This is a genomic window from Granulicella sp. S156, assembly GCF_009766105.1.
Taxonomy (GTDB): domain Bacteria; phylum Acidobacteriota; class Terriglobia; order Terriglobales; family Acidobacteriaceae; genus Granulicella.
Genome location: NZ_LMUH01000013.1, coordinates 679,602 through 787,929, shown reverse-complemented (window position 1 = coordinate 787,929; position 108,328 = coordinate 679,602). Strand labels below are relative to the sequence as shown.

Below are 108,328 nucleotides of genomic sequence, written 5' to 3'. Positions count from 1 at the left end.
CTCTGCCCTCGACCCGGGAGCTTGCCGCCGAGCTCAAAGTTTCCCGCAATACGGTGGTCTATGCCTATGAACGCCTTGTCAGCGAAGGCTACCTCAACAGTCACGTACGGTCTCGCGTCTTCGTCTCCGATACGGCTCCCGAGCTGCGCTCCGCGGCGCAGCGTTCCGAGAAGCAGCGGGAGATCCATGCCGATGTCCGTGTGCCTACGGCCAGCTACTCCGATGGGCCAAAGCCCTTTCGTCCGTGCCAGCCCGATGTCCAGCTCTTCCCCCTGGCTATATGGAACAGGCTCAGAGGGAGGGCGCTGCGAAGCACCAACCGGAGTCTGCTGCATTACAACTCAGAGGCCGTGCTGGGTTTCAAGCCGCTGCGAGAGAACCTTGCTGCTTACCTCCGCGACAGCCGTGGAGTGGTTTGCGAGTGGTGGCAGATTGCCATCACCTCCGGGTCGCAGCAGGCGCTCTACCTGCTTGCGAATCTGCTGCTCCAGCAAAACGACACGGTGTTCATGGAAGATCCCGGCTATGTGGGTGCTGTTCGCGCCTGGAAGTCGGTGGGAGCCAACATTCGGTACCTCCCGATCGATCAACAGGGCGTGCAGATTCCGTCGCTCGAGTCCGAGCCCGCCTCGATTGTGTATGTCACGCCCTCGCGCCAGTTTCCGACGGGGCCCTCGCTCTCGCTGGTGCGCCGCCTAGCCCTGGTCAAGGACGCCATCAGTACCAACGCATGGATCGTCGAAGATGACTACGACTCAGAGTTTCGCTATATCGCGCCGCCGATGCCAAGCCTGCAGAGTCTCGACTCCGGCAATCGAGTGATCTATGTCGGCACGTTCAGCAAGCTGCTCTTCCCTTCCCTGCGGCTGGGGTATGCCGTACTTCCAAAATCGCTGGTGGAACCTTTTACGGAGCTGAAGAGCACCGCCGAGGACCACGGGCCCATGATCGATCAGGCCACGCTGGCGGAGTTTCTGGATAGCGGCGCTTTCTACTCCCATATACGGCGCTGCCGGAAGAACTATGCCGAGCGGCAGCAGACGTTTCTCGAGGCGATGCAACGGTGCAGTCTTCCGCTGGACTTTCGCTATCGGGATGGAGGGATGAATCTGACGGGATTTCTGCCCGCTGGGTACGATGACAGGGCCTGGTCGGAGAAGCTTCGAGCAGGTGGGCTTGATGTGCCGGCGCTTTCGCACTATGCCCACGTTCATGCAGATCGGGGGCTTGTGTTCGGGTTTACGGCGTTTACGCCGGCACAGATTCGGCGCGGGGTTGAGAAGATGCTGAGGCTGGGGCTGGATAAAAGCTGAGGGCAGTCGTTTGCCGTGCATCTTCGGTTGCACGGAGGAAAGCAATTCAGTCGTTGCGGCTGCGCCTTCACTCCGGCCTGCGGCAGCGCAGTGTGGGCTTTTCGCCCGGCTTTTACGGCCCGGTTGAAACCGGGCCCTTCCGGTCCTTGCCACAGCAGATGTATCCCGCAGGTTCCGGGGCAAAGCCAAATTGAGCAAAAACGGGAGAAAGCAGGTTCCTCACTGCGCTCGGAATGACAACTAGAAAAGCAAGAACAACGACACCACTTCTTTGCACCATCTGGCCTCATGCGGTCGGTGATTTCTGGCTCTTTACTGGTTCCACGATCTCGATCAGAATTTGAGAACCTTATCAATCCGTGGTGGCCTCATGTTTGTACGACCCAGCTGGATGCCTCAGTCCCAGCAAGATGTATTCGATATCATCCAGCAGAACCCGTGGGGCCTTCTGGTCTCGAATGGTGAGAATGGTCCAGATGTGACGAATCTTCCCTTTGTGCTGGATGCGGCGCGCGGAGCGAAGGGCGTATTGACCAGCCATCTCTCGCGGGCCAACGCGCATGCTGCGGCGCTCAAGGATCTACAAGAACCCGCGCTGGCCGTCTTCCATGGCCCCAGCCGCTACATCACTGCCAGTTGGTACCCTAGCCGCGATATGCCGCCTACGGTTTACTACAGCGCGGTTCATTGTTATGGGTCGCTGGTCTTTCAGGATCAGGACCAGCTGCATGAGGCCGTCGAAAATCTTACCCAGCGCAGCGAGAAGAATATTCCGCAGGGATGGAGCACGCAGGAGATTCCTCCAGCAGACATCTTGCGCAGGCTGCCTGCCATTCTCGGTTTTGAGTTGCACATTGAACGGCTCGAAGCTAAGTTCAAGCTTGGACAGGACGAGCCCAAACGCGATGCGATGGCTGTTGCTGAGCGGCTGTTGAAGTCGGAGAGTCCTGGCGACATGGCTTTGGGATCGATGGTGTATCGGTATAACGAGGGGCGAGAGTAGTGCGGGGCCACATGATTCGGTGTCGGGTGAGTTGTCCGTTCTCGGTTGTCAGTTCTCAGTTGAAGACAACGATGAACTGACAACTGAGAACTGACAACCTCTTATGTCGTGGCAATAGAAACGGTTGGGGGACACTATGGGTTTTCGCAAGATCGCAGCTTTGCCGTTGGCCTTTCTCTTCCTTGTAGCTCCGAGGATGCGGGCTCAAAGTAGTGCCGATCTGGTTCTGATGGGAGGCAAGGTTTGGACCGGAGTGGCGTCGCAGCCGCAGGCTGAGGCGGTTGCGATTCAGGGAGATCGCATACTGGCAGTGGGCGGTTCCGAGGCGATGCTCAAACTAGCGGGGCCAGCGGCAAAGATTATCCAACTCCATGGCCGGCTGGTTCTCGCTGGATTTAACGATGCACACGTTCATGTGCCGCTGGGCGGCGCCAATATCCTCGGAGTCCATCTCACAGACGCCAGGAGCGTGGCAGAGTTTCGGCAGCGCATCGCGGAGTTTGCGAAGACTGCGCCGAAGGGATCCTGGATACTCAATGGACTATGGGACGAGCAGAGATGGACGCCCATTGCTCTGCCTACTCACCAACTGATCGATGATGTAACTCCCGACAATCCTGTTGCAGTCGCACGCACGGACCTGCACATGATTCTGGCGAATGCCTATGCGATGAAGCTGGCCGGTGTCGATCGCAATACCAAAGATGTTCCGGGCGGCGTGATCCTGCGGGACGCTGATGGAAACCCGACCGGCATCTTCAAAGATGCAGCGAAGTCTCTCATCGAATCTGTCATCCCCGCCGAGACAGAACAGGACTTTGAAAGGTACTTTCTCGCCACCCAGAAGGTGGCTGCGGAGAATGGCGTCACCAGCATTCAGGACATGGCCATCAGCGCTACGGATTCCATGGGACCGCTGAAGCTACAGGCGCTACAGTCCCTCGCGCGGCAAGGCAAGCTGAAGGTGAGGGTGGCTGAGTGCTTCGGAGTTGGCTACGGCAAGCAGATGGAAGAGCTCGGCATTGAGGCAGGCTTTGGCAATGAATTCTTCCACATAGGCTGCCTGAAGAGCTTTGCCGACGGCGGGCTTGGTGCCTCGACCGCATGGTTTACGGCGCCCTATACGGACAATCCCTCTAACTACGGGATCGCCAGCGACACCATGCAGCATCCTGAGGAGATGTATGCCGCGTTCAAGCAGGCTGACCAGGCTGGACTGCAGCTGATCACACATGCGATTGGAGATCGGGGAAATCACGCCATCCTTGATTTCTACGAACGTCTCGAGAAGGAGGACGGCCCCCGCGACCGGCGCGACCGCATCGAGCATGCGCAGACGCTGCTGCCTGAGGACATTCCCCGTTTCGCGAAGCTGCATGTGATTGCCTCGGTTCAGCCGTTCCATGCCATCGACGACGGCCGTTGGGCCGAGAAACGGATTGGGCCAAAGCGCATTCAAACGACCTACGCCTTTCGCTCGTTGATGGACTCCGGTGCGGTCGTTGCGTTTGGATCGGATTGGCCTGTTGCTCCGCTCTCTCCCCTCATCGGGATATACGCTGCGGTGACTCGCCGCACGATTGACGGGAAGAATCCGAAGGGGTGGATGCCGCAGGAGAAGGTTACGGTCGCACAGGCCGTACAGGCATACACAGTCAACGCCGCGTATGCCGAAGGCGAAGAGAGGATCAAAGGGTCCGTCCGGGCAGGACAGTTGGCGGACCTGATCGTTCTCTCCAGAGATATCTTTGAGATCGATCCCACGGAGATCGATGCGGTCAAGGTGGATCTGACTTTGCTTGGCGGAGAGATCATCTATGACCGCGATGTCGCGAAGTAGACGGCGATCGCTGCTCTTCAGAGAGAGCTCGCGGACCTCAGGTTTGGTGGAAGCAATCATCTGCATTTCGCGGAGCCAGAGCGTCGAAAACGCTTTCCAGGGCGGCCTTTGTCGCACTGGACGATTGCAGACTGGGATCGAAGTGCCGTTCCAGGGCAATCGAACTGGGAATGCCTCGCAGCACCGCCAATGAGATAAGGTCTCTCTTTTGTTCTGTTTTCGAGCGTTTGTTCTTCGACGGCAGCGCCTGGCCGATACCGGCATAGAGGCGATGGTACAGATCCTGTATCCGTTGAACGGAGCCGGTGTTGCGAAGAGCGAAGAGCTTGAACTCGAGGAGGAGGATAGGCCAGCCCTCCTCGTCCAACGAGGCGGTGAAGAGCTTTCTTCCAGCGCGAATGCGGTCCTCGAAGGACATTCCTTCGGGCCAGCTTTGAACAGTTGCAATCTGGCTCAGAACTTTCCGCTCAAATAATGCCAGGAAGAGGTCTTCTTTTCCCTTAAAGTGCGCGTATACAGCACCCTTGGTACGGCCAACCTCTGCGGCGATCGTCTCGATCTGGGTACGCTCATACCCGTCGCGCGCAAAGATCTTCTCCGCGGCGTCGAGGAGGTCCCGGCGCGTTGCCTCGGTCCTGGCCTGATGCTTGTTTTTGGGTGGGAGTTGTACGTTGGGTGATTTCATCCGCCCCTCATCTTATCGCGTACATCCTCAAATGCCTACCATGTGTCCAATATGCAGAGGGGCGTGATGCCGGGGACGATCAGGCACTCCTTCAGGGCAAGTTCGAGACAAAGTGCTCAATCACAAAGAAAGTCTGGGTTCTTTTTAAAATTGAATCCATACCGGTTCGTATGCAATCGTATAACGAGACTGCGAAAAGGCCAGCTGGCGAGGATCGCGGTACTTGAGGAGAGATGATGACTGGAAACAACCTGACGACCATTCGCCCGCGGTTGCCGCACCATATCCTGATCACGAAGAGCATCGATGATGTGTTGCCCTGGTACTGCAATGTGCTGGGCATGAGCCTGGTCCATCGCACAGACTCTGTGGACGGCGATCAAAGCGACGAGCAGCTTCTCAAAGCGGCGTGGCTCACCAACGATAAGACGGACCACCGCATCGTCCTCCTCGAACTGTCCGATGCCGCAGCCGATCCGGACCACGAAGATGAAGATATAGAGGAAGTGCGGCATCAGCAGCCGCAGCACTTCGTCTTTATATACGTGAATCTTGAGGAATTGCTGGATACCTACACGCGGCTGAAGGAGCAGGGAGTTCTGCCGACTCTATGTACCGATGCTATTGAAAAGACTGTCCTCTATTACCAGGATCCTGACAATAACAGCGTCGAGTTGAAGGTCGAGCACCGTGAGGATGACAGGAATTCGGACCAACGTCTGCGGCAGTCGCCAGCGATTATGGATGAATGGACAGGGCGTCACGTTCGCCCCGATCAATTGATCTTCGTGCGCGAAGTGGGAGTCGCACTGGCAAGTGTGGGTGGACGAATCCCCTTCCCTGGCAACTTTAACTAGTCGAAGAAGAAAGCGGCTGGCGTTCGGTTGAATGTTGCGTGGGTTATGGGCGGCATCGTTTCCGTTGATGTTGATATCGATGCCGCCAGTTTCGGTCTACACCTAGAGGGAAGATGCTCTAGTCTCCTTCCGTGTGCAGTCTCCAATGTCTCCAGGCAGGAATCGTCAACAGGATTAATCCACCTGCCACCTCCAGCGATGCGGATCTCTCGATTGTCCGAGCAACCGAGCCATGATCAGCCAAAGTCCCCAACAGCAGTGCAGCCAGCGGCTGGGTCCCATTGAATATCGCCGCGAACATTCCAAACAGAGAACCGTGCGCTTCCGTCGGTGGGATCGTCTGAAGCAGGCCCAGCGTGGTGACAAAGATGACCGTCGTAGAGAGACCAAGTGCAAACATAGCCGCCAATTGAAAGGTCAACGTCGGCAACATCGCTGTGAAGCCGAGCCAAAGTCCCATCCAGGAGATTGCCAGAGAAAGCAAAATGCCAGGACGTCGATGGTCGTGCAGGAATGGGATGATAAAGAGCGCACTAACGAGTGAGCCGAGGCCTGCAGCTCCGAGCAGTAGACCCGTGGCCCTAGCATCCCCATGTTCCAACGCCGGAGCCAGGGCATAACAGGACTGTCCGAAGATGTTCATCAAAGCGATTGTGATGAAGATTCCGATAAGACGCATGTCTGCCATCAGCAATCGACTGGACCTCGCAAAGCCCCACCCGGCTTGTGGTGTGGCCGGCGAGGAACTACGGGATTCGCGGACAGCGAACAGAGATGCAATCACCGCCAGAAACGAAAGGCTGTTGATAGCAAATGCGAACGTCATGCCCCACTGGCCGATGAGCCATCCTGCCAGCGTAGGTCCTGCAAAGCGAGCGACATTAATGATGGTTGAGTTCAGACCCACCGCGACTCGGACGTGCTCGTGTCCGGCAAGGTCTTTGAGAAAACGCTGAGCCGCCGGAAAGAAGATGGACTCGACACAACCAAGCAGGAACGCCAGAAGGTAGACAGCGCCGAGCGTCGCCTTACCGGAATGGACGAGATACGCCAGTGCAGCCGCAAGCAGGAGCTCTATTGCCTGGGTGGCAATCAGGAGAGGTTTTCGTGGGATGCGGTCGGCCCAGGAACCGACGACCGGGCCAAACACCAGGATAGGTAAGGCCGTGCAGGCAGCGGCGATTCCCAAAGGCTGCGCTTTGCCATGCGAGAGCTGAAACACGAGCAGAGCCTGCGCCGTGGATTGAAGCCAGGTTCCTATCAGCGAGATCGACTGGCCTGTCAGGAAAAGTCTGAGGTTGGGAAGTGCGAGGGGAGTGAAAGTGCGTCGCAACGACGCGATTACAGCAGTAGGCATTTTGATCTCCGCGACCGATATACAGGTGACGGATCGCCAAACAAGCGCCCGCCACAAGCCCGCATCTGTACTGGCAGAGCCAGAACAGAGCAGAGTGGTTAGCGCGTTGATTGACGTAAACGCTTACGGCCGGCGACAGAAAGCCGACTCATCTCCAGTATAACAAGGCAGTCGAACGCCGGCTCAGCATGACGATTCCAAGGGGCTACGAAAACAGAACGCATTGCCTGCGGCAGGATTGTTCAGTGCTATATAGCGTTTGTTGAATAGCATCCTTTCCATTCTGTTCGATCAACATGAAACTCGATTGGCCCACCGCGGTTGACTGCTATATAGTGGACAGTTGGCTGGGGTTGTCGCAGCCGGACGAGATACATTCGGCGCGGTACGCTGACGCTGAGATTCATTTGGAGATTTGGGTTGGCGCAGAAAGACCGCAATAGCGTGCCCGCGTACCAACAGATCCACGACTCCCTACAGAGGCGGATCGATGCGGGAAAGCTGGTGCCAGGTGAGGCCGTTGACTCCGAACGCGAGCTCGCGAAGATCCACCGGGTGAGTTTAATGACAGCGCGTCATGCTCTCGCTTCGCTGGAACGGTGCGGATTGGTAGAGCGCAGACGTGGTGTGGGAACATTTGTCAGCTCGCCACGTATTCAGATTAACAAGCTTATGAGTACAACCGAGCAGCTTGCCGGACAAGGACTCACCGCCAAATCCAAGGTATTGCTGGCGCGCATCGTCTATGACGAGCAGGAGATCGCCACCAAACTGGCACTACCACTGGATAGTGGCATTATCAAGCTGGTGCGCCTGCGGCACTCGGCGGACGAACCTTTTTCGCTGGAGACCTGCTATCTGTCGGCAACCGATTTTCCGAAGCTGCTCTCCGCTCCCTTGTCGCGCGAGTCGTTGTTCAAGATTTTGGAGCAGAAGTACAACATATCCCTGGGGCATGCCGATGAAGAGGTCGATGCGATGGCCGCGGATGCGAAGACCGCTGAACTGCTTGGCATTCCCAGGCGAAGTCCAGTGCTAAGGATTCGCCAGGTGATTTACTCGACGCAAAAGAGGCCGCTGATATATGTCTCAGGGTTTTACCGGTCTGACCGTCATAGGCTTGTGATTCGGCGCTTTCGGGAGAACGCCTGAAGCAGCTGTCATTGAAACGAAGTACGTGGCGTGAAGTTCGGGGCCGAGAGGGAGAAAGTGAATGGGGCAGAACCTGACATTGGAGATATGCGTGGATTCGCTGGGGCTTGCACTAGCGGCTGCGCGAGGGGGCGCCGATCGGATCGAGCTCTGCGGACCCTTGCACGATGGCGGCATTACTCCGAGTGCGGGTCTCGCTGCAGCTGCGAGGCATTCCATCGATCTACCTATCGCCATGCTGGTGCGGTCGCGCACTGGAGCGTTCACTGCGACACCGGAAGAGTTCGAAGTGATGCGCCAGGACGTGCTGTATGCCCGTTCTATTGGCATGAACCTGGTGGTGCTGGGAATTCTTCACGAAGATCGAACCATCGATATCGAAAGGACACGCGAACTTGTGGAGTGTGCCGGTCCCATGGAGGTAACGTTTCATCGGGCATTCGATGCAGCGCTTGATTTGAGAGCGGCTTTGCGCGACGTAAAGCAAACAGGCGCAACCCGCATTCTGACTTCCGGGGGAAAGTCGTCTGCCGTGCTGGGTGCTCCAGTAGTGCATGATCTGCTGGATGAAGCAGGCGATCAGATCGGATTGCTGCTGTGCGGCGGGATCAGCAGCGCGACTGTGCGACAGGTGGTTGACCGTGCGGGAGTCCAGGAGGTGCATGCGGCGCTGCGCAATAGCATCCGAGTTAAGCCACAGACGGGCAGCATCTCGCCGGAGAGCCTTGAGCACTTTTCGGACTGTGTGAGGAAACTGAAAGAGAAGATGCTGCAGCCCGATAAGAGTTCGAGGCTGATCTCGGTATAGAGCTCAGGTACGTAAAAAGCGAGCGCAGTGGAGAGACCTGCAGGGTTGTTTGTTCCAGCACACTCTATCGCCTTTGCAAATAAGCTGCAGGTCTTGACGCAAAGCGCGCTACAAACATTTGCATCGCGCTCTGCAACGTGCAGGTCTTGACGCAAAGCGCGCCACAAACATTTGCATCACGCTCTGCAACCTGCAGGTCTCTCCACTGCGCATGACGATAAAACCATCATGCTACGGTCGAGATGACAATATATGAGAATGGTTAAGAAAAGCTGCTCACGCTAACTGTGAAGTCTATCTAACAGGATGCTCCATGAAATTCGTTTTCGTCTCGCTGCTTCTGCTCAGTACGTCCCTGCACGGTCAGCAGGCTGCTCCTGCCTCGGCACCCATCGTTGCGCAGGAACTCACAGTGCCCATCTCGACGCTCACGCCTCAACAGATCGCGAGTATGCAAAAGAAACTTGCCGACTGGCCAGATCTTGCTCACTACCGCGATGAGAACGTCAAACTCGGTGATCCTGCGCCCGGCGAGAAGCGTGTGGTCTTTATGGGTGATTCGATCACAGAGATCTGGGGCAAAGGCCGCGGCAAGTTTTTTCCCGGTAAGCCTTATGTGAATCGCGGCATCAGCGGGCAGACTACGCCTCAAATGCTGGCACGATTTCAGCAAGACGTGCTGCGTTTGAAGCCCACGGTCGTGGTCATCGCGGGTGGCGTCAACGATATTGCAGGCAATACCGGTCCGGAGCCACTGGAGACCATCACAGACAACTATCGCTCGATGGTGACGCTGGCGAAAGCGGCCCACATCCGGGTTGTGCTCACCGCCCCAGTCCCTGCCTCCTGGTTTCCGTGGCGGCCGGGTGCTCATCCTGGAGAGACCGTCCGCCAATTGAATTCGTGGATCAAGGAGTACGCACGCGCGGAGCACCTGGTGTATGCCGACTACTACTCCGCGATGGTAGACGATCAAGGCGGCATTCGACCGGATCTCGCCTTCGACAAAGCCGTACACCCCAACGATGCGGGTTACGCCATCATGGAGCCGATAGCGCAACGAGCGATTGAAAGCGCACTGGCGTTGCCGCGGCCGTAATCTGCGGTCTCAGCTGAACCTTCTAGTGTGGTGCAGGTGCTGACGGGAGCGATTGCGGAGGGTTCCGGGTGGGAGAGATCTTATTGGTGTTGCTGTGTGGTGTTGTTTCGCCCTCGGCGTTATAGGCCTTAATCAATTCGTCCGTGACGTCCATATTCTTTGCCATATACCAAACTACCGGGGACGTGTCAGAACCTCGCTCAATCACTATTGAAAAACCGTTGCGTTGCGAGTACGCCTGCAGAAAGGCATACACCTTCTGCGCGATTCGCTGGTACACCTGCTGGGAGTCAGCTTGCGAGTCATTGCGGAAGTCTTCGGCCTGGCGCTGCAGCTGTTTCTCTTTGCCGTCGAGTGATTTTTCATGCAACTCTTTCTCTGCATCGGTCAGTTTGTTGCCTCCACCGCTCAGTTGTTTCCGTAAGGATTCGACCTCATCATTCAGCGCCTGGAGTTGAGCCTGACGCGGTGCATACCTGGTCTGCAGTGCCGCAAACTCGCGCTGCGCTTCGGTCGTCTGCAGAACGGCAGTGTTGAAGCTGACTGTTACAAGGTGCTCGGGATGAACTTCGTTGGTGGATGCCTGGGCAAAGGCACCCACAGAAAAGCCTAGAAGGAAAAACGAACGCACGACTGCCAGTGACCGCTTCATTGCGACCTCTTTCGATAGAGAAGATTGGGGTGGGTGAACTACTTAAGGGATACGGAAATCAGATTGGATGAGCTTGAAGTTGAAAGTTCCATTCGGGATAGAGGCATCCTGGACAGGCGATTGTCGAACCTCGCTGAGGCTACCCAGGAGAGACTTTTCCTCATTGAGGAGAAAGGTATGCGCGAATACGTTTGCGTCTCGCTGAATCCAGGTTTCTACTATTTTCTTCCCGCTAACCGGTGAAAGAGCAGGATAGAGATTTCTATACGTTCGCGTCAGCGGGAGCTCACTTATAGGCAGCGTTGTCGTCGGGATTGAGTCATTGGGTATCCTGGGCTGCGGCGTATACATCACCAGAGTTACGCGTGGTGTCCTCGTTGCAGCAGTATTCTCATGAGGCTGCGGAGAAGGCGTCCTCGCAAAAGCATCGTCACTCTCATCGTGACTGCGGCGCGTCTTGAGTTGCTGATGGTCGATGGTCGCGGACAGTGTCCCATGCGTTTGTAGAAGTGCTGGTTTTGCCTGCGAGAGGCTCACTTCGCGATCGACGATATCTTTCGGCCCAGATACCTGGGTTGAGTTAGACAGGAAGGTCCTAGTCGAATGAAAATTGTGCCACGAAGATACGACGGTGATCGTTATAACCAGGAGAGCAACGGCAGACAACAACGACATATAGAAGGGATTGAGCTTTTCCGCACGAGGCTTTAGCGGGATTCCTTCGCGGTTGGCACGCATGAGGAAACGGTCGTGCATTCCTTTTGGAAGTCGCTGATCCGATTCCTGGAGTGCGTGTACCAAAAATAGTTCTGCACCGATTTTCTTCATTTCGAGAAGCCGCTGACTGCAGGCATCACAGATAGCACAGTGGGCTCGAAGATCGGCATGCTGCTCGTGAGTCAGGTGATCGCCCGCAGCTAATGCACACATCGTGTCGAAGGGGATGTGATCGTGTCTCATCGTTGCCCTCCCTTCGACCTGGGGGCAGGCGTTTCGGCACTGCGATCTTTGAATAGAGCTTTTCTAAGCTTCTCCAGGCCGCGATACAGGTTGTGGCGGACGACGCGCACGGTTTCTCCAGTACGAGAGGCAACTTCCTCGGCGGTCAGGCCTTCGTAATACACCAGTTCGATGGTGCGCCGCTGGCGAAGTTCGATTTGGCCCAACACCTCGCGGATCAAGATGCCCGCCTCTATGGAGGGATAGGCCGTTGAGCGTAAGGACTCAGAAAGGCTATCGATAAAGCTCTCTTCCAGGGGATCAGTGGAGAAAAATCCAGTCGCGGAGAGGTGGCGACGGCGATCAAAACTCCGGTGATAGGCAAACATCAGTAACCAGGTCTTGAACTCTCCCTTACCGGGATCAAACTGTTCGATGGAGCGAAAGACATCGATGAATATTTGCTGAACGGCATCTTCCGCTTCGGCGTCGTTACGGAGAACTCGCCTTGCGATCGCAAACAGGAGTGGGCTATGCCGTTCAAACAGCGTAGTGAGCGCATCGGACTCTCCAGCCTGGAGACATCTGGCTAGACGTTCATCCGACAGAAGCTTGTATCGAAGATGACCGAGAAGCGACGATCCCGCTGCCGTCGGGGCTACGGGCAGGCTGTTGACGCCGACATCGAGGACTTCCCCCGCATGTGACGGGATTATGCCGAGGTCGAGCCGTGAGATGCGGGAGCTCATCTCGTTCCCCTTGCAAGCGCACCTTGCAGGAGGGGATCTACCGTCTCATCGCGCCCAACTTCTATTCTGGACATTCGCCCTCCTAGAAAAGTATGCGCGCGTGAGAAGGTTTCTTCCCCACGTCCTAAGAAAATATGTGCGCCAACGTCTACGGCAGCAGCAAACGCTTGTGACTCTACTTCCTGATCGTCTCTTGTTGAAGATGCGGCTGCTCCGGCCATGCGTGCCTGGGATAGCGGCGCATCAGTTCTCGTCGAACCTGCGGGTAGAGGCGCTCCCAGAATCCGGCAAGGTCGGTGGTCGTCTGTACCGCGCGATGGTTTGGCGCCAGGAGGTGAACGACGAGCGGTGTCTTATCCGGCCCGATACGGGGAGTGTCCTGCATCCCGAAGAAGTCCTGGAGGCGGGATGAGATCCATGGTGGCCTTTCCTGCTCATAGTGAATCTTCGTCTGCCGTCCATTTTTGAGACGAATGCTGAGAGGCGCTACTTCGTTGAGGAGCCTGGCGTTCAACTTCCCCTCAAGGAGGGGCATGAGGCTCTCGGCTGCCTCCTTGAGTTCGGCGAAGCTTTGGAGCCCCATACACAGGTCGCGCAGCGCCTGGGGGATGTCCGGTGGCTCGAATCCCGCGAAGCTCAATCGAGCCTGGAAGTGCTCCAGCGCTTCCTTTTCTACAAAGCGATCTATGCCTGCTTCGAGTGCTTTACGCGCGAGCAGGTCGGCGGCTTCGGGACCCGGGGCGGCTCCTCGCGACTCCTCTATGACCAGCTTGTCATAGAGCAGAGCGCTTACTTTCTCGACCCGCTCTGTGGTGCGATTCCAGGACACAGTTGATCTCTCTTCAACACGGTCTGAGAAGAGATCGAGCAGCCACTCCGGCTCGATTCTGGCGGTCATGCGGATGAGCGGCAAGGGATTCTCCTGACGGTCCTCCGCATCGACTGCGAGCATGAATTCATAGGGTGGCGGCTCGCCTGCGACCTCGGCCGAGATGCCTGTCGATAGCAGCACCTGATTGCCAGTTCGCCGCCGGGCTACACGATCGGGAAAACCAGTCAGCACCGAGAGCAGCAATGCTTCGTCATCATGACGAGTCTGTTTTGGCGGTCGAGCCATCCTGAGCAGTTGTTCCGTGTGCTGCCGCAAACGATGGTCCTGCGGCAGGTCCAAGGCAGTAAGCAGATCGTTCTTCTCACTGCGGGCTCCCAGTCCAAGCATCGCCGTTGCACGGCAGCCATCCTCTCCGACGCCTCGGTCTAGCGCTTCGATCAGGATGCGGGATAGCCGCGGAGGCAACGGAAAACGGGCAAGGCGCTGCGCCATTGCACCAATGGCTCCAAGGCGGTCGAGCAGCGACTCAGCGCTCTGCACGGCCTCTGCCGGTGGAGCATCCAGCCAATCAAGGTCAGCTACCTTCATCGCGCGAAGGCTGAGCAAAAGCTGAGAGAGATCAGTGCGGGCGATCTCGGGAGTGTCGTGCTCCGGGCGCAGTCTGTAGTCTTCCTCCGGATAGAGACGCACCACCTGGCCAGGGCCGGTGCGGCCGGCTCTTCCAGCGCGTTGGGTTGCGGAGGCCTTGCTGACACGGCCTACCTGCAACGTCGGCAGTCCGGTCCACGGGGAGTAGGTGGCGAAGCGTGCCACACCACTGTCGATGACCGCAGTAACTCCTTCGACGGTCACGGAGCTTTCCGCAACGTTGGTCGCGAGGATAAGCTTTCTCTCCGCAGACGGCAGTACAGCGCGGTCCTGCTCCGCGGGGGAAAGATCACCATGCAGGGGCAGTACCACCAGACCCGCTTGGCGAGCGATGGTTTCGCACTCGCGCATGGCTCGACGGATCTCTGCGGTTCCTGGCAGGAAGGTGAGGATATTGCCGGAGTGTTGCTCTCTATGGAGCAGCTCTACGGCCTTCCTCACCTGAACAGGCAGTGGTTCGGATGAGTGCAGCAGATGCCTGATCGACAACGGAAACAGCCTTCCCTCAGACCGAAGGATGGGGCAGTCGCCAAGGTATCGGGCTATCGGCGCGGCATCGAGTGTGGCCGACATCACGATGATGCGTATCTCCGGTCGCGTGATCTGAAGGCGCTTCAGGAGTGCCAGAGCAAGATCGCTATCGAGGTGGCGTTCGTGGAACTCGTCGAGGACAATGGCGTCGATCCCCTTGAGGACTGGATCGGTCAGGAGCCGGCGAGCGAGAATGCCCTCCGTGACAAACCGCAGTCGCGTGCGCGAGCTGATTTTCTCCTCGAAACGGACCTGGTAGCCAACTGTTTCTCCGACATCTTCGCCAAGCTCCTGCGCGACCCTGCGGGCAGCCATGCGAGCCGCGATCCTGCGGGGTTCGAGCACGATGATTTCACCGCTGACAAGACCGAGAAGGGCTGGAGGAACGCGCGTGGTCTTGCCGGCTCCCGGTGGCGCTTCGATGACGAGGTTGGGCGTGTGCTGCAGGGACGAAAGAATCTCCGGCAGAATCGCATCCACCGGAAGTGCTGGCTTTCGACTCACTGCGTTGATCGGAACACGGGGGTTCCCATGGCGTCAATGCTGTTGCCAGGCATTGCTCCCTCCGCGGCTAAAGCCGCTTTTATGGGATGCCCTAACGGCGGGGCTGAAGCCCCGCCCCTTCAAAACAAAAGCCTGGAACGAAGGTTAGCCCCCAAGCTTTGCCTATCCGTTCTTTTTATAATGGGACTATGTCGAAACGTGAATTTCAGACCGAAGTCAGTCAACTCCTACAACTGATCATCCACTCTCTTTACTCGCACCCAGAGATCTTCCTGCGCGAACTCATCTCGAACTCCTCCGACGCGCTCGATAAGCTGCGCCACCTCACGCTTACGGACGAGGCCTACAAAGCGCTGCCCTTCAATCCTCGCATCGACCTGGAGCTCGACGAGGAGAAGAGCACCCTCACGATCGCCGACACAGGCATCGGTATGAACGAAGAGGACCTGGTCTCGCATCTGGGCACCATCGCACGCTCCGGAACGAAGAACTTCCTCTCACAGCTCTCCGGAGACGCTAAAAGGGATTCGAACCTCATTGGCCAGTTCGGCGTCGGCTTCTATAGCGCCTTCATGGTTGCAGACCGCATCGAGGTCGTCTCCCGCAAGGCTGGTGAAGACAAGGCCTGGCGCTGGGTGAGCGATGGCAAGAGCGGCTTCGAGATCGAGCCCGCGGAGCGCGACGTCGCCGGCACCACCATCCTGCTTCACTTCAATGAGGAAGGCAAACAGTACGCCAACAGCTGGCGCTTGCAGGAGGTGGTGAAGAAGTACTCCAACCACATCGCCTTCCCGATCTTCCTCACCTACGACAAGAGCGAGTGGAATGAAGCCGAGAAGAAGTCGGATAAGGTCCGCACCACCGAACAGGTCAACGCTGCCAGTGCCCTCTGGCGCCGCCCTAAGAGTGAACTCACGGAAGAGGATTACAAAGAGCTGTACAAATCCATCTCTGGCGATTCACGGGATCCGTTGTTCTGGTTCCACACCAAGGCTGAGGGGACGCTGGACTACACCACGCTGTTCTACGTGCCTGCCAAAGCTCCGCTTGACCTTTACCAGGCTGAATACAAGGTGGGCGTGAAGCTCTATGTGAAGCGCGTGTTCATCATGGATGACTCCAAGGAGCTTCTGCCACAGTACTTGCGCTTTATTCGCGGCATTATTGACAGCGAAGACCTTCCGCTCAACGTGAGCCGCGAGATACTGCAGCAGAATCGCGTGCTGACCAGCATTCGCACCGCCAGCGTCAAGAAGATTCTCTCCGAGTTGAAGAACATCGCAACCCATCAACCGGAAAAGTACCTGGAGTTCATCACCGAGTACAACCGTCCGCTCAAGGAGGGCCTGTACGGCGACTATGCGAACCGTGAATCGCTCCTCGATCTGGTGCGCTTTAAGTCCACGAAGGTGGATGGCCTTACCGGCCTGGCCGATGTGAAATCGCGCATGAAGGAAGACCAGAAGAGCCTCTACTACATCACTGGCGGAAGCGAATCGTTACTCCGGACGTCGCCTCTGCTCGAGATCTATAAGAAGAAGGATATCGAGGTTCTCATTCTTGATGATGACATCGACGAGATCGTCTTCTCGGGTATCGACAAGTATGGGGACCTCGAGCTCAAGGCCGTCAATAAGGCTTCTACCAGCGATGACTTGAAGGATGAGGCAGAGCCGGACAATGCCGAGGCACTGAAGCCTCTGCTCGACAAGCTCAAGGCCACGCTGGGAGACCGCGTGAAGGATGTGAGAGCCTCCGTCCGACTGGCAGACAGTCCCTCCTGCATCGTCTCCGACGAAGAGGAGCCTTCCCTGCAGATGCAGCAAATGCTGCGTGCGATGGGACAGAAGGATATTCCTGCACCCAAGCCCACGCTTGAGATCAATCCCGACCACGAGATCGTCAAGAAGCTGCTCTCACGTTCTGACGATGCCGTGACTCAGGATGCGGCCTGGATGCTTTTTGACCAGGCTTTGTTGATGGAAGGAGTGCCGTTGCAGGATCCTGCGGCCTTCGTTCAACGCCTTAACCGTGTGCTCAGTCTTTCGATCTAGGGGAACCGGGGTCAAGTGGCAAAGGGGTCTGGCCGTGAAGGGACGGTATATCGTGCAACCGAGATATACCGCCCCTTCAGGGCTCTACCTTTTCTTGGTCCGTAACCCAGGGTGGAGTAAATGCGTGCTTCGATCCGGAATTTGATCCAATCATTTAGGAGAATGGTTTTTCCAATGTCTTGTGTAGTTTTCGAGGGAAGAAAAACTACGGGCTTGCATGCGGTCGATGTATAGCGTGCCGTGCAGGTGGTCAATCTCATGCTGGAGGATGCGCGCATACCATCCTGAAGCCTCAATGACCCGAGGCTCGCCCTCATGATCGAGACATGTGACCCGTACTTCTTTTGCCCTGGGTACCAGCGCGGTGAAACCGGGCAAGCTTAAACACCCTTCGAAAAAGGTCGCGGTTGGCTCTCCGCGCAGTTCAATGACTGGGTTCACAAGGACATGGAACGGGATCACTTTGCGCCCGCGCTCCTTCAGCTCAGCTTCGGTAAACGTCTTTTGGTACTCAGCCTTGTCTTCGATAACTGCAAGCTGCAACGATTCTCCGATCTGGGGAGCGGCGAGACCGACTCCGGGAGCATCGCGAACGGTTTCTCTCATGTAGTCGATGAGGTTCTGAATCGAAGGGCTCAAGATCTGCTCCTTCGACAACGCTTGCGCCGGAGTTCGCAAGACCGGTTCCCCAACGGTGGCAATCTTTAAACGCATCTTCTGTCACCTTCGGAATGATGGATTTATGGTGTTCCCTATAATCTGCATTAGAAAGAAATGCGTAACGACCTTTACACAGGATAATAGTCAACAGCTATTGGTTATAGTCTTTGATTTCTGGAGAACGTGTATGACTGGATTGGCCTCACCGGACATCGATAACATCGATTGCGAGATTCTGGCAGAACTTCAAGCGAACGCACGTATCGCTTTTGCAGAACTCGGTCGCCGCGTGGGGCTGTCTACCCCGGCCGTCATTGAGCGGGTTCACCGGCTTGAAGAAAAACAGGTGATTGTTGGCTATCGCACCCTTGTCGATCCATCGAAAGTAGGACTGCCTGTGCGTGCCTTCGTCAAAGTAACGGTGGCGGGCGACAAACTCACAAAGTTCTCCGCGCTTGTTCGAAAATTACCCGAGGTACTGCAATGCCACCGCGTTACCGGCGCCGAATCCTTCATGGTACAGATAGCCGTTCGAGATGTGGCCCACATGGAGGAAGTCATCGACTCCATGATGCCCTATGTGGCGACGAACACGTCGATGATTTTGGCATCACCTGTTCCGTGGAACAGCATCCTGCCGGCGGTTCGCTATAGCCAGAAGCCACGACGGAGTAAGCCCGGGGACTCTTAGAGCGTGTCGAAAGACTCGCGGTTGCTCTTGTTGTTTTGTCTCGCCTTGCGTCTGTGGTGATGCCAATGCGGGGGTCCTTCAGCTCCGCTTCAGGATGACGGCGAAAAACAAACAACAGCAACACTTACAAAATAGGTGCAATCGCGAGTTTTTGGGACAGATTTTTAGGACGCTATGCCTCGGAGGTGAGTCCGCCACAAGCCTCTATATACGGTTCGAGAGCGTCTCCGATCTTGTCGAGGATCAGAGGGACTGGGGAATTCTCTAACTCATGGTTTCGAACGCGAACGTATTGAATTGGGAGATAGTCGGATAGCAACGTCTCCGGAATGCCCGTTCTATCGAGATTCTCAAGAAGTTTAGCGACAGCCGCCGTGACGGTGGGGAGAGTCCAGTAATAGCGAATCCGATCGCTGTAGCTATGTATCCGCAACCGTTCGACCACCAGCAGTTCGCCGCTGTAGTGCTCTTTCCAATGTTCCGGATGCTCGATCATGGCTTGCTGAAGCACCTCTTCAAGGTGAGAACGATGTTCTTCGGAGACCATTCTCTTTTCAATCAAGAGAAGCGCGAAGATTGCCTGTCGCATTGCATAGGTAAGAGCAGGGCCAACTTTCAGGATGGCGAACCCATCCTTCACCAACTCGACAAAGGCTTCAGGCCTTTGGTAGTCGGTTGAATGGGCTTCAAAGATAAGCGACGGGTGCCGATCGAGGAGCGCGCACAACTGGCGAGCCTTTGGCCGGTCATACTCCACTACATCTTCGTGTCCGAATTCGACACCCGGCTGGACGACAAGAGCGACCACTCGTGTCCACGCATCGTCTATGCTTGCTGAAGCAAAAGCATTCTTGTGCAGCGTCAGCGCCCCTTCTGCATCGGACGGCTGAGTGACACACACCGCTAGCTCCTCCGTAGAACCGCCTGGCACCGGCACTTCTGTACCTATTACGTAGCGGAAGTGTTCGTGGCCGGCAATCCCCTCTGCCACCTTGGCTAATCGTGCTGCTCTTTCCGCAATTACAGCATCGGGCAACGGTACCGGGTCGGATTTGCAAGCCATGCTTGCATCCAGGTGGATCTTCGTAAAACCGGCTTTCGCAAATGCTGCTACAAGGTCGGCTGCATGCTGCATGGCTTCCGACGCGGGCAGATGGCGCCAGGGGTATGGCCCCAAATGGTCTCCGCCCAGCAATATCCTGTCCTGGGGGAAACCTACGCGAGCCGCGATGGAGAACACGTATTCGCGGAACGCTTGAGGGGTCATGCCGGTATAGCCACCGAATTGATTCACCTGATTGCAGGTCGCCTCAATCAGCAGCGGTTCGTGGCTTTTCGCGATCTTCTTCATCGCAGCTTCAAGAACCCAAGGATGGGCTGAGCAGACGGAGTAAATCCCAGGGGTCTTACCCTTCGTGCGTAGCCGTGCGAGATCTTGAAGATCAAAGGTGGATGCGGCGGACATACAATCTCCTCAATAAATCATGATGGGTTGAACGACCCGGCTGATCGCACCGTTTGGACTCGGCGAGTCTGGCGTTAGACCATGATGAAGGCTAAAGAACAGTCCTAGAGCCTGCCCGAAGAGAACATCGATCACGGGCCTGTAAATATCCGGCACATCCCAATGACCAACGGGCGCGAGTATCTGGGTGTTCTCAATCTCAGGAAGAAGTCGTGCCCCGCAGCCGATCACAGCGACTGACGCGCCTACCAATTGCTTACGCTCAATCTCACGTAACAGGTCAATTTCATAGCGCTGACGTGTGCTCTCCGTGGAAAGAAAGCAGATGAACAGGGTTTCCCGATCGAGAGCGGCCATGGGTCCATGCCTTAGACCAAGTGTCGTCTGCGACATTGTTTTCACCTTGCCGGCAGTCAACTCGAGCAATTTGAGCGCTGACTCCTGTGCCACTCCGGCAAGTACACCCGATCCGATAAAGCATGCGCGTGTGTAATCCAGCTCTGCAAGAGTTATCGCCATCTTCGACGCCAGAGGCAGGAAGCTGTCCGCCGCGGTGCACATCGATTCGACGATGGGCGCATACTCCGCCGCAGACCATGTGTGCGCGAGCGCCTGCCCGAAGAGAACCATGTTCGTAAACGAACTGGTCATCGCCAGGCCTCTGTCATTGGTCTCTTCGTCAAGCACGATGCTGAGGCAGTTATCCTGCCCGGTGATCATCTGTGTCATCTTGCCAGCAGCATTGCAGGAGATCACTAAATGCGAGATGTGCGGCTGCTGCGCAAGCGCGCGCTGCAGAACCGCAACCCCTTCGGGGCTATCACCAGAACGCGAGAAGGATACCCAGAGATAGGGTCGGTCTTTGAGAATGAGGTCGGAAAAGTCGATGAGGAGGCTGGTGCTCGAGACCGCTTCTACCTCACATTGCCACTTTTGCCGAAGCAGGTGATGCAGACACTGTCCGATGTAATCGGACGTACCTGCTCCCACCAAATACACAATAGGCCGTTGATCCGGCGTCGCCTGAAGGCCAGCCTTAATAAGAAACTCCTGAATCTCCGGAAGACGCTTCTCAAAGAGCTTCCAAGTGCTCCTCCATGTAGCGGGCTGCTGAGCAATCTCATGCGGTGTGTGCAGCAGGCCGCGTTTTTCTTTTTCCGCTGCCGGCAGATCGAGTAATTGTTTGAGAGGATTCATGTCTTCCAAAGCTCCTAATGTAGTACCCGCTAGGTCTGTTCCTGGCGTAAAACGCATTTACTTTCTCCAATCGAACCTTCTAAGGACCGATCCGTTATCCCTGTGTAACGCGGTCGGCGCCGGCGTTCGTAGAGTGACATGGAAGGTGGGGAAAATTGTGGTCTCGTAAAAACTTTTCGCGGTCATTCGCCGTGCGAAACGCCTCTGTACCACCTGACCGCTGCGTGGAGAGTGCGCCGGTAATATTGCCGGCGGCTGCGCTCTCCTCCGCACTGTAGCCAGAGAGCCATGCGGCGAGAAACCCTGCATTGAAGCTGTCTCCCGCACCGATTGTGTCCACCGCCTGAACAGAGACTGGTGGCACGTGAGTCCGGTGTTTCCCTGCCTGAACAATCGCCCCCTCGTTACCGCACTTTACGGCGATGATTGGGACTACGGCTGCAAGTGAATCCAGCGCCTCCGTTACGCTCTCCCGCTGGGTCATGCGACACAGCTCCTGTCGATTCGGCAAGAGAACATCAATAAGAGGAAGCAGCTCCGGCAGGACTCCACCCCACTGGTCCGCAGGATCATCATTCGTGTCCAGGGAAATCGTGAGACCCCGCGACTTCAAATCGCGAAAGAGGGCCGGTAAATCCTTTTGCAGTCCACGCTGGAGAAACAGTGAAGAGAGGTGAAAGTGGCGTGCCGAGGCGAGATAGCTGATATCCAGATCAGCGCACGACATCTCGCCCATTGTCCCGGGATAGGTGAGAATACGTCGTTCGCTGCCATGTTGGAGAAGCACGGTGACCCCAGTGCCCACGCCCTCGCGCGCATGCACCACCTTGCTCAGATCTACGCCGCTTTCCGCCAGGCGATCGAGTGCAAGGCGACCCAACTCGTCCGGCCCCACGCGGGTGATAAAACCCGTTGCGAGACCCAAAGACGCCAGGTTATGCGCCAGAATGGCGGAAGAACTACCGAGCGTCACCTCAAAGCCTGTCGCCAGAAGCTCCCGCTCCACGGGGATCTCCGTCGGGAGCCCATAAAAAATGAGATCCAGATTGATCTCGCCGGCGATCGCCACATCTAACGAACTCATAAACGCACTCCAAAGTCTATCCTATTACGAATAGTTATCATAACGTACAAAAAGAAACAATACGAATTTAGAAAACGACAAATAGAATCCCTAAATGCATACATTGTGTTAGCGTAGTGGATCACAGACCGACCGAATGTTTCATTTACAATCGTTTCCGACGCGTTCCCGTGCCGGGATGATTCGTCTTCGCCATAACTGAGGCTGCAGATTGACCGCTACGTCTCGATGGACAGTGCGGTGTCCTGGCAAGCCTCAACATCCGTTCAGCCCTTGCATGAGAAGCCGGATTGCTTTATATTTCGTTTTATTTCGATTTAGATTGACAGATAGTTTGGCGCTTCGATAGAGTGCCCACATTAGCCTTGCGCGACGCTCGCGTTTACGTCATTCTCCAACAGGCAAAAGGAAGCCGATCCAATGACCGTACCCAAGAATGAGGATAAATTTGTCGCCATGGTAACGGCACAAGCAGAAGTTACACTTCCGCTTGGCAGTTTTCATCCGCGCTCTACACTCGTAGCCAATAACCATGTCGTTGAAAAGCCCCAGTTTCCGGTGATCGATTACCACAATCATCTGGACGCCCTCGCTCCTCGGGATGTTCTTCGCGTGATGGACGCTTGCGGTATCGAGCGCATCGTCAACATCACGATGCAGACAGGAGAGAGTGCGCTTAAGGGGATAGATCGCTTTCGTTCCGAAGATCCGCACCGTTTTGCCACGATTGGCTGGATGGATTGGAGTGGGGTGGAGAGCTCAGACTTTACCAAGATGAGCTGCGACCGCCTGGAACGTCTGGTGGAACACGGCGCGGTGGGCATCAAGTTCTGGAAGGATCTTGGGCTCAGTGTACGAGATGGTTCGGGAGAGCTGTTGCGCATCGATGATGAACGGCTGGCTCCGATCTTCGATAAGGCCGCGGAGCTGGGCGTGCCTGTGATGTTCCACACGGCCGATCCTGACGCATTTTTCCTACCGATTGATGCCCGTAACGAGCGCTACGAAGAACTAGCGGCGCATCCGGACTGGGCCTTTAGCGGCACACAATATACCAAGCAGGAGCTGCTTGATCAGCGCGACCGGGTCATCGCAAGGCATCCGAAGACGACCTTTGTGGCTGCTCATGTTGCCGAATGCGGCGAGAACCTCGCACGAGTCACGGAACTGCTGGAGGCCTATCCGAACGTTTATGTCGATATCAGCGCCCGTGCATCCGAGCTAGGAAGACAACCCTACTCGGCACGCAAGTTCTTTCTGAAGTTTCCCGATCGAATCCTCTTTGGGGCCGACCTCTTGCCGGAAAAGGAGATGTACCGTTTGTACTACCGGTTTCTTGAGACCGAGGATGAATACTTCGAGTATCCCTCGCATGCCTCGCGTCAAGGCCGCTGGAGTATCTACGGTCTGAACCTTCCGGCTGATGTTCTGCGAAAGGTGTACCGGGAGAATGCGCTGCGTTTACTGCCCTAGTCAGCGCCTCAAGGCAGATCAATCTGGAAGCTGCAATAAATAGACAATATTTCGTAGCAATGTAGTTATAGCCTTAAAAGGCGAGACGTGGATTTTGAAATCCACGTCTCGCCTTTTAACTATTGCACTTGACTAGAAATTGTAGTGCGCGCTGAGTTCAATCTGTCGCGGTGGTGAAGAGACATTGGTTATCTGTCCGAAGTTACCGTCTGTTATGTTGCTGTCTGGGGCACTGTAGCTAGCAATATTGAACAGGTTATAAAAATTGGCACGGAACCCAATCATATGCTCACCATAAATATGGAAGTCCTTGAAGAGCGAGGCATCCACTTGACGATAGCCAGGTCCGCGTTCGCTATTGGAAGCTGCTGTCCCATATTGCTGCTGACCTGGAGTATTGGATTCTGAGCCGTACGCACACACACCGTTATCCGAAGTAATGAGAGCGCACTGACTTTGAAGTGCAGACACGCCTGTCTGGGGATTAACCACGTTCACAAAATCTTGCACCGAAGGGTCCGTTCCCCACCAGTTATTGAGGCTCCGATGCACAATCTTGAAGGAGCGATACCGGTTTGCTCGCGCACTAATAGTATTACTGTTAATGCTGGTATTGTTTGGGCCAGTAATTGTAACGGGATATCCGCTGTAATTGATGAGCGTAGCCGAAAGCTTCCAACCGCCAACAATCAAATCGAGCGCATGATTCATGTCGTGGCCATAGTCTTGTCCGCGACCGACAGGCAATGTGTAAACACCGTTGAAAGTGATGTTGTGACGAATGTCGGTGCTTGCAGGGCCGTAATCCTGGGCGTAGTTGAAGTAATTTGTGGCGTTACCTCCATAGTTACCACTAGTCTGGTCCGCCAATGCCTTCGAATACGTGTAGTTGGCCGTGAACTCGAGCCCATGATGGGTGCGTTGCCGCAACGTCATCAACAGGCCGTTGTAGTTCATCATGGCCGACGATCCAGTTACAAGAACGTTTGAGCTATTTTTACCAACGCCTGGGATATTCGAATAAGCCGTATTGAGTGAGGCAGGCCACAGCGACTGATCGTTCTGAATTGCGGCTGGAAGAAGTGAGAAGATATTCGCCTGAGCTATCGTGAATTGCCCAGGATAGCCATAGTTGGAAAGATGCTGGCCAGATTCACCAAGGTAACCAGCACTCAGCGAAAGTGTATTGGTTAAGGCGTATTCCGTCGTAAGGTTATATTGGCTAACGTAAGCAGGCTGCTGGTTTTGCGGCCAAACAGAGTAGGTGGTAGATCCCTGGCCATTGAACTGCGTACTGAACCCGTCTTCAACCGTTGATGGTGTACCGCCATTGGTGCCAGATGGATTGGTTGCGATGACAGAGCTGAATGATACGAAAGGCGGGCTGGAGGTAAGCCGCTGATTGAAGTTATCGCCCTCAAGGAAGCTGGTTGCAGAATAGCCGCCGCGAACAACGAGACGTGGAACGATCTGATAGGCAAAGCCGAAACGCGGCATGAATTGTGTCCAATTGGCGTTATAGCAGGCGCGTGTCGGGCAGACGATCGACCCGGGAACGGCCCCAGCCGGAACCGAACCCGCATACTCCACTACTGCTACCCCACTTTGGAATACGATATTGGCCGTCTTGTCATGCGCTTCATACCAAGGCTGATCGAACTCGTAACGGAGACCGATATTGAGAGTCAGTTTTGGCGTGATTTTCCAATCGTCCTGAAAGTATCCGGCCATGCGCCACTGGCGATTGCCATCTTCGCCAAGACCCGACGAAAGCCCATTGGAAGCAACTCGATCAAGAACAAAGTCCGTTGGTGCGTAGCCCAGGCTGTTTAATAGAGGATTTGAACTTGGGTTGCCTGAAAATAGGCCACTATAGCTGAAGTTTCCGAGAAACCCCGAGTCGCCAGTACTGCCAGTATTGATATAGTTCTGCTGATAGCGCCTGGCCTGTACGCCCATCGTAAGCAGATGCTGGCCATGCTGCCAAGTTAGATTGTCGGTGTATTTGAAGGTGTTATCTCGAACAATTCCAACACCTGCCGTCGTACCGGGGTTGGTTCCGCCAAAACCTTGCTGTGAGAACCCAACATAGCGTTGCGTTCCAAACGGAATGCCTACGATACTGTTTCCGCTCAAACCAAAGGCTCCCGACGGATCGAACGGAATGCCTTGATCCCAACGGACGCGCGTAAAGCCGAAACGTGCCTCATTAACAATTGCATTTGAGAAAACATGAATCCAACTGCCGCCACCAATATGTATAGGAAAGACATTGGTACTAGGAATGGCAGCCGGAAATGACGCAGAAGTCGCGTCATACCCACGTCCTGATGAGTAGAAGGCCGAGAACTGGTTCGAGCTACCTGGGTTCCAATCGATCTTGATGTCATATTGATTGTTGACGATGTACTTCTGCTGCGGCGACTGATAGTTGCTTTGCATCTTGCCGTCGGTCGACGTCGCATTGGGAAGCGGATAGAGTTCAGGATGGGCGAAGAGAAACTTCGCAACCGGATTCACTATCGGGACCTGATTGTTAGCATAGGGAACGAAGTTATTCTGCGTGTCGTAAAGCTGGATTGGAGTAAACTCTGGTTGGCCGTTAGCACCTATTGGGGGATTTAATAGTGAAGAAAAATCTCCCGCGCGCCATGCGGCCGGCATCACGCTGCTAATAGCGAGGCCCCCGGAGTGATACCGGTTCCCTTCATAGTCTCCAAAGAAAAAGAGTTTCTTGCTGCGCAAGATGGGGCCGCCCAGCGTGCCTCCGAATTTTGTCTGGGTATAAGGATTTTTGGCGACAATCGGGGTTTGGTCTTTGTTGTGCCAGGAGTTCGTATCAAGATTGTAGTTTTCAAGATAGAAAAACGCAGAGCCGTGAAACTGGTTATTTCCTGATTTGAAGATGGAAACGATTGAGCCGCCATTGGAGTTTCCGTACGTTACGCCAGCGTTTGCGCTGACGGTGCGAACCTCCGCAAGCGCTTCAACGGCGGGATTATACGCAATCAGATTTTGCTGCGGCTCGTTGTTGTCGGCACCCTCAAGCGTGTAGTCGTTTTCCTGGTTGCGATTTCCGCCGACAGCAACAGTAGCGCCGAAGCCAGTGTCTCGCTCAATTGCGTTGCTACCCGAAAAACCGTTTGGCGTGGCGACCGTACCAGCAGAAAACTCCGCCACCTGTGCGAAGTTGCCACCATTCAGGGGCAGGTTTGCAAGCTGGTTTGCGGTAAACGTGGTGGCCAGTGTCGCATCCGTCGTATCCAGAATGGGAGCGACCTCATTCTTTACCTCGATGCTGGCGCTGCTGGAGCCCACCGTCAGGCTGGTGTTGAACTTTGCCGTCTGATTGACTTCAAGCGCGAAGGGCGCGATGGTCTGCGCGTTGAAACCCTGCGCTTCGATCTTCACACTGTACGTTCCAATTGGCAGAAAGCGAATGGCGTAGTCGCCGGAGCCATTTGTCGTCGATTCAGCCTTAACGCCTGTGCCGGTGTTCTCAGCGGTTACGTGCGCGCCAGAAATCACGGCGCCGCTCGGATCGGCGACGGTGCCGGAGATCGTTCCTGTCACATTCTGCGCGAGCAGAACAGGTGTATAAAAAAGTGCCGCTATGGCAATCGCAATCCCTGAGAGACGCGTACAAAGCTTTGTAGTTCTGGCTGTTTTCATCATTTGAACAACTCCAAGTTGCATACGGCATAAGGAATTCATGCGGGGACAGAGCCTGGGTTCTCTCGGATATCCGCTGGCCACGATATTGGGAATTACTTGATGGAAAGAGCATAGAAACCTTCGTGAAGCCTTGTCAACGTAAAATTTCACAATTTTGAACAAATGTGATTCATATGCTCAAATGGTTGCGTAACCCACAAGCGATTCAGGTGTATGCGGGTTGTGCCTCATTAGAATGAACTGACCTATGGCTCCAAAAACTAAAGATCGCGCGAATCAAATCCTTCACGTCCTGCTTCAGAAGGGGCAGAGCTGTGTTGAGGATCTGGCTGTCACCATCAATGCTTCCCCGGCAAGTGTTCGGCGCGATCTGATTAAGCTCGCGCAGCGCGGCCTAGTGAACCGCACCCACGGCAGCGTGGAGTTGGCTGGAAAGATGACCTACGAACCGTTCCGTTTTGATGCGGCTTTTCCGCTGCGCGAGGAGCGTTTTACGGATGAGAAGCGACGTATCGCTATCGCAGCATCGGAAATGGTCAATGAAGGCGATACGATTGCGCTTTCGCCGGGTACGACCACCACACAGGTGGCGCGCAGCCTGCGGCATCGCGAGGGCATCCATATCGTGACGAGCGCGGTGAATATAGGAATGGAGTTTTCCAGCCTTCCTAACGCCCGTGTGACCCTTACGGGAGGTTCGATTCGCTGGCCGGGCGCGTTCTCAATGGTTGGGGCGACGGCTTTCGACTCACTGCAGCGACTCTTCTTCGACAAGGTGTTTATCGGGGCGTGCGGCATTCATCCCGAACATGGCCTAACGGTGATTGAATCCGACGAAGCGCTAGTTCTGGGTGAGATGGTGAAGCATGCCAAACAGGTGATTGCAGTGGCGGATTCGAGCAAACTCGGCATGTTCACCTCCGTCAAAGTCTGCGGCACAAGCGCTCTACATACCATCATTACGGACGACGCCGTCGACACCAAGATGGTCGAGGCCTTTCAGCAGCAGCATGTCCAGGTGATCGTCGTTTAGGGACCGCCTGGCATTTGCGATGGATCTTGCCGGTACCCGGCCCTATTTGGGTTCCGGTGTTAGTTCCAGACTTAGAATTCCATCTGGAAGTTTGGTTCCCTTATAGAAAGGTTCGGGCGGGGTGATTTCGATGCTCGTAACCGCTCTGTTTTCGATGCGAATATGGTCCAGAACCGCAGTCCCATCTCCTGATGCTGATGTGGAAGCCAGTTGGATAGGCTGACGTCGTCCGTTCACTACAAGATCGACGGATGCGGGTGTCTGTGACGGCTTATATCGGAGTGCCACACGATATAAGCCGGCGGTGGAAGCTACATGCCAACGAAGTTTGTATACAGTGCTTGGCGCTTCATAGCCATAGCCGTTGTAGTTGACGAAATGGTCTGCCTTGCCAGTCCCTAGAACAAAGTGGCCGTCCGGTTCGGGAGCAATGGCCGCAGGGCGTACCTTCAACTCTCCGGCAAACGAGGCGACGATTACCGGAAGAAAGGTGTTCTCCGAAGAGCCGTCTTTTTGCGTGGCTCGCAATCGGTTCAATATCGCCCCAAGATTTTCTGTTGAGATGGATACGCCAGTAGCATCCCGATGGATTGCGAGTTCAGTCTTCGCGGGATCGCCCAGGAGATAGGCGTGCTGCAGGGAGGTCTCAAGCCCAGGAAGTCTGAGATTGCCAGACTTGCTATCCGGATTGTGCAGGAAAAGGTAGAGTTTTCCCTTCCCAACCGTGGCATAGCCGAAGTCCAACTGACGAAAGGGTTGGGGATCGGTCCCGTAGATTGCCTCTCCATTCGTCGAGATCCAGCGACCTATGCCACGCAGGACATCTGCTTCAAACGGAACGATCGATCCATCTCCAGCAGGGCCGATGTTAAGGATGAAGTTGCCGCCACGGCTGACGACCTGTGCAAGCCGGAGAATGTTCTCGTGAATTTTGCCCTGCAGATCGTCTCGGCGCTGCCAGGAACGGTACCCCCAGGTCTCGGGGAAGATGGAGGCAGGAGTCTGCCAGGGTTCGTCGATGACGAAATCGGGAACCTGATTGTCTCCCATAACGGTGAAGTCTCCCTGATAGTTGAAGACTCTACCGGAGACCATGGTCTGCGATTGCAGGTCGTGGACGGTACGGGTGAAACGCTCACTCTGTAGCGGTGTGGGCTTGCCCATGTCGAACCAGATCTCCGAGAGAGGACCGTAGTTCGTGAGGAGTTCTTTGAGCTGGGCAACATTGAAGTCTTCATGTGCGGGAGGGATAGGGTTGCTGTTGCCCTCGATGTAGCTGCTTGCTCCGGGGTAGTGCCAGTCGATGGAAGAGTAATAGACGCCGAATTTCATACCGGCCCGCGCACAGGCCTCCTCAAGCTGCTTGACGACATCCTTGTGATACGGCGTGGCGTCAACGATGTTGTACGGAGTTTGCTGCGTATGGAACATATTGAAGCCGTCGTGGTGCTTGGCTGTGATGACGATGAACTTCATACCAGCGGCTTTGGCCAGTGCGACGATAGCGTCCGGATCGAACCGTGTTGGGTTGAAATTTGCAGCGAGAGCCGCATACTTGTCGAGCGGTATTGGCGCGTTCGCCATGATCTGCTCACTGTATCCGTTGTCGATCTGCTTTCCGTCCCATACGCCACCCAGCGTGGAGTAAAGGCCGAAGTGAATGAACATGCCGAACTTCCTGTCTTTCCACTGCTCGATAGTCGCCTGCGTAGGCCGGGGGCCAGGAAGCGGTCGAGGCTGGTCTAAAGAGGGGGCATTCGCAGGGTGCTTTAAATCGTGGGCTGATGCCTGAGCAACAGCAAATTTTGGCAGTGCAGCGAGGAGCAAAGGCAACGCGATTGCGACGCTCATCGGAATCCGGGTGGCCTGTTTCTTCATGAGCTTCGATTCAGTCAAATGCATTCTGCGTCTCTCCAGGGCTGTTCTATCGTTGCGATCGACATATTCTTTTGCGCAAAAAAGGCAATTGGATCATCCGAAACTTCGTTTGCGATCATATTCTTTCACTTGGACGACGAGTTTGTAATATTGTGGTTTGAGCAAGACTGTCCTGAATAGCGCTTTGACGCCAGTGGCGGCCTTTTTTTGAAGTAGCTTCGGCTGACAAAGAGCAAAACGAGAAAACGAGTTAGAGAAGGAGTTGTAATGAACCGTACGCCGGTCCTGCGTCATCACTGTACTAAAGGTGTCAGCCTCGGAGTATTCTGCCTTTTTGCCTCTATGGCCGTCTCCGCACAATCGCCAGTCTTCCAGAACACGCTCCTCCCAGAACCGTCGCGGATGACTACTGCCAGCGGCTCTATTCCCTTCACCAAGGACTTCACCGTCTCTCTCAGTGGCGCCCATAACGTCATCCTCGAAGAGGCCACACGCCGCACACTCGATGCGATGGAGGCATATACCGGAGTCCAGCTCAATAAAGCGCCGCAGGATGCCAACGCGACCCTGACGATTCAGGTGCAGGACACCACAGGCACGCGTCCCACACTGGATACCGATGAGAGTTACTCCATCGACTCTACCAGCAATAAGGTGATTTTACAGGCTAAAACTGTCTTCGGAGCCCTTTATGGCCTCGAAACGTTGCAGCAACTACTCCAAGTCGAAGACGGTCACTACGCCATACCAGCTGTCCAGATCAACGACTCGCCGCGCTTCCCCTGGCGCGGACTCATGCTGGACGTAAGCCGTCATTTCATGCCTCTACCCGTCATCTATCGCACGCTGGACGGTATGGCCGCCGTTAAATTGAATGTCTTCCACTGGCACCTCACTGACGATCAGGGCTTTCGTATAGAAAGCAAGCGGTTCCCCAAACTCACGCTCATGGGCTCCGACGGGCTTTTCTACACCCAGGACCAGGTGCGCGATGTTATTCGTTATGCGAGCGCCCGAGGCATCCGCGTCGTTCCGGAGTTTGACGTTCCCGGCCACGTAACCAGTTGGTTTGTAGGCATGCCGGAGTTCGCCAGCGTTCAGCGTCCTTATGCAATCGCCCGCCCGTTCGGCGTCTGGGACGGAGCACTCGACCCAACTCAGGAGAATACGTACAAGTTTCTCGATGCGTTCATCGGCGAGATGGCAGACCTCTTCCCCGACGAGTATATGCACATGGGCGGAGATGAGAGCAACGGTAAAGACTGGAAGGCTACCCCACATATCGTAGCCTTCATGCAGGCCCACAACATGAAGTCCACAGAGGAGCTACAGACCTACTTCAGCACGCGTGTCCTCGCTCTGGTGAAGAAACACCATAAGCAAATGGTCGGCTGGGATGAAATTCTCAACCCCGGTACCCCTAAAGACGCAATCATCCAGAGCTGGCGCGGCGTCGAATCACTCTCGGTTGCGGCCAAGCAAGGTAACCGTGGCATTCTCTCTGCACCCTATTATCTCGACGGAATGAAGAGTGCCGAACGGATGTATCTCGACGATCCAATTCCGGACGGTTCCACCTTAACAGCCGAGCAGCAAAAGCTCATTCTTGGCGGTGAAGTCTGCATGTGGGCCGAGCAAATCACCCCGCAGACTGTCGACTCGAGGATATGGCCGCGCACTGCCGCCCTTGCAGAGCGCTTCTGGTCGACTCGTGAGACGCGTGATGTTCCCGATATGTATCGGCGGCTTGCGGTCGAATCCATTCGGCTGGATGGCCTTGGGCTCACCCATATCTCCGGACCACAGTCCGGTCTGCGGCAGCTCGCCGGCAGCGAGGAAGGAAGCTCTCAACTTGCGGTGCTCATCTCCGTACTCTCACCTGGTTCTCTTCATGAACGCTATAGCCAGCAGAAAACCTCGCAGCTCACCCCTATGGCCAATCCTGTCGACTACACGCGGCCGGATCCCCCAATCCGAGAAGAGCTTGTTCTGCTCGTCGAACGATATCTGCATAGCGCCTCGCCCACCGAGCACACGGCTGCGCACCAGCAGCTTACGAACCTCTTCCAATCATGGATCGCGACCGGAGCAGCGCTGGACAGCGTGGCGGCCGAGCATCCCAAGCTGAACCAGCTTTCTCTTCGTCGCGCCCAGCTACCGAAACTCGGCCTGCTTGGCATCCAGTCCATCGACTCCATCGAGTCCCACACCGTGCCCACTTCTGCGTGGGTAGAGGAGCAGAGTACGCTTCTCAAGGCGGCGGCTGAACATTCGGAATTAACTAACTTCGCCATTCTTCCACCGTTGCAGCAACTCTTCGAGGCTGCTGGAAAACAATAACCAAGCACAGATGCTGTGAAAACAGTTAGGCCGAAAGAAGGTACCACCTTACTTCTTTCGGCCTAACTATTTTCACGCGCAAATTTTGGGATTTCATTTCGGAACGGCAATGGCGCACAGCCGGAAACTCGCGATCAATTCCTGGGTGAGACCGCCTTTATGGTCGTGATCGGCTGTGTCTGCAAATTAGGAACGCGTTGAATCTGGATGGAGTCCCCCGAACCGGTATCGATCTCGCGAGCGGCTCCCGCATCGATCGTCACAGCTCGAACAACGTGAGGAACCAGCATGAAGACAATTTCTGTGTCGGCCACCTCAGTCTCCTGCGTGCTGAACATGTACTTTATTAGCGGCAACTCTCCCAAACCAGGTGTTCCACTCACGTTGTGAGCGAGATTCTTCTGAACAAGGCCGGCCAGAATATTTACTTCGCCATCTTTGAGGCGGATCACCTGCTCTACCTTTTGTTGACTGATAACAGGTTCAGCTACGCCGTCGATCGTATCGGTGGAAGTCTGGGAGGACACTTCGACAGCTAATTTCAGTGTCACGTCGCGGTTCTGGTGAATCGTCGGGGTCATATCGACACTCACACCAACGTCTATGTAGGTGAACTGAGTCTGCACCGCTGATGTCGTTGTGGAAGTGGCAGTCGTATAGGACCCCGTGGCAGTGGGAATCTTCTCCCCTATTTTCAAAGTGGCTCGCTGCCCATCCAACGCCCGCAAGCTGGGATTCTGCAAAACGCGCGTATCGGAGTCCGTAAGCAACAGCTCCGCGGCCGCCTGGCCGATGGAATAACTGTAGGACGAAGTACTGCCGATCTGATTAAGGGTCGCCGTAGAACTCGATGTAACCGTCAGAGAGGTGGGGAGAGAGATACCAATATTCCGTATTTTGTCACGACTGACTTCCATGACGTAGACGTCCACGAGAACCTCGGGCTTGGGAAGATCAAGGCTGGCGATCAAACTTTTAGCAAGCATAATCTCGTCTGGAGTTCCCCGAACCACAATGGCATTCTGGCTCTGCACTGCAAACATCTTCACATTGGGCGTCAATACGTTTCGCAGAGTGGTAATGACATCGTTCAAGTCAGCCTGCTGCCCAACGTTCGTTAGATAGAACGTGCGCACTGCGAGCTGTTCCAATTGTGTTCGCTTGGCGTGGTTGTCTGGTGCAACGTAAATCGTGTTATGTGTGGAAGCCTTCCAGAAGCTGCCAGAGAGATCCCCGAGTACACGGAGTGCCTCCGTGAGCGTCGCTCCTTTCAGATCGATAGTGACTTTCTTTGCGGCAAAGTCGGGGTCTATCAGCACGTTGAGGCCTGCGACTCGACCGATCGTTTGATATAGAGTGTTGCTTTCTTCCGTCATATGCAGGGTGATCGGCTCAGAGGAGATCGTGTCCAGATGAACCGGGGGGCCGGGCTTATCGAGATCGTCTGCGTTTGGAACATCGGGCTCTGAAGAGGGATGGTCCTTCTTTTCCATCTCTGTTTTCGCTTTATCAATGTCCTGTTGCGCCACCACGTCTCCAGGGTCAATCTCCAGCGCACGAAGGTACTCTACCAGTGCTTCCCTGGGATGGTTCTGTTGTTCGAGAGCTTCACCATGATGTACATGCAATGCGGCGGCGTTGGACCGCACACGTTCCATCGCCAGCTTGTAACGGATCTCCCCTGGGGCTTTGCTGAGAGCCATTCCATAGGCCTGATAGGCCGCTTCAAGGTCCTCTCTGGCTTCTGCGGATTCACCCCTTTTGTAGAGAACTTTAGCCGATTGTGCCCGTGCGACTCCAGCATGGAAAGCAGCGAAAAGCAACACGAGCACTATGCGGTTTCCGAACCTTGTAAACATATAAACTTCTTTCTCAAACGCGCACGTCCGCATTCGCGTTGATAAACGCGTATCCCAGCTATTTGATAAGCAGGCAAAGGAAGAATGTGGAGTGCGCTTCCACGATTCCTTAGGTGTTTAGACGCGTAACTCTGAAATCCGCTTACGCTCTACTCGGCTCGAATATGTTTAATTTGACTAAGTACTAAATGAGGTATTCCTACGTCTGAAACATTGAAGGAATACTTTGTGTGAGGCGAAAACGATCTATCTTTTTGCTAGTGATTTCAGCGTTTGTCTCATGCGCTTCGCTGGCCCAACATGGATCGGAAACCGAATGGAAACCACAACCTGAGATTCGTGCGGTTCCCTTAACAACACCCCTACTAAGAAGTATGCATATTGAAGGAGGCCCTGCTGAGTTACTAGTAGATGCGTTTGGGATGTATGGAATTCGAGTAATATTCGCCACTCCCTTTGAGGATGCAAAACCACACCGTGTCGATCTGGAAGATGCTGACCTGGCAACCACGGGACAAGTATTAGGAGCTATGACACATTGCTTCTTTGTTCCCGTCAGTACTCATACGATCCTTGCCGTAACTGACGATAAGCAGCATCGAGCACAGTACGAGCATCTCGTGACGGCGACTTTTGATGTTCCCGATTTGGAGAATTTGAGTACCGAGGAGCGAACCTCAATAGAGACTCTTCTCGTTAGCCTATTCAATGTTTCCAAGGTAGCGGTTCACCGCGATAGCGTGACCGTTCACGCGACGCCGGAGGTGCTTCTGGAAGTCCAGAGCATGCTGGCGACTCTCTACCGTCCTACACCTCAGGTGCTTCTGCAGATCAAAAGCTATATCGTGAGCCGAACGCACAACCGAAATCTGGGAGTTGAGCTTCCACAAACAATCAAAATCTTCAATGTGCTAACAGAAGCGAATAGTTTGATCAGCAGCAACTCATCCGTCGTACAGGAGTTGATCTCGGCTGGCCTCGTAGCCTCGGGGGACACACTGGGGATAGCTGAACTACTGATCGCCGCCGGGTATGCGAGCGACTCGGTTCTCGGTAGCTCTTCCCTTTACTTCGGCGGGGGGCTAACCGCGACCGGCGTGCAGTTTGACTCTATCTCCGCAAATGCCAGCCTCTCAGTATCTTCCGTCCAACAACTGGAAAGCGCGACGCTCCATCTTGCAAATGACCAACCTGGGACATTTAAGGTCGGAGAGCACTATCCCGTTCTGACTGCAACGACATTGGCTGTGGGCGCATCGACTAGTGCAACCAGCAGCTCGGCGACGCCAAGCATTGAATATGAAGATTTAGGTCTTTTGTTGGAGGCTAAACCGCACATCGTATCCGACAAAGAAGTTCTGCTTCATCTTCATGAGACCATCCGCTCCCTGCAGGGAAGCAGCCTCAACACTATTCCCATCCTGGATAATCAGGAGTTCTCATCCGATCTTTCGGTTGCGGCAGGGGTTACGACCGTAGTTGTAAGCAACTTGACCCGTACTGAAGCTTTAGCAACGCAGGGAGTGATCGATTCCATTACGACTAACTCCTCTCGAGACACAAACGACTCGGAGTTGGTCATCACCATTACACCCATCATTACCCGATCGCCATCTCCCTAGCAGACCGCTTCGATGCACGGCCTCAAGGACAGCTTCATCGCTCCAAGACCCAAACGACAACCTTCAACCTGGCACGAAAATTTTTAGTCCTTGAGGGGTTGCGCGAAATGATTAGACATTCGCTAACAGGCAAGATCGAATAGCTCACAACTATGATATCGATGCAGCCAAAGCACGCATCTTTGCTTTTCGGCCATATGTTAGCCACAGTACGATGCCAAGCACTGCCCAAACGGTTCCAACGATGCGAGCCAGTGACCCTAGATTCATCCAAATAAAGAAGCAGACAGCGAATCCTAACAGCGAGATCAGGATTGGAAGCCACTGCGAGCCTCTTCCTTGCCGCCATCCAAGAACCGCGGAGGCGACGTTGACTCCCATAAAGGCGAGCAGCGCTCCGTAATTCAGCAACTCTGTTCCCAGTTGATAGCTGAAGATGAGAGCACCGACAAGGCAAATACCACCAATCATCAGAACGTTATTGCGAGGGATGCGGTTCTTGGGATGAACTGCGCCAAAGAACCGCTTGGGGATGGCTCCGTCCTGTCCCATGGCAAGAAGCAGACGTGCCGCGCCTAGCTGCGACGCCATACCGGAACCAATTGTGGCAAGTAATAGTGCCCCGTTCACAATGGCGAAGACCATTGGGCCACCGGCACGCCCAGCGATGTGAACATAGGCCGTATCTATATCGGGAAAGCTGACTCCACGAGGCCACACTAGTTGGCCAAGATATACCTCGATCGAGGCCAGTACCCCAGTGATGAGACATGTGGCAACAATTGCGCGGGGAATGCTTCGCTCAGGACTTTTCGCCTCATCCGTAAGCGTGGAGATACCGTCGAAGCCTATGTACGTAAGTACCGCGATCGATGTTCCTCGAAACAGTGCAGATGAAGAGAACGTAGATCGGTCATAAAACGGAACTGTATAAAACGACACAGGCTGATGCGGAAGGTGCAGAAGGTAGCGCGTGAATGAGATCACTACCAGCACGATTACAACACCCAGAGCTACGGCCATCATTGTGTTTATTCTTGCGGATGTTTCGACACCGTTCAGGTTCAGCAGGGTGAAGAGCGCTGCGAAAAAAATTGCCCATACGATGTATGGGACTTCCGGCAGAAAATTCTGCGCGGCCTTACTGGACCAGATGGTGCAAATCAGGGGATTGAGAATATAGTCCATCGCCATGCACCAGCCGGTAAGGTACCCGAGGCTGGGATGCAGCTCGCGGCTTACGTACATAAACGCCGAACCACCTTGCGGATACATACGCGCCATGCGGCCATAGCTGATGGAGGTGAACAACATGGCCACCATCGCGCACAAAATGGCGGTGACGACATGCCCGTGCGCCTCGGCGTAGATGACACCGAAGCTTGGCATGGGAGCCGTGGGTTGAATGAGAATGATGCCGTAGAGGATTAGGTCCCAGTAGCCAAGACTGCGTTTGAGCGTTACCTTGCTGGTGTTTACTGCAGACTCGGCAGTGATCATGATCCCTCAGTGGACAGCCGTGCAATAGAGCAGTCTGGGCTGCTGTGACGAGACAGACAGAACCCTCTGCTTCGTCACAACAGCCCAGATCTTTCTCAAGTTAGAAGTTATATTTTAGAGCCACCTGGAGAATCCGCTTCTCACCTGCGCCAAGTATCTGCCCTGTCGTACCGTCGTCCTGCGTAGTGTCCAGATTGTTGAAGTTCGTGTGGTTCCACACGTTGAATGCCTCGGCGCGAAATTGGAACAACTGGTCCCCATACACTTTGATGTTTTTGAGCAGAGCCAGATCCCAGCGCTGGCTTCCTGGCCCCAGAATACTGGCACGTGTAGCATTGCCGGGCCGGAATTCATTCGACGGTACGTCCGCGAAAGCAGAGGTGTTGTACCACGCAGCGATGGTATGTGGAGCATGGCGGTTCGGGTTGCCAACTTGATCCGGACGCGGATCGTTAGGAGCGGTCGCAGAGGTAAAGACACCCAGTCCACCCGGATCGGACGACGAATTGCCGATTGCACTAGACCATTGTCCGGACTGCAATTCGACAATTCCGGATAATTCCCAACCTCCAAGCGCACGACCTACCAGACCTTTTTGTTCCGTGAAGAATGGCAACTCGTAGACCCAGTTTGCATTGAACACATTACGGCGGTCGAATCGAGAGGGACCATATTCGGCACTCAGATTATAGGTATTCTGCGGGACCGGAAGGTTGCCGCCAACCTGGTCGGGGCGGTCAGTCAAGGATTTGGACCAGGTGTAGTTGGCGCTTACCTGAGAGCCTCCTTTGAAGCGCTTTTGCAGGCTGCCCTGAAGCGAGTTGTAGTTCGAACTGAAGATTGGCTCGTAGATATCGATCGGCCCATAGCCCTGGTAGGGACGGATAATATTGAGGAGGTTTTGGTCACCGGCGTCCATCTGCTGAAGTGCAGATGAGTTATTCTCCGTCTCCAGGACATTCTCGATGGTTGAATTATTGGCATAGGCTCCAGGCAGCGGTTGATTGATGTCCACCTGAGAAAGCTGATGGGTACCCTTCGATCCGTAGTAGCCTACGTCAAGAATGATGTCATAAGGAATCTGACGCTGGATGTCGAGATCCCACTGTTGCGCATAAGGCTGATGCCAATCTGTCGACACACCGCCCACCGATTGCACGCTGTTATTGGATGTAGTACCAGCGCCAGGATTATTGAAGGTACCACCAGAGATAGTCGTGTTGCCTACGAACGGCGGATTGATGAACTCACTGTTTTCCAGAAATCCAACGCCAGGTGAATCCAGGAAAATTCCGTAGCCACCGCGAATTGCCGTCTTTCCGTTGTTCCAGGGATCGAAGGAGAAGCCAAAACGTGGCTGGTACCCGTTGTGAAACTGCGGCGCAACAGCAGTGCTGTAGGGCGAGTTGTGCGTCCCATTTCCGCTGCCTCCAATGATCATGCCGTTCAGTGGATCGTAGTTAGGGGTTACTACAACATTGCCATTGCCATCGATTGCTGGAGCATTCGTTGCGTTGTAGCGCGTAGGGGCAAAGTTGGTTGCTCGCCCATTACCATCCGTTGGCTGACGAAAGATCGAATACCGCAACCCATAGCTCACTGTCAGGTTCGGGATTGGTTTATACGCATCCTGACCATAAAACTCAAACTGGTTCTGGAAGATGACCGCCCTGAAGTCGTTTGCCAACTGCGTAAACTGGGAGGGCTGCCCCAAGAGGAACATTGCAAATTCCTGTTCGAACTCAGCCTTTGGATTCGTGTTTGGATCTGTGTACGGGGTGTAGGCAAAGTTAAAGGTCCCCGCATTGTTCCCGCCCGAGTTCTCGGACTTCTCATAGTGGTTATAGGAGAAGCCAAACTTCAGGCTGTGTTTGCCCACAGTCTTTGTCAGATTATCGAAGATGGCATTATTCTTATTGAAATCCCCGTACGTACCAAACCCGAAGAAGCTTGCATTAGAAACGCCATAGGCGATGCTTGGGATGCGGTTAAGCGTCTCCTGGAAGGGCAGTGTGATAGCGCCCACCACATCCGGTGAGTTGGTCGCGGCGAGTTGGCCCGAGTTATGACTCTTGATCGCGCCAGACGACCACGCATACTCCACTTCGTTGACCAAGGTCGGAGTAATGACCCATGTCAGATTGGCGGCCACGTTCTGCCCTGGTGAGTCTGTGGAAGTCTGCGTAACGTTTGGTAATGGGTTTCCGTTGAACAGACCACCACCTTCGACCGTCGGAATCGAATCCTGCATGTAGCGCACGAACCCGGAGAGCTTCGAGTTAAAAGTGTGGTCGATGCGGCCGATCTCCTGCTGGAAGTTGAAGACGTTCCCCTCGTTCGCGAAGAGAAGATCCGAGGTCGAGTCGGACGGCAACGGCAGATGCGAATATATATCTTTGAGATACGCAGCAGCAGCAGGGTTGATAGCGCCGATACTGCTTATATTCGTAATCACCTGTCCCGGGCACGATCCGGTACCCGTTGGATTAACACTACAGACCGGATCTTCGAAGTTTCCCGCCCGCTCATTTGCGTCGGGCACGACTCCTGTTACCGGATTCTGTTGTATTACGCGGCGCAGTTCCTCGGAGTAGAAGAAAAACGTCTTATTGCGCTCCGTGTTGTAGATATGAGGAATGAAGACCGGGCCACCGAGCGTCCAGCCAAAGTCGTTGTAGCGGAAGGGCGTACGGGGAGCAACAGGCGATTGCTGTTTGTTGCCCCAGTCATTCGCATCGAGTACGTTATTGCGGAAAAACTCGTAGACGCCGCCGTGGAACTTCGATTTTCCGGAACGCGTAATGACGTTAATAACACCGCCGGCGCTACGGCCATATTCAGCACTGTAGTTACCACGCAGAACTTTGAATTCGTCAATGGCGTCAACGCTGGGATAGTTCAGCAGAGAAAAGTTGCCACCGCGATCGACGTTGTCGGCACCATCGACTGTCCAGCTATTGGACGAGCCGAAACTGCCATTCAACGAGAACGCCGTCTCGTTCGTGTTGCCGTTCGGAGCGCTGACACCTGCGTAGAGCGCATCGCCGATATCGGCGCTAACCCCAGGCATCAACTGCACCAGTTCTTCATAATTGCGGCTTTGCAGAGCCAGCTCCCGAACCTGCGTGCCAGTGATCAATCCCGTCGCCGCATCGGATTCAGAGTTCACCTGGAGAGCATTGGCCTCCACCGTTACCGTTTCGGAATCGCTTCCCACTTCAAGCACGACAGTCACACTGCGCCTGTCATTGACGTTCAGGATGATGTCCGTCTGTGTTGTCTTCTTGAAGCCGGAAGTCTCGACCGTAACCGAATAGTGTCCAATCGGGAGCAGAGGCGCGGAGTATTCGCCCTCTTTGCTGGTCTTCGCCGTACGCTCCACAGCGTTGCGATCCGTGTTTTTGATCGTCACCTTGGCTCCGGGCACTACGGCGCCGGAGCTGTCAGTCACTATGCCCAGAATTGTGCCTGTGACTTCCTGAGCGACCAGTGGATGAGAACAGCTTGCGAGCAGAAGTGCGACAAGAAGCATTCCACAACCGAAACAACGTGCTGTACATCTTGACAATATGGCAAGCGACATAGGGTCTCCATAAATCTGCAAAGTTGTCGTGACAGACTTGCTATTCTGCTACGTCGATCAAAAGATCCCTCGCACAGATGGGATATTAAATCGATTGAATATAAGTTAATATGTGTAGATATCTTGTCCCAAAGAGAAAGTCAAGAAAGAAATATTTAGCTGGGTCTTGCAGTCGAGTCGCGCAGCACCAGCGATGGAGGCAGAAGTTGAAGATCCGGCGTGACTTCGCGCGATTCGTCCGCCTCTCGCAAGACATCGAGCACACGTCGGGTGGCCAGGCTTCCCATCTCTTCCATCGGCTGACGAATTGTGGTGAGACCGGGCGTACTCAACGCGGCCAGCGGTACATCGTCGAAGCCGATAACAGAGCAATCCTGCGGGGCCGAACGGCCTGTGCGAGCCAAAGCCCGCACCGCACCTAGCGCCGTCAAATCGTCAAACGCTACGAGCCCCGTGAACTTTAATCTTGAGCGAATCAGCTCTTCGGTGAGTTGCACGCCACCTTCAAATCCCGAGATAGGGTCGAGGGTGTCAGAAAGTTGACGAATTCGACGTGGATCGAGCCGTAAACCATACTCTGACGCAAAACGCTGCATTCCGTCCCAGCGGAGCTGGCTATCGCTCAGCTTCGCCGGTCCACGAATGACGGCGATTTGCCTGTGACCAAATTCGTAAAGATGCTTCATGGCCTCATAGCCACCTGCCTCGTTGTCCACAGTGACGGAGCCAATATGCTTCTTCGACACGTCCTGCCCCACCACTACGAGGGGCATCTTCTTTTCCCTCAGCCCTGCGAGTGATTTCCCCTCGTCGAAGAGCCAGTTCGCCACCACGATCAGTGCCTCTACGCGACGCTCCATCAACAAGTCGAGATAGCGCTCAAACTGCTTCCGTTCATGATGTGCATCCATCAGGATAGGCAAATACTGCGTTGGATGAAGCGTTTTCTCGATACCCTTTAAGATGAATACGCAGAATGGATCGGAGATATCGAATACCAGCACACCGATGGTGTTGCTGTGGCGGCTGCGCAAGGAGCGCGCGAAGATATCCGGGCGATAGCCCAGCGCTTGAGCGGTCTTACGAATCCGCTCCTTCGTCTGAGCCGCAACGTAGCGCGAAAGCGGGGCTTCGCTCAACACGATGGACACAGTGGACGGCGAGAAGCCGCTTTTACGCGCGACATCGACAAGGGTGACACGTGCCGATTTAGATTTGCGTTCCGGCATCTCTTTAAACCCACCTTCAAAACAATGTGTTATCGATTATGCACGTTCTAAACGATTCCCCATAGTAAATAGAGAACCACCTTCATGAACTTCGTACAGCCTCGCGAGGGGCGATTGTATTAAAACGATTGAATATCCTGTCAATACCTGTGTATAACAGATTCGACCATGCCGAACCAACCTTTATCCTCGGTGGACCTCACGAGTCGCTCCCGTTGCCGCAATGGCCTGCTGCTAACCGTGTGCAGCTTGATGTCGTTAGGGCTGCTCAACGCGCAGACCGTTCTCGTCGATATCACCCCAGACCACGCCGTCAATCATTTCGTCCCCAGGGAATCGCTCGGCTCAGGCGTCGATCGCATCCCCGTCGGGTCTATCGACAAGGACTTCACAAAAACCACTTTGGACCAGGTCTTTGCAGCCGGATGGCAGCCAGTCACCTATCGCCAGAACACCGACCTTGCCGTCGAAGCCTGGCACTGGAACCCTGAGGGCACGTGGAGCGATCCTGCCGGCAAAGGCTACTTCACCGGCTCTGTTAACTCGACCAAGTTCATCCGCTACTCTTTTGGCTATGCACTCCCGCATCGCGGTGTAACACGCAACGACGGCACCGGTAACACAGGCTATTCGCGGCTGACCGACGGCGATGAAAGCACCTACTGGAAGAGCAATCCCTACCTCACGAGCCACTTTACCGGAGAAAGCGACGCACTTCATCCGCAGTGGGTCATCCTCGACCTGGCGAACGACACACTCATCGACACGCTGAAGATTGTGTGGGCCGAACCCTACGCGAAAAACTATCTTATCCAGTATTGGACTGGCATCGGCACCGATCCCATTCACGCCCCCAAGCGAGGTGTCTGGAATACATTTTCCCAAGGCGAGATCACCAACGGCGCAGGCGGCACGGCACTCCTGCATCTGACCGAAGCGGCGACAGCCGTTCGTTATATCCGCATTTGGATGACGCAGTCCTCAAACACCTGTGATGACCACGGCGCCAGCGATATACGCAACTGTGTCGGTTACGCAATTCGTGAACTTTATCTTGGAACGACCTCGAATGACGGTTTATTCCACGATGTGCTACGCCACACTGCCGATCAGGAGCAGACCGCAACCTTCAGTTCCTCGGTCGATCCCTGGCACACTCCCGATAGCCATGTGAATAGCAAGGAAGCGCAAGTCGGCTTCGACCTCTTCTTTCAGAGCGGCATCACACAGAGCCTACCCGCGATGATGCCTATTGCGATGTTGTATGACACTCCCGACAATGCTGCGGCTGAGATTCGATATCTCGAGAGTCACAAGTACCCTATTTCCACGGTCGAGATGGGCGAGGAAGCGGATGGCCAGTACATGCTGCCCGAGGACTACGCAGCACTTTATCTGCAATATGCCACAGCGCTCCACAAGGTCGATCCGACCCTCAAACTTGGCGGGCCATCCTTTCAAGGTTCGACTCAAGACATCGAAGTCTGGCCCGACGCGCAGGGGAGGACCTCATGGCTCGGTCGCTTTCTGGACTATCTCAAGCAGCACCGGCGCCTGCAGGACCTGCAGTTCTTCTCCTTCGAGCACTACCCCTACGATCCGTGCCGCATCAACTGGGCCAGTCTTTACGAAGAGCCCGGGCTTATCGGCCACATCATGAAGGTCTGGCGCGATGACGGGCTGCAGCCTGAGCTGCCCATTTATCTCACGGAATCAAACCTTTCCTCAGCTACCAGCGAGACCTACATGGATATCTTTGGCGGTCTCTGGCTGGCCGACTATATCGGTTCGTATCTCAGCACCGGGGGCAACCAGGTCTACTACTTTCATTACCTACCGCTCGCAATGGAACGTGGCTGCAATGATTCCCCAGGCACTTTTGGCATGTTCAAGGTGGGGTCCGAGAATCAAATCGAACAACCGCTCTCCCAGTTCTTTGCCAGCCAGATGATTAACCGCGAGTGGCTCCAACATGACGGTGGCACACATACGCTCTTCCCTGCGGCGGCTGACATTGACGATGGCGCCGGACACCAAATTGTGACGGCTTATGCGGTAGAACGGCCCGATGGGGAATGGTCCGTCATGCTGATCAATAAAGACCAACACACAAGCCACAGCCTAAATCTCGTGTTTCAAAACCTGCAAAGCAAGAGCGAAAGCTACTTCACAGGACGGGTTCATGAAGCCGTTTTTGGCAGTGGGCAATATCACTGGAATACCGTTCAGCGCGATTTCAATGCCCATCTACCATTAGCCGCGGACACACCAGCAAACATTAAGACAGGCGATCACGCGGATCCAGATGGTCCCATCGCGACGCGTGAGCTGGAGACGGGTAAAGCGACAAAATACGAGCTGCCACCGGCTTCTATCATCGTCATTCGAGGCAAGCTCGCGAGCAAGTAGTACAAGTTTGCTCGACATGATGATGCCGAGCAAACCTGTACTAACTATGAAAGATGTAACTACCTCGATGCGATTTAGAGTGGGGCGAGAGCTATTCTCGACTGGATCCTTCGCTTGCAAAAAGCCCCGGGCGAGAATTTACAGTATCTAGTGCGAGTCGAAGGGCCCCCATCAGTTGAGCGTCCGTTCCCAAGGCACTGCGCATCAGTTGCGGCTCGCTTCGCATATTCAACTGCCCCAACATTTTTTGCGTCTCGCTGCAGAGTGCCGGGTGCATACCTACACCTCCGCCCAGGACAAAGAGAGGGCAGTTCAGCACCAGAGCCATGTTGTAGATCGCATACGACAGCATACGAGCGGTTTGCTCGAGGATGGTCTGTGCGAGCGCGTCTCCCGCAAGCGCATGGTCGAAGATTTGAGTTGCAGTCAGATCTTTCGGCAATGCAGTACCTTTAGCACTCCAGAGTTTCTGCCATTGTGTCTTGATGCCTTCTCCGCCAATGACGCTCTCGAGGGCTCCGGGTTCACCGTGATTCCCAGGAATGGTCGGTGTGCCAGGCACAAGCATGTAACCAATTTCGCCAGCAGCCCAATCTCTTCCACGATAGGAACTGCCGTTCACTATGACGCTTGCGCCGATGCCAGTTCCAATCGCAAGAAACACGAAATCTCGTGCTCCTTTTGCGGCTCCAGTCCAGCTTTCTCCGAGGGCAGCAAGGTTTACGTCGTTGTCCACAGCAGCCGGCGCATTGAATGCGTCTTCAAGCAGGGCGCGCAGAGGAACGTCTCGCCATCCCATGAGATATGAGGTTGCGATCACGATCCCTGCGTCGACATCAGTAATACCGGGCGCACCGGCGGCAACTGCCTTCAATGCGTGGCGGGGCGCAGAAACCTGTTCTAGAAGCGATTCCACACCGTTCTTAACGAGCATGATGACCTCATCTGCATCGCGGACGCCGACAGTCGAGCAACCCCACTTCGCTATGACGACGCCAGACGTGTCGGCCAGCGCCAGGCGCAGATTGGTTGCTCCGAGGTCTACGCCGACGACGTAGCCGGTATCCTCCGTTGCTGTAGAGTTCTGCTTTACGGAGATGGTGCTGTGGATCTGTCGTGGCGTCATTCCTGAAGTGGCCTCTTGTAAACGGTTTTGCATGATCAAGGTTTCTCTTGCGTGGTTCATTTATGACGCAATTGCATTGTGTCCGGAACTGATGCTCTCCAGCTCGCGCCCCTTTGTTTCCGGGACGATGAAGCGTACAAAAAGCAGCGTAACTATACAGAACACTCCGTAGATAACGAAAGTGAATGTATTGCCCGCGGTTTTGATGAGAGATAAAAATGTAATCGAGACTACAAAATTAGCGGCTCCGGAGCCGAGCGATGCTGCTGCAACACCACGACCGCGCAACTGCAGAGGAAAGACCTCGGAGACAAGAATCCAGGCAATAGGTCCCATGCTGAACGCGAAGCAGGTGATGTAGACCATCAGGCAGATGGTCGCAATGACACCGGGCAATGCCCCGAACGCCGCCGGATTGTGAAACGAATAGGCGAGTAAAAAGAGCGAGACGGTCATGCCGCTGACACCCGCGTAGAGCAGTGGCTTGCGCCCCACCCGGTCGACCAATACCAGAGCAATGATCGTGGCCAGCACATTGGTTACAGCAACCAACAGAGTGGCGAAGATTGCGCTCCTGTTCGATGTAATACCGGCGAGAGCAAATATCTGCGGCCCGTAATAGATGATGGTGTTGATACCGGTGACCTGCTGCAGAACGGTGAAACCAACCGCGATCAAGAGATAGTAGCGAACCGCGGGACTCCAAAGCGCGCTCCAGCGTTTTTCTACCTTAAGTTGCAAAGCGGAGCGAATATCTTCGACCAACAATCGGGCACCAGCTTCATCCGTAAAGGCACTCAGCACAGACTGTGCCTCAGCAACCCGATTCTGCGCAAAAAGCCACCGAGGGCTCTCTGGAAGAGTGAGGAGCAGCACAACGAACAGTACCGCCGGCACGGCTCCAAGGCCAAACATCAGTCGCCACGCATGTTGTCCGGCCAACCAATAACCCACCAGGTCGGCCAACGCGATCCCTACTGTGAGCGCGAATTGATATAGCCCAATGAGCGTTCCACGCGATTGTGGCGGTGCCAACTCGGAGATATAGACGGGTGCAGTAACGGAGGTAAAGCCGATGGCAACGCCCAGAAACGCGCGGGCCACGATCAGCGTGGCTGCATTGGGCGATGCGGGAGCGAGGAGTGAAGCAACAAGGAAGATGCCGCCGCCCCAGAGCAGCGTGGCACGTCTGCCGATGCGGTCAGCAATACTGCCTCCCGCGATTGCACCGGACATCGCGCCGACAAGTACGACGCTTACCACGACCTCTTCCATGCGCGTGGAGAGCGAGAAGGATTCGCGCACAAAGATCAATGCAGCGGCGATAATGCCCATGTCAAAACCGTAGAGGATGCCTCCCAGTCCGGCGATAAAGGACACTTTCCAGATAAAACTTCGACGGATCTGTGTTTGTACAGCGATTCCTATATCGGACAAGGTTTCCTCTTCGTTAGCAAAGATACTTGTATTACTGTTCCATCACACCGTATTGAAACCGAGGTGGCAGCCGACATCCTGTTCTTTCCACCATGCCCAGAGTGAGCGCTTGCGGTACCAGAAGTGAGGTAATGCCTTCCCATGGCTCAGGCACCGGATCAATCCGGACCGGAAACAACTTGTCCGTCGCCTCATGGTCTTCTGTAGCGACAAGGACAACCTTACCGCCGCGACGATTGCACTCCTTTGCGAGTTTGACCCCGAGTTCTGCAACTCGCCCCAGAGCAAAGATGATCGCTACGTGGGATGCGTCCACATCCAGGTTGGGACCATGCCGAAATCCCGCGCCGGTATGTGCTGCAGCCCTGTGACCGCTCATCTCGCGAATACAGAGTGCGCTCATGATGGCGCCACCGTAGGCCGCGCCTCGGCCCACAATCTCTATATTGGCTGCGCCCCTGCAGAACGCTTCCAGTTCACTGCGGAGCGCGAAGACGGGATCGAGATTTGCTGCAAAGATCTCGGCCGCACGCTCGGCCTCTTCCTCCCAGGAACGGCCAAGAATTTCGGAAGCAAGAATAATGGAAGCCGCCGTGGCATTGGTGTAGGTCTTCGTCGCGTTGCCGTACTCTGGACCGGCCAGAATTGGGAGTCTATTTTGAGCCAACTTCCAGCAGGTACTTGCGGGGTTATTGCAGATTAGGCCGAGTGCTCTTTCGCCGCCAAGCTTGAAGAGCTCTACCAACTCTGCACTCTCACCGGATGTGGTGAGAAGCACGGACAATGCCGCATCATCCCATGTCGGTCGCGCATAGTGCAGCCACTCCCCTGCGTCTACTGAAAACGAAGATCTTCCATGTGTCTCAAGGAGAACTGATCCGCTGATTGAAGAACAGAAGGAAGCGCCCATACCTATAAAGAGAATTGGCCCCTTCTTCGCTGCCAAATCGCGGAACTTCCTCAACTCGGTGCGAAGTGCGGAATCGCCACGATAAGCCTGGATCAGGTCGTGAAGCCGATGAGGCTGATCCCGGCACTCGATCTCGAGTATCTGTGTGCCATTGGCCGCAAGTAGTTCCTTAGAGGGCTCAATGCCTGCGATCCAGCGTGGTCCTTGTTGATTCACTTCTCCCATTCCATTCCTCAATCCAAAAATCACCACAGATAGCTTCTATTCTTCAGGGATGCATAAGAATAGCTTGCATGATCCAAGACTGATGTCACGAACCGCCTTGAGTGGCCTTACAAAATGCTGACGATACATGGGAGACCGATCCAGATGAGATGAAGCAGAGCCACAAAATCGCTCCATTCCGGATGTCGGATCCATATACTTCCTAATGGTTATTTAGTATCCTTTGTAAGGAAGCATAAAGCAAGAGCTTCTTTGCACAAGGAAAGTTTGTGGAAGAAGGGATCAGCTACACAAATTCCGGATGACTGTGCGTCATGACTGGCATATAGTAACCCTGAGAACTTTATTCTCCCCGGAACTAAGTGAAGAAAAAGTCGATTCCAATTGGTAGACCTTCCGTCCTGCGCCATGCGAATGCGCATGGCATTCTAAAGCTGCTGCGCGAATGCGGTTCGTGCTCGAGGGCGGACCTTGTCCGTGCCTCCAATCTAAGCGCTCCGACTGTCACCAATGTAGTCAAAGACCTTCTGTCGGAGGGTCTTGTCGAGCCACTGGGAGAGGGAGAATCCAATGGAGGACGCCCCCCTGACATGATCCGCTTCAGAGCGGAGCGGGGCTGCCTGCTTGCCGTGGAAATCTCCGCAGAGAGCATTTTGCTTCTCCTCACTGACCTGAATGGCAGCGAACTCGAAACCCAAAAACTCTCTCTGGCAAAGCGGAAGACCACTCCTGATGCCATCTGTGGCTATATCGGAGAAGAGCTGAAAATTCTTCTCCGAAAACAAAAAAAGACCCGGGCACAGCTGCTGGCGATGGTCGTTGGTGTGCCTGCGATTACGAATGTCGAAGAGGGCAGCGTCCTGTCGATCAGCACGCTGGAAGGCTGGCGCTCCGTGCCTTTGCGCGCCATGCTCAGTAAGATAGCCAACTGCCTGGTCATCGTGGAAAACGATATGAATCTGGCCGCCCTGGGTGAGCATTATTGCGGAGCCGCGCAGTCCGAGAAAAACTTCGTTTTCATGAAAATCGGCACAAATGTAGGCGCGGGCATCTTCCTGGGAGGCAGGATTCATCACGGCTCGCAATGGTCTGCCGGTGAAATCGCCTATCTCCGCCTGCCTTCCATCTCGCGTAGACAGCCAACCATCCACGAGTTCGGTGAATTGGAGATGGTACTGACAAGTTCGGGAATCCTGAAGAGCTGGCAAGAGGAGAGCGGGAAGACTTCCAGGACCGGCAGAGAGATAGACGCGATGGGTATCCTAAATTTGGCCCAGGCTGGGGATGTCCGCGCGGAAAAGATCGTCCGTCAGCGTGCAGAGATTGTGGCGGACATTATCGTGAATCTGTCGCTTATTCTGAACCCTGGCTTGATTCTCCTGGGCGGAGAAATTGGCAGCCACCCTGCATTGATCGATTTAGTGCGGAAACAGCTGGAGGGCGACGAGTTCGCCGTCACTAAGGTCGGCGCCAGCGCCCCGGGCAATCGCGCCGTACTGTGGGGTGCGATCTCTTTAGCCTTGGATGCAATCCCCGGAGTTCTGCTCCCACAGCCCGCCATCTGAATTCAGGCCTAAATCAAAGAGACTGATCATAGATAGCAGGTGCCAGGGAATTATCTCTTTCCGCTATTTTTGACAGCCTGTTTTGTTATGTGGTCAACTTGCTGGCATGGCGACTTTGTTAGAGAACGTTATAAACTGCTAGCCGTAAAGGAATAGGCAAAAGGTGACCCCTTCATGACGACGCGCAGGAGTTTTGTGAAGTTTGCCGCGGTTAGCGGCCTGGTCAGCATCGCCGCTCCACTTTTTGCTCTCAGCAGGCTAAACATTGGGGTAGGCACGTATAGCTATCACGGTCTTTCTGTCGACGACATGATTATCCAACTGAACGCGCTGCACATTCGCGAGATAGAGATGTCGCGCGGCGAGTTCATGCTGATGAATCATCCGCAAGATCAGTTGTTCCGCACGACACGAGAAAAGCTGGACCGTGCCGGTATCCGTTGTGTGTCCTATTATTCCGCCACTCTTAAAGATAACCAGGATATTGAAAATGCGGTTCGCTTCGCGAAGCTGCTGGGTTGCAGCAATATCACCGGCGATGCGACTGGAAGCATTCTGAACCGAATCGATCAGCGCCTGACACAGGAAGGGCTGACTTTCGGCATTCACAACCATTTCTTCCCAAATGTTAAGTTCGCATACGAGAGCCCGGAGGATGTGCTGAATGCCCTTTCGACGTTGTCTCCCACCATGGGAGCGACAGCGGATACCGGCCATTTCGCATCCTGTGGCTATGACCCGGCCGATGCCATTCGCAAGCTCGCACCTCGCCTGCGGATGGTGCATTTGAAAGATGTCAGAGCAAGAGGCGGCGAGGTGAATGTGCTGTTAGGCACCGGGGCCTCAAGAATTCCAGAAGTCATGCAGGAACTGCACCGCCAAAATTTCCGCGGTTTGCTTGCCGTCGAGTACGAAAAAGAGGGTGACGTCGATCGGGATATGGTGCAGGAAATTACCTTTGCGAGAAAACTCGCGTAACCGCGGTTCATCGTGGGCCGCTGCAGGGAGAAATACGATGCAGAAGCTGTTTACGTTTGCCCTGATCTCACTGATGTCGCTAGCCCTGCGGGGAGAAACGCCACATCCCATCCTTGCTCTGGGTTCGCCCGCCCCGAATTTTGCTCTCCCGGGGGTAGACGGGAAAAACCACCAACTGAGCGACTATGCGAGTAGCCCTGTTCTTGTCGTGGTCTTTACTTGCGACCACTGCCCGATTGCCCAGATGTATGAGCACCGCATCGAACAACTCTATGAAGATTACGGGAAGCGCGGCGTGGCAGTCGTTGCGATCCAGGGCAACGATCCGAAGGCGACCACCATCGAGGAACTCGATTCTTCCGATGCCGGCGACACGCTCAATGAGATGAAAGCCCGCGTGCAGTACAAGCATCTCCGCTACCCTTACCTGTACGATGGCGCAACCCAGGCTGTGACCCGTGCATACGGTCCGCAGGCTACACCACATGTGTTCATCTTCGATAAAGATCGCCACCTTCGCTATGAAGGCCGTATGGATAACAGCTATCGCATCGAGATGGTGAAGACGCAGGATGCACGCAATGCGATTGAAGCGTTGCTCTCTAATAAGCCAGTCCCAGTAACCCACACAGGGGTCTTCGGATGCTCGACGAAGTGGCAGGAGAAAGAATCGCTCCGTGAGTCATACGACCAAAAGCTGGAAGCGCAACCTGTCAGTGTGGACCTAGTGGACGCGCAGGGCCTGAAGAAGCTACGCGCCAATGCGGGTGACAATTTCACGCTGGTGAGCTTTTGGGCCACCTGGTGCGGCTCCTGTGTAGCAGAGTTCTCGGATTTGCAGGATACGTTCCGCATGTACAGCGACCGCGGCTTCAATCTGGTGACCGTATCTGCGAATATGCCGGATGAGAAGGCCAGCGTCCTGCGGCTACTTCAGAAGAAACATGCCACAAGCCGCAACCTGTTGTTTGGCTCTGACGATACAGCTGCGCTGCAAGCAGCGTTCGACCCGAAGTGGCAGTCTGCCGTGCCCTACACGGTGCTACTTGGCCCAAATGGCAAAGTTCTCTATAGTACGCTCGGCTCGGTCGACATACTGGAGCTGCGCCGGAAACTCCTGGCAGCAATGCCTTCCGACTATATTGGATTCAATCAGTACTGGACGAATCCGTAGAGAAACATCGATGATCCCAATCATCTATATTGTGGGTTCAGCAATAAGCGGGCCAGCTCAGTACGTGAGCTGGCCTGTTTTCCGTAGTCGTCAAACCACTTCCTTAGGAATAGAGCCTTGAGTCTATACAGTGAAATAAAAAGATTAATGGTGGCAGCCCTCTTTCTGAGTGCCGTATTGCCTGGCAGGGCGGCAGAACTGAACCTTATGCCCTGGCCTTCGCATGTGACGCAGCAAGAGGGATTTCTTGTTCTGGGGCATACACCGCAAATCGAACTTACTGGCGGAGACGAGCGGGTTAACCACGCACTGACGCGGTTTCTGCAAAACCTCTCTCTACGTACCGGAGTTCCTTTCGATCACCACTTTTCTGGAGTTCCCGCTGGACCGCACTTTGTTATCCGCTGTGCTGGTCCAGGACTTCGTGTTCAGGCTCTGGAAGAGGACGAAAGTTATCATCTGGTCATCAGCCAGAGAGGTATTGAATTAACGGCTGCAAATCCTCTGGGGATTATGCATGGCCTGGAAACCGTGCAGCAGTTGGTTGAACCGAAACCACAGGGCTGGGTTCTCCCTGTCCTTCAGATTGACGACACCCCTCGCTTCGCCTGGCGTGGCTTGATGATCGACGTATCACGGCATTTCATGCCGCTCGGAGCCATTGAGCGAAACATCGACGGAATGGCTGCGGTCAAGCTGAACGTTTTGCATCTGCACCTTTCCGACGATGAAGGATTTCGTGTAGAGAGCAAAAGCAGCCCTAAATTGACTGGCCTAGCCTCCGATGGACTTTTCTATACCCAAGACCAGGTGCGCGATCTGATCGCGTATGCGCGCGACCGCGGCGTACGTGTGGTTCCAGAGTTTGATGTCCCCGGTCACGCAGTGAGCTGGCTGGTCGCCTATCCTCTCCTGGCCTCTGGTCCTGCGCCCCAGGGACTGGTTCGATCAGAGTATGACACCGTGCGCCCACCCTTTGACCCCACGCAGGAAGCGACCTACGAGCTGCTCGACACTGTCTTTGGTGAAATGGAGAGCCTTTTCCCCGACCGGTATTTTCATATCGGCGGCGATGAGGTAGATGGCAAGTATTGGGACAACGACACATCTATCCAGACATGGATGCGCGCACACAACATCAAAGACAATCATGCCCTGCAGACGTACTTTACAAAACGCGTGCAGGAGATCGTCCGCAGACACGGTAAGGAGATGGAAGGATGGGACGAGATTCTGGATGGAGGTCTACCAAAGGATTCGCTCATTCAATCCTGGCGCGGCGCAGGGTCGCTGGCGGATGCTGCGAGGATGGGTTATAGGACAGTACTGTCGGCGGGCTACTATCTCGATCTGATGTACCCTGCATCCCAGCACTATGCCGTTGATCCACTATCAGGCAAAAGTGCAGCCCTCTCCTCAGAAGAGAAGTCGAACATCATTGGCGGAGAAGCCGCACAATGGGCGGAATACGTTACACCGGAGAACCTGGATAATCGGCTGTGGCCACGGCTCGGGGCCATTGCTGAACGGCTATGGTCTCCAGCGTCGGTGACCGATGTTACCTCCATGTATCGCCGCGTGGCTGTGCTCAATCGCAATCTGGAGTGGCTCGGACTGGAACACCAAGCCAGTAGCCGCAGAATGCTGGGTCGCATAGAAGGCGATGATATGCCGCCCCAATTATTGGAAACACTGGCTATGGCTGTCGAACCGGTCAAGGAATATGATCGCGAAAAGACGCAGGGATATGATGGCGAGGCCCCGCTGAATCACTTGGTGGATGCGGTCTCACCGGAGAGTGATTCGGCGAGACGGATCAATGCACTAGCACAGCGTGCAGTTTACGATCCGTCTGCGCGACCGGAGTTGCGGAAGTGGTTTATCCAATGGCGTGATAACGACGCACTATTGGAGCCTTATCTGTCTGTCTCCATATTGCGTCAGCGGCTCGTTCCACTGTCCCAGAGCCTTTCGGTGCTGGGAACTCTGGGCCTGGCGGCACTCGATTCTATTGAATTGAGGCATCCTGTCACGCTGGAACAACGCAAAGGACAGCTTGCAAGGGTGGAAGGAAGCACCGCACCGCACGCAGAGTTATTCCTTGTGGTCGCCCCCGCCGTTCGCGTACTTGTCGAAGCCGAACCTGGCGCTCGGTAGCAGCCATCGAGAGTCGCGCTGCTACCAACGAAAGTACTATCGCTGAGCTGCCCAGAAAATGGAGTTTTTGAAGATTGTCGTGAAAGCCGGATTCTGAAACAGATCCGGGTGGTGCCCCATAAAAATATAGATATTTCTAGCCTTATAGTGTTCGTTTGTCCAGATAACAGGGTGATCCCCCATCTTGGTCTTCGTGTTGGGCGCATAGGTGTTTTCGTCTACGCTGGCCAGCACATGAACATTAGGGCGAGGAGATTTGTCCCATGTGTACCATTCCTCCTGGCTGATAAGAAACGGGGTTTTAACGCCTTTCATGGATGGGTGAGAGTTGTCTTCAACAGTCACCGTTCCATCGGCAAAGGTCGAAATATATCCCGTGAAGCGAATGCCCCCCATGAAGTTGGAGAACCAGGGCCACATTTGGAAGCCGTCAAATTCGCCGAGCAGCGTGGCGTGGTGGAATCCAATCCACCCTCCCCTGCCTTCTTCGATGTACTTTACAAAGGCAGCCTGAGCCGTAGGCGTCCAATTGTATGGAGGGTAGTTGAGCTGGATAAACAGCTGATATTTGGATAGAAATGCGTCGTCGATCTTATCGGTATTTTCGATGTAATCGACAGTGAAGTTATTCTCAGATGCCAGCTTGTTGAGCCAGACTTTCGCCGCATCGACGAATGGTTGGTGAAGTCCACCCGATTCGGCGAGCGCAATAACCCGGAACTTTGAAGTTCCCTGCTCCGGGACCGCCGCTCTGACGGTAGTCACACAGACAAGCAGGAGTATGAACAGCCACATTGCTGGATTTCGTAGTGAAAGGGTACGCAATTTTTGCTGCATGTACGTTCAACCTCGATTCGGGGTGACTGAAGCGTCTATTTTTCTCTTGCTGGAGTCATTTCCAGAGCCCAGATCGCCGTTGGGCGCATGTACATTCCGGCCCGGAAGTTTCCGGTGATGTCCCATGCTTCGGGCGTCCGAAACCAGTAGCCTTTGCTTTCGTAGATCACGTGATAAAGCCCCTCAGTAGTCTTCCAGGCCTCATCTTTCATCCCTTCGCTCATTAGCAAGCCGGCATACCCAAGAGTCGTTCCCACCCAGACCTCTTTGGCCTCTGCATTTGTGAGAATGGAGCCATCTGCCGCCATACCATTGGCCGCTCCCATCTCGCCATGACCAAACTTCATCACGTTGAAGTCGAAGATTTTCTTCGCCGCCGAGAGCTGCATCTCATGCGGCACGATGTCACCAAGACCGGTGAGGTTGGCATACCATTGCCCGGCAAGTTGATCGGCCTGGATGTCATCTTTGGATTCGCTGCTAGTGTCGTAGCGGAAGTATTCGCCATTCCATAGCTGGGACACATAGGTCTTCTGCCCCTTTAGAAAGAGGGCGTGATACTCCGCCGCTGTTTTTGTATCGCCGAGAGCGCGCGCCGACTCTTCTCCAGCGCGCAGGGCAGCGAGCCACAGGCCACCTGAATAGGCGCTCACCCCACGAACCACCCAGTCATCATAGGTTTGATCGGGATAACCGCTGTTTTCGGGAACACCACCGCCATGATCGAACTGGCGAAGATATTCGATCGCGTCTTTGACCGCAGGCCAGGTTTCGCGGAGGAATGCGGTGTCAGTACGACCAGTAAGAACGTAGTCTCGATAGACCATCAGTACGAATTTGGAGTTGAGGTCTTTCCAGTCGTTGGTATCCTGCCAGCCCGGTTCATTGACGGCGATGAAGGGATCACCTTCCGGCACACCCAGATCGTGAGGTACCGCGCCGATCTTCTTGCGCTTGTGCGTAATGGGTACGCCGTCCTGCTGGGACTTCCATACCCAAAGCCCTTGTTCCGGCCATTCTTTGGGGACGGTATCGGAAAATTCTCGCAATACCTGTTTATCGATGTCCGGCCAGAACTTCAATAGCGGAAGAGATGCATAAAAACGAACGTCGAGCGTGCCATAGTAGGCGTAATCAAAGCATTCGAGCAGTGCGAAACTGGGCTTGGTCTTCGCGTCAGAGCCTATCTGGCGCCCCCAAAACGTTCCTCCGTCAGTGAGCGCATAAAGTTCGTTGAAAAGCATGCCGCGATACCACAGCGGCTTGCTTTCATCGGAGATATAGGGGGCCTGCCACTTGTCGATCTGATCGCTCCACTCACCGGCATGGAGCAGACCGTCACGGGCTATCTTCCAGGCATTCTGGCCAGATGTTCCGTAAAAATCCGTATAACGGCGGTCCCACTTTCTCCCTTCTCCAAACTGGATTACCGGGAAGTCCCATGCGACGACCATGGGAACGACCTTTTTCTCACCAGGACGCAGCGTGAAGCGCAGAGCGATTGCGCCTGCCAGCTTTTCCTTATCGCTGACCCACGATTTCCCGTCATTGGCTAACCTGCCGTCTTTCGAGAACGCCGACCAAACTGCTTTGCCGTCCCCTGACGCCTGATACGTGGTCTGGTAGGTGACTTCCACGCCTGGCGACTCCATCGCCGCAATAGCGAACTGCCCGTCCCATTCGTTTGGTGAATCGCTTACACGGTTTCTATCGAAGACGATGCCTTTCATCGTTCCCGCATCCCCGATCTTTTCGCTCACGTAGTCGTTGTGGTTACCTTGATTGGGCGCGCCCTTAAAATCGCGTGTAAAGGTACGGAACCAACCTGACATATTCGTCCAGGAAAGAAGCACCGAAACGACGACCGTCTTATTGGTGGGATTCTCTGCATGCCAACGGTACACGGCGACGGGGTAACTGGATTCACGATAGTTATTGGGAAGAACCGGCGAAAACTGCTCCAGTGTGACGTGGGCGGGGAACTTGTCCCACTTGTAGTCGAACCATGACTTCGGGAAGAGCCCATAGTAGTCGCCCGCTCCGACCGGATAGTCCCATTGCCAACTGGACAACTCGCCATCAGAGGGATGGCCGTTCATGAGTGCCTGGGCTGTGCCGTGAGCATCGCCCTCGGACTGCTGGAACATGGCGAACTGATTGGCATACACAGGCTCATATTTATGGACTCCAGCTTTGACATGCCAGCGAGCGAAATCGCCACGATAGCTGCGGGAGAACGTCCCGGCGCCAAAGCCACCGACGGGAACACCCTGCCAGTATCCGTCATCGATATCGCCGGCGGAGCGCGTCACTCCAGGATTTTCCAGGGGGAGTCCCAGCGGGCGTTTCCAGGCAGCCTTTGGAATGCCGTCCTGGCTCCAGGCAATAGAAGCTGTTGAAAGACAGAGCGTAAACGCCAGGATACGGAATGCCAGACCACGGATCAATGTTCGCTTCACGGTGCTCCCAATAGTTCTCAGGTTTTGTACGGGTCCAGATTCGGGCAGGCGTATCAGAAACGGGAAATTCGCCAAGTCTGTACCGTACGGTTGCAGCGAGGAGGTTGTTGGGCTTTGCCGTAAAACGGCATCCCTTGGGCCTCGGAGAAAAAAGAACTTGCCAACCCATCGCTTTGAGAGTAGATACTAACTAACCGTTACGAAGGATGTCACGCTTTCTTTTGCGCCAGCCGGATTTTTAAGGCTTTGGAGGCATTTTCGAGAATTGCGCGGCCTCAGTACAGAGCATTGCTCAGAAATTGCCGGGTGCATCGTTGAGACAGGATGCTGGCGATAAGAGCTTCACCGGGAAGAGACGAAAGGATGAGGCAAGAGATGGACTTTATTCAGGAGAGGCTACATATGTTCGGGAAATTATGCGGTTGTTTGATTGCACTTTGCCTTCTGGTATGTGCAGGCACGGTTGCGGGTGCGCAGAGCACAGCGACCGGTGAGATTCGCGGCACCGTCACCGATACCTCGAACGCGGTGATTGTTGGAGCAACGGTTCTGGTAACAAATATCGACACGGGTGAGATTACCCAGTTTGTGACCAACAAAGACGGCCTTTACGACACCGTTTCAACTCCTCCCGGACACTATCACATCGAGTTCTCAAGGCAAGGATTTGCCGAGCTGGAGCGCGGGCCCATTACGCTTACGGTAAACACCATCACTGTAAACGGCCAGCTTCGCGTGGGGTCCATCCAAGAGAAGGTGGTTGTCACCGGCGACGCCTCACTCCTGAAGACCGAGACCAGCGACCAGGGAACGACATTCGACGCTAAAACAATGCGAGAGCTACCCCAGGTAGGCCAGAGCTGGGAGAATTTCACCAATCTGCTGCCTGGATCAGCGGGGACGCAATCTGGGGGAGACGATCCGTCAAATCCAGGAATCGGCGTATCCATCAACGGAACCCTTCCATACTCCTCGAATTTTCTTGCGGACGGCGCCTCTGTAACCCTCCCACAAAGCGCTAACACCGACACCAACACCTTCGAAACAGTGGCGGAAGTGAATATCGAGACATCGACATTTTCGGCCCAATACGGCATCGGTGGAGCGGTGTTCAATCAAATCACCAAAAGCGGCACGAACACGTTTCACGGATCTGGCTACGAGTATCTTCAGAACAATGAGCTGGATGCACGGAGCTACTTTGACGCTCCCAACACCCAGATTCCGCCTCTGCACGTGCATGTTTTCGGTGGCTCAATCGGCGGGCCAATCCTCAAGAATAAGATGTTCTTCTACTTCAACACCGAGAAGACGATCTCAAACACGTCTACTCCGGAATTTGTAACGGTGCCTACGCTGGCCGAACGCGGAGGAGACTTCTCTCAGGTACTTGGAGGCCCGGCACTCGACGCGAATAATAATCAGCAGATCAATCCGTGCGATGGCACAGTGATCTTAACGAACCAGATCTTCGACCAATCGACACTGACAACGGTTAACGGGCAGCCCTGCCGACGCGCCTTCCCCGGCAATAAGATTCCGACGATTGATCCGGTAGCCAATGGCCTGCAGGCCTACTATCCTTCGCCGAATCAACCCGGGCTAGCGAACAACTACTTTCAAGTGACGCCGGTGCAGAACCCATATCTCACGTTTTACGGTCGCCTGGACTATGACATCACCAGCAAGAACCGGATCACCTTCGCCGCCACCTCTCGCGATAATAAGGCGCTCTACCAGAACGAGTTACCTTGCCCAATCAACTGCCAGTTCGACGATGTAGCCGATCATGTATTGCTTTTGTCGGACACGTGGACGATCAACCCCAGTCTTGTGAACGAGTTCCGCTTCGGATTCAATCGCCAGGGCAACTACTTCTCACCCTCCAGTCTCGGCCTGGGCATTCCTCAAAAAGTAGGGTTGCTGTATGCAAAGGCGAACATCCTGCCGGACATCTCTATCAGCGGTGGAGTCGGAAGCTGCTGCGACGGACTTTATAACAGCGGCAACTATATCGGTGTAGGCAACAGCTTTGATCCTTCCGATGTGCTGACAATGATTCGAGGCAAGCATATCATCCACTTTGGCGGCGAAGTGCTAAGGTACCAGAACAACAGTGTGCCGTATGGAAATGTGCAGGCGGGCGAGTTCAACTTCAATGGTGTCTATACGCAGGCCACACCTTCTACCGCCGGCAGCGGCTTCGGCTATGCTGACTTTCTGCTGGGCGAAGTGCAGAGTTGGAGTGCGAACAACCAACCCGTCTCTGGTGCCCGTCAATTTAGCCCTCAACTGTTTATCCAAGATGATTACAAGATCCGCACGAACCTGACATTGAATCTTGGCCTGCGCTACCAGATACAGAGCGGCTGGAGCGAGGTGCATGGATACGAGGGTACATTTGACCCAACGTTGGAGAATACCGCGACTGGAACCCTTGGAGCTATGTGGTTTGTCGGTGACAATGGCCGAACCCAGCTACAGAAGAATGTCTACGATATTGTTCTGCCCAGGATCGGGTTCTCGTACTCTCCTAATACCACTACTGTTGTTCGCGGCGGCTTCGGCATTTATTCTTACAACTGGAGCTCAGATACCTATGGATCAGGTGTAGGGTTCGGTTCGAACAGCTACGGCTCCGCAAGCGACCAGACAAATGGCCTGACGCCCGTTGTAAGCCTGTCAGGAACGGGCTCGAACCTCCCCTACTTGAAGGCTTCCACGTCTTCCTCTGCATACAACGGTCAAGGTGTTAGCTACAACCCGTATCACACCCCCGTGGCCAAGTCATACCAGTACTCCTTCGGCATACAGCATCAGCTTCCGCAGCAGATAGTGCTGAACGTTTCGTACGTTGGAAGTCATGGAACCAACCTTTCGTTCCCACACGACATCAATCAGATCCCGGAGTCAAAGCTCAGCGCGAACGATGTCCCCTCAGGACGCCCTTATCCACAGTTTGAAGGTATTGGCGGCGATACATACAACGCTATATCGAATTACAACTCTCTCCAGGTCGCGGCGGAAAGGCGGCTCGCATCAGGATGGAGCTTCAGCGCCAACTATACCTGGTCGCACTTCCTAAACGACCAGGACTCCGCTGGATGGGGTGGTCATGGCGGTACGCAAAACTATCAGAACGGATATGACCCCCATGCAAACTATGGCCCATCCAATTTTGATATCCGCAATTCGTTCAAGTCGAGTGTGGTGTATCAGCTTCCCTTCGGCAGAAACCAGCAGTTTCTAAACAAGAACGCTGCGGTCGATGCAGTGGTCGGCGGATGGCAACTCTCAATCATTGGTGTCGCCCATACCGGAAACCCGTTTACAGTCACCTATGGCGAAACCAACCTGTCCTATGCTCAGGCAGGATCATGGCGTCCCAATCTAGTCGGCAACCCGCGTGTTGCAAATCGCAGTATCAATGGCTGGTTCAACCCCGCAGCCTTTGTAGCACCAGCCCCGGCTACCTTCGGCACTCTCGGCAGAAATACAATCTACGGCCCCGACCTTACGGAGATGAACGCTTCGATGGGTAAGACTTTTACTTTTACTAAAAGGGTGCAGATGCAAGTGCGCATCGACGCCAATAACGTCCTCAATCACCCGAGCTTTGGACAGCCGGATACCAACTTCGACGATCCTGTCGATCTAATCGACAATCCCGGAAGGCCGACTGGTGCAGGGACGATCGGCTCTACGACGGTGCAGGGACGCGTTTTGCAACTCGGCGCACGAGTCTCCTTCTAAAGCATCCTCAACGTTTTGAAGTGCCTCCTTTGCCTGAAAGATGACAACATTTGTTGTCATCTTTCAGGCTCTTTTTTCAGGAGATGCCTTCCCGCAATATGCGGATCTATCTTGTCAGGCCGGGGAGACAGCTACTTGTTACGGCCGCCAAGCCATAGCAGAGCATTTTCGAAAAATCGGTTCTGATCGGGGCTGGTGAGGATCTTGTTGCCGTGACCCATGTTGGTATAGATCATTTTGTACTTTGTGTTGGTCCATGTAACGGGAATATCCCCACCGGACAGCGTGTCTTTAAAGCCTATCGGGTAATTAGAAGGGTCAAGCGTCATCAGCACCTTGATGTCAGGGTTCTTGCGCAGATCTGGACTCCAACTGTACCACTCATTGGCGGGTGACATGAGGGTTGGCGGAAGTCCTTTCATGGCTGGATGCGTTGGATCATCTATTTTTAGGCGGGCGGGCAGCGGAGGCCAGCTATTGCCATAGAAGACAGTACCGAGAAAATCGGCGTACCAGGGCCAGGTTTCACGGCTATCCATATACCCTGCAATGTGAAAGCCCAGCCACGCTCCTCCATGCTCCATATAGTCTTGGAAGGCAACTCGCTGCATGGCAGTGGAGGGCGCATCATCCAACCACAGCACAACCTGATATTGCTTCAGGACGCTGGAATTCATATCGTCCCAGTTAGAAGTTGCCTTAAAGTCGAAATGGTCTCGATCGGCCATTTCCTTGAAAAATGGAATGGCCTGCACCGCGAAGTCCACATGGTCCTGCTCCCCATGCATGGTGTAAAAGGCAAGGACATGAAAGGGTTTGTCCTGGCCGAAGGCGGCTGATGCAGCAAAAACAAATGCTGCGAGGAAGCAGAGAGAGCGCACGAACCGAATCATCGATGGATCTTTCTTGCCGAAGAGAATATTTTTCTATAGCTCGGCACCGGACTTTCTAATGCTTGCTAACATAGTGCATACCGAGGTCGTTGCACAACATGAATCTTCAGGTTCGCAGTTGCCGCCCGTTTTTTTCGATTTCCCGTTCCCTTTGCGTATCAGCTGCCCGCAGCACGCTCACAGCCATAGTTTTTGCCGGTATGGCTTGTGGTGCACATGCGCAGAGCGATGCCCCCCATGGCAGGTTGATCACCAGCCTTGCTGTTGCGGTCAATTCCTCCACCCACAAGGTTTATGCCGTAAATGAGGATTCGGGAACAGTTTCGGTCGTGGATGAGCGGAGCGGAGCGACTCGGACGGTGAAGGTCGGCAGCGGACCCATATCGCTCGCCATTAATAGGTCTACAAACCGAATCTATGTGGTCAATACCGACAGCAATTCGACCAGTGTGATCGATGGCGAACAAGATGCCGTGATTGCGACGATTAAAGGAGGGTCCCATCCTTATGTTCTTGCAGTAAATGAGACCACCAACAAGATTTATGTGACCTACACCTATAGCAATGCGGTTACCGTGATCGACGGTGCTACGAATACGGCGCAGGCGCTAAAGGTCGGCAGCGCGGATGGGATAGCCATCGACCCGCGAAGCAACACGATCTTTCTTACGACTTACGAGGATCCCAACATTCGGATTATCGATGGAGCAACTGGCACAATGATCAAAGTTGCGGTTGGACCTCACCTGTGGGGTATAGCCTTCGACGAACCTTCAAACACCCTTTATTTGGCCCATACCGGAACCGCTGATATTGTGGCGCTCAATGAAAAGACCCATGAAGTGAATACCATTTCTGTTGGCGCCATTCCGTGTGCCGTTGCGGTCAATCCAATCACACGGACGATCTATGCCGTGAATTACGGAGATGAAACCGTCAGCGCGATTGACATCGCAAAAAGGAAGGTAGTTGCCACGCTCCATGTAGGCAAACACCCACAGGCAGTTGCAATCGACTCTCTGCATAATCGCGTTTATGTTGCGAACGTTCACAGCAATACTGTTACGGTGATCGATGGCTCAAAAAATACGGTGATCGGTGCATATGATGCAGGCAAGAATCCGTATGCTCTTGCGATCGATTCAGTTGCCGGGCACATATATGCCGCGAATTACGATGAGCCACCGGTTACCGCCATCGATGTATCGGGTACCGCAACGCAGAAATAGCTATCGGTTGCCAGTAAGCATCGTGAATATGCAAGACCTCAATGCAAAAGATTCTCGGCGTATCGTGACTAGACATGGACTGCGATGAAGCGCTTCATTCACTGCTCTACAGTATTTATGCAGGCATGCTGGCAGCATCATCCAGCGCAATGCGTACGCACTCTACTTCCGGAGCAATCACCAATGCTGTTTGCAGGTTTGAAACTTGTTTAATAAGGATCTTTAGAAAAGGGAGCATAGCTCTCGCCGAATTTATTCTCATGATGGTTCATGATGTCACCACTAGTCTGCAGTTCAAGGGTTCCGAGCTGATTGTTGCGCTCGGTAATCTCGACCGTACGGCTCAGTGTATTCAGGAGATCACGTCCAACGTTTTCTGCCCAAACGTTCAGCCGGTAGCTACCCGGAGGAACATCGTGAAGGACAACGACGCCATCCGGTGTCGAAACCCCATAATAGGGCGTGCTGAGCGAGACAACGACAGCTCCCATCTCGGGGTGGATATTGCAGAAGATGTAAGAGACGCCTTCACGGTCAAACTGCACAACTCGACGTGTATGTGCCTCATAGAGCCCAAGATCAAATCGCTTGCCATCGAACAGCGAAAATACGTTATGAAAGAACGGGTCGAGGTTAGGAAAGTCGACGTTGCTTCCAGTGGGAACTACCAGGATGTGCGGGCTGAACTGTTTATTCTTTTGAGCAAGCGTGTATACCTGTTTATGCACCTCAGGAAGAGGCTGCATCTTCTGCAAAGGTGTGAGCCATACGACGACGTCGGCCGACGAAGCGTGCATAGGACGTTCGTGCCTATGCTGATGCGTCACTTCGACGTGCGCGACGACATCGACTGTTTGAGCAACTCCACATGAAGCTGCCACCACCCCACAAAGGGTGACGATGTTCAGGCAGCGGACATAGAAGTCTTTCTTCATGGTTCTCCTGAAGCATGTACTCGTGCGGTTTCCTCGCAAGTCCCTTCCAGAAGAGTTCAAAATTGGTACCCCGCGCTGAGGGTGAAGATGTTGGCAACACTCGCCGGTCCGGTATAACGCCAGCTTTGAATCCGGCGATACTCCGGCGAAAAGATCAAAGAGTTCAATGGCCGAAAGACGATATTGCCGATAACGGAACTATTGCGCGCGCCCATCGATACGGAGGTGGCTGTGCTCGGCAGAATCAGGTTGTCGAAGTTACTGCTGAATGTGTCATCGAGACCGAAGGCAGCATTGACTTCCAACGTTGGACGGAGATGAACCTTCAACTGACTCCAGCCACCGGCTGTATCCACGCCCTCGCTTCTCGGCAGGCCGCTGATTGCGTCGGTACCACTCAGCACATCCTTGTAGCCTCCACCACCAAGACCGCCAAGAGCCTGACCACGGTAAACCTCACCGCTTAGATCGAACCATCTGTAGATTGGAATCTGCCAATCACCCGTAACGGCCCAAGAGTGAATGTGCGTGGCGCTGTTGTATACCTGGCTGGCCGTGTACGTTCCGACCCCAATCACAAAAGGCCTATCGCTTGCGCCGAGGTTCGATCGGTAGGAGACTCGGGCTTCGACACCGGGACGGCGGGACGCTTCAACCGGGCTATCAAGCTGTGTAGCCGTGTAGTTGGGCGATTGCGGGGAAATAAGACCCGTCTCCAGTACGAGGCCGCGGTGACCAGAGAGTGGCACCTGCTGCGCGACGCGGACTTGTGGAGACCACGACCAGAGATTGCCCGAGCCCGAGAGAGCAGGCATAGCGACTGTTGCATAAGACGTAGGAGACAGAGGAGATATAAACGGCTCGGTATAGCCAAGCTGCAACGTCGTTTTATTCCAATCGAGACCCAGTTGCGCATAGCGCAGGCGCACCGTACCACCGGTTGCGTTGTAACCGTAGCTATTGGAGGATGATCCTCCAGCAAAATCGATACTGACAGCAGCCGAACTGCGCGCCCCGTAAATCTCGGGTCCTGTCGCCTCTATGCCAAGGATCGTCTGGTGAAGCGAGGCACCGGCACTTCCGTGCGAGGCGCCGGGAAAGCGTGGCATCGCAAGAGTCGGCATCTCAACATTATCGACAGCCCCGTCATTCGAGAAGGCGTTGAAGAGTGCAAGACCTGTGACACGTAAACGGTACTTGGAAGCAGTCTCTACCTTGGTTTGATCAAGTTGTTTTACCTCAGCCTGCAATATCGCTTGCTGTTCGCGGAGGGCTTCAAGATCGCTGTGCGCCGAACCTTCGCTGTTGGTAGAAGGAGGTGTCTTCCCTGCCGCAACGACATCTTCTGGAGTCTTCTCTATGCCCCCTTGTGCATCACCCTTCAACTTCGCTTGCTCTGCGCGCAGTGCATCGAGTTGCGTGCGCAGCCGCTGGATCTCGAGCAACGATTGCTGCAACGTCTGCTGCGTTTGCGTGAGCGCATCGGTCACCTCGTTGAGGCGCTTCTCAATGTCAGCTAGATGCTGGGTGTCGCCTGCAGCTGGAACGCTGCTGGAAGGCGCGGGAGGCGTTACATTCTGAGCAAAAAGCCGCCAGCCGTTGAGAGCTAGCAGCAGCAACCCGGCAAAGAGCAGATGAGCAACACCGCATGGAACACGACACTTTGGAGTATGGAAGTGGTCCGTCGCTCGGATCATAGACGCTCCTGTTCAATCTCATATCCGTCTTTTGCTGCGGCACTCGCGTCATCTTCGGCGTGGGTTCCCTGATGAGATTCCGTCTGACTTTGTCCCAGGGCCTGTAGGGCCTTCTTGAAGAGAAGAACACTGAATATCGTCTGTCCCGACTCCGATTTCTCCAGCCTGACTTCGCCGCCATGCTCTTGCGTGACGTGTTGCGCTACCGTAAGCCCCAAACCTGTACCATTCACTTTGCCGGAGCTTACGAAAGGTTGAAAGAGCGTGCTACGGATGGCCACGGGCACACCACGACCGGTGTCGCAGATTGCAATTCGTATCTTCTCCGCATCTTCGGAAAGCGTTACGGTGACAATTGGAGGGACGGTTCCTGTCTTGGTCGCCTGACAGGCGTTCAACAGAAGATTGTAGAGTGCACGACCAAGTTTTACACTATCTACCCACGCGTCGACAGGTTGAAGCTCAGTAATATGTATCTGGACGAGGCGGCATTCAGGATGCTGACGCACTGTGTGGATAGTGCGCTCCACCAGGAGAGCGATCGACTCGTACTGCAGGTGAAGCACCTGTTCGGTTCTGCCGAAGAGCAGTAGCGATTCGATGAGGTCGGTCATTCCCAGCACCGCCTCCTTCACCTCAAGGAGCAGTTCGAGACGCTCCTCGTTGCCTGTGCCGTCGAGGCTCATGAACTCGGCGTTCGCATAGATCGCAGAGAGATGATGGCGGAGATCGTGCGAGACCGAGCTGGCCATTCTGCCGATCGTGGCAAGGCGGTCGGACTCTATCAATTCGCGTTGCGTGCGCTTCAGTTCGCCGCGCATGCGGTCGAAGGCAAGCCCCAGTTCGCGCACCTCGACGGCACCCTCCGTACTGAGGCGGTAATTAAAATCACCTTGCCCAAGTGCGCGAGCGCCGGCTACGAGCGTCTCCAGCGGGCGGGTTACCGTACGTGAGATGGCGACTGCCAGCAGTACCCCGATCAGCAATGCGGACAATCCTAAGGTCAGTATCCATTGGTTAACGCGGCGAAGATACATGCTGGCGCGGTCGTAGGACTTGAGCACAACCAGCCGGGCATGCGTGTTTCCAACTGCCGGAAGCGCCGACGCCGCAGCCATATAAGCCTCGCGTTCCAGTTGAATCTTCTGCGGCGCAGCGCTTGCATCGTCGAGACCCTGGCTGCGCTGCCGCAGATCGGGCAGCCGATTGGCAGGCAACGTAGTCGCTACAACATCGCCATCGACGAGGAAGGCGACGTCGGCGGAAGCGACCTCACTCACCTGACGCGCTACCTTCTGGTCGATGGCGTAGCCGATGATGACATAGCCAAGCTGCGAGCCATTCGTCGGCGGCCCGAAGTAAACCGGCTGAATGGAGAGCTCGTAAAGGCTCTGCCCAAACGCGACCATGCAGGGCTCTTCGGGATTGGCCATGCAGGCCTGCACGCCGCGTTCGACCGGCGGGTCGCTGAGAGCGGAGCCGCGGTTCAGGTGCGTAAACAGCTTGCCTGCCGGTGACGCGAGCGCGAAGAAATCGCTGCCGCTGGTGGTCCAGAACTCGCCACTGCCGGCCTGGATGGTGCGCGCGTCCTGGGTCGACATCGTCGACTTGAGGTAGGGCAGGTCAGCGAGCAGCGCCGCTTCGCGCGCGAGCATCTCATTGCGCTGGCTAGCCGTATTGCGAAACGTGCTGAGCGAGTGGTCGAGATCAGAACTCAGACCCTTACGGATCTCCTGCTCTACGCTGACCCGGATGATAAGCAGACACGTCGCCGTAAGCCCGAGGGAGACCGCCAGGAGCGACACCATCAAGGTCGTACGCATGCGCCACTGTTTCATCGTTTCACTAGCTCTTCGGATACCTTAGAGCATTTCTCCTGTCACTGTGCTCCAGATATGTCCTCGAGGACAATTTTCTTAAGGAAAAGCAGCCTCAACACCTTCGCTTCGGCTTACAGCAACAGAAGAAATGCTTTATGCCTGTAGCACAAATTTATAGCCAAACCCATGCACGGTACGAAAGTGGATCGGATTTGCAGGGTCTGACTCAAGCTTCTGACGCAGCTTCAGTATCTGGTTGTCCACTGTACGTGTTGTGAGATGAAAGTTCAGGCCCCATACCCCACTCAGCAGCTCTTCACGGGCAATAGCACGTCCGGGGTTGTCGAGAAAGAAGCGCAATAGCTTGAACTCATGCGCGGTGAGCGGAACCAACGTGCCCGCTTTGTGGACCTCCATCTTAAGGAAGTCGACCGCGACATTGCCGAAGTTGAGCGGCACTTCCTGAACTGTCTTCCGGGTACGCCGCATCGCAGCCTGCACGCGGGCGAGCAGTTCTCGCGGACTGAAGGGCTTGGTCACGTAATCATCAGCCCCGGTTTCCAGCAGGAGTACCTTGTCGGCAACCTCACTGATCGCACTCAGGACAATGACAGGAGTCTCCGCCGACCAGGCCTTGATCCCCTTGCAGACCTCGCGGCCCGAGAGACCCGGCAACATCAGATCGAGCACAACCGTCGCAGGCTTCATGCTCTTGCATGCGGCAAGACCGGCAGGCCCTTCGCCTTCGATATGGACCTCATACCCTTCCGCAGTGAATTGTCTTCGGAGCGCTCGCTGGATACGCGGATCGTCCTCGATGACAAGAATCAAGCTCATATATTTCCCCTATGGTCGCCCCCTTTCACAGGGCGCGCGCGTGACAACTTCTTCTCCTAGTGTTCACCATGCGAGGGCTTTTTTTCGTCCGGATCGTGCAAAATGACAAAGAAGTGACATTTGAACCTTAAACCATATTTGAGCACCTCACACCCCGTATCAACTAGTGTGGCAAGGGCCTGGCACTCAGGTGCATCAACTTAATGCCGGAGTCGGCAAGGCGGCCGTTTCAGGCAAATACGACAGGCTCCAGAACAATAAAGCTGCCACCACAGCGAGACAGGCAATGCTACACAATACGGCGGAATAGCCGAAATGAACGATTTCGGTTCCCACTGCAAAAGAGGCTACAAGCTGAGACCCTGAACTGATGAAAAGGTATAGGACGAAGCGCCGTTGCGCTCATCGGCGGGAAATCTGTAACCAATTCATAGATTGCGTGCCAGGCGGTCGAGTTGTCCGATCGCTTGATCGAAGTCGCGGTACCGCAGCTCGTAGGCAAGAACGCCGGATAGCATCTGCACCGCCTTGTCATGGACCGCACGAATCTCGTCGATGGGATAGAAGTCTTCTCGAATACGTTCTATCGCGACACCGTCGGGCAGCCGTATCAGTTCTCCCACCTCTGACGGCCCTCGATTGAGGTAGACGATAAAGTCGATTCTTACCTCGCTTGCTGTAATGAGCCCAGGAAATTCGGAGGTAGGAACTTCAATGGAAGGTTTTCCCTCTGCTCGTGGAGTGAGTGCACGGCCTTCCAGTTCCGGAAAGAGTGTCTTAGCCGTCGGTCGAAAACGGATCTGATGCGAGTTACCGACGACCCGAGGGTGGTCCGTGTTGTGAAGAAGATAGCTGGCGTCGTCAGAAGTATAGGTCCATCCGGCGCGCGCGCAGGCATAGGACAGCGAAGACTTGCCAGCTCCGGAGTCGCCACACAAGAGAATGCCTCGTCCATGCCGGCTGACGCAGGCCGCATGCAGAGCTGTGGCGGCGGACGTGGAGAGAAGCGTGTACGCAGCGCCTTCAAGAAAGTAATAGCGAAGATACAAACTGTGGCATACCGTCGCCTGATTCAACCAGATGGAGGCAAAGCCTGCTTTGAGATCGAGGATAGCCTGATTGTCTGCGTCCGCGACAATCGAAAACAAGTAACGATTTGCCCGAGTAACGGGCGTGGGTGGACACTCGGAACCACCTCCCGCACTGACACTGACGCGGAGCTGCACCATGGAATTGATCTGCCGCGGACGAAGAGATCCCCAGCTATCATTGGCGACGTCCAGAACAGCTTGCTCGTTGGTGATGATCTCGACGGCGAAGCCAAGAGGATAGAAGACACCACGGAGCGGCAATTCCATATTACAAAGGAGTGCCTCCTCTGCCGTGACTGGCTTGGAGGTGATAGCCATCTCCGGAGTTACTTGTTGAAGAAGTTCGGTTGTCAAAAATTTGCCTTTCCACCGTCTGGCTGCACGTCGAAGCTGCCGCGAATCATCATAATTTCCACGAACGAGATTTACTTTCCCAGCGCATCCCGTGGGATGCAGGACAGCTCTATCAACGGATTGACCGTGACTTGGCCCAGACAGGCTGCGGAACGTCGTGCGGTTTTGCATGAATCTGCGGCGGGTACGATTTCAACCCTGTCAATTGCAATGCAATTGAAAATAGGAAGGATGGATTATTCCGCAAATAGCGTTTCCAAAGATGCTTCGGGTCTTGCAGAAGACGATGAAGCCATTGAAACCCGCAACGTTTGATCCACTCAGCGCAATCGGCAATACGGCCAGTGTGAAAGTCGAATGCCGCACCAACACCGAACATCAGTGTGGTGTCGAGCAACGGAAGATACCGCTCCATGAACAGCTCTTGCTTCGGCGTGCTGATACCCACCCAGATGATGTCCGGCTTCAAACGGCCGATCTGCTCTATAAACTCTTCCTCCTGTTCAGGAGACATTGGGCCAAAAGGGGGCATATACGTACCGGCTATCTTTACGAACGGAAACTGAGCGAGGACCTGATCGCGAAGCTCGCCAGCAATACCCTCTTTACCGCCGCAGAAAAAGTGCGTGTAGCCACGAAATTCCTCGCGCCTCATGACTTCGAGCATTAGATCAGGCCCCGTAACGCGCTCCATCTGCGAGTGGCCCTGGTAATGCCCAACCCATACCGTAGGCATGCCGTCAGGCGCTACTAACGCAGCACCGGCGAGTACCCTGGCAACTTCGGGGTTGCGCTGCGCCTCCATTACACCGTGTACGCCAGCGAGACATATGTAGCCCTTGCGTCGCTGCTCCAGCTCCTGTGCGATCTTCGCGAGAGCCTGCTGCATGTTCACCGCATCGATGCCAATGCCTAGAACATTCGCTCTGTCTTTATATTCTGGTATAGCGATCACGACCGGCCTCTTTCTAAGGATGGAATCAGCTTGCGATGGCTGCGATTCCCTATGGCAGAACTGTTATGCAACAGGTGGGTATAAAGCTGGAGATACGCTTCGGCAATTCGTGAACCGGAAAAACGTTCCGTCGAGCCAGCACGGACTTTGAGGTGTTTGAGTGCATTGCGAGCCGCTGCCACAAACGAATCTTCCGGGTAGGGACTCAAAGAGGCATAGTGGCAATACGAACCACCTACTTCGCGAAAAGCAGGTATATCGGAACAGACGACCTGGCAGTGATGAAACATGGCTTCCACAACCGGAAGTCCAAAGCCCTCAATGCTCGAAGACGCGAGTAATAGTTCACAGTGTCCATAGCACCACTCGAGTTCAGCATTGCCGATTCCCTGCAACAGAACAACTCGATCCGCAAGATCGTTTGCCTTGATGAAACGCTGAATCTTAGCCGTCTCCGGGCCTTCGATACCAACAATGACCAGGCGAGTGTCCGAACCTATATCACCGTGTCTATACAGGTGTTGAAATACCTGCATCGCGAGGATGATGTTCTTATTGCGACGATGTTGAGCCACGCAAAGGAGAAATGATTCGCCGTTCCAGTTGGGGACTGGACTCCCGATCGCCATCGCCGGGCCAGGGTCGACGCAGTTGTAGATCGTTACGGCCTTCTGCCGTGCAATTTGCGGTTCGTATATCTCAAGACGCCGCAAGGTGCTCTCCGAAACACACGCAATTGAGTCGACCGCGCGCAGACACTGCTTCAATACCATACGGTTGAACAGCATCTTCGGAAATCCAAAGTTCGATGGAATATCGTAGGGATAGTAATCATGCAGGGTTACAACCGTTGGACACCGGAAGGCCTTTTGCTTCAATGGCGAAGGAAAGGCAAGGTGGACGATGTCCGCTTCAAATTTCGCGGCAAGACCTGGCAATTCGTTGTAGTACCAGAGATTGCGGCTCAACACACTGCAGCGAACTTCGGCTTGGTGGATCTTCAACCTTGAGTCGGCACGTGCAAACGCATCCTGAAAGGCTTCATACTGCCACGGTCCAACCACGAGATGAACTGCTGAAATTTCGGAACGCGTGAGCAGACACCGAACCGCGTTCGCAGCATGGCGCGAGACTCCTGACATATGCTCGGACGCAGCGACAGCGGCCATCAGAATCTTCATAGAGATGCACTCCCTATGGGATGACGTGCCTGGCGCACAACCTCATTCGGTGAAGCCTGGAGGTTGTGCGTCTCGCTCGCAAGCAACATCGCCTGTTGCTCTCTGGCCAGCGACATATCTGTCGTTGCGATTCCTATATTCATGCATCCTCACAGACCGGGTAAGAACCCGTTGCGGGAAGAGAGACACTAGATGCGCTCGTAAGAATGCGGACCAGAGGGAGATACAGAAGTAGAGTGGTCAGCCCATAGACCAGGCGTGCGATCGCGACACCACGGACGCCCGTGCGAGGAAGAAGCCAGCCCATCAGCACCAGCATGGCAGTTCCGCCGAACAGATTGAGCCAGGTAACCACACGCACGTGCCCCAGTGCAAGCAACGAGTAATAGCCGGTTACATTGAGCCCCAGCAGGGCAAAGCTCCAGACAATGGGAGCCAGCACCGACGAGGAGGCTTCGGCAACGGCGGGACCCACCCACGCATTGAGCAATGTTCGGCCGAAGAAAAGAATGGCAGCCGCGCTGACGACGACAAACAAAAGGTTGATGACAAATGCTGTCAGAATATTTTTTCTCAGTGTGCCTGGCTTAGCAATGGCTTGCCGCGCAGAGAGATAGGGGAACAGGAAGTGCAGCCCGGCGGCGGCAATGCCATAGATCGGCTGCGCCAACTGTACGCAGAGCGCGTAGGAAGTAACTGCGGCCGCTCCCAACGAAACACCCAGGATCAGACGGTCGGCCTGGCTGAATATCACGCTTGAAACGGCCTGCAACCAACTAAAGGTCCCAAAGCCAAAGAGCGCAGAGGTAGCCTCGCGATCGAATGCTGGCGATAGTGATGAGGCTCCAAGCTGCCGCTTCAATCGAACAAGTTGAACCAGCGTCCCCAGCGACATCAGGACAAAGGTGAGTGCCATGATGCTGATGACGTCATGACCATAGCGTGTAAGGCCAACTGCAACCACGATCGTAATTACGCGCACGAAAATGCTGATGCGCACGGCCTCGCCATAGCGTTCAAACGCACGCTGCGTGCTAATGCACACACTCTCGATCGCGCGCACCAACATCAACACACTCGCAATACGGAGCGACCAGAGGCATGCGTAATACAGGTCGCTGCTGACCGAGGTGACATGCCGAGAGATAAATGGCACCAACGCCAACGAGATCAGCGTGAAGACACAGCCAAGCAGAAGATTGATGCCCAGCATGCTTCGCACCGCGCCGAGCGTCGCTTCCCTGTTGCCGCGGCTGTTCATGGTGGCGACATACTGAATATTCGCGTCGCCAAAGCCTGAGGCGATAATGCCTCCCGTGCTCACCGCTGCTGTGCATACGACCCACACACCGTACTGAGCGATACCCATATGGCGCAGCAGTGCCGGCGCAGCAACCAACATCGCGACAGGATAGGCAGCGTAGTCCAGCACACCATAGGCGGCGTTGGAAAGATGAGCTTTCACTGAGAGTTCCTCCGCGAGGAGAAGAGACCCTTAGTGTGGGCATGAAGGCTGGCTGCTATCTGCTGTGCGAGCACTTTACGTGGGTCACCGGCATCTACTTTCTCCCAGGTATTGCGCAGGAGAAGGACGACCGCGGTAACGCCAACGAAAAACACCGTAAGAAGAAGCATCATCAACAGCCTGGGCGGAAACGACTTCTTCTCTGCAACCTGCGGTTGGTCGAGCACACTGACGACCGGTGTGTCTTTCGCTTCTTCTATCCTCGACATCTCGTATTGCTGAGAGAGAAGCTCATATACGGTCTCCTGGATACGGACCTCGCGATAGAGATTGGCATACGGAACAGCCAAACGCGGAATCTGACGCAACGACGGATACAGGCTTGAATTGCCGGCTCCGCTCTTTTCGCTCTCCGCGGAAGGTTCAGCACTGCTGCCACTCATCTTCGTAAGCTCACCGTGCAAGTCAGCGATGCGTGCCTGTGCGGCCCGTACGCGCACATTGTCATCCCCATAGATCTGCTTCAAAGAAGCCAGTTCGGACTGGCCGACGATCATCTCAGCCTGCAGCTTGGCTGCGGCATCGACCATGGCATGTGTCTGCTCCTTGATGTCGAGCGTGGTGTTGACGCTGGAAAATTCGCTCAGCGCCTTCTGCGCATTCTGGAGTTCGTTCTGCACCGTAACGAGCCGCTTCTCAATAAACACCCGCTCCTGGTGTGCCGACGATACATTCGAGTGCGTAAGGACGTTATTCAACTCCTCGATGTAGGCTGCGGCAATCGTACGAGCACGCTGCGGATCGCTATCGCTGAAGGTAAGGCTCACGACGCCGCTCTTCTTGTCCTCATCCAGTTTCGTATGGCGTACAAGGTACTTCACCGTATCGATGCGATAGCGCTTGTGATACACATGCTGCAAGTTGAAACGATCGATGAGACGATCGTTGATGACACGGCTGTGCAGCATGTCAATGAAGAGCGCACTGGAGGTTTTGCCACCGAGTAAACCGGCGAGACTACCGAGGCTACCCAGGCCTCCCAAAGAACGGCCTGCAAGTGCGGCGAACATTGCCGCACCCGAACTACCCTGGTCCGGCGGCATAAGACGGGCCGTAGATTGATACTCTTTCGGAATAGTGAAGGCAATGATTCCACTCAACACAAGCGAAATTACTCCCACGCGAAAGAGCGTGCGTCGACGAGTCCATAGCAGCGAAGCATTCGCGACCCAATTGGCCGTGGCCGCTACTGTCGAATTGTTCTCAACTGTGCGCATCAGAATAATCCCGCCACCGCGGCAGTAATGGCGATCGAAGAGCTAAGCTGGGCGACCGTGAGCAGGTTCTGCCAGAAGACCGAGCTACCGATAACCTTTTGCGGGACAACGATGACATCCCCAGGATTGAGGCGCGTCGAAAGAACCTTGCTGGAGTACCATCCGCCCGAGTGCTTGCCGATGACCAAACCATTCGCCCGGACAATGAATATCTCACCGCGGCTGGCAACATTGTTGGTACCACCTACATTCCTGAGATACCAACTAGCTTCTTTGCCTGGAACGAACGTGATGGCGGAAGTGTTGTAAACCTGTCCTGTAACAAGAACGAAGCCTGGCCGTTTCGGCACAGTCAACACATCGCCGCGACGCATCTCAATATCGGCTGGGGTATTTGCCCAGCTATCGATATCTGCGCTAATGTGAATGACCATTCGGCCAACCGCAGGCTGGCTTCGCAACTGCTTTAGAATCTCTGCTTGTTGCGCTTCTGCAGCCTGCAGTATCGCTGCCTGGTTCTGAACATTGAGGCTGGTCGGAACACGTGCCGATACTGACTGAGACTCAATCTGACGGATGAGCTCTTCCTTGCTCTTCTCCTCGAGTTCTTTTACCTGAGTGCGTATGAGCACAGCGCCGTCCGCGTATGCTGTTCCTCGCAAACCGCCCGCACGGCGCAGCACAGAACTCAACCGCTCACCCTCTTGCAGGCCGTAGCTTCCGGGGTAGGTCACTTCACCATCGATCACGACAGATGAACCAATGTCGTTCCACCCCGAAATTTGATGAATGGTCAGAATGTCACCCGGCTTGAGCGTGACATCAGCAGCATGGTCATTTCCCTGCACGGCGGCCCCGATCCCAACTGGCGCACGCTGACTGACGATCTTCTGTCCATTCTGTATGGTGTAGCTCGTAAGATCAGCAACATCGAGCAGAGCATCACGCTTAAAACCACCTGCCATCCTCACCAGCTGGGCTGCAGTCATGCCTTCAGAGAGCGCATATTCACCGGGTTTCATCACCTCCCCGCGAATCGTCACCTGAGGTGAATCAACCTCATAGCGGCCAAAGATGCGGATCGTATCGAAAGGCTGCAGCGGCAGATCTACGTTTCCGATGAGCGCTTCTGCCACATTGAATTCGATGGTCTCCGCATGAAGGTCAGGGGGAACCAGACGGATGATGTCACCCTTAACAGCAGGCTCTGGCAACAGATCCTGATAGCTGCGGATCACGTCGGCCAGTTTCATGCCGTCTCGATAGGGATACTTGCCAGGGCGAACAACATGGCCTTCGACATAGATCGCATGCTCGCTATACGGCAGAATGGCTCCGACGTGAATACGGTCGCCATCCTTGACGTGAAAGGCAGCTATACCCTGACGTTCGGTCTGCGATGTGGTTGGTACGTTTGTGGCCGGTAAATCCAGCGTTATCGTTTCGCGTTGCTGGTTAGGCTGGATGCGTTCGACGGTAATATGGTCGAGAGCCGCTGTAACGGTAACTCCGCCGGCATCATCCAACATCTCCGCAAGTGTAGAGTCGCCCGATGTACCACTTTTCATTTCATAGATCGCAGGGCGTTTCACCATGCCATAGATAGCTACCTGTGGACCGACGGGAGGAATCAGCAGCGTATCGCCAGCCTGCAAGCGCTCTTCGTCCATCCTCACTCCGTGAAGCAGGAAGTCATAGAGATCGACGTCTCGAACCAGCTGGCCGCCGCGATAGTGGCGCACGATGCGCAGCGAACCAACCGCCGTCGGACCGCCAGCTGCATAGAGAGCATTGAGAGGTGTGGAGAGCGAGCTAAGATCATAAGCTCCAGGACGTTGAACATCACCAACGACATAGATTCTCACTGTGCGCAGACGGGCAATCGTGACATCGATGCGAGCGTCGCGAAACTGATTCTTCAGGGCATCCTGAATCACTGACTGTGCGTGCTGTAGCGTCAGCCCTGCCACAACCAGCGATCCAGCTTCTGGCAGCGCGATCTTACCTTCACGATCAATAACCTTTGTGAGGCTTTGCGAGATGCCCCCCCAGAGATTGATCGTGAGTCCATCCCCCGTGCCGAGCACATAATCGGGTCCTACAGGAAGATCTATCGGGATGCTGGCTTGACCGCCGCTCGCACGCAGCGATGACGAATCACCGCGATTAAGAAACATCTCGGCACCAAAGCGTTTGAGTTTTGTCTCGTCCTGTGGAATCTGCGTGTAGAGATCACGCATAGCGAGCAGGTTGTACGGCGCAGGCACACGCAGAACCTGGGGCTCATCAGTGATATTGCGTTGCTTATCCGTTGGACTTGTTCGCTGCGCGATCGACTGCCTGGGAGTTCCACTACGAGAGCGGAGATCATCTGCAGTAGTATTCGTCGGAAACGCCCCGCTCTCCAACCCCGCGCCCGGAAGTCTTGCCAGTGAGTCGAACGTTGTATTGGAGCTGAGGCGTTGATCGTCGTCAGAATCAGCAAGAGAGTGATGCAGATCAGCATCGGATATATAGCCGCGCGAGCGAAGCCACTGCGTAATGTTCGTGCGCAGATCGGCGCTTGAAGCTATCTGGCGGTAGAGCATCTCATCCGTGATCGAGTCGGCCTGAACGCTAGTACCCTGCTGCGATAACTGATCGGCGATGAGCGACTTCAGTTCAGGGACAAGCTCCGGCTTCTGCTGGAGAATGTCATCGATCTCGGCGGCCGTCAATGAGTTGCGAGAGCTGAGACTGGCGCTGGAACTAGAGCTGAGACTGCCACTGGAACCCAGACTGGAGCCGGTGGCATCCGAGGAATCTGTGGAGGAACTCGTTGAAGAGTCCTTTGTACTATTATCCGTAGGCGCAGCGCCGGTTGGCGTGGAAGGCTGCTGCTGCGCGTGCAACTGACCGAGCAGCGCTGCAAATACGATCAGGCCCAGCATCACGCGGCCACCGCGTTGTATCCATCGAATTGTCGCGTGCTTCATCATAGAGTCAACTTTGAGTGGGGTATGGATTGTCGGTCATGGAATGTGGCGCAACGTTACGTAGTGCAGCGAGCCGACGTTTCCAGCGAATGACCTCGATCACATATCGAAGCCCTTCAACAACATGAAAACGTAGCCGAAAGAGAACGAAGCGCAGCTGGTAAAGTTCCGCGCGTATCCGCTTCTTCAAGCTGTCGTCCGGACTCGTATGGACGATTCGCGGAGCGCGATGCATTGGCAGCAGACTGCTCCGTCTTTCTTTTTGCCAGGAAGCGTCATCCCCCTTCAGCGCATCGCGCAATAGCAGATAAAACTTCGTACCCGGAAAACCCGCAAGAAGCGACCTGCGCCCGTAACACTCCGCCCATAACTTCACTTCCGCCGGCAGCCGTTCCAACGTCCAGTGGTTGAGTTGTGACGGGGCCTGGCCTCCGAATAGCTGGAAAGCCAGCAACGTCGAAAGACCGATGGCAATCTCCGTCTGTCGGTCGTTTCCCGCACACTCACGCACAGATTCCCAAAAGGCCTGATCCGCATAGTGCGATAAGACGTTTCGCCTGTACTCAAGGAGCCATGCAATACGCGTCGACGAACCGCAGAGATGCCCGAAGAGATGAAGCGCTTGACCGACAAACTGATCTGCTGGAGCAAGAGTTGGGAAGCTGTGCCCTTCCCACCTGCGCCAACTCAGTCGATCGAGCTTCGGATCGCGTGTGGGTCTATGTGCATCCGAAGCGGCGAAGTGTATCTCGACAGACCTCTGCGGCTTTGCCTTGTAGTGGTCTTCGATACGGGCTGGTTCTGAAGCTCCAGCCTTGAACTCCCACACCGTGTTGGTTGACCCCATCAACCCATATCCGGTCTGAGCGAGTATCTGACTGCAGAGCTCCAATTGACTGCCGTCTACCAGAAAATCAAAGTCGAGTTGGCAGCGCAGCGCGGAATCGGGGCAGGAGTTAGGTGAAAGCGTAAAGCCTTTGACGTTACAAAACAGAATACCCGCCTGATTGAAAGCGCGGTTGAGTGCAACAAACTCCGTGAACATGCTAGCGGTACGGGAGCGATTGTCAGCCATATTCTGCTGAAAACGGCGAAGCGTTCCAAGAGGTAAGGCATCCTGAAGATTCAACTCTTCAAGTCGGGCAAGGAAGTAGAGCACCATGCCGCTAGCGTCGAGCCAGTGATACGAGCGCTCCCAATCGCCATAGCTCACCGCGGAAAGGAGCTGATGCAAGCGGTTGGTGGAGTCGGTAGAGCTGTTAAAGGCTGCGATGACCGCTTCAACGACTCTCCTCTCTCCCTTTGCACTCCATCTCATAGCAATCTCCCTTACCGCGTTGCGATTCTGTTTTTAGTGGCTATACATCTCGGGCTCGCCCTGGCTTCCAGCGGGAGGCAGATGACGAAGAAAAATAACGATCGACCAGATCTCGTCGTCGCTGAGCGTACCTTTAGAGGCAGGCATACCGGAAGGCGAGATACCGTTGTCGATGATCCACTTCAACTGCCCATCGGTGTAGCTCTGCACCTCCGGTGCGGTCAGAGGTGGAAGGGGCGGTGACATCCTATCCGCGAATGGAATACCGGTGTTCTGCCCATCCATCCCATGGCACGCCACACAGTAGTGTCCGAAGGCTTCCTTGCCTGAGGCAAGAGTGTCGGCGCTGTACTGAATGGGATTTTTCTCGGACTTGTTGCGCACGGTGACGTGGTGCTTGGCAGCAAGGACGATGCTCTTTTCGAGTCGTGACGGCGGACTTACCTTACAGCCGCCGGCCAGAGACATAACGCCGAGAAGAGCCGCACCTGACAAAACGACAGAGCGAAGGCGGCGCATGATTACTCCGTCACATGCAGTGTCATTTTCATGCCACCATGTCCTGATCCGCAGAACACAGAGCACTGCCCGACGAATGTGCCTACCTGCGTTGGCGTATAGGTGATCTCCTTCGTCTCGCCCTTTCCGGACGCGATCACGAGGTTGAGCTCCTTGAACTTAACGCCATGGGAAACGTCTTTACTCGTGAACACGATGACAACCGGCACACCCTTCTTGAGGGTGATCTCGCCGGGAGTAAAGTCGAAACGCTTAGCGACGATCTCGATACGCTGCGGGGGCTCCTGCGCGTTGGAAAGATGCGCGAAAAAAAAGATAGCGGTGAGTACCGCGAGTACAAAGGACGATGTTAGGATCTTGAGTTTCATGAGCTGCGCTCTCCTGTGTATGGTCACGTCGGGACGAACTTGTCCAGCAACCCCACGCTAACAACTCACACAGGAGGGAGTGTCAGTACCCTGTCATCTAAATGTCATCGGTTTGTAAGCAGGCCTGTGACCGCATTGCAGACACACATGATCCGCCTATCGTGCGATGAGCCGCATGTGGAGAGCAGAGTGTCCAAAACAAGGGCTACAACCGTAAGTAGAGCGTTCGGCGGCAATGGGTCGGGAACAATTGGCGCAGAAGCAAGAGGAGCTTCGCCACAACTTGCTCACCTTGACACAACAGTCATTACAGAGCGGGATCGTTATAGATTCCAAATTCAGCGATACCGGGGGGATGGCACTGAACCCGAGATCGTTAAGCGAACACGTTCCGAGCGGCCCTGGCGAACTGATATAGCTGAAAGGTAGCGAGGGCACTTCCAGTGACAATATCCATCCATGCGTCGTCTTGCCAGCATTCGCAAAAACGACGCTGTGAGCTTGTTTACAATCAATATCGCGCTGCCATTAACACGTCGGGCGACTTCAATAATGAAGTCGCCCGACGAATGTTTGAGTCAAAGCTGAAATGAAGACTCACTCTCTGAGGAGTCGATCGTTGGCTTATGCGCCCGTCGGCACCAGCGTCATAGCAAATACGATGACATTGGGATTGCTCGGCAGACTGATACTGCGCACCTGTTTCTTACTATCAAGGGTGAAGGTGTAGGCATGCAAGTAGAAACCATCTGCATCTTTTGAGCCATCGGATGCGAGCCGATAAGGCATTTCCACAGCCATAGATTCACCTTCTAAAGCGCCGGATTTCGCCCAGTCACTGAGGCTTCTAGTAAACGAAGAGGATGTGCCATCGGCATAGTTTACAGTGAAGGTCTGCATCTCCTGATTGCCTTCGACGGCTGCAGCAAGAATCTTCAAACTGTTGAAGTTACCGGCCGTCAGCGTAATGGTCTTGCTTGTAACCCCATTGGGCGTATTGGGCTGACCCAGCTTGAAGACAACACCTTCCCCTATCTGCTCAGTCTTGAGCACTTGTCCTGAAAGTGCGTATCCGCCTCTGTCAAGACCGGCGTCCGGCGCGAACTTCGCGCCATCTTTATAGATACCGGTGACGTTATAAGCCGAAGACAGATCGACTGGCGATGTGCCGGTCGCAACAGGCGTGATCGATACAGTGGCCGTAATCGCGTGCGAAAGGCTGCCCGAATTACCGTTGATGGTGAACGTCGTGGTTGCCGGTGACGCCGACCTCTCTGCGCTCAATATCAGGGTGTGTGATCCAGTGTTATTGACTGGAGTGAATGCGGCTGCAACTCCCTTTGGAAGACCCGATGCCGTCAGATTAACGTTGCCGTTGAAACTACCCATCGGCACTACGACGATCGTGGACTCTGCAGTCCTACCCTGCGGGATCGATAGATTGGACGAAGATGTCGAAAGCGAGAACTCGCCGGGACCGGCATTGGGTGAAGGAAGCTCATCGTAGAGCGGTTGTGCCGGCACAACGACAGGATTCTCCTCGGCGACCGAGATCGCAAGGATTCGAATCGTAGGATCGTTCGGGAGCTTAATATTCGTCGCTCCGGGCGGCAGGTCGATAGCATAACCGAAGAGATAGGAGTATGCATAGGGCGCGTTTACGCCGGCTGCATTGTGATGATGGCTGCTATACCAGGCGAGATTGGCACGCTTGATATAGCCTGGCGTCAACCCTGTCATCTCTCCGTAATTATCATGGGAGGTGTCCTTGGAACTCCACTGACGATTGTCCCATTGGCCGATATATCCACCCCAGTCCTGAATCGTCAGATCGATTTTTTTGCCGCCTGCTTCAAAGGTTGCTTTCCTGTCACCATTGGCTGATGCAGCTAGCAAATAGACGCGATTGAAGTGGCCGGCCGGCAAGCTGATCGTCTGACCTTTTCCTTCAATCGCATTCGGTTCTCCGGTTTTGGCGGCAGCCAGATGGAATACGACGTCATTGAATGCAAGCTGTGAAGGCAGCATCTCCGCCGGTAATGCATTCCCTTTTCCGTCAAATCCCTTTTCAGAATGGCCGCCATCGTCACTTGCGGTGGCCAAGTCATAGTGCATTTCTACCGGGACCGACTGTACGCCAGTTGCCGTAGCTGAAGGGGACGTAAGCCGCAACGCAAATGTGCGTGGCTGGTAGGCGCTGAACGAAGTCACTAGCGCCCCTCCACTGAGGGTCGCTGCCCCTACCGGCTGTTCCTGAGCATTTATTTCGCGCGCCTCTGCGATCGGCGCGGCAAAAGAGAGTTGGACGTCGGATTCGGGTTTTCCATCGAGTTCCACTAGCCGCACAATGACTTCGTCGCTCTTTTCCGCTTTCTTGACTGCCAGAACTCGTATCCGTGGATTGCTTACTTTCAAGAGAGAGAAGACACGGCCCTGAGCTCCATCGTGTTTCGAAGCTTCGAAAGCGACGAGTGGGGCGTTTAGTTGCTGCCCCTGCCAGTCCGTCTGCGCGCCGCGCCAATCCGAGGCGTGACCTGCGAAGCCGTACAAAAACTCATGATGGCCAATATCCTGCGTCGCTTCATCGTGATAGCCGCCTGCTGTGCCAGGTGTTCTGAGAAGTGTCAGGCGAATGGTGTGATCATCTGGTTTGTCCGATCCATTCTTACTGTCGGTCAGGATGGTTGCGCCGAATTCGCCGTTCATGTCCGTGAGATCGATCCACTGATGCGACGGAACTTCGAATTTGCTGGGTTGCGCGGTCGGCCGCTCGATGGTGCCAACATCCCAGTTGTAGGTGGCATTCAGATTCGATGCGGCGAGCGGGAAGACAGCCTTAAGATTTGACTCCCTGGTGTTCCAGTCGATGACGTTTCCAAACTCGACACGCTTGCCCGCTTCACCAGCTGAGAGCCGAATGGTCTGAATGAAGCGTGAGCCTGCAGTTGTTCGAGAGACTTCTATGGCCACACGGGCCGGACCGTCTTCAACGATACGAACCTTAGCCGGGCCTGCAACGTAAGACTTCGGGGCCGCTTGTTCCTGCTCCCAATCCATATTCCAGGCCGGCCACTGCGCTGGATTGTCATAGGAGATGGCGAGGCGAGCAGGGGAGGAGAGCAGTTCTTTCCCAATCGTTTTATCGAAGATACTGGCGACATCCCCAGCTTCATTCAATTGAACGCGGTAGTGCTCATTCTCCAGTTCACTGTTCGATACATGCAGACGTGATGGCTCCTCAACGGTCCCAGTACCCGGCCGAACATCATAGACCGCGTAACCCACGGAGGGAACATGGGCAAGGAAGAGAATCTTTCCATTCGAGATTTGTGCCGGAACTTCCTTTCCATCGGGAGCAATCACATGAACGGCTGCGGGTATACCGTTCGGGAAGTTGACCTTCGCTTCGACGATATCCTCACGCGCGATATTTAGCGGATTGAAGACGACCAGCGGTACGCCTTCAGTCTCAGTATTCAGGGTCGATGAGACGCCTTCGACTGCACTGCTGAGTACATCAGAGAACTGATTCATTGCGATGACATCGTCGTTCCAGGCGAACTCATAGGCCTTGGGCGTAGCGGTACCGGCGGCAAGGTCATGGAAATGTGCGCCCATAGCCAGCGTCCAGGCATCATTGAGTCGCTGCATCGGATACGTTCTTGCGCCCAGCCACTGAGCGGCAATCGACGACTTTTCTGCAGCATCGGCCAACAACTCTTCTTTTCTGATCCAGCGCTTCTGGTAGGCCTGTGATGTCAGTGAGCCCGCGGAGTGATTTGTGAGCTCCATTTCGCCTGTGTAGCGCGGAAGAGCTGCGGCTTCTGTGGGCGTGATATTGAGAAACATCTGGTCGGCTGTTGCGGAGATCACATGAACGGGACCGTCTCCAACTTTGACGGAAGGCCAATCAGGATGCGTATCCCCGGAGAAGAATTGATCTTGTGGTGGCAGGCTTGCGCTTCCCTGAGTCACCATGGCCTCAAGTCTCTTAACGGAGTCTTCATCCGGCGCGCCACCGATGTCTCCGGTGCCATAGTAGTGGTAATCCGTGAACAGTCCCGTTGCTTTGCCGTTCTGCTCGACACGCGCTGCCCAGTCACCTTGATAGCGTTGATGTTCCCGGTCGTTTTGTCCCCTGACAAGCGCCGCCTGCTCGCTCCGTAGGCTAATGAACTCCTGAACATCCTTTTGGACGAATGGCTGCTTACTCTGTTCTGCCTGTTCTAACTTGTGTTGCACCTGCTCAATCTTCTGCTGCAGATCCGCGAACGCAGGATTTGCGGGCTCCGGCGGCAGCGGTTTGCTGAGATCGGTATAGATCCCTCCGCTATAAGAACCAGGATTTAGGCCAGCGAGGACACTTTCACCGTCCGGTCCAACCCAGATACCCACATTAAACGGTGTACCTTCGGGCGTTTTCTCAGAGGAACGCCATCCTCCCGCATTGGCAGAAGAACCCCAGGTGAGTTTCTGGGTCGAAAAGCCTTTTACACCGGCGTGCGCAAGGATGGTTGGCAGCGAAGCAGGAAACCCGAAGCAGTCCGGCAGCATATATTCTGCGCTGGATTTGCCAAATTCGTTGCGGAACCATTCATTGCCGTATAGGATCTGCCGAAAGATTGCCTCGGCACTGGGGGCGTTCACATCACCCTCTTCCATGGACGAGCCAGCTGGGAACCATCGTCCTTCATCTACATAGTGCTTCAGCTGAGCGAAATCGGCGGGAAAATACTCCTTCATCAGCCGGTAGCGGTTGGCTCCGCTGAAGTTGAAGATGTAGTGCGGATACTTCTCGAACAGGCTGAAATTACCCTCCATCGTCTTACGGAGGTATTCGTCAATGACCTGGGGGTACTCCCATCGCCACTCCGTGTCGAGGTGCGCATATCCGACCACATAGAGGGTTGGTTGCTTGCTGAGATCAGGTTTCTCCGTACCGGCTGTCTGCTTGTCGCGGTCAGGCTTATCCGTGGTTTGGGCCTGAGTCGAACCAGGTATAAGCGGAAGGAACAACGATGTTGCAATCAGAGTGGCACAGAGTTTTCGCATTACAATCCTCAAATCAGCGGTGCTTTTGACTACAGGGTAGTCGCGTACGGGACAGAAGTCGTGATTCACTCCTGAAAAGAATATGAATTTTCACTGAAACCATATCCACTTTATTATCATCAATATAACGCCTTACGAAGGCAATGGGAACGATAGTCTTTCACTTTGTTCTGAGCTTCTGATACCCTGACGGCACATAAGGGCAAGTAGGCGGAGGTATAAAAGTGGCCGCGAGACCAGTTGCTGGCTATAGCTTCGGAGAGTGGAAACTCGACGTCGCCCATGGTTGCCTAACTTGCGGGGGCAGAGAATTCACCCTACGATATCAGAGCCTGCAGCTGCTCATCGTCTTCCTTGAACATCCTGGAGTCCTGCTGTCAAAAGATGACTTGACTTCGGCCATCTGGACAGATACATCCGTCACCGATAACGCCCTTGCGCAATGTATCACCGAGATCCGAAGAGCGCTCAAGGATGACCCTCGTAATCCTCGCTTCATCAAGACCTTTCCCAAAATAGGCTATCGCTTCATTGCGGAAGTAGAAATCGCTCGTGAGACTCCGCAACCTCCTGCTCTAGAGCAGCCATCGCACGAACCCCAACCTGGCCCGCGGCCAGAAACGGTCTCCATAGAGCAAGATGGAGCTTCTCTCCTGCAAGAGACCTATCTCTCGCACCGTGCCGATACGGTCGTGCCGAATGTGAGATTGCGACTTGTGCTCATGGGACTTTTTTCCATACTGCTTCTCTTCTTATGTGGCGATATGACTTATACGATAGGACAGTTGCATGTCGCTACCCCGCCCACTTCAGGACTTCCTACTCTTGCGGTGTTTTCGCTTGCGAATGGAACGGGCCGACCAGACCTCGACTGGTTGCGTGAAGGACTTTCGGACATGATTCTCACCGATTTGTCTCACACAGGCAAATGGAATGTCTTAAGCCGTGAAGAGATACATGGGCTTTCCGGAGGAACCTCTTCACACGCACTTCAGATGGATAAGGCGCTCGAACTCGCCAGATCGGTTCATGCGAAAGGTTTCGTCATGGGAACCGTTGCCGGCTCAGGTCAGCAGATCGAGATAAGAATCGAGACTCGTGATGGCTCTGATGGACATCTGCTCGCCACCGATAGCACCTCTCTCATAGATCCTCGTGAGATCGTCGCAGGAGCGAGCCTGCTGTCCACCGATATCGCTCGCCATTTCGGGGTTGTCATCGACGATGCACCCGCCCTCGGCGAGGTGATGACGAGCAATGTCGAGGCATACCGCTATTATTCACTCGGCGTGGAAAAGGCAGAGCAATTTCAGAACGTGCAAGCTATCGAAATGCTCAAGAAGGCGATTCAACTTGATCCTCGTTTTGCCATGGCTTATGCGCGAATTGGATATGCCTATGCGGTACAGGATTTTCAGACCGACAATGGCCGTCCTTACCTTGAACGGGCACTGCATCTCTCCGCATCATTGCCTGCAATCAACAAGCTCTACATCGAAGCGTGGCTAGCTATTGCCAACTCTAACTACAACACAGCCATCAACACTCTGCAGCGAATTACAGGCCAATATCCGAATGAAACCGAAGCCTACTGCCAACTCAGTCGGTTGCTTCGTGGACAAGAGAGGGTAGACGAGGCCGCTGTTTTACTGAGAGGTGCCATTGAGCGTCAGCCAAATGCCAAAGACCTCTATAACGCCTATGGCCTTATTCTGCTTTCGATGGAGCGTCCCCTGGATGCCATCGATGTCTACAAACAATATGTGATGTTAGCGCCACAAAATCCGAATGGTCACGACAGTCTAGGTATGTCCTACCAGCAAACCGGTCAGTATGAGGCAGCTGTCTCAGAGTATAGCGAGGCGTTGAGATTAGACCCTGAATTTGAGCCCTCCATCGTTCACCTCGGAGATGCTTATTATCAACAAGGCAGATATCGAGATGCGCTGAACGAATACCAGCGTTACGTCCAGGTCACCAAATACAGTGATGCCAAAGCCCTAGGGTATGGAGACCTGGCCAATGTCTATATAGCTATGGACAAATTACGAGAGGCACAGATAGCCAGTTCCGAGGAGCTTCGCTACAACCACAAGGCTGTTTGGAATTCGTTGGTTCTTGCATTGGCTGCGCATCAAGGGGAACAGGCAAGAGTTCTCGAACAAAGACTTACTGCCAACATTCCCAACTCCGAGCGCGGCTCACAACACGACATCCGCATGAAATTCTTTTATCGAGGCTACTTTGAACTGAAGACCGGCGATACCCAGGAAGCTATCAATCACTTCAAAGCTGCCCTGCAACATTTACCTCCTTCATCAGGTATTGATTTGCACGAAGATTGCCTGGCAAATGCATACCTGGAACTCGATAGGATTACTGATGCTATCGCCGAATATCAACGTATTCTCAAAATCAACCCACATTATCCTTTGGCATATTTTCATCTCGGGCTCGCTTACCAGAGATTGAACGACCCACAAAACGCTTTTGCGGCCTTTCAACATTTTCTTCAGGAAAGCACCTCGGCAGACCAGGACAGTCCGGTTATTTTGAAAGCCAAACAAGATATTGGGATCGCCTCATAGAGGTCGCGCCAACGCTATAGAAGGCACTCGTGAATTTCTAACCTCAAGCTCCGAGACACGAGATCTTTGGGCTGATTTCCATTGAAGGTCTAAACTCTCATGACAACCAGCGATTTGACGGTCCAACATGAATTGGCAACGAATGCCCAGATTTACTCACTTTGGCACGAATGTGTTGACTCAACAATCCCAGAGAGAGAAGTCCCCTGGCCTGATACCAGGCACAGTAATCTGAAAGGTTATGCTCCACCGCAAGCTCTTGCCGGGACCGAGCACGTAGGCTAGATTTGCTCGTTGCGCCTCCAGGAGTGTCCCACAAGGCGCCAGCGTAGGCTCTAATGCAACTGCATATTGGAGAGGTTCCACACCAGGATCAGGCCATCCTCCATAGCAAAGCCACAGACCTAGATAGGGTAGCTGTGCGGTATCGAAGGATACGATGATTCCCTGTCCTGCTGAGGCACGGTACAAGCCACAGCGACCCCGCAGAAGTCGATCCGTGTAGAGCATCTCTGCTATTCCGTCAGAGCTGGAACCGGCAAAACGAAGATCGATTCCAGAGTCGCCAGATGGCCGGGGCCACTGGATCTTGGCACCAGGAGTGCCAAGGCGATTCCGCCGGGAATAGCTCAGCTTGAGTTGTTGCACCTCCTCTGGCAATACCACGTGATCCCCCTCGCAAACGGCGAATAACGGATGGCAAGCATAGAGGAATGAGGTCGGTAACGAGTGAAGATTCTCAACGCGATACTTCACATGAAGCGCACTACCCTCAATCGAAAATTCTTTCCAGAACCGCAATGGCCGGCTGACTCCTGTCGCATGGATGCATAGATGTTCACTATCAGGAGTACCCTCCACATCCCAAGCGAGTCGCCAGAAGTCTCCATGGTCAGGAGCGACGCCTCCGTCCGTCTCTGCTCCACAAGGCCCAATCGTAGGGAGACATTCCTCTATGCCTGCGCAAGACCCATTTTGGAAGGGTGCGTTCAGATCCAGAGATGTGAACTCGCGATTCGTTTGCGACTGAGTTAGAAACTCGAGTCCGGAGTGTCGACTCACTAATGAGGCCACTCGTCCCCCTTCTTCCGGCATAACGGTGACAGCAATCTCGGAGTTCTGCAATATATACGGCGTCGATTGTCTCATTACCCTCTCTTGTCAGAGCTCTCTTTGAATGGCTTAATATCGGTTGTCAGGCTGACTCAGATCAAATCTTATCGCGTGTGAATAACTATTTGTGCAGGATAGTAGTAGCTTACTGATTCGTGGCAGATAGATACCCTTGACCTATTAGCCAACTCCGATACAGTTCATACCAGTTATCTGTCGGCATATGGTGCTTTGTCATCCCAAAACCGTGACCCCCTTCGGCCAGGATATGCAACTCCACTGGAATCTTCGCGGTGTGCCAGATATCGTAGATTCGGACGCTATTTTGTATCGGAGGAACTAGCGGGTCATCATCCGCACAAAGAACAAACATTGGGGCCTTCTCATTTTGTGGGTTCAATACTGCAGGTGCTAATGGATAAATTGCCGCGATGAAGTTTGGTTTACTATCTGTCGTGTGATGTACAGCCACACTTAGCGCGAGATACCCTCCGGCTGAAAAGCCTATTATTCCAATGTGGTCCGGCATCAGTCCCCACTTCGTGGCATTGTTACGAACAAGGCGTATGGCTTGCTGCCCATCCGCTATCATCAAGGGCGACATCTCATCGATTATGGGCTGCATATCGACTGACGTCTTGAGCCGATGCAACAACACTAGAGGGTAGTCTGTGTTTGTTCTGGTTACACGATATTTCAAAACAAAGGCCGTGATTCCCAGAGAGTTGAGATAGTGAGCAACCTCAATACCTTCACTGCCCATGGATAGCATGTGGAAACCACCGCCTGGACAAATAATTACCGACGTTCCGTTGGCCTTATCTGTGGCCGGAAAGTATGCCGTCAGCTCCGGGTCCACTACATTACGCACAAGCTTTTCGTCTTTCGTGTCCACCTCCACTTCCTGCTGTGTCCAATTTTCGGAGCCCGGGGCTTTACCGGGCCATAGGCGAATCACCTGCGGAGCGCTCGAAGTAGCGACAACATGCCCAGCACTCATTTCCAGCTTCTGATCTTTGCTCGGTACCCCTCTGCCCCATATCAATATGGCCACAAATGCGATCACAAGCATTATGACGCCTGTGATGACAGCTCGTAGAATGTATTTATGCGAACTTTTCAATTCTTAGCTCCTACGAACTGCCGATTAGAGTGAAAAGCCATATCTGATACCTCAGACTTAACAATTGCTTTATCAATCATTTGAGAGTGACACGAAGTTCCGGTTCAGGAGATTCGCTGGTGAGATCCACTGCAGATCACATGGTGTGTCATGGTCTTCAATCTCTGATTCCTGATTTGTGCTCTTCTGCAGTGTCTGATTGGTTCCGCTTTGATAAAGGCAAACAAAAAGGAATGGCATGGCGTCTCCTGTTCCAATAGACGCCTCTGCATTCTCTCCGACTCAGTACTCGACATTTCTTGACATATCAAAGGCGATGGGCTTCCCAGTGATGACCATTGCCAGAGGTATATCCCACATCTACAGGCGAAACTGGTTGCGCACGTATATCGAGGCCGTTTCGTTCGGAGCTTACAGACTTTTCCTGAGCGGTGGTCTCCGCAGTGTGGCTCTCTCCATAGAGAATCGGGGTATTGCCTACATCATCTGCATCTTGTGGGATAGCAGGCACCCGTTCATGACTGTTAGGTCGGAGAGCTTCGTACAAAAACACGAAGGTGTATTACAAGGACTCTCTACTATTCCCACCGATGAACTGCAATATCGCGAAATCGATGAGACTGGCCTTCTGACGGGAGGCGTGTGAGCTAGTTGCAAGATTACGACGGATTGCAGGTAAAGATCTCAATGAAACCTGTTCCCTCCGTAACCCGCCCTTCAGAAAACTACTCTCCGGCGTGAAATGGCCGTGAACCAAAGGCTCCGTCCGCAATCGGTGCTATAAAGCAGCGTCTTTGAGTCAGTCTCCCATGCGGGTTGAATCTGATTGCACGGCTCATCGACTATGTGTTGCGTCGCACCGGTCCTCTGGTCGCGGAGCCACAGGTTCCACACCCCATGATCGAAACGGCTATAGGCCATCCATCGTCCGTCGGGCGAGAGCGCCGGATAGCGCGACTCTCCAAGTCCAAGCAGAGCGTTCGTGTGCGTTGCGTCATTTAGATAGATCTGAGGTGGACGTCCATACACGGCAGCCGAAAATGCATACTCTTTTTCCGAGAGAAACGAAGCTTCATAGACATTCAGCGAAGATGGTGTGAGGACGGACTGGCTCGCGGTATCGGACTCAAAGGCTCTCCGCTCCATCAGCTTCCCCTGCCCATGATCGTCACGCATAAAGGCAAGATCTTGACCGTCGGCAGAGAGCATCGGATCCCGCGCGTCGTCAACAACAATGCGCATGGGCTCCCGCACATCGACGATCCGCGAACGCAGCTTCAAGGCACGCTCTACCAGAATTCTTTCAGGTCGAATACTCCCGGAGCTACTTGTGAATGAAAGATCATCGTATAGAGAATCAGAAGAAGGATCGCTCCATACCGCATTCTGATCCTCCGTCACCAGATGGTATCCACTAAACATAAATGCAACATAATGAACTCCAGTACCTGCGCGCTGCGCATTTGCATTGAGAAACCCCTGAGTCTGTAGCGGCAACCGGTAGGCATATTCCTGCCGTACAGCGCGCTCTCTATGAAATGTAGAAAACATAGTGGAGAGTACGGATACAGCCATGACAGCAGCCCAAGCATAGCGAGTCCAATCACGCGAAAGGGCTCGGTCCGAACGGTCATGCCATAGCAGCCCATAGGTTCCTACCAACGCCGCAAGCATCAATGGGAGTCGCGGCACATACAACAGAATCCCAAGCCCCATCTCCCGATGCGGGATTGGCATCGGAAACCCGATGCCAAGGTAGATAACCAGCAGGGCCGCCAGCCAGGTGTACGACCTGCGCCGCAACAATTCCGCTGCCAATACACACATTGGTAAAGCCATTAGCACAAAATTGTACGACGCCGGAACAGTGGAGATGGCGAGTGATGCAGTCAACAGAGCTGACCACTCCAGCATTATGCGGCCACGAGTGCTGTCTTCCCTGCGGATGAGCAGGACTGCAGGCGCTAGCATCAACGTTTGCAATGCGGGCAGCAATAGAGCGTAGCACAACGGAGAGTAGTGCCACGGATGCGGGTTCCACTGCGGCTCAGAGAGAAACAGTGAATGCAACACACTGGAAAAGGAGGCCGTCGTCACATATGGCGGCATGACTTCGCCGTGAAGTGTCCACGGCAAGATCTCATGCAGGTACGTGCGATGCACATTCCATCCGAAAACCGCTACGGATAGTACAGCGGCTGCCAGCCCCGTAATCACTCCTGAGATCAAGGCGCGCCAAGATCTGCGTTGAAGGAAAAACACAAAGAATAGAACGGGAAAAACCTTGCAAGCTGCGGCAATCGCAACCAAAGCACCGGCCCATACATAATACTTCCGCAAATAAGCCCAGCAAGCCATCACGATCAAAAGCAACAGAAAGACATAGAACTGACCGTATTCAAGATTGCGATAAAACGGAACGCTCAAGGCGAAGACCAGCGCAATTCGCCGATAGGTCAACCCAGTCATCGAACGCAATAGCCAGCAGAGGGGAAATAGCAACGCGAGATTCGCGATTATCCAGATGTGTTTAGCGGCAAGTGGCGCAAGCTTGGTGAGCGGCCACATAATCAATGTCGAAAATGGTGTAATGGGCACCAACCCAATGACGCGAACATCGACGGCACGATGGTCCTTCTCACGCTGCAACCAATCCCATTCATACATCCGAGAGGTATCATAGTTCTCATGCGCCAGCCGCGCTGACATATAGTAGTTGGGAAAATCTGTAATTAGGCTGTGCCACGCGCGTGGCATCGTATGGAAACATACATAAAGAACAAGCAGTAGCAGGGCACAGCGTTCGGCCCACCTGATCATACGATGGTCCTGCGAAATGGTCTTGTCTTGGCTTAGGATGCTCAAAATCCGCCCCGCAGCAGCCTCGGTGATGCAATAGGCAATAGCGATAGGTTGTGCTGAATAAGTGTTATGCGGCCATTGGTGATCTGTATTGAGGCGCGCAGGCTCTCCTGCAGTCCTCTAGTGCAACGGCCCACATGAACTACGATCTGGTTTCGCTGATTCTCTTCAAAACGGTCGGTCATACATTCTTCCGGGCTACATAAATGCGGAACCGGGAAGGTTCTCTCTTCCGGCGTAACTTCGCCACAAGAGGACGCATCGCCCACTGGATACCATATCTAGGAGAATGTATCGCCCACTGGATTGACAGTTGCTCTTCAAGGAGGCGCAGCCGACTGTTTGTAAGATACTCAAGACTCTTAATGGAGTCCGAAGCGGTTCCATAATGGTGAGCAAAGGCGGCACGGCGCTCGGAAACCATTTGTCTGCCACTTTCCTCGCGGGAGTACCATGGCGTGTCGCTGATAATCACTAAGCCTCCGCTTTTGACGCACCGGAATGCCTCACGCAGAGTAACTTCGTAATCTTCGGAGTAATGAAAAGAGGCGTTGAATACTACAGCATCAAACTGCTCGTCCTGAAACGGCAGACGTGCAGCCTCAGCCTGGAATCTCAAGAAGGGCTCAGGCAAGCGTCTCTGATAATGCGCAGCGGCCCCAAGCCCATCGCGATCATTAGAGAGCAGATCTACTGCAAACGGATGGTACCCTGCGAGCGCCAGACGAAAGCTCATCCAACAGTTCCCTGCTCCAAGATCCAGAATTCTTCCCCCATTTTCCTGAGGAATTCGTTGCAGCACGTGCCGCATCAAATAGTCATAACTGCGCGCCCTGATATCCCATTGCTTACTATTTCTACCGGTAATGTCCTCATAAGGGAGGCCCAGATAAAACTCTTCACTTCCGCTTCCTCGGCCCTCTGCAGCCCTTATGCGCTCATAGTCCTCCATGAAGCGCGCGTAATACGCAACACGCTCTGCAGGTAGAGCGTGCACGATTCCGCGGCTGATCTGAAGTCGGAAACCGCACGACATACAGTTCATGCCACTCAAGTCGGCCCTGCAGGACGGGCACTGCATACGGACGCTTAAGTGGATAGTAGTATCGTCAGCAATGTCATTTTGCAATGCACTCATCGCTACCCCCTCTTCGTATATAGCAAGATGTGATAGTTCGGCATCTATACCCCTCTGAGCTGCACCAATTGCTCAACAGACACGATCTCAGACGAGGTAAAAGTGGAAAGACTATCGAGAGGCAAGGCTTCTTCATCGCGGCTCATCGGCTCCAGTTCGTTCACCTTGCGCCACAGTGCGTCGATCTGCGCCTTTGTTCTGCTCTGTGCCTTTGAGTCTTGCCAGAAATCGACCTCAGCATGCAGAGCGTCGCGCACGGCACGATAGAAATCGGTGTTATAGGCTGCTCTGAACATGATGCAAAGATCATCACTGTCGGTCCAGTTGCGCTTTTGCCCGAGCTGTGTCTTTACGCGTTCATAGAACACGGTACCCGGCAGCGGATACGAGAATGAAATTCCGATGTCGTTGGGGCGCATCTGCCGGACAAAGGCAATCGTCTCCTGTAGCTCTACCCAGGTTTCACCTGGGTAGCCAAACTGCAAAAAGAAGCAGGCACGAATGCCAGCTTCTTTCAGGCGACGACGGGCAACAATAACGGAAGAAAGACTTAGACCCTTGTCCATCGCGTTGAGCACGGCTTGCGATCCGGATTCAACACCCATCCATACTTCAGCACAACCCGCGGCCTTCAGGGATTGGACGGTCTGCTCACTCATCAAGTCGGCACGAGACTGTATTTTGAAAGGAACAGCCGCATCTCTTTTCGTGACTTCCTCAGCAAACTGTTTCATCCAGTGCTGGTTCAATGCAAAGACATCGTCACTGAACCAGATATGCTGGACTCCTACATCGAACTTCAGCCGTTTCATCTCTTCGGCAACAGTTCCGGCGGGTCGCAAATGAAATTTATTGCCGGAGATTGGTTTCGCACACCAGTTGCAGCGGTAAGGGCATCCACGACTAGACACCATATTCGTTGAAAAATAGCCATGTGTTTTCATCCATGCCGCGCGATACGGCTCCAGATCGATTAAATCGCGCGAAGGCAGAGAAAGCTCCGACCATGCTGGATTTTTCGATAACCGCTGTGCACTCTGGACAAGGTGGCCCGTTTCGTCGAACCTCACCATACCCTCTATCTCCGGGATTGCTTCGGCATGCAATATAGAAGTACAGAGCTGTACAAGAGTCTTCTCTGCCTCTCCGCAAAGCACATAGTCGAAGCCCTTCTCCAGAAACAAGGTAGGGTTATCGGTCGAATCGGAACCATGAACGATGACGATAGCGCCGATAGCATGCGCGGCTTTCGCGATCTCCCACGCCACCTCTCTCATGCGTGTGAGACACATCTTCGAAAGAAAGTTGAAGTCGTCCTCATAGACAGCCACAATCTTCGGCTGGTGGCTTTCTAATATCGCAGAGAATGTTGCCGATGGATCCTCAAGCATCGAGTCGAATACTGCGACAGAGATATTATTCTCCCGCAGTGCAGTTGCCGCATAAAGCGTGCCAATCGGAGTGTACGGCTGCATCTTGCGCAGCTGCTTCGCGTCATATGGAAGATGATACGAATGCGTCAGTAGGACATGTGCCAAAGTTCACCTCGGGTATTTGCTCGCTGACAGGTTCAGCCGATGGCCTCCAGCGTATGTGCCAGGCACATTAGCGCAGCTGGCAGATTCCCTTTACGAGATGTAGCGTAGTCCCATCCAGTGCAGGCAGTTGTCTCAAAATTGTCAGCTCAATGTCATCCCTTTCCCGTACGGAATCCGGATAATTTTGCGTATTACATCCCGACCTAAACGCTGTCGCGAGCATTTTTAATAACAGCTGCGCTATGAGTTGATTGCCCGCGATGACTGGTATCGGATGAGATGGCTGCAGGATTGAGGAAATGACCAAGCTTCTCGCGCTTAGTGGCAAGGTACCGGTCGGAGTGAGGGCTGCCTGGAACATTAGCGCTCAGGCGCTCGACAATTTCAATTCCCGCCGTGAGCACAGCATCGATCTTCTCAGGGTTATTGGTCATCAATCGAAGCGAACGAATCTTTAGAAGCCGAAGAATCTCTGTAGCAAGTGCGTAATCGCGCAAATCGACTAGGTGTCCCAAAAGAAGGTTGGCTTCGATTGTGTCGAATCCTTGCTCTTGAAGTTCATAGGCGCGCAGCTTCTCCATGAGGCCAATACCTCGGCCTTCCTGATGCTCATAGAGCAGAATTCCTGTACCTTCATCCGCGATCATGCGCAAGGCCAGGTGAAGTTGGTCATGACAGTCACACCGTAGAGAGTGGAAAACATCCCCAGTCGTGCACTGAGAATGAATGCGAACTACTGGAGGAGAGCTGTAGATATCGCCCAAAACTAACGCCAGTGCAGTCTCTTTAGGCTTTCCAGTCGTTTCATAATCGGCCTGTATGCCTTCAAAGGCCAACAGGCGGAAGTTCGCCCATTGCGTTGGAAAATGTACATCAGCGATTTGTTTTAATTTCATCAATTTGGGATAGTTTCTCGAAAGGCTTTGCTGCCGTTCGTGATTTCTGGCAAGAGAGCCGGTTCGTCAGTTCTCTGCGAAGAGTATCCCGTCGCTTTCGTGCATGTGTCACCAGAAGGTCTCGATATGATCATCGCCTTGTCAAAAGTGCGACGCTTGTTGCTCATGGTGCCCTGGTGCGGCGGAATTGGTACAGAACGTGATCTCCTAAATGCCGCCAGAGGGCGTGAAAGATCGCGGTCGAGAGCCTCTATCGCCGCAGGTAGGCGTGGCGGCCTTGAAATTCAAGGTTCGGCAGCACTGGGTGGCACTGCGACACCAATGCCACGATGTTTTCCAAAATAAACAGGGAGCGAAGGGCAGCGGCAATGCGACGTCACCTCTTCTTTGAATCGCCTTCGCAAACGACGAGAACTGTCCGCTAGCACCGTGCGTGAAGGACTATCAGATGATGAGACTAGCTCACCTTCAAAGAGAGATTGTCATTCCATCGTAAAGAGATTGTCACCGTTTTGTTGTGCCCGTTTCTAGCAGACGGTCAGGTACGCTAACAACCAAGCAAGAACGACACCGGCATTATGACTACCCGCGAAATTCTGAGCATATTCATTTGGTAGCACGTCTCGAGAAAATTCGCCGAGATCGTTAACTATCCCGGATAGGAACAAGTAGGGCACGGGATCTGTCATTGCCCGGATAAGTGCACTTGTCGTCTCAATGCTTCCTATATTTACTCCTGGGTCAGCAGCACGGCACGCAGCGATGGCTAGACGATCGAACTTGTTGTACTCGGCCGGATTATCAACATTAACGTCTCCGACTGCGGTGAACTCGGCATCCAGGTGCACTGCAGGCGCGCTTTCTCCGTGGATAGGAAGAAGCATACGGGACTGCACGTCGGCCCACCATTTTGCGGGCAATTCACGAATAAGTCTTTCAAAGGAAGAGTGAAAAGATGATTCGATCAATTTACCAACGAGTGTAGCCGGCCAATTAGAGGGCAGCGGTTCCTGATTCTGACCTGAATCGAAGATAAAGGCACGTGTTCCGACGATCACAGACCCTTGTTGGGACGGAGTTACGCTTGCTGCTGTACCTACCGCAATCACAAGATCAGGCACAGAGCCTTGCAGAACAAGAGGGATATACCCAACCTTCTGAGCACTAATAGATGTATCGGCAAAGTCCGCCAAACACCAGAGTTCGACGCGACATCCACCGACCTGCAGCGTGTTGCGAAACTCGAGATCATAGTTTCCCGTGGGATCCGGCCATGGCTCTGGGAGGATGGGCGGTGTTTCCCAGGCTGGTGGTTTGGACGAGGCGTGAGAGCCAGGCGCAAAGGGGGCGCGTAGAACCGCCAGGATTGGTGCGATCTCCCATTTCTTGTTCACAACAACAACGACACGCTTCATAGGTTAAGCTCCTGTTCAAGGATCGAATTGCGACAAGAAAAACACGCTGTGCATAACGACGCCCAGCCGAGGTCAGGCTTACTATGCTGTTGCTTTCCAGGCAATTACCCCATGGAATGGTGATAGTTTGGTCGCTTATCCAGGATCAGGAAGTTCTGCATCATGCCGGTGTCTTCGTGCGGCAGAATATGGCAATGGAATACTGACTTTCCGCTCCACTCTTTGAAGCGCATCCATATAACAGCTTCTGTATTCTGTGGAATCCATATGGTGTCCTGGATCAACCCAGGCATCTGTTCCACGCCACCAATCGATTTCACCTCGAAGCTGTTCACATGGATATGGAAGGGGTGTCCTTCTGTACCTCCCTCCTGGGAGTTGGGAACCATGATGTGCCATTCTTCGCACTCATCCACAGCGACGACAGTGGGCACAGCAAGCTCGTCGTAAATTTGATTATTGATCTCGAAATCGAGGCCGACCACCGGATTCTGTATTCCCGGATATGCGCTGGAGAAGACGAAGAAACGTTTCCGCTTGATATCCTCGCTCATAATAGGCGCGTCACGTGTGTTCTTGGGGAGATGACGCGGAACTTCCATATCCAGAGGCTCTCCTTCTACCTCAATGATGGCGATGGTCTTCTCCGGTGCGGCCAGGAACTGTTCGCTTTGTTTCAGTTGCAGGATTCGATATGTACCGGGCTTGGAACTTGCCTTAATAAGGAACTCTGCACGATTCGCTGGCCCGAGCAGGACCTGCGCTCCAAAGCGCGAGGCGTTCCGCAATTGTGGCGAGGCGAAGTTATTGCCGTCCATGGCGATCAGCCACATGTCCTGACCTTCCACCATGACGGGCATCATGAGATCTGAGCATGCGTTCAGGAGGCGGAAACGCGCCACCTCACCGGGGCGCATCTTATAGACATAGGGGGTTAGCTGCCTAGCAATCGGCGCAGGCTGATCGCCATTTTCAGGCGGTACGGGATTATGGGTTTCCTTGAAGAAAGGCTCCCCATTCAAACAGTAATAACGCAGATGGTAATCGCCCGTGGTAAAGCCACAATGGAGGGGTGGTCTCTTAGGATGGCCATCGATCGTGACTTCACCTGCACCCTTGGAGTAGGTCTGCCAGATTGCATTCTGCGCTGGCTCAAAGCTGTCGGTGTAATCTGCGTGGGGTTCATTCGTTTCAAAGAGCCCGATATCCGACACCACCATGATGTAGTCTTTGGCCGCTTTGATTTCGGGAACTTCATCGATGGCCCCGCGGATGATCAGAGCTCCAGCCATACCCGATACAGCCTGTACCGCTGTCGATCCATGAGAGTGCGGATGATACCAATTCAGCCCTGGGGGCTGGTCGTCAGGAATAACAAAGGGGTAATCCTTTTCTCCACCTGGAGGGATAGAGATCATTGGCGCCAGCGGATTACTTGTGCCCAGTGGTTCAAAGATGTGCGGAGGGACGTCCAAACCGTGCAGGTGAAGATTGACATTGCCAAACATGTGCGGGACATCCATGTTTCCGCCCCAACCGGTGGAGTCCGATGCAGGAAGTGAGTTCTTCATGCGAATCCGAAGGGTACGACCCGCCACAGTGTCGATGGGTGGACCTGGTATCTGCCCGTTGTACGCGCGCAGTTTTACCTTCACTCCATCCATGGTCTTCAGAAGGAAGCCGCAGTCCAGAACTAAGTCCGGCTTGAAGTCCGCTTGTTCCACAAGCGACAGCTCAGTTGCAGTTGGCTGGACACATACAGGTTGCGACTGAGGAACCGCCTGAGGAGCAACAGAAGCTGATGCCGTAGAGCCGACTGTAGCTCCTGCGGCCAAAACAAGAAAAGACCGACGCGTCAAATCGCTCATTTTGCTCCTTTGTGCACGGCGCTGGTCCGCAGGAAATTTGTTCTCAGCACAGTTGGATTTGGAGTGGGCGAAACCTGGTTCGGATCCGTACAGGCCTGCGGCGCATGCTCCGTATTGAAGTACCCATACTGCGTGAAGGCCACCGCCAGTTGCAGGGAGGTATCCATACTGATTGCTGTTGGGAATCGGCCTCCGGGAAAGCTCTGTGGAATGGTCTGATTCTGAAAGTAGGAAGCATTGTCGAGCGAGTAGTTTTCACACAGACCTGGAAAGCCGAAGCTGGGAGGCACGTTCACACCCATCTCCGATGGCGCGCCGTTGGGAACGGCATAAGCGCTGGAGTGGCACGAAGTACAGGAAGACTGAGGATTATCGACCGGACCGGCCAGTCGACCAGCGCAGCCCAAATGTTGGAAGAGCGGATTATCTTTATCAATAACGCTTTGCTGTATAGATAGACTCGCTGTCTTCGGAACTGCAGGAAAACTCCATGGGTCAGAACCCCACTGCAGCCCTACGGGCACGAGGTGATCCCAGAAGGTATTGCCAGCGCTGGCACCATCGAACCCAAAGGTGCCATATACCCAATGCGTCGGAGACCTGAAGTCTACGACCGCGACGTCGACCTGCACAATGCGTGAGATCTGCACTTCACGATCACATTCGTAACCCTTGTCTGCGGTGACCTTATGGCGATCGATCTGCCACTGTGGGGAGCCCTTCAGGCTAGGGACACACTCTTCGGGCGCATTGGTCGTCAGAATCTTGACGACTACCGTACCTTCTTTGAATGGAAGCCCTGCTGGCACCGTTGTTCCCAGATATGTGCTGACCTTAGGCACGCCGGTTGTGGGAATGCTACGGCCTATCGCATACCCTCCATACTCGTTGTAATAGCCTACGGACCAGGATTCAAAGCCATACGGCCAATCCTTCTTGCAGGCATCAGTTTCTCCAACATACAAATTGCTCGCATGTGGAGAGTTATTCACGAGATCAGCGAGGTGAGCGGTGCGCTCATTCGTTGTTCCATGCACGAACTCCCTCCCTGCCGTCGGATCGTAGGACATCCAGGGCACATTGAACCAACGTGTTTTGTGGTTGACTTCAACCCGATAGCCGACCTCGTTGCTCAGATTCGGGTCTTGCCCTTCCTTCACATATTGAAGAACGGCATCCATGTATTTATCCCAGTTCTGGCCGTGCCAGTTCGGAGAGGAAGGTTTGTCAAAGCTCGGAGTAAAGTTGACGTCGATCTTTAGCCAGGCGCATTCGAGGCACTTGTCAGGAACCGTTGCGGGAAAGTTCTTGCTGAGCTTGAAGATCGGAGTCGTGTGTACAGGTGGTGGGTCGGTCACTGCATTGCGGAAGGCAAAGTAGGCCGCGTCTTGCGGCGTGGATTGTTGTGCCTGTATGCCGCTAGAAGGGATCATGATCGACAGCAACAAGGCTACGGTCGCAGGAAACAAGATTTTGAATCGCATAGGGATAGTTCCTCTTCTCTTTGCTCTCGGTTGTCTTGCACACAAAGCAAATCGCCGAGAGAGCCTCTCCCGGCAGCGAAACAGCATCATTGATCAGAAGGAGCAGACAGGAGTTGCAGAATATATTCGTAGAAACCTGGAAGATCGCTGAAGCTAAAGTAGACTTGTTGCCGCCGAGCATCACTCTCAGTAGCAGCAAGCGATCGAATCCAACCCTGCTCAAACCCCCAGGTCACAACTTCGAGAGGCAGGGACCGCGGCGCGGTATACAGATCGGGGCGCGTCAACCAACACGTTGCGGTCACGTCCCAGAGCCGATAGAACTCTTCCTTGGTAACCAAGCTATAGGCTTCAAATGCCAGTTGCGCATAACGGCTTTTCTTTCCTAATTCCTGAAGAGAGTTTAGGAATTCCTTTTTTACCGGGGCTGTATTGCTGATATCTAGTGGAAAGACCCGTATGTCATGGAAATGTTTCAGAGCGTAGTCCACGGCATACGGGTCCCAGAAGGCATTCCACTCCGCGTGCGTATTGGCCACTGCAGATGGCAATGTCTTCGGATCCAGATTGCCATCGACATCGATCGCGCCGCCCACCCACACGATCGAGACGATGCCGTATGCCAATTCGGGATTCCTTTCCAACACCATCTGTAACGGCGTCAAAGGGCCGGTGATGAGCAGCGTCAGCGGATCTTTATCGGATATCGCCGCCTTAAGAAGCTTTACAAGGAGCTCTTCTCCATCTAGCGGGGGTGTCGTAACCTCCGGTTTAAATTCTTTGAGGCTGGGAATCTCGCCGAAGCTAATGCAGTCGCTCCGATAATCCCATGGGAATGCATTCCATCCACGAGCACGACTCAGAGCTACTGGGACGTCTTTTCTCCGAAGAAACTGTTGTAACTTGGATGCTGCCTGCATGGCAGGCTCTGCGAGACAGTCGGCATTCACGATAATGACCCCTGCCAGCTCGATGCCAGGCATGAGCGTCAGAAGCATGGTGCAGATATACTCATCGATCGCCGCATCCTGGAGGAAGACGACCCGTTGATGCCCCTTCGCTGCCGTTTTGGCTGTGCTTAGGTCCATGGCTTGCCATCGCTCTTTCGATCACTGAATGGAGATCATGCAGGGCCCAAACGAACCAGGAAAGCCGAAGCACAGGCCACCTGTTGTGTGTCACGGCGGAAAAGCTTTCCTGAAACGAATGGGAGCATAATCAAACCTGCCTGTGTATACGGCAATCACACGGATCAAAATGTGGCGTATCCGAAACTTTCGGAGAAAATTTCTCGCAACATATGCGATTAAATGTAGTGTTTTATCAAATTCCACGAAAGAAGAGGTTGAGCAATTAATGGAACATCTACGTTTCGTTTACGCCACAAAACACACAAAGTCATCGGGATCTCCTATCATGCCCCCTAGTCTCCGCGCAGCGCATATTTGCGCTGCCAAAGGAGACTTTGTATGTTCAAGAATCTTGCTCGCAATATCGCTGCTATCCTCATCCTCACTCTCGCAGTGTTGGCTACACCGACTATCCACGCCTCAACAACAGCAAGCACTCCCACCGCGCCGACTTCTTCGGGTGTAACTGGAGGAGATCCTGAACCTACATCACCCGATGTAGTACAGATGGTCCTCATATTGCTCCATATGGCATAAAATAGGTTTGCAGGATCGTCGCAAACTGCCGCCCAAGTGGGAGAGCACAAATGCACCTTACGGGCCTCAATCTCCTGTTTTGGGCGGCCAGCTTTGCTGGACATATAACGTTGTTGTGGGTTCTATGCATACGGCATCGTGTGAAGGCTTTCCCTTTTTTCACAGCGTTCATAGCGTCCAATGTGTTGAGAACGATTGCTCTCTATGCCATCGCGCATTCTGGAACGAAAGCAGCTTATTTCTACACCTATTGGTATCTCGCGATACTAGATGTCGGCCTGCAGCTTTGCGTCGTCTATGAACTGGCTTCGTGCATATTTCGTCCGCTGGGAGTCTGGGCAAAGGATGTGCGGCACAGCTTTATAGGCTTGGGTAGTTTGAGCATTGCAGTAGCGGTGGCTTTGGCTTGGATTGCAAGCCCGCCCACTCGGTTGTGGATGCAGTCAGTCATGATCAGAGGCAACCTCTTTTCTGCAGCTTTGATGAGCGAACTTTTTGTCGGCATGATCGCGCTATCCGTGACGGTAGGTTTGCCCTGGAAAACCCATGTCGCCAACATTGCTCAAGGACTCGGCATATATTCGGTCATTGACGTACTGGTAGAAGCCGCGCACAGTTATTTCGGACTGGGCCGAGATACCCGAGCTTACGATGACCTATCCCATGCACGAATTGCTGTATATCTCGCCTGCACCCTGTACTGGATTATCATGCTGTGGCGCGAAGCACCCTCCTCTCGCAAACTGCCGGCACAAATGCACAGAGACTTGCTAACCTTACAAGGAAAACTGGAATACAGTCTTCAAACCCTTCGTTCACGGAGCCGTCAATGAGCATACACACAGCTCTATTCTTGGCTGCTATTTTGATTTTCGTCTTGATCTTGGGCTTGGCTACGGCCTATTACTCTCGTCGAGCGCGCAGCACCTCCACTGGGGACTGGCAGCAAATACTTGGGCGCTTGACCATGATGGATCGGGATGGCGTAGCTCAGGTAGCACTGGATTACGCTGACGAATCAGGAAAACGTAGAACAGACGATTCCTGCGCGGAACTGGAGTCGCCACAAATATGGACACTCATCGGGGGGCTTGAGGGGCTCGAAGCGCTCGAAAGGAATAGCATAGTGCTGGTAGATTTGGCTTTTTACGTCCAGCAATGGTATCCAGAGGCCTTGGTTCTTGCAGAAGAATTGAGACTCAGCGCAAGAGAAGTCCAATGGCACGTAGAAAGACTTCAGGGAGCAGCGAAAACGGGCAATCTCGAAAGTTCTTTCGCTGATTATGCGCAGCCCGCAATTGCTAAGTACTATCTCATGACCCGTCAGATTCTTGCGCTTTATGAACGAGGCAATCTTCCCATGCTCATCGACCTTCAGCGGACGATCTAGCTCAAACGAACGCTCGTCTTGTATCGCGATTTGACTCCCTGGCTACGCAACAAATCGCATCGCACCAGCCACTACACGGCCAATCACTTCAACCTCTTTTCGATAGCGCCAGCGCTGGCTAGATGCGTGAGACAGTGGGTGAGTAACCAAAGTCAACCAGATCGAGTCTTTGTCCAGCTCACACCAACCACAGACGTAACCAGCATGTGTGAGGAGAAAATAGATTGGGCGGTCGAATTCATTCGTCCACTCCTTGCGTGATGCTATCGTTCTCTTTTGCGTATCAATCTTCAGGATCGCCCCCGCACGAATCATGGGGTCGAGCGTTCTATCACGCCTCCCGATTATGGCACGCCGATACTGACTCGGTAATGGATCATTTTCAGGAGGCAGAAGCGTGGTCTCTTCGGGTGGTTGATCTGTAGTGAAACTGTCTGGCAACAAATAGCGTGCTTGCTCGTCCAGCGGACCATTCGCCAGAAGAAGTGTCGTGTTGGGCCCTGGAAGCTGGTGATTCTGCGGTGGGCCATTTTCGCCTGGCCGACATTGACGCAATAGCTCCTCTGGAGCCTGATTGTGGATAGCGGCCAAGGAGAGGAGCTTAGGAATTGTTAGCTCGTGCTTCCCCCTCTCCACGCGAGCTAACCAGCTGGCAGAGATCTGATAAGACTGGTCGCCCCATTCCTGGGCAAGGCAAACACTGCGCTCTTCGACCTCTCGCAGAGAAAGCCCCCATTGTCGACGAATTGCTCGAAGCCTTGTTCCTATCCCGACCATGAAGACCTCCGGAGAGATGCATCCATTGCTTACAACTCAATGGATTGCCAGATGTTTTGTACCAGTGGAGTGTTAGTGTAGCGCAAATATTAAAGGGCCCCAGTTTTCTGTACCAAATCGTGTGCCATTCTGCAACTGGTCCGGGAGGAAATCGATGCTCCACGCTTGATTTCGATCTCGGCGAAGATGGGTCTGGACGGTCCCGAATCTCTCGTCTACCCTCGACTTTCTGGTATGTGATGGCCTTCAGCGAGCGCTAATGCTGCCGGAGACAGCGTCGGAGATTGCCGCGCAGGTCTTCTTGAGTTCGGGGGCCAGCGAACGCTATCAACCCAGCAGGTACCTTTGGGAACTCGGGTAAGAATATCCTCGTTGGTCCAGGCATCGATAGCGGAGATGTTGCTCTGATCAAGAACTGGCGAGTACATGAGACTGCCCAACTCCAGTTTCGCTGGGAGATGTTCAACGCGTTCAATCATCCCTCCTTTGGCTTGCCGTACACAGACCCATCCCAACAATCGAATTTTGGGCAGATCGCAACCATCGGTTGCGATACCGCCTCGCGTCATGCAGGGCGGTATCAAACTCAGCTTTTAGCCACTAAAAACCAGCGTTTCAATAGCGTTGTGGATGATCTGCGGGGACACAAACGCCAAAGCATTCGCGATTAGGGGTAGACAAAAGCTGACCGGTTACTGCGAGGACAAAAGGCCCAGCCTCGCTGTGTGCAAGGCTGGGCCTTTTGTCCTGAGTAGGTTCTGGTCAGGGGGTTACGTTGTCGATCGTTGCGGTGCTGAGTTGGGTATTGTTGTGCGAGCAGACAGCGAGGCCTTGTGTTGCATCAGTCGCCATGGTGATCGTCGCTGAACCGAGTTCGGTCCAGGTGCTGCCGTCCGGCGATGTGTAGGCGGTGAAGATGGAGCCTGAGCGCACTAACTGCACCCAGTAGGGCGCGACAAGACCGGTGGTTTCCGGGCCATTGGTGGCGCTGGCACTGGTCGCGGTGCGGTACTGGAAGCTGACGCCCTTGCCCGGCGTGACGTAGATGCCGGCATAGGTGGCGCCAGCGGCGGTCGTCTCGCGGATCATGACACCAGCCTTGGCCCAGGAGTTGGTGTTGGTCTGGCTATCGACGCGCGCTGTGATGGTGACCGAGGTGCTGGTGGTGGGCTGGTAGACGTAATGGAACTGGTCGGCGGTGCCATAGATGTCGGCTCCGGCGCCAGAAACGGTGAAGGCCGTGCCGCTGTAGCTGGCGCTGCCGAGTGCACCTGGAGCGCCAATGTCGAGGTCGGTCCAGGGCGCGGGCAACACGTTGACGGTGACGTTGGTGAAGGCTGCGGTCGAGAGCTGAGTGTTGTCGTGTGAGCAGACTGCAAGGCCTGCGGTGGCCGAGGCAGCCATGGTGACGGTCTCGGTGCCGAAGACGGTCCAGTTTACGCCGTCCGGCGAGATAGAGGCGGTGAAGGTAGAGCCATTGCGCACCAGTTGTACCCAGTAGGGAGCGGTGAGGCCGGTGGTCTCAGGTCCGTTGACGGCGGTGGCATTGTCAGAGGGACGGTACTGCAGGCTGGCTCCTTTTCCCGGCGTGATGTAAACCCCAACATAGGCCGCTCCCGAAGCGGTCGACTCGCGGATCATCACTCCGGCCTTGGCCCAGGAGTTTGTATCGGTTTGGCTGGTAACCTCGGCGGTAATGGTGAGGTTGCCCGTGACCGGCTGCGAGACGTAGTTGAATTGGTCGGCGGTGCCGTAGATATCGGCGCCGGAACCAGAGACCGTGAAGGTGCCGCTCGTATAGCTGGCACTGCCGGCAACGCCAGGCGCGCCGATGTCGGCGTCGGTCCAGTTGGTGGGAAGGCCGGAGCCCGTGATGGTGTAAGAGGCCGAGGCAATGGGACTGTCGGTGTAGCCGCTCTTGTAGGCAATGGCTTGCAGTGTGGCGCTGGCGGAGAGAGAGATGGGCGCGCTGTAGACGGTGCCGTTGGTTTCGGACGGTGTCGTGCCGTTTGTGGTGTAGCGGAGCGTGGCTCCGCTGGTGGTAGTCGAGAGGATGACTGACTGAGTGCCGGTGTAGCTCCCGCCAGCTGGAGAAAAAGCGGGGGTAGAGGCCTGCGGCTCAACGACGAGGTTAACAGCAGATGTTTGGCTCACGGTGCCCATGCTGTATGCCGTGATGGTAAGGGGATAGGTTCCGGCGGCTGTGGAACTGGTGGTTGCGATGGTAAGGGTCGAGGTTCCGCTGCTGGTGATGGTGGTGGAACTGAAGCTGGCGGTTGCGCCCGTGGGCAGGCCGCTGACGCTGAGGCTGACGGTGCCGCTGAAGCTGCCCTGCGCTGTGACAGTGGCAGTCGATGTGGTGTTCGAGCCGGGAGCGATGGCCTGTGGGCTGGTCGCGCTGAAGGTGAACGACTGATAGCGTTTGTTCTTCAGCCAAAGGAATTTCGAGAACCGATCCGCACTGGTCGTGGTGCCCCCAGCGGTGAAGTCGGCCCCCACCATCGTTGCATAATCGTTCGGGAGAAAGTCCGCGGTTAGCAGCCAGCCACTCCGAATATAGTCTGTGGAAGCTGAGTTGCCGGAGCCCGTTTGACCGTTGATGATGCCGGAGTAGTCGCCTGGCCCAAGGGTCATGACATCGACGAACGTATTGCCAAAGGGGGTCAGCATGGCAGGGGTGAGGCCATACTCGCCGGTCATGTATGCCCGGTAGAATCCATTGACGTCCAGGCTACCGTGATCATTGTCTTCGTCGGTGATAGCAGGCATAGCGTAGCCCCAACTGTAAGCAGTATTGCCAGCGCTGTCTGTATATGAGGTCACGCCCGAGGCGAAGAACCAGTTGAGATTGTCCTGCACGAGCTGGTGGTACTGAGCGGAGAGCGTGGGATTATCGCCGAGAATGTCATGCGCTGTGGCCAGGTTCTGGAAGGCGTAGTTGAACATCATGACCTGGTTCCAGGGCACAGGAGTTCCGCCTTTGTAGGGATCGCCTGAGGCGAAGTAGAAGTGGTTGGAGTTGGAGAGATCCAACTCCGAAAGTAGGATGTGGCCGCTGATGGCAGTGTCGCCGCCCTGCACGTAGGTCTTGGCGCGGTCGAGGTAGGTTACGCCATAGCCGTCCGGGTCGCCGATGGTAACGGTATTGCTCCAAATGGAAG

Annotated in this window: 72 protein-coding genes; 25 read left to right on the top strand and 47 right to left on the bottom strand. The window is 54.3% G+C overall.

Annotated elements, in window-relative coordinates; genetic code table 11:
- The 3 genes from GSQ91_RS13115 to GSQ91_RS13105 all read left to right on the top strand — a co-directional run.
- Nucleotides 1–1,313: PLP-dependent aminotransferase family protein (locus GSQ91_RS13115; protein WP_158822053.1), on the top strand; the 1,313-nt coding region annotated here is incomplete at its 5' end.
- 370 nt (nt 1,314–1,683) lie between these two features.
- Nucleotides 1,684–2,316, top strand: a complete 633-nt coding sequence (locus GSQ91_RS13110) for an FMN-binding negative transcriptional regulator (RefSeq protein WP_158822051.1) — start codon at nt 1,684–1,686, stop codon at nt 2,314–2,316.
- Between the two features lie 136 nt (nt 2,317–2,452).
- On the top strand, nt 2,453–4,156 hold the full coding sequence (locus GSQ91_RS13105; RefSeq protein WP_254064552.1) for an amidohydrolase: 1,704 nt from the start codon (nt 2,453–2,455) through the stop codon (nt 4,154–4,156).
- A gap of 37 nt (nt 4,157–4,193) precedes the next feature.
- Here the strand turns inward: GSQ91_RS13105 and GSQ91_RS13100 are convergent, their stop codons facing one another.
- Entirely contained in the window at nt 4,194–4,841 is a 648-nt protein-coding gene (locus tag GSQ91_RS13100) for a TetR/AcrR family transcriptional regulator (protein WP_158822049.1), read from the bottom strand.
- Nucleotides 4,842–5,074: 233 nt separating this feature from the next.
- On the opposite strand from GSQ91_RS13100, the gene GSQ91_RS13095 reads away from it, so the two are divergent.
- The gene (locus tag GSQ91_RS13095; RefSeq protein ID WP_158822047.1) at nt 5,075–5,698 is read left to right on the top strand and encodes a VOC family protein; all 624 of its coding nucleotides are present in this window, start codon (nt 5,075–5,077) and stop codon (nt 5,696–5,698) included.
- A gap of 118 nt (nt 5,699–5,816) precedes the next feature.
- Here GSQ91_RS13095 and GSQ91_RS13090 read toward each other — a convergent pair whose 3' ends face one another.
- A complete protein-coding gene (locus GSQ91_RS13090; protein ID WP_158822045.1) occupies nt 5,817–7,055 on the bottom strand; it encodes an MFS transporter in 1,239 nt (412 codons plus the stop codon).
- 420 nt (nt 7,056–7,475) lie between these two features.
- Here GSQ91_RS13090 and GSQ91_RS13085 point away from each other — a divergent pair, with 420 nt between their 5' ends.
- From GSQ91_RS13085 to GSQ91_RS13075, 3 genes are all read left to right on the top strand, one after another.
- Nucleotides 7,476–8,207: a GntR family transcriptional regulator gene (locus tag GSQ91_RS13085; RefSeq protein ID WP_158822043.1), complete on the top strand. Its 732-nt coding sequence runs from the start codon at nt 7,476–7,478 to the stop codon at nt 8,205–8,207.
- Nucleotides 8,208–8,268: 61 nt separating this feature from the next.
- Nucleotides 8,269–9,015: a copper homeostasis protein CutC gene (locus GSQ91_RS13080; protein WP_158822041.1), complete on the top strand. Its 747-nt coding sequence runs from the start codon at nt 8,269–8,271 to the stop codon at nt 9,013–9,015.
- Nucleotides 9,016–9,328: 313 nt separating this feature from the next.
- Nucleotides 9,329–10,114, top strand: coding sequence for an SGNH/GDSL hydrolase family protein (locus GSQ91_RS13075; RefSeq protein WP_158822040.1), 786 nt, complete (start codon nt 9,329–9,331; stop codon nt 10,112–10,114).
- Between the two features lie 22 nt (nt 10,115–10,136).
- Here the strand turns inward: GSQ91_RS13075 and GSQ91_RS13070 are convergent, their stop codons facing one another.
- The 4 genes from GSQ91_RS13070 to hrpB form a co-directional block, all read right to left on the bottom strand.
- Nucleotides 10,137–10,766: an OmpH family outer membrane protein gene (locus tag GSQ91_RS13070; protein ID WP_158822038.1), complete on the bottom strand. Its 630-nt coding sequence runs from the start codon at nt 10,764–10,766 to the stop codon at nt 10,137–10,139.
- A gap of 42 nt (nt 10,767–10,808) precedes the next feature.
- Nucleotides 10,809–11,726, bottom strand: a complete 918-nt coding sequence (locus tag GSQ91_RS13065; protein ID WP_158822036.1) for a hypothetical protein — start codon at nt 11,724–11,726, stop codon at nt 10,809–10,811.
- On the bottom strand, nt 11,723–12,454 hold the full coding sequence (locus GSQ91_RS13060) for an RNA polymerase sigma factor (protein WP_158822034.1): 732 nt from the start codon (nt 12,452–12,454) through the stop codon (nt 11,723–11,725). The genes GSQ91_RS13065 and GSQ91_RS13060 overlap by 4 nt, the downstream gene beginning before the upstream one ends.
- Before the next feature lie 175 nt (nt 12,455–12,629).
- Nucleotides 12,630–14,969 (bottom strand): ATP-dependent helicase HrpB, encoded by a 2,340-nt coding sequence (gene hrpB, locus GSQ91_RS13055; protein WP_371417108.1) that lies wholly within the window; start codon nt 14,967–14,969, stop codon nt 12,630–12,632.
- Between the two features lie 188 nt (nt 14,970–15,157).
- Here hrpB and htpG point away from each other — a divergent pair, with 188 nt between their 5' ends.
- Nucleotides 15,158–17,023, top strand: a complete 1,866-nt coding sequence (gene htpG / locus GSQ91_RS13050) for a molecular chaperone HtpG (protein ID WP_158822032.1) — start codon at nt 15,158–15,160, stop codon at nt 17,021–17,023.
- A 150-nt stretch (nt 17,024–17,173) separates the two neighbouring features.
- On the opposite strand, the gene def is transcribed toward htpG, so the two are convergent.
- Entirely contained in the window at nt 17,174–17,737 is a 564-nt protein-coding gene (gene def / locus GSQ91_RS13045) for a peptide deformylase (protein ID WP_158822030.1), read from the bottom strand.
- 133 nt (nt 17,738–17,870) lie between these two features.
- Between def and GSQ91_RS13040 the strand changes: the two genes are divergently transcribed.
- Entirely contained in the window at nt 17,871–18,374 is a 504-nt protein-coding gene (locus GSQ91_RS13040; protein WP_158822028.1) for an Lrp/AsnC family transcriptional regulator, read from the top strand.
- A 172-nt stretch (nt 18,375–18,546) separates the two neighbouring features.
- Here the strand turns inward: GSQ91_RS13040 and GSQ91_RS13035 are convergent, their stop codons facing one another.
- The 3 genes from GSQ91_RS13035 to GSQ91_RS13025 all read right to left on the bottom strand — a co-directional run bounded on the left by GSQ91_RS13035 (nt 18,547) and on the right by GSQ91_RS13025 (nt 22,120).
- Nucleotides 18,547–19,839 carry a D-tagatose-bisphosphate aldolase, class II, non-catalytic subunit gene (locus tag GSQ91_RS13035; RefSeq protein WP_158822026.1) on the bottom strand — a complete coding sequence of 431 codons (1,293 nt, stop codon included), beginning with the start codon at nt 19,837–19,839 and terminating at the stop codon, nt 18,547–18,549.
- A 9-nt stretch (nt 19,840–19,848) separates the two neighbouring features.
- Nucleotides 19,849–21,036 (bottom strand): SIS domain-containing protein, encoded by a 1,188-nt coding sequence (locus GSQ91_RS13030; protein WP_158822024.1) that lies wholly within the window; start codon nt 21,034–21,036, stop codon nt 19,849–19,851.
- Nucleotides 21,037–21,130: 94 nt separating this feature from the next.
- Nucleotides 21,131–22,120 (bottom strand): carbohydrate kinase family protein, encoded by a 990-nt coding sequence (locus GSQ91_RS13025; RefSeq protein WP_158822022.1) that lies wholly within the window; start codon nt 22,118–22,120, stop codon nt 21,131–21,133.
- A gap of 420 nt (nt 22,121–22,540) precedes the next feature.
- Here GSQ91_RS13025 and GSQ91_RS13020 point away from each other — a divergent pair, with 420 nt between their 5' ends.
- Nucleotides 22,541–23,593: an amidohydrolase family protein gene (locus GSQ91_RS13020; RefSeq protein ID WP_158822020.1), complete on the top strand. Its 1,053-nt coding sequence runs from the start codon at nt 22,541–22,543 to the stop codon at nt 23,591–23,593.
- Between the two features lie 132 nt (nt 23,594–23,725).
- Here GSQ91_RS13020 and GSQ91_RS13015 read toward each other — a convergent pair whose 3' ends face one another.
- On the bottom strand, nt 23,726–27,268 hold the full coding sequence (locus GSQ91_RS13015; protein WP_158822019.1) for a TonB-dependent receptor: 3,543 nt from the start codon (nt 27,266–27,268) through the stop codon (nt 23,726–23,728).
- A gap of 247 nt (nt 27,269–27,515) precedes the next feature.
- Between GSQ91_RS13015 and GSQ91_RS13010 the strand changes: the two genes are divergently transcribed.
- A complete protein-coding gene (locus tag GSQ91_RS13010; protein ID WP_158822017.1) occupies nt 27,516–28,301 on the top strand; it encodes a DeoR/GlpR family DNA-binding transcription regulator in 786 nt (261 codons plus the stop codon).
- 42 nt (nt 28,302–28,343) lie between these two features.
- On the opposite strand, the gene GSQ91_RS13005 is transcribed toward GSQ91_RS13010, so the two are convergent.
- Nucleotides 28,344–30,203 carry an alpha-L-fucosidase gene (locus GSQ91_RS13005; RefSeq protein WP_254064550.1) on the bottom strand — a complete coding sequence of 620 codons (1,860 nt, stop codon included), beginning with the start codon at nt 30,201–30,203 and terminating at the stop codon, nt 28,344–28,346.
- 243 nt (nt 30,204–30,446) lie between these two features.
- Between GSQ91_RS13005 and GSQ91_RS13000 the strand changes: the two genes are divergently transcribed.
- Nucleotides 30,447–32,519, top strand: a complete 2,073-nt coding sequence (locus GSQ91_RS13000) for a beta-N-acetylhexosaminidase (protein WP_158822015.1) — start codon at nt 30,447–30,449, stop codon at nt 32,517–32,519.
- 134 nt (nt 32,520–32,653) lie between these two features.
- Here GSQ91_RS13000 and GSQ91_RS12995 read toward each other — a convergent pair whose 3' ends face one another.
- On the bottom strand, nt 32,654–34,351 hold the full coding sequence (locus tag GSQ91_RS12995) for a secretin N-terminal domain-containing protein (RefSeq protein ID WP_158822013.1): 1,698 nt from the start codon (nt 34,349–34,351) through the stop codon (nt 32,654–32,656).
- Nucleotides 34,352–34,752: 401 nt separating this feature from the next.
- Here GSQ91_RS12995 and GSQ91_RS12990 point away from each other — a divergent pair, with 401 nt between their 5' ends.
- On the top strand, nt 34,753–36,000 hold the full coding sequence (locus GSQ91_RS12990) for a hypothetical protein (protein WP_158822011.1): 1,248 nt from the start codon (nt 34,753–34,755) through the stop codon (nt 35,998–36,000).
- Nucleotides 36,001–36,150: 150 nt separating this feature from the next.
- Here the strand turns inward: GSQ91_RS12990 and GSQ91_RS12985 are convergent, their stop codons facing one another.
- The 3 genes from GSQ91_RS12985 to GSQ91_RS12975 form a co-directional block, all read right to left on the bottom strand.
- Entirely contained in the window at nt 36,151–37,500 is a 1,350-nt protein-coding gene (locus GSQ91_RS12985) for an APC family permease (protein ID WP_158822009.1), read from the bottom strand.
- 100 nt (nt 37,501–37,600) lie between these two features.
- On the bottom strand, nt 37,601–41,032 hold the full coding sequence (locus tag GSQ91_RS12980) for a TonB-dependent receptor (protein WP_158822008.1): 3,432 nt from the start codon (nt 41,030–41,032) through the stop codon (nt 37,601–37,603).
- Nucleotides 41,033–41,238: 206 nt separating this feature from the next.
- On the bottom strand, nt 41,239–42,312 hold the full coding sequence (locus GSQ91_RS12975) for a LacI family DNA-binding transcriptional regulator (RefSeq protein WP_158822006.1): 1,074 nt from the start codon (nt 42,310–42,312) through the stop codon (nt 41,239–41,241).
- A gap of 168 nt (nt 42,313–42,480) precedes the next feature.
- On the opposite strand from GSQ91_RS12975, the gene GSQ91_RS12970 reads away from it, so the two are divergent.
- Nucleotides 42,481–44,721: a discoidin domain-containing protein gene (locus GSQ91_RS12970; protein ID WP_158822004.1), complete on the top strand. Its 2,241-nt coding sequence runs from the start codon at nt 42,481–42,483 to the stop codon at nt 44,719–44,721.
- A gap of 91 nt (nt 44,722–44,812) precedes the next feature.
- On the opposite strand, the gene GSQ91_RS12965 is transcribed toward GSQ91_RS12970, so the two are convergent.
- Genes GSQ91_RS12965 through GSQ91_RS12955 form a run of 3 tightly spaced genes read right to left on the bottom strand, consistent with a single transcriptional unit; the run spans nt 44,813 to nt 48,419 of the window.
- A complete protein-coding gene (locus GSQ91_RS12965) occupies nt 44,813–45,880 on the bottom strand; it encodes an ROK family protein (protein WP_254064548.1) in 1,068 nt (355 codons plus the stop codon).
- Between the two features lie 27 nt (nt 45,881–45,907).
- Nucleotides 45,908–47,308, bottom strand: a complete 1,401-nt coding sequence (locus GSQ91_RS12960; RefSeq protein WP_158822242.1) for a sugar porter family MFS transporter — start codon at nt 47,306–47,308, stop codon at nt 45,908–45,910.
- Nucleotides 47,309–47,315: 7 nt separating this feature from the next.
- Nucleotides 47,316–48,419: an SIS domain-containing protein gene (locus GSQ91_RS12955; RefSeq protein ID WP_158822002.1), complete on the bottom strand. Its 1,104-nt coding sequence runs from the start codon at nt 48,417–48,419 to the stop codon at nt 47,316–47,318.
- 362 nt (nt 48,420–48,781) lie between these two features.
- Between GSQ91_RS12955 and GSQ91_RS12950 the strand changes: the two genes are divergently transcribed.
- The 4 genes from GSQ91_RS12950 to GSQ91_RS12935 all read left to right on the top strand — a co-directional run bounded on the left by GSQ91_RS12950 (nt 48,782) and on the right by GSQ91_RS12935 (nt 54,293).
- Entirely contained in the window at nt 48,782–49,984 is a 1,203-nt protein-coding gene (locus tag GSQ91_RS12950; protein ID WP_158822000.1) for an ROK family transcriptional regulator, read from the top strand.
- Between the two features lie 195 nt (nt 49,985–50,179).
- Nucleotides 50,180–50,962: a sugar phosphate isomerase/epimerase gene (locus GSQ91_RS12945; protein WP_254064544.1), complete on the top strand. Its 783-nt coding sequence runs from the start codon at nt 50,180–50,182 to the stop codon at nt 50,960–50,962.
- Between the two features lie 37 nt (nt 50,963–50,999).
- Entirely contained in the window at nt 51,000–52,136 is a 1,137-nt protein-coding gene (locus tag GSQ91_RS12940) for a redoxin domain-containing protein (protein ID WP_158821997.1), read from the top strand.
- Between the two features lie 147 nt (nt 52,137–52,283).
- Entirely contained in the window at nt 52,284–54,293 is a 2,010-nt protein-coding gene (locus GSQ91_RS12935; RefSeq protein ID WP_158821995.1) for a beta-N-acetylhexosaminidase, read from the top strand.
- A gap of 36 nt (nt 54,294–54,329) precedes the next feature.
- Here the strand turns inward: GSQ91_RS12935 and GSQ91_RS12930 are convergent, their stop codons facing one another.
- The gene (locus GSQ91_RS12930; protein ID WP_158821994.1) at nt 54,330–55,130 is read right to left on the bottom strand and encodes a ThuA domain-containing protein; all 801 of its coding nucleotides are present in this window, start codon (nt 55,128–55,130) and stop codon (nt 54,330–54,332) included.
- 35 nt (nt 55,131–55,165) lie between these two features.
- Nucleotides 55,166–57,589 carry a GH116 family glycosyl hydrolase gene (locus tag GSQ91_RS12925; RefSeq protein WP_254064543.1) on the bottom strand — a complete coding sequence of 808 codons (2,424 nt, stop codon included), beginning with the start codon at nt 57,587–57,589 and terminating at the stop codon, nt 55,166–55,168.
- A 402-nt stretch (nt 57,590–57,991) separates the two neighbouring features.
- Here GSQ91_RS12925 and GSQ91_RS12920 point away from each other — a divergent pair, with 402 nt between their 5' ends.
- Complete coding sequence (locus GSQ91_RS12920) at nt 57,992–61,342, top strand: TonB-dependent receptor (RefSeq protein WP_158821992.1); 3,351 nt, start codon at nt 57,992–57,994, stop codon at nt 61,340–61,342.
- Between the two features lie 131 nt (nt 61,343–61,473).
- Here GSQ91_RS12920 and GSQ91_RS12915 read toward each other — a convergent pair whose 3' ends face one another.
- On the bottom strand, nt 61,474–62,235 hold the full coding sequence (locus GSQ91_RS12915) for a ThuA domain-containing protein (RefSeq protein WP_158821990.1): 762 nt from the start codon (nt 62,233–62,235) through the stop codon (nt 61,474–61,476).
- 98 nt (nt 62,236–62,333) lie between these two features.
- On the opposite strand from GSQ91_RS12915, the gene GSQ91_RS12910 reads away from it, so the two are divergent.
- Entirely contained in the window at nt 62,334–63,464 is a 1,131-nt protein-coding gene (locus GSQ91_RS12910) for a YncE family protein (protein WP_158821988.1), read from the top strand.
- 209 nt (nt 63,465–63,673) lie between these two features.
- Here the strand turns inward: GSQ91_RS12910 and GSQ91_RS12905 are convergent, their stop codons facing one another.
- From GSQ91_RS12905 to GSQ91_RS12840, 14 genes are all read right to left on the bottom strand, one after another.
- On the bottom strand, nt 63,674–64,399 hold the full coding sequence (locus GSQ91_RS12905) for a hypothetical protein (protein ID WP_254064542.1): 726 nt from the start codon (nt 64,397–64,399) through the stop codon (nt 63,674–63,676).
- 56 nt (nt 64,400–64,455) lie between these two features.
- Nucleotides 64,456–66,096, bottom strand: coding sequence for a hypothetical protein (locus GSQ91_RS12900; RefSeq protein ID WP_158821987.1), 1,641 nt, complete (start codon nt 66,094–66,096; stop codon nt 64,456–64,458).
- Nucleotides 66,093–67,934 carry an ATP-binding protein gene (locus GSQ91_RS12895; protein WP_254064541.1) on the bottom strand — a complete coding sequence of 614 codons (1,842 nt, stop codon included), beginning with the start codon at nt 67,932–67,934 and terminating at the stop codon, nt 66,093–66,095. The genes GSQ91_RS12900 and GSQ91_RS12895 overlap by 4 nt, the downstream gene beginning before the upstream one ends.
- A 135-nt stretch (nt 67,935–68,069) precedes the next feature.
- On the bottom strand, nt 68,070–68,753 hold the full coding sequence (locus tag GSQ91_RS12890) for a response regulator transcription factor (protein ID WP_158821985.1): 684 nt from the start codon (nt 68,751–68,753) through the stop codon (nt 68,070–68,072).
- Between the two features lie 428 nt (nt 68,754–69,181).
- A complete protein-coding gene (locus GSQ91_RS12885; RefSeq protein ID WP_254064540.1) occupies nt 69,182–70,198 on the bottom strand; it encodes an aldolase in 1,017 nt (338 codons plus the stop codon).
- 112 nt (nt 70,199–70,310) lie between these two features.
- Nucleotides 70,311–71,153, bottom strand: coding sequence for a WecB/TagA/CpsF family glycosyltransferase (locus tag GSQ91_RS12880; protein WP_254064539.1), 843 nt, complete (start codon nt 71,151–71,153; stop codon nt 70,311–70,313).
- On the bottom strand, nt 71,150–72,334 hold the full coding sequence (locus GSQ91_RS12875) for a glycosyltransferase family 1 protein (RefSeq protein WP_158821983.1): 1,185 nt from the start codon (nt 72,332–72,334) through the stop codon (nt 71,150–71,152). The genes GSQ91_RS12880 and GSQ91_RS12875 overlap by 4 nt, the downstream gene beginning before the upstream one ends.
- Nucleotides 72,335–72,473: 139 nt before the next feature.
- On the bottom strand, nt 72,474–73,799 hold the full coding sequence (locus GSQ91_RS12870; RefSeq protein WP_158821981.1) for an oligosaccharide flippase family protein: 1,326 nt from the start codon (nt 73,797–73,799) through the stop codon (nt 72,474–72,476).
- Nucleotides 73,796–75,076, bottom strand: coding sequence for a GumC family protein (locus tag GSQ91_RS12865; RefSeq protein WP_158821979.1), 1,281 nt, complete (start codon nt 75,074–75,076; stop codon nt 73,796–73,798). Before GSQ91_RS12865 ends, GSQ91_RS12870 begins: the two co-directional genes overlap by 4 nt.
- A complete protein-coding gene (locus tag GSQ91_RS12860; protein WP_158821978.1) occupies nt 75,076–78,054 on the bottom strand; it encodes an SLBB domain-containing protein in 2,979 nt (992 codons plus the stop codon). Before GSQ91_RS12860 ends, GSQ91_RS12865 begins: the two co-directional genes overlap by 1 nt.
- 4 nt (nt 78,055–78,058) lie before the next feature.
- Complete coding sequence (locus GSQ91_RS12855) at nt 78,059–79,369, bottom strand: nucleotidyltransferase family protein (protein ID WP_158821976.1); 1,311 nt, start codon at nt 79,367–79,369, stop codon at nt 78,059–78,061.
- 33 nt (nt 79,370–79,402) lie between these two features.
- On the bottom strand, nt 79,403–79,888 hold the full coding sequence (locus tag GSQ91_RS12850; RefSeq protein WP_158821974.1) for a c-type cytochrome: 486 nt from the start codon (nt 79,886–79,888) through the stop codon (nt 79,403–79,405).
- Between the two features lie 2 nt (nt 79,889–79,890).
- A complete protein-coding gene (locus tag GSQ91_RS12845) occupies nt 79,891–80,256 on the bottom strand; it encodes a cupredoxin domain-containing protein (RefSeq protein ID WP_158821972.1) in 366 nt (121 codons plus the stop codon).
- Nucleotides 80,257–80,880: 624 nt separating this feature from the next.
- Entirely contained in the window at nt 80,881–85,308 is a 4,428-nt protein-coding gene (locus tag GSQ91_RS12840) for a glycoside hydrolase family 38 C-terminal domain-containing protein (RefSeq protein WP_158821970.1), read from the bottom strand.
- Nucleotides 85,309–85,532: 224 nt separating this feature from the next.
- Between GSQ91_RS12840 and GSQ91_RS12835 the strand changes: the two genes are divergently transcribed.
- A complete protein-coding gene (locus GSQ91_RS12835; protein WP_158821968.1) occupies nt 85,533–87,896 on the top strand; it encodes a tetratricopeptide repeat protein in 2,364 nt (787 codons plus the stop codon).
- 1,258 nt (nt 87,897–89,154) lie between these two features.
- Here GSQ91_RS12835 and GSQ91_RS12830 read toward each other — a convergent pair.
- The gene (locus GSQ91_RS12830) at nt 89,155–90,132 is read right to left on the bottom strand and encodes an alpha/beta hydrolase (protein ID WP_158821967.1); all 978 of its coding nucleotides are present in this window, start codon (nt 90,130–90,132) and stop codon (nt 89,155–89,157) included.
- Nucleotides 90,133–90,370: 238 nt separating this feature from the next.
- Here GSQ91_RS12830 and GSQ91_RS12825 point away from each other — a divergent pair, with 238 nt between their 5' ends.
- A complete protein-coding gene (locus tag GSQ91_RS12825; protein WP_158821966.1) occupies nt 90,371–90,778 on the top strand; it encodes a hypothetical protein in 408 nt (135 codons plus the stop codon).
- A 71-nt stretch (nt 90,779–90,849) separates the two neighbouring features.
- Here the strand turns inward: GSQ91_RS12825 and GSQ91_RS12820 are convergent, their stop codons facing one another.
- From GSQ91_RS12820 to GSQ91_RS12785, 8 genes are all read right to left on the bottom strand, one after another.
- Nucleotides 90,850–92,952 (bottom strand): glycosyltransferase 87 family protein, encoded by a 2,103-nt coding sequence (locus tag GSQ91_RS12820; protein WP_158821964.1) that lies wholly within the window; start codon nt 92,950–92,952, stop codon nt 90,850–90,852.
- Between the two features lie 223 nt (nt 92,953–93,175).
- Entirely contained in the window at nt 93,176–94,132 is a 957-nt protein-coding gene (locus tag GSQ91_RS12815; RefSeq protein WP_158821962.1) for a class I SAM-dependent methyltransferase, read from the bottom strand.
- A 44-nt stretch (nt 94,133–94,176) separates the two neighbouring features.
- Nucleotides 94,177–95,670 carry a B12-binding domain-containing radical SAM protein gene (locus GSQ91_RS12810; protein WP_158821960.1) on the bottom strand — a complete coding sequence of 498 codons (1,494 nt, stop codon included), beginning with the start codon at nt 95,668–95,670 and terminating at the stop codon, nt 94,177–94,179.
- 203 nt (nt 95,671–95,873) lie between these two features.
- On the bottom strand, nt 95,874–96,566 hold the full coding sequence (gene ribA / locus GSQ91_RS12805; protein WP_158821958.1) for a GTP cyclohydrolase II: 693 nt from the start codon (nt 96,564–96,566) through the stop codon (nt 95,874–95,876).
- A gap of 527 nt (nt 96,567–97,093) precedes the next feature.
- Nucleotides 97,094–97,981 carry a hypothetical protein gene (locus GSQ91_RS12800; protein ID WP_158821956.1) on the bottom strand — a complete coding sequence of 296 codons (888 nt, stop codon included), beginning with the start codon at nt 97,979–97,981 and terminating at the stop codon, nt 97,094–97,096.
- A gap of 104 nt (nt 97,982–98,085) precedes the next feature.
- Complete coding sequence (locus GSQ91_RS12795) at nt 98,086–99,849, bottom strand: multicopper oxidase family protein (RefSeq protein ID WP_158821955.1); 1,764 nt, start codon at nt 99,847–99,849, stop codon at nt 98,086–98,088.
- Entirely contained in the window at nt 99,846–101,333 is a 1,488-nt protein-coding gene (locus GSQ91_RS12790; protein ID WP_216845216.1) for a hypothetical protein, read from the bottom strand. The genes GSQ91_RS12795 and GSQ91_RS12790 overlap by 4 nt, the downstream gene beginning before the upstream one ends.
- A gap of 86 nt (nt 101,334–101,419) precedes the next feature.
- Nucleotides 101,420–102,421: a nucleoside hydrolase gene (locus tag GSQ91_RS12785; RefSeq protein WP_158821953.1), complete on the bottom strand. Its 1,002-nt coding sequence runs from the start codon at nt 102,419–102,421 to the stop codon at nt 101,420–101,422.
- A 381-nt stretch (nt 102,422–102,802) separates the two neighbouring features.
- Between GSQ91_RS12785 and GSQ91_RS12780 the strand changes: the two genes are divergently transcribed.
- The 3 genes from GSQ91_RS12780 to GSQ91_RS12770 are packed head-to-tail and all read left to right on the top strand — an operon-like array spanning nt 102,803 to nt 104,390.
- Nucleotides 102,803–103,000: a hypothetical protein gene (locus GSQ91_RS12780; protein WP_158821951.1), complete on the top strand. Its 198-nt coding sequence runs from the start codon at nt 102,803–102,805 to the stop codon at nt 102,998–103,000.
- A gap of 50 nt (nt 103,001–103,050) precedes the next feature.
- Nucleotides 103,051–103,833 carry a hypothetical protein gene (locus GSQ91_RS12775; protein ID WP_158821949.1) on the top strand — a complete coding sequence of 261 codons (783 nt, stop codon included), beginning with the start codon at nt 103,051–103,053 and terminating at the stop codon, nt 103,831–103,833.
- A complete protein-coding gene (locus tag GSQ91_RS12770) occupies nt 103,830–104,390 on the top strand; it encodes a hypothetical protein (RefSeq protein ID WP_158821948.1) in 561 nt (186 codons plus the stop codon). The genes GSQ91_RS12775 and GSQ91_RS12770 overlap by 4 nt, the downstream gene beginning before the upstream one ends.
- A 42-nt stretch (nt 104,391–104,432) precedes the next feature.
- Here GSQ91_RS12770 and GSQ91_RS12765 read toward each other — a convergent pair whose 3' ends face one another.
- Together GSQ91_RS12765 and GSQ91_RS12760 are read right to left on the bottom strand one after the other, a co-directional pair.
- Nucleotides 104,433–105,167, bottom strand: a complete 735-nt coding sequence (locus GSQ91_RS12765) for a helix-turn-helix domain-containing protein (RefSeq protein WP_158821946.1) — start codon at nt 105,165–105,167, stop codon at nt 104,433–104,435.
- Nucleotides 105,168–105,929: 762 nt separating this feature from the next.
- The coding region (locus GSQ91_RS12760) for a chitobiase/beta-hexosaminidase C-terminal domain-containing protein (protein WP_174240681.1) at nt 105,930–108,328 on the bottom strand (2,399 nt) is incomplete at its 5' end.

Coding starts and splice junctions, on each gene's coding strand:
- GSQ91_RS13110 (WP_158822051.1), top strand. CDS start 1,684: ATGTTTGTACGACCCAGCTGGATGCCTCAGTCCCAGCAAGATGTATTC.
- GSQ91_RS13105 (WP_254064552.1), top strand. CDS start 2,453: ATGGGTTTTCGCAAGATCGCAGCTTTGCCGTTGGCCTTTCTCTTCCTT.
- GSQ91_RS13100 (WP_158822049.1), bottom strand. CDS start 4,841: ATGAAATCACCCAACGTACAACTCCCACCCAAAAACAAGCATCAGGCC.
- GSQ91_RS13095 (WP_158822047.1), top strand. CDS start 5,075: ATGATGACTGGAAACAACCTGACGACCATTCGCCCGCGGTTGCCGCAC.
- GSQ91_RS13090 (WP_158822045.1), bottom strand. CDS start 7,055: ATGCCTACTGCTGTAATCGCGTCGTTGCGACGCACTTTCACTCCCCTC.
- GSQ91_RS13080 (WP_158822041.1), top strand. CDS start 8,269: ATGGGGCAGAACCTGACATTGGAGATATGCGTGGATTCGCTGGGGCTT.
- GSQ91_RS13075 (WP_158822040.1), top strand. CDS start 9,329: ATGAAATTCGTTTTCGTCTCGCTGCTTCTGCTCAGTACGTCCCTGCAC.
- GSQ91_RS13070 (WP_158822038.1), bottom strand. CDS start 10,766: ATGAAGCGGTCACTGGCAGTCGTGCGTTCGTTTTTCCTTCTAGGCTTT.
- GSQ91_RS13065 (WP_158822036.1), bottom strand. CDS start 11,726: ATGAGACACGATCACATCCCCTTCGACACGATGTGTGCATTAGCTGCG.
- GSQ91_RS13060 (WP_158822034.1), bottom strand. CDS start 12,454: ATGAGCTCCCGCATCTCACGGCTCGACCTCGGCATAATCCCGTCACAT.
- htpG (WP_158822032.1), top strand. CDS start 15,158: ATGTCGAAACGTGAATTTCAGACCGAAGTCAGTCAACTCCTACAACTG.
- def (WP_158822030.1), bottom strand. CDS start 17,737: ATGCGTTTAAAGATTGCCACCGTTGGGGAACCGGTCTTGCGAACTCCG.
- GSQ91_RS13040 (WP_158822028.1), top strand. CDS start 17,871: ATGACTGGATTGGCCTCACCGGACATCGATAACATCGATTGCGAGATT.
- GSQ91_RS13035 (WP_158822026.1), bottom strand. CDS start 19,839: ATGTCCGCCGCATCCACCTTTGATCTTCAAGATCTCGCACGGCTACGC.
- GSQ91_RS13030 (WP_158822024.1), bottom strand. CDS start 21,036: ATGAATCCTCTCAAACAATTACTCGATCTGCCGGCAGCGGAAAAAGAA.
- GSQ91_RS13025 (WP_158822022.1), bottom strand. CDS start 22,120: ATGAGTTCGTTAGATGTGGCGATCGCCGGCGAGATCAATCTGGATCTC.
- GSQ91_RS13020 (WP_158822020.1), top strand. CDS start 22,541: ATGACCGTACCCAAGAATGAGGATAAATTTGTCGCCATGGTAACGGCA.
- GSQ91_RS13015 (WP_158822019.1), bottom strand. CDS start 27,268: ATGATGAAAACAGCCAGAACTACAAAGCTTTGTACGCGTCTCTCAGGG.
- GSQ91_RS13010 (WP_158822017.1), top strand. CDS start 27,516: ATGGCTCCAAAAACTAAAGATCGCGCGAATCAAATCCTTCACGTCCTG.
- GSQ91_RS13005 (WP_254064550.1), bottom strand. CDS start 30,203: ATGCATTTGACTGAATCGAAGCTCATGAAGAAACAGGCCACCCGGATT.
- GSQ91_RS13000 (WP_158822015.1), top strand. CDS start 30,447: ATGAACCGTACGCCGGTCCTGCGTCATCACTGTACTAAAGGTGTCAGC.
- GSQ91_RS12990 (WP_158822011.1), top strand. CDS start 34,753: ATGCATATTGAAGGAGGCCCTGCTGAGTTACTAGTAGATGCGTTTGGG.
- GSQ91_RS12985 (WP_158822009.1), bottom strand. CDS start 37,500: ATGATCACTGCCGAGTCTGCAGTAAACACCAGCAAGGTAACGCTCAAA.
- GSQ91_RS12980 (WP_158822008.1), bottom strand. CDS start 41,032: ATGCTTCTTGTCGCACTTCTGCTCGCAAGCTGTTCTCATCCACTGGTC.
- GSQ91_RS12975 (WP_158822006.1), bottom strand. CDS start 42,312: ATGCCGGAACGCAAATCTAAATCGGCACGTGTCACCCTTGTCGATGTC.
- GSQ91_RS12970 (WP_158822004.1), top strand. CDS start 42,481: ATGCCGAACCAACCTTTATCCTCGGTGGACCTCACGAGTCGCTCCCGT.
- GSQ91_RS12965 (WP_254064548.1), bottom strand. CDS start 45,880: ATGCAAAACCGTTTACAAGAGGCCACTTCAGGAATGACGCCACGACAG.
- GSQ91_RS12955 (WP_158822002.1), bottom strand. CDS start 48,419: ATGGGAGAAGTGAATCAACAAGGACCACGCTGGATCGCAGGCATTGAG.
- GSQ91_RS12940 (WP_158821997.1), top strand. CDS start 51,000: ATGCAGAAGCTGTTTACGTTTGCCCTGATCTCACTGATGTCGCTAGCC.
- GSQ91_RS12935 (WP_158821995.1), top strand. CDS start 52,284: ATGGTGGCAGCCCTCTTTCTGAGTGCCGTATTGCCTGGCAGGGCGGCA.
- GSQ91_RS12930 (WP_158821994.1), bottom strand. CDS start 55,130: ATGCAGCAAAAATTGCGTACCCTTTCACTACGAAATCCAGCAATGTGG.
- GSQ91_RS12920 (WP_158821992.1), top strand. CDS start 57,992: ATGTTCGGGAAATTATGCGGTTGTTTGATTGCACTTTGCCTTCTGGTA.
- GSQ91_RS12915 (WP_158821990.1), bottom strand. CDS start 62,235: ATGATTCGGTTCGTGCGCTCTCTCTGCTTCCTCGCAGCATTTGTTTTT.
- GSQ91_RS12910 (WP_158821988.1), top strand. CDS start 62,334: ATGAATCTTCAGGTTCGCAGTTGCCGCCCGTTTTTTTCGATTTCCCGT.
- GSQ91_RS12905 (WP_254064542.1), bottom strand. CDS start 64,399: ATGAAGAAAGACTTCTATGTCCGCTGCCTGAACATCGTCACCCTTTGT.
- GSQ91_RS12900 (WP_158821987.1), bottom strand. CDS start 66,096: ATGATCCGAGCGACGGACCACTTCCATACTCCAAAGTGTCGTGTTCCA.
- GSQ91_RS12895 (WP_254064541.1), bottom strand. CDS start 67,934: ATGAAACAGTGGCGCATGCGTACGACCTTGATGGTGTCGCTCCTGGCG.
- GSQ91_RS12890 (WP_158821985.1), bottom strand. CDS start 68,753: ATGAGCTTGATTCTTGTCATCGAGGACGATCCGCGTATCCAGCGAGCG.
- GSQ91_RS12875 (WP_158821983.1), bottom strand. CDS start 72,334: ATGAAGATTCTGATGGCCGCTGTCGCTGCGTCCGAGCATATGTCAGGA.
- GSQ91_RS12865 (WP_158821979.1), bottom strand. CDS start 75,076: ATGCGCACAGTTGAGAACAATTCGACAGTAGCGGCCACGGCCAATTGG.
- GSQ91_RS12860 (WP_158821978.1), bottom strand. CDS start 78,054: ATGATGAAGCACGCGACAATTCGATGGATACAACGCGGTGGCCGCGTG.
- GSQ91_RS12855 (WP_158821976.1), bottom strand. CDS start 79,369: ATGAGATGGAGTGCAAAGGGAGAGAGGAGAGTCGTTGAAGCGGTCATC.
- GSQ91_RS12850 (WP_158821974.1), bottom strand. CDS start 79,888: ATGCGCCGCCTTCGCTCTGTCGTTTTGTCAGGTGCGGCTCTTCTCGGC.
- GSQ91_RS12845 (WP_158821972.1), bottom strand. CDS start 80,256: ATGAAACTCAAGATCCTAACATCGTCCTTTGTACTCGCGGTACTCACC.
- GSQ91_RS12840 (WP_158821970.1), bottom strand. CDS start 85,308: ATGCGAAAACTCTGTGCCACTCTGATTGCAACATCGTTGTTCCTTCCG.
- GSQ91_RS12825 (WP_158821966.1), top strand. CDS start 90,371: ATGGCGTCTCCTGTTCCAATAGACGCCTCTGCATTCTCTCCGACTCAG.
- GSQ91_RS12820 (WP_158821964.1), bottom strand. CDS start 92,952: ATGATCAGGTGGGCCGAACGCTGTGCCCTGCTACTGCTTGTTCTTTAT.
- GSQ91_RS12815 (WP_158821962.1), bottom strand. CDS start 94,132: ATGAGTGCATTGCAAAATGACATTGCTGACGATACTACTATCCACTTA.
- ribA (WP_158821958.1), bottom strand. CDS start 96,566: ATGAAATTAAAACAAATCGCTGATGTACATTTTCCAACGCAATGGGCG.
- GSQ91_RS12800 (WP_158821956.1), bottom strand. CDS start 97,981: ATGAAGCGTGTCGTTGTTGTTGTGAACAAGAAATGGGAGATCGCACCA.
- GSQ91_RS12795 (WP_158821955.1), bottom strand. CDS start 99,849: ATGAGCGATTTGACGCGTCGGTCTTTTCTTGTTTTGGCCGCAGGAGCT.
- GSQ91_RS12790 (WP_216845216.1), bottom strand. CDS start 101,333: ATGCGATTCAAAATCTTGTTTCCTGCGACCGTAGCCTTGTTGCTGTCG.
- GSQ91_RS12785 (WP_158821953.1), bottom strand. CDS start 102,421: ATGGACCTAAGCACAGCCAAAACGGCAGCGAAGGGGCATCAACGGGTC.
- GSQ91_RS12780 (WP_158821951.1), top strand. CDS start 102,803: ATGTTCAAGAATCTTGCTCGCAATATCGCTGCTATCCTCATCCTCACT.
- GSQ91_RS12775 (WP_158821949.1), top strand. CDS start 103,051: ATGCACCTTACGGGCCTCAATCTCCTGTTTTGGGCGGCCAGCTTTGCT.
- GSQ91_RS12770 (WP_158821948.1), top strand. CDS start 103,830: ATGAGCATACACACAGCTCTATTCTTGGCTGCTATTTTGATTTTCGTC.
- GSQ91_RS12765 (WP_158821946.1), bottom strand. CDS start 105,167: ATGGTCGGGATAGGAACAAGGCTTCGAGCAATTCGTCGACAATGGGGG.